General features: G+C 45.0%; 88 protein-coding genes and 1 pseudogene (2 of these 89 cut by a window edge). 68 read left to right on the top strand and 21 right to left on the bottom strand.

From position 1 onward, the window contains the following. Together HQN88_RS03305 and HQN88_RS03300 are read right to left on the bottom strand one after the other, a co-directional pair. Positions 1-966 carry the 5' portion of a Gfo/Idh/MocA family protein gene (locus HQN88_RS03305; RefSeq protein ID WP_173108779.1) on the bottom strand. 117 nt of this gene lie to the left of the window's left edge, so the window shows 966 of its 1083 coding nt (coding positions 1-966); it begins with the start codon at positions 964-966; its stop codon lies beyond the left edge, outside the window. Between the two features lies 1 nt (position 967). Continuing rightward, positions 968-1738 carry a sugar phosphate isomerase/epimerase family protein gene (locus HQN88_RS03300; RefSeq protein ID WP_173108778.1) on the bottom strand — a complete coding sequence of 257 codons (771 nt, stop codon included), beginning with the start codon at positions 1736-1738 and terminating at the stop codon, positions 968-970. Between the two features lie 561 nt (positions 1739-2299). Between HQN88_RS03300 and HQN88_RS37990 the strand changes: the two genes are divergently transcribed. The 6 genes from HQN88_RS37990 (at position 2300) to HQN88_RS03270 (ending at position 8632) form a co-directional block, all read left to right on the top strand. Further along, entirely contained in the window at positions 2300-4060 is a 1761-nt protein-coding gene (locus tag HQN88_RS37990) for a sensor histidine kinase (RefSeq protein WP_173108777.1), read from the top strand. Position 4061: 1 nt separating this feature from the next. Continuing rightward, on the top strand, positions 4062-4802 hold the full coding sequence (locus HQN88_RS03290) for a response regulator transcription factor (RefSeq protein ID WP_173108776.1): 741 nt from the start codon (positions 4062-4064) through the stop codon (positions 4800-4802). A 139-nt stretch (positions 4803-4941) separates the two neighbouring features. Beyond that, a complete protein-coding gene (locus HQN88_RS03285) occupies positions 4942-6270 on the top strand; it encodes an ABC transporter substrate-binding protein (RefSeq protein WP_173108775.1) in 1329 nt (442 codons plus the stop codon). Between the two features lie 72 nt (positions 6271-6342). Further along, on the top strand, positions 6343-7296 hold the full coding sequence (locus tag HQN88_RS03280; protein WP_173108774.1) for a carbohydrate ABC transporter permease: 954 nt from the start codon (positions 6343-6345) through the stop codon (positions 7294-7296). Next, positions 7286-8128: a carbohydrate ABC transporter permease gene (locus HQN88_RS03275; protein WP_173108773.1), complete on the top strand. Its 843-nt coding sequence runs from the start codon at positions 7286-7288 to the stop codon at positions 8126-8128. The genes HQN88_RS03280 and HQN88_RS03275 overlap by 11 nt, the downstream gene beginning before the upstream one ends. A gap of 129 nt (positions 8129-8257) precedes the next feature. After that, positions 8258-8632, top strand: coding sequence for a hypothetical protein (locus HQN88_RS03270; RefSeq protein WP_173108772.1), 375 nt, complete (start codon positions 8258-8260; stop codon positions 8630-8632). A gap of 407 nt (positions 8633-9039) precedes the next feature. Here HQN88_RS03270 and HQN88_RS03265 read toward each other — a convergent pair whose 3' ends face one another. The 3 genes from HQN88_RS03265 to HQN88_RS03255 form a co-directional block, all read right to left on the bottom strand. Continuing rightward, a complete protein-coding gene (locus HQN88_RS03265) occupies positions 9040-9822 on the bottom strand; it encodes a 3'-5' exonuclease (protein WP_173108771.1) in 783 nt (260 codons plus the stop codon). A gap of 47 nt (positions 9823-9869) precedes the next feature. Continuing rightward, entirely contained in the window at positions 9870-11021 is a 1152-nt protein-coding gene (locus HQN88_RS03260) for an MFS transporter (protein ID WP_173108770.1), read from the bottom strand. Between the two features lie 88 nt (positions 11022-11109). After that, positions 11110-11904, bottom strand: a complete 795-nt coding sequence (locus HQN88_RS03255) for a helix-turn-helix domain-containing protein (RefSeq protein WP_173108769.1) — start codon at positions 11902-11904, stop codon at positions 11110-11112. Between the two features lie 130 nt (positions 11905-12034). On the opposite strand from HQN88_RS03255, the gene HQN88_RS03250 reads away from it, so the two are divergent. The 3 genes from HQN88_RS03250 (at position 12035) to HQN88_RS03240 (ending at position 14891) form a co-directional block, all read left to right on the top strand. Beyond that, positions 12035-12874: a phytanoyl-CoA dioxygenase family protein gene (locus tag HQN88_RS03250; protein WP_173108768.1), complete on the top strand. Its 840-nt coding sequence runs from the start codon at positions 12035-12037 to the stop codon at positions 12872-12874. A gap of 183 nt (positions 12875-13057) precedes the next feature. After that, complete coding sequence (locus tag HQN88_RS03245) at positions 13058-13897, top strand: glycosyltransferase family 2 protein (RefSeq protein WP_173108767.1); 840 nt, start codon at positions 13058-13060, stop codon at positions 13895-13897. Positions 13898-13931: 34 nt separating this feature from the next. Then, on the top strand, positions 13932-14891 hold the full coding sequence (locus tag HQN88_RS03240) for a glycosyltransferase family 4 protein (RefSeq protein ID WP_173108766.1): 960 nt from the start codon (positions 13932-13934) through the stop codon (positions 14889-14891). 55 nt (positions 14892-14946) lie between these two features. Here HQN88_RS03240 and HQN88_RS03235 read toward each other — a convergent pair whose 3' ends face one another. Then, positions 14947-16053 (bottom strand): glycosyltransferase, encoded by a 1107-nt coding sequence (locus HQN88_RS03235; protein ID WP_337995214.1) that lies wholly within the window; start codon positions 16051-16053, stop codon positions 14947-14949. Positions 16054-16194: 141 nt separating this feature from the next. Between HQN88_RS03235 and HQN88_RS03230 the strand changes: the two genes are divergently transcribed. The 3 genes from HQN88_RS03230 to HQN88_RS03220 all read left to right on the top strand — a co-directional run bounded on the left by HQN88_RS03230 (position 16195) and on the right by HQN88_RS03220 (position 21780). Next, positions 16195-16896, top strand: a complete 702-nt coding sequence (locus HQN88_RS03230; protein WP_173108764.1) for a class I SAM-dependent methyltransferase — start codon at positions 16195-16197, stop codon at positions 16894-16896. 673 nt (positions 16897-17569) lie between these two features. Beyond that, complete coding sequence (locus HQN88_RS03225; RefSeq protein WP_216855623.1) at positions 17570-19684, top strand: exosporium glycoprotein BclB-related protein; 2115 nt, start codon at positions 17570-17572, stop codon at positions 19682-19684. Between the two features lie 380 nt (positions 19685-20064). Then, entirely contained in the window at positions 20065-21780 is a 1716-nt protein-coding gene (locus tag HQN88_RS03220; protein ID WP_173108763.1) for an exosporium glycoprotein BclB-related protein, read from the top strand. Between the two features lie 258 nt (positions 21781-22038). On the opposite strand, the gene HQN88_RS03215 is transcribed toward HQN88_RS03220, so the two are convergent. Next, on the bottom strand, positions 22039-23769 hold the full coding sequence (locus HQN88_RS03215) for a sigma-54 interaction domain-containing protein (protein WP_173108762.1): 1731 nt from the start codon (positions 23767-23769) through the stop codon (positions 22039-22041). A gap of 232 nt (positions 23770-24001) precedes the next feature. Between HQN88_RS03215 and HQN88_RS03210 the strand changes: the two genes are divergently transcribed. Beyond that, positions 24002-24916 (top strand): proline dehydrogenase family protein, encoded by a 915-nt coding sequence (locus HQN88_RS03210; RefSeq protein ID WP_173108761.1) that lies wholly within the window; start codon positions 24002-24004, stop codon positions 24914-24916. Positions 24917-24975: 59 nt separating this feature from the next. Beyond that, positions 24976-26547, top strand: coding sequence for an L-glutamate gamma-semialdehyde dehydrogenase (gene pruA / locus HQN88_RS03205; protein ID WP_173108760.1), 1572 nt, complete (start codon positions 24976-24978; stop codon positions 26545-26547). Between the two features lie 134 nt (positions 26548-26681). Here pruA and HQN88_RS03200 read toward each other — a convergent pair whose 3' ends face one another. Further along, positions 26682-27785, bottom strand: coding sequence for a CotH kinase family protein (locus tag HQN88_RS03200; RefSeq protein ID WP_173108759.1), 1104 nt, complete (start codon positions 27783-27785; stop codon positions 26682-26684). A gap of 157 nt (positions 27786-27942) precedes the next feature. Between HQN88_RS03200 and HQN88_RS03195 the strand changes: the two genes are divergently transcribed. The 14 genes from HQN88_RS03195 (at position 27943) to murI (ending at position 48010) form a co-directional block, all read left to right on the top strand. Continuing rightward, positions 27943-29739: a collagen-like triple helix repeat-containing protein gene (locus HQN88_RS03195; protein WP_216855596.1), complete on the top strand. Its 1797-nt coding sequence runs from the start codon at positions 27943-27945 to the stop codon at positions 29737-29739. Between the two features lie 250 nt (positions 29740-29989). Continuing rightward, entirely contained in the window at positions 29990-31078 is a 1089-nt protein-coding gene (locus HQN88_RS03190; RefSeq protein ID WP_274320350.1) for a lactonase family protein, read from the top strand. Then, a complete protein-coding gene (locus HQN88_RS03185; RefSeq protein ID WP_173108881.1) occupies positions 31075-31389 on the top strand; it encodes an MGMT family protein in 315 nt (104 codons plus the stop codon). The genes HQN88_RS03190 and HQN88_RS03185 overlap by 4 nt, the downstream gene beginning before the upstream one ends. Before the next feature lie 183 nt (positions 31390-31572). After that, positions 31573-32220, top strand: a complete 648-nt coding sequence (locus tag HQN88_RS03180; RefSeq protein ID WP_173108757.1) for a transcriptional regulator — start codon at positions 31573-31575, stop codon at positions 32218-32220. Positions 32221-32990: 770 nt separating this feature from the next. Beyond that, a complete protein-coding gene (locus HQN88_RS03175; protein WP_173108756.1) occupies positions 32991-34742 on the top strand; it encodes a sensor histidine kinase in 1752 nt (583 codons plus the stop codon). A 1-nt stretch (position 34743) separates the two neighbouring features. After that, on the top strand, positions 34744-36351 hold the full coding sequence (locus HQN88_RS03170) for a response regulator (protein WP_173108755.1): 1608 nt from the start codon (positions 34744-34746) through the stop codon (positions 36349-36351). Positions 36352-36463: 112 nt separating this feature from the next. Then, positions 36464-37882, top strand: coding sequence for an ABC transporter substrate-binding protein (locus HQN88_RS03165; RefSeq protein ID WP_173108754.1), 1419 nt, complete (start codon positions 36464-36466; stop codon positions 37880-37882). Between the two features lie 86 nt (positions 37883-37968). Continuing rightward, the gene (locus HQN88_RS03160) at positions 37969-38871 is read left to right on the top strand and encodes a carbohydrate ABC transporter permease (protein WP_056610057.1); all 903 of its coding nucleotides are present in this window, start codon (positions 37969-37971) and stop codon (positions 38869-38871) included. Between the two features lie 14 nt (positions 38872-38885). Further along, on the top strand, positions 38886-39785 hold the full coding sequence (locus HQN88_RS03155) for a carbohydrate ABC transporter permease (protein ID WP_173108753.1): 900 nt from the start codon (positions 38886-38888) through the stop codon (positions 39783-39785). Positions 39786-39806: 21 nt separating this feature from the next. Next, on the top strand, positions 39807-41747 hold the full coding sequence (locus HQN88_RS03150; RefSeq protein WP_173108752.1) for an alginate lyase family protein: 1941 nt from the start codon (positions 39807-39809) through the stop codon (positions 41745-41747). A 97-nt stretch (positions 41748-41844) separates the two neighbouring features. Then, entirely contained in the window at positions 41845-45522 is a 3678-nt protein-coding gene (locus HQN88_RS03145; RefSeq protein ID WP_173108751.1) for a 3-keto-alpha-glucoside-1,2-lyase-like domain-containing protein, read from the top strand. 223 nt (positions 45523-45745) lie between these two features. Then, positions 45746-46276: an ATP-dependent Clp protease proteolytic subunit gene (locus tag HQN88_RS03140; protein ID WP_173108750.1), complete on the top strand. Its 531-nt coding sequence runs from the start codon at positions 45746-45748 to the stop codon at positions 46274-46276. A 127-nt stretch (positions 46277-46403) separates the two neighbouring features. Continuing rightward, positions 46404-47174, top strand: coding sequence for a Cof-type HAD-IIB family hydrolase (locus HQN88_RS03135; protein WP_173108749.1), 771 nt, complete (start codon positions 46404-46406; stop codon positions 47172-47174). 62 nt (positions 47175-47236) lie between these two features. Beyond that, positions 47237-48010, top strand: a complete 774-nt coding sequence (murI, locus tag HQN88_RS03130; RefSeq protein WP_173108748.1) for a glutamate racemase — start codon at positions 47237-47239, stop codon at positions 48008-48010. A 56-nt stretch (positions 48011-48066) separates the two neighbouring features. Here the strand turns inward: murI and greA are convergent, their stop codons facing one another. Next, on the bottom strand, positions 48067-48537 hold the full coding sequence (gene greA, locus HQN88_RS03125) for a transcription elongation factor GreA (RefSeq protein WP_171635061.1): 471 nt from the start codon (positions 48535-48537) through the stop codon (positions 48067-48069). Between the two features lie 303 nt (positions 48538-48840). Here greA and HQN88_RS03120 point away from each other — a divergent pair, with 303 nt between their 5' ends. Then, a complete protein-coding gene (locus HQN88_RS03120) occupies positions 48841-50592 on the top strand; it encodes a sensor histidine kinase (RefSeq protein ID WP_173108747.1) in 1752 nt (583 codons plus the stop codon). A gap of 57 nt (positions 50593-50649) precedes the next feature. Here HQN88_RS03120 and HQN88_RS03115 read toward each other — a convergent pair whose 3' ends face one another. Continuing rightward, positions 50650-51168 (bottom strand): metal-dependent hydrolase, encoded by a 519-nt coding sequence (locus HQN88_RS03115; protein ID WP_173108746.1) that lies wholly within the window; start codon positions 51166-51168, stop codon positions 50650-50652. Between the two features lie 227 nt (positions 51169-51395). On the opposite strand from HQN88_RS03115, the gene HQN88_RS03110 reads away from it, so the two are divergent. The 16 genes from HQN88_RS03110 (at position 51396) to cysI (ending at position 72408) form a co-directional block, all read left to right on the top strand. After that, positions 51396-54101 (top strand): alpha-L-rhamnosidase, encoded by a 2706-nt coding sequence (locus HQN88_RS03110; protein ID WP_173108745.1) that lies wholly within the window; start codon positions 51396-51398, stop codon positions 54099-54101. Positions 54102-54152: 51 nt separating this feature from the next. Further along, a complete protein-coding gene (locus tag HQN88_RS03105; RefSeq protein WP_173108744.1) occupies positions 54153-54422 on the top strand; it encodes a late competence development ComFB family protein in 270 nt (89 codons plus the stop codon). Positions 54423-54762: 340 nt separating this feature from the next. Further along, positions 54763-54930 (top strand): hypothetical protein, encoded by a 168-nt coding sequence (locus HQN88_RS03100; protein WP_173108743.1) that lies wholly within the window; start codon positions 54763-54765, stop codon positions 54928-54930. Further along, entirely contained in the window at positions 54923-55093 is a 171-nt protein-coding gene (gene sda, locus HQN88_RS38580; protein ID WP_173108742.1) for a sporulation histidine kinase inhibitor Sda, read from the top strand. The genes HQN88_RS03100 and sda overlap by 8 nt, the downstream gene beginning before the upstream one ends. A gap of 116 nt (positions 55094-55209) precedes the next feature. Further along, positions 55210-57012 (top strand): cache domain-containing sensor histidine kinase, encoded by a 1803-nt coding sequence (locus HQN88_RS03090; RefSeq protein WP_173108741.1) that lies wholly within the window; start codon positions 55210-55212, stop codon positions 57010-57012. A 6-nt stretch (positions 57013-57018) separates the two neighbouring features. Then, on the top strand, positions 57019-58608 hold the full coding sequence (locus HQN88_RS03085; RefSeq protein WP_173108740.1) for a response regulator: 1590 nt from the start codon (positions 57019-57021) through the stop codon (positions 58606-58608). A gap of 126 nt (positions 58609-58734) precedes the next feature. After that, positions 58735-60072: an ABC transporter substrate-binding protein gene (locus HQN88_RS03080; RefSeq protein ID WP_173108739.1), complete on the top strand. Its 1338-nt coding sequence runs from the start codon at positions 58735-58737 to the stop codon at positions 60070-60072. 82 nt (positions 60073-60154) lie between these two features. Next, complete coding sequence (locus HQN88_RS03075) at positions 60155-61033, top strand: carbohydrate ABC transporter permease (RefSeq protein ID WP_173108738.1); 879 nt, start codon at positions 60155-60157, stop codon at positions 61031-61033. A 15-nt stretch (positions 61034-61048) separates the two neighbouring features. Beyond that, positions 61049-61891, top strand: coding sequence for a carbohydrate ABC transporter permease (locus HQN88_RS03070; RefSeq protein ID WP_173108737.1), 843 nt, complete (start codon positions 61049-61051; stop codon positions 61889-61891). 37 nt (positions 61892-61928) lie between these two features. Continuing rightward, positions 61929-63716, top strand: a complete 1788-nt coding sequence (locus tag HQN88_RS03065; protein WP_173108736.1) for a sensor histidine kinase — start codon at positions 61929-61931, stop codon at positions 63714-63716. After that, a complete protein-coding gene (locus HQN88_RS03060; protein ID WP_173108735.1) occupies positions 63709-65295 on the top strand; it encodes a response regulator in 1587 nt (528 codons plus the stop codon). The genes HQN88_RS03065 and HQN88_RS03060 overlap by 8 nt, the downstream gene beginning before the upstream one ends. A 112-nt stretch (positions 65296-65407) precedes the next feature. Beyond that, the gene (locus HQN88_RS03055; protein WP_173108734.1) at positions 65408-66727 is read left to right on the top strand and encodes an ABC transporter substrate-binding protein; all 1320 of its coding nucleotides are present in this window, start codon (positions 65408-65410) and stop codon (positions 66725-66727) included. Positions 66728-66816: 89 nt separating this feature from the next. After that, positions 66817-67701: a carbohydrate ABC transporter permease gene (locus HQN88_RS03050; RefSeq protein ID WP_173108733.1), complete on the top strand. Its 885-nt coding sequence runs from the start codon at positions 66817-66819 to the stop codon at positions 67699-67701. Next, positions 67698-68525 (top strand): carbohydrate ABC transporter permease, encoded by an 828-nt coding sequence (locus HQN88_RS03045; protein ID WP_173108732.1) that lies wholly within the window; start codon positions 67698-67700, stop codon positions 68523-68525. Before HQN88_RS03050 ends, HQN88_RS03045 begins: the two co-directional genes overlap by 4 nt. 296 nt (positions 68526-68821) lie before the next feature. After that, complete coding sequence (locus tag HQN88_RS03040; protein ID WP_173108731.1) at positions 68822-70648, top strand: assimilatory sulfite reductase (NADPH) flavoprotein subunit; 1827 nt, start codon at positions 68822-68824, stop codon at positions 70646-70648. A gap of 38 nt (positions 70649-70686) precedes the next feature. Further along, on the top strand, positions 70687-72408 hold the full coding sequence (gene cysI, locus HQN88_RS03035) for an assimilatory sulfite reductase (NADPH) hemoprotein subunit (RefSeq protein ID WP_173108730.1): 1722 nt from the start codon (positions 70687-70689) through the stop codon (positions 72406-72408). Between the two features lie 629 nt (positions 72409-73037). On the opposite strand, the gene HQN88_RS03030 is transcribed toward cysI, so the two are convergent. After that, complete coding sequence (locus tag HQN88_RS03030) at positions 73038-74225, bottom strand: Stk1 family PASTA domain-containing Ser/Thr kinase (protein WP_173108729.1); 1188 nt, start codon at positions 74223-74225, stop codon at positions 73038-73040. 237 nt (positions 74226-74462) lie between these two features. Here HQN88_RS03030 and HQN88_RS03025 point away from each other — a divergent pair, with 237 nt between their 5' ends. The 6 genes and pseudogenes from HQN88_RS03025 to HQN88_RS03005 all read left to right on the top strand — a co-directional run bounded on the left by HQN88_RS03025 (position 74463) and on the right by HQN88_RS03005 (position 85858). Further along, entirely contained in the window at positions 74463-76607 is a 2145-nt protein-coding gene (locus tag HQN88_RS03025) for a methyl-accepting chemotaxis protein (RefSeq protein ID WP_173108728.1), read from the top strand. 146 nt (positions 76608-76753) lie between these two features. After that, positions 76754-78409: a hydroxysqualene dehydroxylase gene (locus HQN88_RS03020; RefSeq protein ID WP_173108727.1), complete on the top strand. Its 1656-nt coding sequence runs from the start codon at positions 76754-76756 to the stop codon at positions 78407-78409. A gap of 28 nt (positions 78410-78437) precedes the next feature. Next, positions 78438-83123: pseudogene (locus HQN88_RS03015) on the top strand (AAA family ATPase); the annotation flags it as partial. A 48-nt stretch (positions 83124-83171) separates the two neighbouring features. After that, the gene (locus HQN88_RS38575) at positions 83172-83627 is read left to right on the top strand and encodes a sensor histidine kinase (protein ID WP_420794197.1); all 456 of its coding nucleotides are present in this window, start codon (positions 83172-83174) and stop codon (positions 83625-83627) included. Between the two features lie 144 nt (positions 83628-83771). Continuing rightward, positions 83772-84941 carry an iron-containing alcohol dehydrogenase gene (locus HQN88_RS03010; RefSeq protein WP_173108725.1) on the top strand — a complete coding sequence of 390 codons (1170 nt, stop codon included), beginning with the start codon at positions 83772-83774 and terminating at the stop codon, positions 84939-84941. After that, the gene (locus HQN88_RS03005) at positions 84938-85858 is read left to right on the top strand and encodes an EamA family transporter (RefSeq protein ID WP_173108724.1); all 921 of its coding nucleotides are present in this window, start codon (positions 84938-84940) and stop codon (positions 85856-85858) included. The genes HQN88_RS03010 and HQN88_RS03005 overlap by 4 nt, the downstream gene beginning before the upstream one ends. Positions 85859-85935: 77 nt before the next feature. Here the strand turns inward: HQN88_RS03005 and HQN88_RS03000 are convergent, their stop codons facing one another. The 4 genes from HQN88_RS03000 to HQN88_RS02985 form a co-directional block, all read right to left on the bottom strand. Beyond that, complete coding sequence (locus tag HQN88_RS03000; protein WP_173108723.1) at positions 85936-86310, bottom strand: hypothetical protein; 375 nt, start codon at positions 86308-86310, stop codon at positions 85936-85938. 371 nt (positions 86311-86681) lie between these two features. Further along, positions 86682-87569 carry a LysR family transcriptional regulator gene (locus tag HQN88_RS02995; RefSeq protein WP_173108722.1) on the bottom strand — a complete coding sequence of 296 codons (888 nt, stop codon included), beginning with the start codon at positions 87567-87569 and terminating at the stop codon, positions 86682-86684. 80 nt (positions 87570-87649) lie between these two features. Beyond that, a complete protein-coding gene (gene tatC / locus HQN88_RS02990; protein ID WP_173108721.1) occupies positions 87650-88408 on the bottom strand; it encodes a twin-arginine translocase subunit TatC in 759 nt (252 codons plus the stop codon). A gap of 32 nt (positions 88409-88440) precedes the next feature. Then, a complete protein-coding gene (locus HQN88_RS02985; protein WP_082595234.1) occupies positions 88441-88671 on the bottom strand; it encodes a MerR family transcriptional regulator in 231 nt (76 codons plus the stop codon). Between the two features lie 220 nt (positions 88672-88891). On the opposite strand from HQN88_RS02985, the gene HQN88_RS02980 reads away from it, so the two are divergent. From HQN88_RS02980 to HQN88_RS02955, 6 genes are all read left to right on the top strand, one after another. Next, positions 88892-90499 carry a flavin monoamine oxidase family protein gene (locus HQN88_RS02980; protein ID WP_173108720.1) on the top strand — a complete coding sequence of 536 codons (1608 nt, stop codon included), beginning with the start codon at positions 88892-88894 and terminating at the stop codon, positions 90497-90499. Positions 90500-90516: 17 nt separating this feature from the next. Next, positions 90517-91080, top strand: coding sequence for a RidA family protein (locus HQN88_RS02975; RefSeq protein WP_337995213.1), 564 nt, complete (start codon positions 90517-90519; stop codon positions 91078-91080). A gap of 21 nt (positions 91081-91101) precedes the next feature. Beyond that, the gene (gene tatA, locus HQN88_RS02970) at positions 91102-91314 is read left to right on the top strand and encodes a twin-arginine translocase TatA/TatE family subunit (RefSeq protein ID WP_173108719.1); all 213 of its coding nucleotides are present in this window, start codon (positions 91102-91104) and stop codon (positions 91312-91314) included. Between the two features lie 219 nt (positions 91315-91533). Beyond that, on the top strand, positions 91534-92379 hold the full coding sequence (locus HQN88_RS02965) for a helix-turn-helix domain-containing protein (protein WP_173108718.1): 846 nt from the start codon (positions 91534-91536) through the stop codon (positions 92377-92379). A 112-nt stretch (positions 92380-92491) separates the two neighbouring features. Further along, positions 92492-94291 carry a CBM96 family carbohydrate-binding protein gene (locus HQN88_RS37985; protein ID WP_173108717.1) on the top strand — a complete coding sequence of 600 codons (1800 nt, stop codon included), beginning with the start codon at positions 92492-92494 and terminating at the stop codon, positions 94289-94291. A 125-nt stretch (positions 94292-94416) separates the two neighbouring features. Next, positions 94417-94926 carry a hypothetical protein gene (locus HQN88_RS02955; RefSeq protein WP_173108716.1) on the top strand — a complete coding sequence of 170 codons (510 nt, stop codon included), beginning with the start codon at positions 94417-94419 and terminating at the stop codon, positions 94924-94926. Positions 94927-94989: 63 nt separating this feature from the next. Here the strand turns inward: HQN88_RS02955 and HQN88_RS02950 are convergent, their stop codons facing one another. Next, the gene (locus HQN88_RS02950) at positions 94990-96060 is read right to left on the bottom strand and encodes a bifunctional 3-deoxy-7-phosphoheptulonate synthase/chorismate mutase (RefSeq protein WP_173108715.1); all 1071 of its coding nucleotides are present in this window, start codon (positions 96058-96060) and stop codon (positions 94990-94992) included. Between the two features lie 128 nt (positions 96061-96188). Beyond that, on the bottom strand, positions 96189-97352 hold the full coding sequence (locus HQN88_RS02945; protein ID WP_173108714.1) for an FAD-dependent monooxygenase: 1164 nt from the start codon (positions 97350-97352) through the stop codon (positions 96189-96191). Positions 97353-97549: 197 nt separating this feature from the next. On the opposite strand from HQN88_RS02945, the gene HQN88_RS02940 reads away from it, so the two are divergent. After that, positions 97550-98143 carry a hypothetical protein gene (locus HQN88_RS02940; RefSeq protein ID WP_173108713.1) on the top strand — a complete coding sequence of 198 codons (594 nt, stop codon included), beginning with the start codon at positions 97550-97552 and terminating at the stop codon, positions 98141-98143. Positions 98144-98259: 116 nt separating this feature from the next. Here HQN88_RS02940 and HQN88_RS02935 read toward each other — a convergent pair whose 3' ends face one another. Beyond that, positions 98260-99210 (bottom strand): hypothetical protein, encoded by a 951-nt coding sequence (locus HQN88_RS02935; RefSeq protein WP_173108712.1) that lies wholly within the window; start codon positions 99208-99210, stop codon positions 98260-98262. A gap of 158 nt (positions 99211-99368) precedes the next feature. Between HQN88_RS02935 and HQN88_RS02930 the strand changes: the two genes are divergently transcribed. The 6 genes from HQN88_RS02930 to HQN88_RS02905 all read left to right on the top strand — a co-directional run bounded on the left by HQN88_RS02930 (position 99369) and on the right by HQN88_RS02905 (position 107318). Beyond that, positions 99369-99821: a cupin domain-containing protein gene (locus HQN88_RS02930; RefSeq protein ID WP_173108879.1), complete on the top strand. Its 453-nt coding sequence runs from the start codon at positions 99369-99371 to the stop codon at positions 99819-99821. Between the two features lie 837 nt (positions 99822-100658). Further along, positions 100659-101981: a response regulator transcription factor gene (locus HQN88_RS02925; protein ID WP_173108711.1), complete on the top strand. Its 1323-nt coding sequence runs from the start codon at positions 100659-100661 to the stop codon at positions 101979-101981. Between the two features lie 108 nt (positions 101982-102089). After that, positions 102090-103517 (top strand): ABC transporter substrate-binding protein, encoded by a 1428-nt coding sequence (locus HQN88_RS02920; protein WP_173108710.1) that lies wholly within the window; start codon positions 102090-102092, stop codon positions 103515-103517. An 84-nt stretch (positions 103518-103601) separates the two neighbouring features. After that, positions 103602-104513 (top strand): carbohydrate ABC transporter permease, encoded by a 912-nt coding sequence (locus HQN88_RS02915; RefSeq protein WP_246320010.1) that lies wholly within the window; start codon positions 103602-103604, stop codon positions 104511-104513. After that, positions 104510-105391, top strand: coding sequence for a carbohydrate ABC transporter permease (locus tag HQN88_RS02910; protein WP_173108709.1), 882 nt, complete (start codon positions 104510-104512; stop codon positions 105389-105391). Before HQN88_RS02915 ends, HQN88_RS02910 begins: the two co-directional genes overlap by 4 nt. Positions 105392-105545: 154 nt before the next feature. Continuing rightward, positions 105546-107318, top strand: a complete 1773-nt coding sequence (locus HQN88_RS02905) for a cache domain-containing sensor histidine kinase (protein WP_173108708.1) — start codon at positions 105546-105548, stop codon at positions 107316-107318. Between the two features lie 554 nt (positions 107319-107872). On the opposite strand, the gene HQN88_RS02900 is transcribed toward HQN88_RS02905, so the two are convergent. Then, on the bottom strand, positions 107873-108739 hold the full coding sequence (locus HQN88_RS02900) for a helix-turn-helix domain-containing protein (protein WP_173108707.1): 867 nt from the start codon (positions 108737-108739) through the stop codon (positions 107873-107875). A gap of 131 nt (positions 108740-108870) precedes the next feature. Between HQN88_RS02900 and HQN88_RS02895 the strand changes: the two genes are divergently transcribed. Beyond that, positions 108871-110373, top strand: a complete 1503-nt coding sequence (locus HQN88_RS02895) for an L-fucose/L-arabinose isomerase family protein (RefSeq protein WP_216855594.1) — start codon at positions 108871-108873, stop codon at positions 110371-110373. Positions 110374-111111: 738 nt separating this feature from the next. Here the strand turns inward: HQN88_RS02895 and HQN88_RS02890 are convergent. After that, a complete protein-coding gene (locus HQN88_RS02890) occupies positions 111112-111306 on the bottom strand; it encodes a hypothetical protein (RefSeq protein WP_173108706.1) in 195 nt (64 codons plus the stop codon). A 112-nt stretch (positions 111307-111418) separates the two neighbouring features. Beyond that, positions 111419-112300, bottom strand: a complete 882-nt coding sequence (locus HQN88_RS02885; RefSeq protein ID WP_246320009.1) for an AraC family transcriptional regulator — start codon at positions 112298-112300, stop codon at positions 111419-111421. Positions 112301-112567: 267 nt separating this feature from the next. Here HQN88_RS02885 and HQN88_RS02880 point away from each other — a divergent pair, with 267 nt between their 5' ends. The 3 genes in view from HQN88_RS02880 to HQN88_RS02870 are tightly spaced (at most 21 nt apart) and all read left to right on the top strand, a layout consistent with a single transcriptional unit that may run on beyond the window. Beyond that, complete coding sequence (locus tag HQN88_RS02880) at positions 112568-113767, top strand: LLM class flavin-dependent oxidoreductase (protein ID WP_173108705.1); 1200 nt, start codon at positions 112568-112570, stop codon at positions 113765-113767. A gap of 21 nt (positions 113768-113788) precedes the next feature. After that, positions 113789-115099: an ABC transporter substrate-binding protein gene (locus HQN88_RS02875; protein ID WP_173108704.1), complete on the top strand. Its 1311-nt coding sequence runs from the start codon at positions 113789-113791 to the stop codon at positions 115097-115099. A 1-nt stretch (position 115100) separates the two neighbouring features. Further along, on the top strand, positions 115101-115343 hold the start of the coding sequence (locus HQN88_RS02870) for a carbohydrate ABC transporter permease (RefSeq protein ID WP_173108703.1). The gene runs 633 nt beyond the window's last position; the window shows 243 of its 876 coding nt (coding positions 1-243); it begins with the start codon at positions 115101-115103; the stop codon falls past the right edge of the window.

Genomic DNA, 115343 nt, shown 5'->3' with positions numbered 1-115343 from the left:
CTCGAGCCACAACCGAGCTTCCAAGTCACTTGGACTCTCTGTTTGGCCTTCAAAAAAAGCGACGCCTCCTGCGCTCAAATCGATGATGGTCGTAGTCATTCTACCGAGTTTTTCGCTATTAATTCGGAGTCCGTCACGCATATCCGCTCCGCCTTCCGTACCGCAAAGCGTCGTTTTGGCCTCTAAAGTGTCAAGTGAGTTAAGTGCCCAACTGGATTCGAGTATAACGGTCGCACCGTTCTGCATCGTTATGAGGCCGAAAGCAGAATCCTCCACCGTAAACTTTTCCGGATCCCACGGTCCCCAGAGATTCGCTGCGTTTTCTTTACGGCTAAGCTCGTGATAGGCCTTGCCCAAAACACATTTTGGTGCGTAATTGTTCATCATCCGAAGTGTTAAATCCAACGCATGGCTACCGATATCAATGAGAGGGCCACCCCCTTGTTTCTCTTGATCTAGAAAGACGCCCCAGGTTGGAACAGCGCGTCTGCGTATCGCATGAGCCTTGGCAAAATAGATGTCCCCGAGCTCTCCATTATCGCAAATTTGTTGTAAATAGCGGCTGTCTGGTCGGAAATTATTCTGATAGCCAATCGAGAGCTTTTTGCCTGTACGTTTGGCAGCATCCACCATGGCTTGTGCTTCTGCAGCCGTTTTAGCCATTGGTTTCTCACACATGACATGCTTGCCTGACTCCATGGCCGCGATAGAGATCTCCGCATGCGAATCGTTCGGCGTACATACATAGATGACATCAATGGCGACATTTGCTAGGACTTCTTTATAATCGTAAAATGCTTTTGCGTCCGTTGAACCGTATGCTGCCGCTGCTTTTTCTGCTTTTTCGATAATAATATCGCAGAAAGCGACCAGTTCTAGTTCCTTCAACTTGGAAAGTGCAGGGAAATATTTCTCGAACGCAATTCCCCCGCAACCAATAATTGCCCCTTTAAGTGTTTTCGCCATCTTAAATGACCTCCATAAACCTATAATTCTGGCTTAGCCAATCCATACTTATCTGTACACTTTCTAACGCAGGCAAGTCGCAATCGTCTTGTTCGACGATGAGCCATTCTGTTCCCGCCTTTGCTGCAGCACCAATAATGGCTGGTAAATTCATTTCACCGCGCCCCAGTTCCACCGTTTGATAAGTGCCGCCTTCGAACTTGCGAATGTCCTTCAAATGAATTAAAGGTATGCGTCCGGCATATTTGTCGAGGTAAGCAATAGGGTCGCAGCCAGCATTATGTACCCAGCAAACATCGAGCTCGCTCTTCATATCGTTTGGGGATGTACTTCCCATAAATGCATCAAACCAAATCTGATCCCCATAAGCTTCGGTGAATTCAACATAGTGATTATGAAAGCCAAATGCGATGCCTTTGCTTGCGAACTGCTCGCTGCACTTGTTAAAAAAAGTAACAGTTTCGAGAAGTGCCTGCCGCTGTTCTTGATTGATTCCTGGACAGACGACATAACGGCTGCCGATAGCAACATTCATAGCAATTTCTTCTTCTAAATGGTTTCGTAGTCGTTCCAGGTTTACATGGCTGCCAATGGCTTTCAATGACAAGGTGGTAAGCAATTCCTTTAACTGTTCAGGGCTAAAATCGTAATAACCTGCAAACTCGACACCCTCATAACCCATCTCGGCTACCTTATGCAAAGCCGTTGTTGCGTCTTGAGCCATTTCATCCCGTAGTGTGTATAATTGCAAGCCTATTCCCATTTTCTTCATAGAAGGTTACCTCCGATTTCACACAAATTGTTCATTACTGATTCATTATAAGATGAACGATCTTGCCATTAAATGAATGATGTCATTGAAACATGAACAATATGATTTAGTTTCTCAATATAATTAATGAATAAGCCTACATTAATTCAAAAACAGAAAAAGACCTCTAGGGAGGTCTTTTCTTAGCGGAAACCACTTCCAAATGGAAATTGTAATGCGCTTTTACTCCTTGGAGTGGGAAAAAAAGGCGCAGGGAGATGCAATGAGAACCAAGTAATCGTAAAAGTACAATCGATTTCATCCTACTCCAGTGAGATTGATGTCCTGGCTACAATGGGGCACACTAATTGGTGCCCATAATATTTTTGGACTTTGATTGCTAGTCTAGTTGTCATTCATATAAGTGCCCGCTTGGTTGTATTAATGAGTTTCCTTAGCATTAAAACTCCGAAGGTCTGGACTCTTTTCCTTTCATAAAATGTCAGAACTGTCTTGTAAATTTAACAGGGACAATTTATACTTTCCTACAATACTAGCACGCATAAGAAGCGAGGGGAGCCTGTGAAGCTAAATAAATCGCCGTTCGTGTCCTTACGTACGAAATTTCTGGTCTTATTTTGTCTTATGATAACGCTACCATTTTTATTTAGTGGCTATTTAACCTATCAGAAGTATTCGACCAATGTCGAGAGAGAGGCTAAAACGTACTCAGATCAAATTGTGGAGCAGTTGTCGATTAATTTAGAACGCTATGTGAAAGATATCGAGCGAATTACAATTGCGATGTACTATGATGCGAATTTATTGCAAATTTTAGAAAAACATAAAATCGCTACAGTTAGCGGCAACTACAAAAGTATTGAAGAGCAGATTAAGATGAGTCAACTCATTGCATCCATCATAATTGATCGGACGGAGTTAGAAGGTGTGTTCATATTTGCTTTGGACGGGACGTTGTTCAGCAATCTGACGGAAACGATCAAGGGAAACTGGGAGCCTAATACCTCGGCTTGGATGGAGCAAGTCAAGCAGAAGGACGGTGGATTGGTTATTCTACCTCCTGTGGCGTGGAATTACTATCTGAACAAACCGAAAGAAGCCTTGTCTTTTGCACGATTGATTAAAGATCCACTCACGAATCGCGAGCTCGGCTATGTGAAGGTAGATTTGACGAGTAAAGGCTTTGAGAAAATTTTGTCCACGGTAAAAGTCTCAAAAAACAGTAAATTGTATGTCTTCAATGAAAGTTTGCAACCGATCTACCCGTTTACAAAAGAAGCTCCACTTCCTTCCTACGATGAAATTGTAAGTACAAGCTCTTCGGATATTATCACATCTTTGCGTACTACGGGGTACGGCGGTCTGCAGATTGTCGGCACGATTCCTAAGGAAGATCTTTTGAAGGATGCACGTAAGCTCACAAGCTTCACTTTGTGGATCTCAGTTGTTTCGCTCATATTTGCCTTTGGAGCCGCACTATTTACATCGAATAGGCTGGTTAAGCCTGTCCATCATTTACAACGCAAAATGCGGCGTGTTCAAGGTGGAGATTTTCAAGAACGAGCTACTGTCTATTCGAATGACGAGATTGGTTTGTTAACAGAAGGGTTTAACAGCATGGTTTCTCGTCTGGATATCATGATCAAAGAGATGTATGAGCTCAGGTTACGGGAGAAGGATTCGGAATTGAATGCGCTGCAAAGTCAGATCAATCCTCATTTTCTTTATAATACATTGGAATCCATCAATATGGTCGCGGTGAAAGAACGGAATAACGAGTTATCTCAAGTTATCACGAGCTTAGGAAAGCTGCTGAGGTATACGGTGGATAAACAGGAGAGATTCGTGTATTTGAAGGATGAGTTGGCGTTTGTCCAAAACTATTTGAATATCCAAAGCTTCCGACTAGAAGACCAGCTGAGTGCAGAAATCCTTGTGGATTTTTCACACGAGTATGCGATGGTACCGAAGCTTATTCTTCAGCCTATAGTGGAAAATGCGATTGAACACGGTCTTGCCAAAGAGCCGATTACGATACAAATTACCTCCAAAGCCGAGGGTCAGGATCTCTATATATTTGTGACAGATAACGGCAAGGGTATTAATCCAGAGCGCAGGAAACTCGTGGAGCAACGATTAATTGAACCAGAACGTCATCAATCCGGCTTACTTTCAGATAAAAAATCAAAAGGTTTTGCCCTCCGCAACATACATCAGCGTCTAGTGATTTTATATGGTGAGTCGTACGGTTTGTCTATTGCACACACGGGTCCTGAAGGCACATCCTTCTGCATTCGTATACCATTTCAGTGGGAGGAATAGTATGCATATTTTGTTAGTCGAAGATGAGTTGAAGATCAGGCAAGGACTTAAGAAAATCATTGAAGATGTAATTACCTCGAAACTGCGAATTACGGAAGCAAGTAACGGCCGTGAGGCATTAGATTGGTTGAAAACGCAAGATCAAGTGGATCTCATTATTACCGATATTCGTATGAGTGAAATGAACGGAATCGAATTGATCAAGCGAGCGAAAGAGTCTCATCCGAATCTCCTTTTTGTCGTGATAAGTGGGTACGATGAGTTTGTTTACGCGAGAGAAGCTTTGCGATATGGCGTAAGTGATTATTTATTGAAGCCCATCGAACGTGTAGAGTTAGCCCAAGTTCTTCAGAAAATTAGTTCGCAGCTTCATATAACTAAGCAGCCCAATTCCAATGCAACAGTGACTGTTGTGCCTGATGATACGGATCGTTTATTGATCCGAAGGGTAAGAGAGCTGGTGAATGAATATCTCAATCAGGATATTTCCTTACAGTTTCTAGCTGAGCGCGTCTACCTTAACCCGAAATACTTATCCAATATGTTCAAGAGGGAAACGGGGCAGAATTTGTCTGATTTCGTGACAGAACGCCGTATGGAGAAGGCGAGAAAACTGTTGAAAGAAACGACACTGAAAGTGTCTGAGGTTGCGGTGATGTGTGGCATTGTCAATCATAAATATTTTGCTTCACTGTTTAAGCAGCATACGGGATGTACACCGTCCGAGTTCCGGGATCAGTAGTCGGTTTGTTCTAAGTCGTAAAAGACCTTGCTATTTTGAACCTTTTATAGATTTTTTAGCGTTATCCTATAAATGATCACGGTTTATAATTGGGTATGTAAGCGCTTCACACCACTTGAAGAAAAAGGGGATTAATACGATGAAGAAAGCACTACTCTTAACGACATCTGTTTTGATAGTTAGTAGTTTTATTGCAGGCTGCAGTTCAACGAAAGAAACAGCTTCTACAACAACATCACCAGCAAGTTCTAAAGCAGCAGATGCAACGAAAACACCAGCGAAGGACGTAAAGCTTTCATTCAGCATTTGGGGAACTGACGAGCATAAAAAAATGTACGAGGATATGATCGCGAATTATAGGAAGACAAAGCCAAACGTCAGTGTCGAAATCATGATCATTCCATCCGCAGATTACTTACAGAAAATGTCCGTAATGCTTGCTTCCAAAACAGCACCAGATGTGATCTGGATGCTCGAAAGAGGTATTCCACAATTTCTTGAAGCAGGGCAGATGGAAGACATTTCAGCCATCAAAACTGATACGGCATATGATGCAAGCGATCTCATTCCATCTACATTAGACTTAGTGACAAAGGCAGATAAACTGTATGGTGTGGCTTTCTCAACACCTCCTAATATGATGTATTACAATAAAAATTTATTCAAAGAGAAAAATTTGAAAACGCCTTCAGAACTCTATAAAGAAGGCAACTGGACCTATGATGAAATGAATAAAGCAGCTATCGTGATTTCTCAACCAGATAAAGGGATCTACGGGATGAACTTGATTCGTCCAGGTGGATGGGGACGGAGCTGGATCGAGTCGCTACAAACATTGGTTTGGGCATATGGATCTGATTTCTTCACCAAAGATGGTAAGAAAGTTGCTTTGAATACACCACAAGGCCAGCAGGCACTTCAATTCTTCAGTGATGCTATGTTCAAAACGAAGGTTCATCCGAAGCCAGGTGACCAAACAGGATTCGAATCTGGAAAAATTGGCATGCAACAAGACTTGCTTAGCTACATGGGGAAAGCCAAAGCAATCAAAGATTTTGAATGGGATATCGCTCCTATGCCGAAAGCAGCTGGCGGTCAAGGAACAACACTTGGCTATGCAGCTTACATGGTTCCCAAAAACAACTCCAATACTGCTGAAGCCATTGAGCTTGTTAAGTACTTAAGCAACAAAGAAAACATGGCGATCACATCCCAATTCTTCGTGCCAAGTCGTAAATCTGTTCTTAATTCCGACGGATTCTTGAAGCAAGGACCATCTCCTGAGAGCATGAAAACAGCGGTACTGGATCAAATGGCAGCTGCTCGCGTTCGTCAAGGTTTCGTTAACTTCCAAAAAATCGATGACAAAATGAAGCTGCACTTTGATGCGATCTATACGCAAGCAGGGACAGTTCCCGATATCTTTAAGAAGTTGGAAACAGATGTTAATGCAATTCTAGCGCAATGATCGAATTGGACTAGAACTGTGGCCAAGCTGATCTGCTTGGCCATTGTCTCACAAAGGAGTGTAGCAAACACCATGGATACGTATAGAGCAGCACCCGCTGAGGTGCCAGCAGCAACAGTAGTTACGAAAAAACGAAACGACTTCAGTCGAATTAAACGCAGAAATGCGATATATGGCTATCTATTTATTGCACCGATGATGCTCGGGTTCTTGATTTTTATGGCTGGACCGATCATTAGTGCCTTTGGACTTAGTTTCACCAGTTATTCGCTCCTGCATGCAACGAAATTTGTTGGAGTTGATAACTACGTGAAAGTATTAACGGATGATGAACTGTTCTGGTCGTCCGTGGGCCATACCTTGTATTTCTCCGCAGGACTAATTCCGCTTAATCTCATGTTAGCATTAGGACTTGCTTTACTATTATCGACGAAACTTCCCGGTGTTGGCATCTTCCGAACTGCTATCTTCACACCTGTCGTCACATCTATTATTGTTTGGGCTATCGTGTGGAAATATGTATTCGCTACAGATGCTGGATTGGTAAATCAGATACTGCATTTCTTCGGCATTACGGGCCCTGCTTGGATGTACAATACGACACTCGTGATGCCAGTTGTTATTCTCGTCAGTGTGTTGAAAAAAGTGGGCATGAACATGGTTATCTTCCTCGCGGCCTTGCAGGATGTACCGAAAATGTACTATGAAGCTGCTACGATTGATGGTGCATCGAAATGGAAGCAGTTCACGAGAATTACATTACCGATGATTTCGCCATCGCTATTCCTAACATTAATCATTACCCTGATTGGTTCACTGAAAGTGTTCTCGCAGATCAGTGTTATGACCGATGGCGGTCCTGGGAATAGTACAAGTGTGCTCGTGTACTACATCTATAAGTTAGCCTTTAAAACATATGAATTTGGCTACGCATCTGCTGTTGCGTTTATCCTCTTCTTCTTAGTACTCGTACTTACCATGGTGCAGTGGAACTTCAGAAAAAGGTGGGTGCATCATGAGCAATAAATCCATCCGAATGCTTGGTAATACCTTATCGTATTTGTTTCTAACGATTGTCTCTGCCATCATTTTGATGCCGTTTGTCTGGATGGTGACTACATCACTTAAAGATCAAACGAAAATATTTTCGTTTCCTCCCCAATGGATTCCGAGTCCGATTGTATGGTCCAATTATTCGCAAGTGTTTAAGGTACAGTCCTTATTTATAACGCATTATTCGAATAGTGTGTACATCGCGGTTGTGGTAACGGTAGGAACGTGCATTTTTGGAGCGTTAGCTGGTTTTGCTTTTGCTAAGATTAATTTTCCATACAAAAATGTTTTCTTCCTTATTCTTCTAAGCGGGATGATGATCCCAAATGAGGTTACGATTATTCCGAACTTTATCTGGTTCTCTAAGTTAGGGCTCGTGAATAATCACTTCCCGCTAATCATCCCACCTATGCTAGGGGCAGGCGGCATCTTCGGAGTGTTCTTGCTTCGACAATTTTTCATAACGATTCCTAAGGACTTGGATGAAGCAGCTGAAATGGATGGCAGTACGCCTTGGCAGACATTCTGGCGCATCATGGTGCCAATGGCAACACCAGCATTCGCGACTTTATCGATTTTCACCTTCTTACACAGCTGGGAGGATTTCCTTGATCCGTTAATTTACATCAGCTCTTCGAAGTTGTTTACACTACCGATTGCTTTGAAGTTATTCACCGATACAGCAGGTACGGATTGGCACCTGTTAATGGCAGCATCTGTGATGGCTACCGTTCCACTCTTACTCGTATTCTTCTTCGCGCAGAAGAAATTTATTGATGGGATTGCAACAACAGGCTTGAAATAAGTTGCAAATAGAGGAGGTATCCATAATTTGTGGATGCCTCTAGCTTATTTAACCTTCACTTGACATTGCATACTGTAATCATTATAATTACAGTATGCAGTAACAATTCGAGTGAAGGTGGCGAGGCGTATGTTGAATGTTGCAATTGGTGATTGGGTAGTCGCAACAACAAGTGAAGATGAAATGGTTCATGGATATGTGGGAGCGATCGCTTGGCAGCATGGTATCGCCTTCGTTCATGTCATTGCTTCGGATCAAGATGAAATTATTGGTCATCAAATTGAAGTGAAACTCTCCAGTGTGAAGGCACTGCCAATAAGCGGACTTGATTCAGAAGATGGCGTGCGCAGTATGATCGACGTTGCCCTTGGCATCAAGGATGAGATGTGGTTTATGGAGCTAACCGATACTTTACTTTCCTTACAGTCTAATGGATCCAAGACGACCAATGACAAAGTGATTTCCGGTTTTTATGCGAACCGTCTGGGTGTGGATCAACTGTAATGGTTGAAATGATAGAAAGTCAATCTAATCGATAACTTGCAGAGCAAAGTGAATCGGTTCGGTTGGCTTTTTCGTTATGGGAGCGTGTGGTTGGAGATATGAAGGCTCACGATGAAAAGGAGCTAAGCGGCTTTATGCGCTTAGCTCCTTTTTTGTGGCATCCACTGATGATGCCAGACAATGAACCGATGAAGAGGAACGTAGGTGTGCTATTTGATGGAAATCGGTCGAAAGGTGCTCCAAGGGGAACGTAGATGCACTAAATGACTAAATATTGGAATTTGAAGTGCTTTTCGGAGAAATAAGGCACTGTAGTTCCCTTTGTCGACGATTTTCACCAGGTTACACATAAATAGTGAACCATCGTTCCCTCCCAGCAGGGAGAACATGTTAGGACAACGCAGCCACTACTGTGTAGCTGCACCACCCGCGGTTTTCGTTGGGGGCTTCGCCACCTCCGCGGCGAATAGTGTCTGCATTTCCGCGATTTTTTTAGCGTCGGCTGCTTCTATTTTGTCCGCGAAATATTTCTCTACGAATAGCTCCCAGGTCGGCACAACCTTCTGTGTCGTTATGGTTTTCACGGCTGTTTTGATCAGCCTGCGTTCCTTGGCATTCGTATACATGTCCACGTAGAGCTGCTTGCGATCAAAGTCCAGTTCGGTGAAGATGGAGCGGAATACCTCCGCTGTCATCTTCGCATCGTCCAACGCTCTGTGAGCTGTGCCCTCAGCGACGATGTTCAAATCAATAAGCGCCGCTTCGACGCTGACGTCGTTGGTTACTTTTTTGAAGCGGGTGAACCCTTTCAATAAGTCGAAATAGTGAGCTGCCATCCAATACGCATCATCTAATTTGTGCATTCGCGTATCAAATACAATTCGCTTGAGATCTTCTCCACCCCAAGTGACGAGCAACAATTCATCACTCCGTCCGAGCCAAGCCAAGAAGTCGGCAATCACTTTGCGGAAACCAGCCGCTTCATCAATATCTTCTTGGGGAATCCCCGTTTTTTTCTTAATAAAAGCATTTAATTTGGAGAAGTATACAGGTTTAATTAACGCTGAAAATTCATCTACTTGCTTAAGTGTAGCATCTAGGCGAACTGCGCCGATCTCGATCACTTCCATAGGTAAATCACTAGCAAACTTGCGGCCGTTAAATTCAATGTCTAATATAATGTAATCCATGATGTGCCCCCGTTTCATCTCTATCCTATCATTTTAGCAGAAAAAGCTTAGGTTGCCAGCTTCTGTTTACGATAGACCGCACGCAGCACCAGACTTAACAAGAATCCAGAAAAAGACATGACCGACACCCAGATAAATAACGTGTGTACACCAAAGGACTGATAGAACCATCCACCTAGATAAGAAGCGACGATACCTGAGACTCCGAAGAAGATGATAGCTAGCACCGTCTGTCCAGTTGCACGCCACTCTTCAGGAACGATCTGATACAAATACTGAATCGCAGCGGAGTAAAAGATAGGGAATGTAAACGTTTGGAGAAGCTGAATCGCAACAAGCACATGTGGATCCGTTATCCAAGCGCTGACAAAGAATCGCAAGAAATAGAAGAAGGCAGCGAATGAAATTAGGGCTAATTCTCTGCCTTTTCGCAGCCACCAGAAGCTTAAGGCAAATACTAGGATTTCGCTCCCAGCTGCTAAGAAGAAGGCTATGCCAACCAGATGGTTACTGCCTCCTAACTCACGGATATAGACTCCTAGAAACGTATCATTAATCCGCTGTGGGACTGCGCAAATGAAGATTAAGACCATGAACCAAATGGTTTCTTTATTGCTTAGAAAATTTCGCAGACTGCGCAGTGAGATCGGTTTCCCAGTCACAGGTGCATCAGGCAACGCCAAGCATATGACCAAGCTCAATATGCCAATGCCGCCAAAAAGGTAGGCCAAGCTATGAATGCCGAAATACTGCGCCGCATAGCCAACAATTAACGACATCACCGCGTAGCCGACAGCACCGAATGTACGAATGGAACCATAGCTCGTACCCAGGCGTTCCGCGGTCTGGAAGTTAAGGCTTTCTGTCAATGGATCCAGCGGCATTAAGAAAAAATAAAGCAACATCGTAAATAGAAGCAGTACGATAAAGCTCTTGGAATCGTAAAGCAAGTACCCGATAATGGTGGAACAGAAGAGGAGAAGTAACATGATCTTCTTGATCGTTTTTGTTCGATCGCTGATCATGCCCCATAATGGCTGCGAAAAGATGGCGATAAAACCACCAGTCCCGATGATGAGACCAATTCGAGATGTAGAAAGTCCCTGCGCGTCCAAATAGACGGGAAGAAAAGAGACGAAGAGGGCAAGTAATGCAAAATACAAAAAGTTAAACGAGCGCAATAAATTGGATGAATGCATGATAACCTAACCTTCCTTGATGTACTAGCGCGATGCTGTCGTGAATGTACATTTTATCACGCTCAGCCAAAGTTGCAAAAAATATTTATCATGAGCGAAGCTGTGAGGGGTTCTTTCCTGTTACTTTTTTGAATTGGCGGCTAAAGAAGTAGATGCTTCGATAGCCTAGCGCTTCAGCGACTTCACTGACATTCATCCCTAGCTTAAGCAGATAGGTGGCACGCTCAATTCGGGATTGAATGAGATAAGATTCAATTGTTTGACCCATAATTTCTTTGAATTTTAGAGAGAAATATCGTGGCGAAAGATGAGCTTGATTAGCTAGATCTTGAATCTGATGTTGACGCCCTGGATCTTGCCGTATATGTGCCGCGATATCCATCATGACTCGATTCATCGAGCGCTTGGCAGGATCAGCAATTGTTTGATTGGCAGGAGCTTGACGCTCAAATAACAGAAGAATTAGCTTCAGCAGTGCGTTGGCTTCTTCCTCATGACCAAATGCTCCTGTCCGACGTACATGTACGAAACGATCCAGATAGGTTTCGTGAAATTCTGCGGGATCGAAGTGAACGAAGGAGGGCAGTGACATCATAAGCGTGTGATCTTCTTCGGCTGTAAAGTGGATGTAAGTTACCGTAAGTGGTCGTTCAGGATTGTGCTCCGCGCTAGATAAATCTCCAGGTTTGAAGAGGAAACAATCTCCCGATCGTACAGGGTAAATCTTGCTATTTAAGGTGACCTCACCTTCGCCTTCCCATACATACCAGAAATCGAAGTCTTCAAATGGCTCGTGGTCACGGCTCCACTTCCAATTCACCTCACAAATGGTTTTACCGAAATAGCGATTGAGTTCTAACACCTGGGATGAGAAAACTGACATGTAATATCACTTCTCCTCTATGTAAAATAGTACAAATAGTAATGTGGTTTAATGCATTTATTTTACTACCTTCCATTCCTATAATAAAGATATAAATAGTCAAATAATTTAAACGGAGGGGTTACCCATTATGGCCAAAATAGAACAAGTATCCCAGTCACCAGAGGAAATATCAGCCAAGCTTTATCGCTTTGAGCGCATCGCGGACAAAGTAGATGGCTTTACGAATTGGAATCAAGAGCATCTTGCTAGTTATCGAATTGATGGTTTCGTTGCGGTTGAACATGTATTAAATGAGGAAGAAGTCGAACTCTCGATCGAAGCGCTGAATGATCTTATTTTCAAAGATGATAAAGGTGCGCAGATTCAATTCACAAAGCCGGTGAGTGAGTTGAAGAACGACGAAGAGAAGGAATTGGCGATTCGTAAGGTGCATAATTTTGTTCAAGTGGATGAGCAGTTAAGGAGCATTGCTGAGCATCCTTCTATCCTGTCTATGGTACAAGATATTCTCGGTGAGACACCTAAGCTAGTTCAGAATATGGCGCTGCTGAAACCCCCGCATGGTGGAGGGGAGAAGCCGTGGCATCAAGATATGGCGTATGGGAATTTGGCTTTTGAGAAACCCGTGGTTGGCGTTTGGATCGCCCTTGATGAAGCTGCGTTAGATAATGGTTGTATGCATGTCATACCTGGTTCACAAGCCGATGGGGCGACACCTCATTATGCAATAAGAGACTGGCAGCTTTGTGATGCCCATGTGCAAGTAGAGAGGGATGTCGCAGTGCCTTTATTACCTGGCGGTATTATTTTATTCCACGGGTTACTCAAGCACGGTACTCCTTATAATCTATCAACTAAGAAACGTCGTGCTTTACAGTTTCATTATGTAGGCGAGTCAGCGATTAAACTTACGCCGAAAGAGTATAAGCGATTTTTTACCAATGAGATGAGCGGCGCTGAATGTTAGGGTACAGTGAGTCCTCTTTCCGATAATGGAAAGGGGATTTTTTTTGCAATTCGACGAAACGATATGTGCCCATTTATGCCAAATTGGTTGTTCTAACGAGTCTGCACCATATGAAAATTAAATGAATACTTATATTATGGTCATTTTAGATAATAAAGGGGCGAATTGAAAGGGGGAAATGGGATGTCTACGCTTATTTCCATAGTCATGCTTACGTGGAATGGATTAAAATTTACGCAAGAATGCGTAGAAAGTATTTTGCGTCATGAGGATGACAGTATTAAGATTCAATTTGTGTTTGTAGACAACGGCTCCTCGGATGGTACCATTGCGTATTTACAGACACTTCCTTCCTCCAAGCTCATATGCAATCAGGAAAATAAGGGGTTTGCAGCTGGCAACAACCAAGGGATCGCAGAAGCTGACGGTGAATATATTTGCTTGTTGAACAATGACACGGTTGTTACTGAAGGTTGGTTGTCTCGTTTACTTGGATGCCTACAAAGAGACCCTAACATTGCAATCGTTGGACCTCGTTCTAATAATGTCGCTTGGGCACAGCTCGTTTATAATGTCCCCTATAAGTCTTCTGCAGAGATGGAGATTTTCGCACGCCATTGGTCACTCCAACATAAAGGTCAAGGCTTCTTCCCACATAAACTGATCGGGCATTGTATGCTTTTTCATAGGGATCTTATTGCCAAAATAGGTGGGCTAGATGAGAGGTTTTTCCCAGGGAATTATGAGGATGATGATTTCTGTTTGAGAGCCCGTGTCAGCGGTCAAATTCTGTGGGTAGCGAATGACGTTTACGTTCATCACTATGGAGGAAGTACGTTCCAAACGAACAAAACGAATTACTCAGCGAGCGCCTATTTGAATGCAGAACGGTTTTCTAAGAAATGGTCGCTAGGTGTATCGGGGCTGGAGTTGGATCAGTTTGGATACAATCCGTCAGATCTAGTGGAGCGAGAGAAGCCTTTCCGGATTGAACGCCATTATATACCTATTCGTAAGGAATAGTTTCGTTTTTGATAACTTGTAGGAGGGATAAGGAATGAGGATTGCGTTGATAAGTCCAGATTATCTTCCCGTTCCACCCGTAAAATACGGCGGTATAGAGCGAGTTGTTTATACGCTGGCAGAGGAGCTTGTAGACCGTGGGCATGAAGTTATTCTCTATGCTCCGTTTGGAAGTCAGATTCGAGGGAAACTGATGCCTTATTTACATGAGGGTCATGACATGTGGCAGATTCCTAGCTTTGTAAAACTGACATTGCCACCTGGGGTAGATATTATTCATGATCATACGCAGCTTTCTGTTGTCGGTCAGAAAAAACTTGCTATTCCAACCGTTTGTACGATCCATAATCCATTAACCAATCCAGTTAAACATCCCGTATATTTAAGCAAAAGGCATCGGGACTTGTTCGGCGGGCCTCAGGATCATGTCGTTTATAACGGTTTAAACCCGGATGAATTTCAATTCTCTGATCAAAAAGGTGACTATCTGCTTTTCATCGGAGCTATTATTCCTTATAAAGGCGTTCATCATGCGATTGAAGCGGCAGAGCGAGCAGGCCAAAAGTTAATTATTGCTGGCCCCGTTTATGATCATGACTATTTCCATAAAGAAATTCTTTCCAAAACCATGCTGAATCCAACTATTCAATATGTCGGTGAAGTCGGAGGGCAAGCGCGCCAAGATTTATTGAAGCATGCCAAATGCATGTTGTTTCCGACGCTGGTGGAGGAACCCTTTGGGCTCGTCATGATTGAAGCTATGGCATGTGGAACACCTGTCTTGGCCTTGCCGAATGGATCTGTTCCTGAGGTGATGAGCGGGTTTCCTCAATTGATCTGCCACTCCGTCCAAGAGATGACGAATAAATTGATGCAGGGGACATTGCCGGATCCTTATGAGCTCCGCGAATATGTGCTGGAACATTTTACAACGAGTGGGATGACAGACAAGTATCTTGAAATTTACCGAACCATATTGGAGGAAGAAAGTTGATACCATTTAAAAACAGCGGCTTCGCCTCGTACCAATGGGCGCAGCCGCTGTTCGTTTATTCAGTAGATTCGGAGCTCTCTGAGATATGCAGGACGGATTCAAGGTACTTTTTATTATGCCGTATATTGCGGTCGTCGGGTCTATAGCCCCGGGCAATTTCATTGTGCTTATAAGCACTGGCGTGTTGCCCTATATGGTCGTAACAGACACAGAGTTGGAGATGTGGCAGCCATGTTGAAAATTTAGGATTTGAAAATCCCCAATTGTGTGTAGGAACCTGCAATTCCGTCGCCAATTTATACCAAAAAATGGCTGGTTCGTAATGCTTGCGGTTCAGAAAATAATAGCCTAGACGGCAGCAGAACTCGGCACGTGGACTATTATATTGGAAGGATCGGAATATGGATTGGAGTTCCATTTTACTGTTACCTAGTTCATTGTAACAATCCGCTAGATTGCTGCAGGAGGAAATTTCATCTTCCACCCAGCCTTTTCCAGTCGCTAGAAATTTATTGTAGTAAATAATTGCTTTTGGGTACTTGTTATGATCTTTTAATTCATTCGCGTAGTAATATAAATCCCTTGGCGTGAATGTCTCTCCGCGCAACAACCTGTTCTGGAATATTTTGAGATTCCTGTCGTTCTTCGTATGGATTCTGCAATGCGTTACGGTAATGTCAGAGTCCACAATATTTCCGCTAACCTCTAAATATTCGTGAATCGCTCCATGCCATTTGAACTGATTTTCCCGTTTTACCAACCGATTTCGCTTGAATCTGAAAGTAGGGGTGCCAAATTCATCAAACGCATAATTATAAAACATCGTTACTGAATCGACGGAAGAAGCCAGATCTGCTTTTAACGCTATGAGCTTGTTTCCATCTTCTTCCTTCAAAATATCATCGGCATCCAACCATAGAATGTAATCTTTCGTGGCTTGCCGGAAAGCAAAGTTACGGGCTGCGGAGAAATCATCTATCCATTTGAAATCGTAAATACGATCTGTAAAGGAGCTTGCAATCGATTTCGTTTGGTCGGTAGAACCAGTATCTACGATGATGATCTCATCAACCGCTTTTGCAACGGAAGATAAACAAGACCGAAGTGTTTTCTCCTCATTTTTAACGATAAGGCAAAGACTTATGGTAATCAACGTGTTCACTCACTTTCTTTGTAGGGATAAAATCCAACCTGGTCTTTCTAAACTATTCATAATTTCATAAAGAGGGCACGGCATGTAAATGAAGTTATAGGGAACCAAATTTCCTTTGGAAGAATATGGTGATCAAAAAGGAGTTGTGGCATGGAACGGTTTTTTGAAAAAATAATTAAACCTATTCTAATCAAATATGAGCCTTCTCACATTGTAGAAATTGGAGTCTTCTTAGCAGGTCGTTCAACGATTAAATTACTTGAGTTCTGTAAAATGATGAACAGTAAGCTAACAGTTATTGATCCTGCACCGGGATTTAATACTTATGCTTATGAAGCTGTATTTTCTGAGGAATTAGTCCTTCATAAAAAGCACAGTCTGGAGATATTATCAGAGATCGAAACTGCTGATCTGGTTCTAATAGACGGAGACCACAATTGGTATACCGTATATCATGAATTAATGGCCATTGAGCAAATAGCAACAAAAACAGGTGAATTTCCGATTGTTATTCTTCATGATACGGAGTGGCCATATGGAAGACGTGATTCGTATTACTTTCCGGAAACCATTCCTCTCCAATATCAAAAACCGCATGCTAAAAAAGGGATAAGAGCTGGTTCCAGTGAGCTTGTTGATACAGGGGGCATTAATGAAGATCAGCACAATGCGATGAATGAGTATGGGGAAGAAAACGGTGTGTTGACGGCAATTGAAGATTTTCTAAAGGTAACGGCTTTTTCTCTCAGCTTTCACCGTGTTAACACGAATAATGGCTTAGGTATCCTTGTACCGAAAGACACAAGAGGAGATGTAGTGATGCAGTTTATCATGGACACCTCAGGTTTATAAAAGAAGCGGCCCCCCATGAAATTGGGTGCAGCCGCTTCTTTTTGCAGTACATATGACTTGAAATCTATCAACTATTCCATGTTCATAATGTGTTTAGAAGTGAGGTGGAAGGCTTGCATCACGAATTTCAGCACCTAAATCAATCAATTATTTACAAATAATGTTTTTTGCGGCATATGTCCTCTCTCATTCGTCCATGCACGGAAAGTTTGTACACATATAATATACGAGGAAACTAGAGTAGTTTCATTTTTAATTAAGGGAGGTTGGTTCTATTAACAGAAAATGTATCTCGGTTGCATGTAACTAGTATTCAAAATCATAAGGAGGTGTAAGTACGTTGAGTAAACTTGCTCAGTTAATGAATTTAGTAGGAATTATTGGAATTATGAATATCAGAAAAATTGAAATCGAGTATTTTAACGAGGAAGAATACAAAATAAAGTTTGAAATAGGCGATGGCCCCATTCAAAGAATGTCTGAACTTGAGGATTTTTTAGAAGACATAGAGTGGTATGAAGTCTCAGAAATTGAAATTGAATTGTACAATGGTGAGGAAATTGAAATTGAATTTCCTTATGAAGGTGGTCCTATAGGAGCAACAGGAGCAACTGGTGCGACAGGAGCAGCAGGAGCAACTGGTGCGACAGGAGCAGCAGGGGCAACTGGAGCCATGGGTGCTGCAGGTGCTACAGGAGCAACAGGTGTTACAGGAGCTGTAGGAGCAGTAGGAGCTACAGGTGCTACAGGGGCAACAGGAGCAGTAGGAGCAACTGGTGTGACAGGAATTACAGGTGCGACAGGAGCTACGGGTGCAACCGGAGCAACCGGAGCAGCAGGAGCTACTGGTGTGACAGGAACTATAGGAGCTACAGGAGCTACAGGAGCTACTGGAGCAACAGGAGCTGCAGGAGCTACTGGTGTGACAGGAACTATAGGAGCTACAGGAGCTACAGGAGCTACTGGAGCAACAGGAGCTGCAGGAGCTACAGGTGCAACTGGTCCTGTAGGTGAACAAGGTCCACCCGGAGGTGCAACAGGAGTTGCCGGGGCAACAGGAGCAACAGGAGCTACAGGTGCAGATGGAATAGTTGGAGCAACCGGAGCAACCGGAGCAACGGGCATAGAAGGAGCAGTAGGAGCCACGGGAGCAACGGGTGCAGTTGGATTAGTTGGAGCTACCGGAGCAACCGGAGCCACGGGTGTAGATGGAGCAGTAGGAGCCACGGGAGCAACGGGTGCAGTTGGATTAGTTGGAGCAACAGGGGCAACCGGAGCCACGGGTGTAGATGGAGCAGTTGGAGCAACGGGAGCAACGGGAGCAACGGGTGCAGTTGGATTAGTTGGAGCAACAGGGGCAACCGGAGCTACAGGCGTAGATGGAGCAGTTGGAGCAACGGGAGCAACCGGAGCAACGGGTGCAGTTGGAGCAGTTGGAGCAACAGGTGCAACCGGAGCAACGGGTGTAGATGGAGCAACCGGAGCAACGGGAGCAGTTGGAGCAGTTGGAGCAACAGGGGCAACCGGAGCTACAGGCGTAGATGGAGCAGTTGGAGCAACCGGAGCAACGGGAGCGACAGGTGCAGTTGGAGCAACCGGAGCAACCGGAGCAACGGGTTCAGTTGGAGCAGTTGGGGCAACAGGAGCAACGGGTGCAACTGGAGCAGTTGGAGCAACAGGTGCAACCGGAGCAACAGGCGTAGATGGAGCAGTTGGAGCAACCGGAGCAACCGGAGCAACGGGAGCAACAGGTGCAGTTGGGGCAGTAGGTGCGACAGGAGCAACGGGAGCAACAGGTGCAGTTGGGGCAGTAGGTGCGACAGGAGCAACCGGAGCAACAGGTGTAGATGGAGCAGTTGGAGCAACCGGAGCAACCGGAGCAACCGGAGCAACAGGTGCAGTTGGAGCAACCGGAGCAACGGGAGCAACAGGAGCAGTTGGGGCAGTAGGTGCGACAGGAGCAACCGGAGCAACAGGTGCAGTTGGGGCAGTTGGAGCAACCGGAGCAACAGGTGCAACTGGTGACATAGGAGCAACCGGAGCAACGGGACCAGCTGGTGGTCCACAGGGACCAACAGGAGCAACGGGTGCAACCGGAGCAGAAGGAGCAGTAGGAGCAACTGGAGCAACAGGAGCAACAGGAGCGACAGGAGCAGTAGGAGCAACCGGAGCTACTGGTGCAACCGGAGCAGTAGGAGCAACCGGAGCAACTGGAGCAACAGGAGTAATTGGAGCAACAGGAGCGACAGGAATTCCAGGAACAGGAGCGTTTGTTCCATTTGCATCTGGTGGACCAATTACTTTGACAACTGTTGCATTAGGTTTAGCTGGAACAGCAGGACTGGTGGGATTTGGAAGTTCAGTTTCTAACGTTACCTTATTACCTGGTCCAGTAATCGATTTAACTGGTACTATTGCGGGTCCTTTACTTGATTTTGCATTTTCTGTATCTAGAATATCAACTATAACAGACATTTCAGCGTTCTTCAGTGAGACTGTAGCATTAGCGCTCGGCATAGGAACGACAATTACAGTAACTGCACGACTATATAGCGCAACGGCAACCAGCAATTCGTTTACGCCAGTTCCAGGTGCAATCGTAACATTAACACCAGGACTTGCAACCCCCATATCATTAGGAGATATTACTAGTGGTAATACTACAGGTTTATCAATTACTGTTCCAGCGCAAACACGTCTGTTAATGGTGTTTTCTGCTACTTCAGCAGGTATTTCACTAATTAATACTGTTGTTGGTTATGCAAGTGCAGGTATTACACTTAACTAATAGTTCTAAAATACTATTCAAAACTTAATTTAGAAATTGACTCTATTCTGTTAGTTTTCATTACCCTATGATGTTTGGTGGGAATGAAATCTAGGAGATAGAGTTTTTTTTGCAATGTTTTAAAATTATTTCATATTTAACAGTATTAATATCCAAATCACCTTGTTTACTATAATAATACTATCTGTACGTCATATTATTTTGGTAGCGGCTAACCATTCATCATCCTAATAGCTTGACACTTGCTTCTATAGAAGAATCGCATTTTCACTACATATAGTCATATGCATATTTTGGAATGGACAACCATCTATTGCCAAAAAGTACAGACAAACCTCTGTGATAATCCGTATGATGAAGCATCACAGGAGGTGTTGTAATTGAGTCTCTTAGTTGGCAAAAAGAAAAGTACCACGACAGTAAAGAAGCGTATAATTAATAAAAAAAGTGGGGCGAAGCTCCATAAAGTAAGTGGATGCGGCTGCCATAAACGTAAGAAAAGAGTGAAGAAACACTGTCACAAAATTGTATTTGTGAAAATCAAGCGGAAATGCTGTAAAAAAGGCCCAAAAGGAGATCGCGGTCCACGCGGTTTTAGAGGTTTCACAGGAGCGGCTGGAGCGGCTGGTGCAACAGGGGCAACTGGAGAAGCAGGAGCACACGGTGCAACTGGTGCAAATGGAGCAACAGGAGCAACAGGAGCAATCGGAGCAATCGGAGCAACAGGAGCAACAGGGCCAAAAGGGCCAAAAGGCAAAAAAGGTGACGATGGCGATAGAGGTAAAAGAGGCCATACAGGTCCAACTGGCCCTAAAGGGGAACATGGACACCATGGACACCATGGACCAATGGGACCAATGGGACCGCAGGGTGATACAGGACCTCGTGGAGCAACAGGACCTTACGGAATTGGGGGCACTGGACCAACTGGTGCACCAGGATTAGCAGGACCTATGGGGCCAACAGGTCCAGCGGGTGTAGGAGCAATGGGTCCAATGGGTCCAATGGGTCCAATGGGTCCAATGGGTCCAATGGGACCAACGGGTGTAGGAGCAATGGGTCCAATGGGGCCAACGGGTGTAGGAGCAATGGGTCCAATGGGTCCAATGGGACCGATGGGACCAACGGGACCAGGAGTAGGTGAAACTGGAGCAACCGGAGCAACGGGAGCAGCCGGAGCAGCAGGAGTAGCAGGAGCCACCGGAGCCACCGGAGCAGCTGGAACAGCTGGAGTAGCAGGAGCCACCGGAGCCACAGGAGTAGCAGGAGCAGTTGGAGCGGCAGGAGCCACCGGAGCCACCGGAGCAACCGGAGCCACGGGGGCAGCCGGATCAGCAGGTGAAACAGGAGCAATTGGAGCAACTGGAGCAACCGGAGCAACGGGAGCAGCCGGAGCAGCAGGTGAAACTGGAGCAGTTGGAGCAACTGGAGCAACAGGAGCCACGGGAGCAGCCGGAACGGTAGGAGCAATTGGAGCAACTGGAGCAACCGGAGCAACGGGAGCAGCCGGAGCAGCAGGTGAAACGGGAGCAGTTGGAGCAACCGGAGCAACAGGTCTACCAGGCACAGGCTCGATAATTCCTTTTGCATCTGGTGGTCCAATAGTAATGACAACTCTTTTGTCAGGACTCGTTGGAACAGCAGGTTTAGTTGGATTTGGAAGTTCGGCTCCAAATGTCACAATACTTCCTGGTCCAGTAATTGATTTAACAGGTACAATAGTTGGTCCAATACTTGACTTTGCATTTTCTGTACCAAGAGATGGAGTGATCACATCAATCTCAGCATCCTTTAGTGAAACAATAGGATTAAATCTCCTTCTTGGAACAACAGTTACCATAAGAGCAGAGTTATACAGTGCACCAGCAAACAGTAATAACTTTACTCCAGTTTCAGGTGCTTCAGTTACATTAGCACCACCACTTACTGGTATAGTGAATCTTGGATTTATTAGCAGTGGTATTAATACTGCAATTGCTATTCCAGTTACTGCAACAACACGATATATGATGGTTTTCACAACTACTGCAACAAGTATCCTTCCTCTTGTTCATACAGTTGTTGGTTATGCGAGTGCAGGTATTACTATCAATTAATTTTCAAAATTAATATAAAATCGGGCTCAATGTTACTACTATTCATTACCTATGGCTGCAACTAGGAATGAATGATAGTGACTTGAGCTTTTTCTTGTGCTTACAAGACCACTTTGATGATAGCCTCCAATTCAACAAAAGTTAATTCTTTTCAATTTATTCCTTCTACTAAGCTAGAGTGAAGAAAATTCTTGAAGGAATTGCACAAAAAAACCCTTGGAATTTTCAAGGGCTTTAAGGGGGATTATTCAAATAAATTTACTCCAAATCAAATTCTTTCATCTTATTGTAAAGCGTTCCGCGAGAAATCCCTAGAAGCTTGGCTGCTGCACTTTTGTTACCCGCTGTTTTGGCTAAAGCTTCTTCGATTAACGTGATTTCATCTGCTTCCGTAGCTTGTTCCTTCAGTTGAAAACTTGAGGATTCTGTATCCTTAATGAGACTTGGCTGCTGCTCTTGCAAGGCAGGTGGTAAATGTTCAAGCGTGATCATCTCATCTTCATTTAAAATAATGCACCGCTCGATGATATTTTTCAATTCCTGAATGTTGCCCGGCCAATCGTATTGGGACAGTGCCAAAATGACCTCAGGCGAAAGGGTAGGTGCTGGTTTCTGGTAGTGCATCGAAAATTGCTTGAGATACATATGAACCATCGCCGGGATATCTTCGTTCCGTTCACGCAATGGCGGGATTCGGATGGAAACGACATTCAGTGCATAGTAAAGGTCAGTTCGAAAATCATGGGAAGCAACCTTGCTAGCTAGATCCTGCGTAGTCGCAATGATAATGCGCGTTTGAACATTAATCAGTTGATTGCCGCCAGAACGGACAAGTGTCTGCTGCGTGATGTAGCGATATAACTTGGCTTGGAGCTCTAGGGACATTTTCTCAATATCGTTAATAAATAGTGTACCCTCTTTGGCCAGTTCTAATTTGCCCGGTTGACCACTTTCATTACCGCTAAATGCCCCGCCTTGATAACCGAACAACTCCGTCTCCAGAATACCTGCAGGCACTATACCGCAATGAACAGTTAAAAAAGGCTGAACCCTTCGCGAACTCGATTGATGAATGATTTGAGCGAGCTGCTCCTTCCCAACGCCCGATTCTCCGATGAGTAGGACGGGGGTATGTGTAGCCGCGACTTTTTTGGCCCATTGGATAACCTTGCCGATGGCAGGCCCTTTTCCTTTTATCAGAGCAAAAGGGTCTTCTTGCGAAGCTTCATTAGGTAGCCCAACGGACTCAACGGTAGTTAATTGTTCGTTCAATCGCACCAATTGGGTAATATCTTGTTCTGTTGCAATACCACCAATGATCGTACCCTCGGCATCCTTAATCGGTGAAGCATTAATGAGTACATGCGTGTCAGGTCTTGGGCGATGATACGTATTCCGAATGAGCCGGCCCTCATCTAACATTTTCAAAACCATCAAGGTTTCTACATCAAAATGTTCACCTATGCGCTTGCCAACAATGTCTTCACGCGGCAGTCCATAGAGATCTTCTGCAACTGGGTTCCAGCAAATCACGGCACCTTCTCGGTCAACAACAGTTACGGCATCAGTCACCGTATCCGCGAGGGCACTGAAGTAGGCGTACCACTTCTGCCGCTCTTTCATTGCGTAAATAGCAAACCCTTGTAAAGTAATAAAACCTACTATTGTACCTAGTTCATCCGTGCATAGGATGTGTCGTTTCGATCCTTGGGGGAGTGCTTGATCCTGAAGATCCAAAGCAAGCAGATTCGCAATGCTAAGCAGTGGAGTATTGAAAAAAGAGGTCATTTGAAGTAAATCAGCCACATGCACAGCAGAAAAGGACTGCAAAAGTTCAGCATCCTCAGGAGTGAATAACACAGTCGTGTGATTATGTTGAACGAGTATGGCAGTGCCTTTGTACATAGCCTCAGCAACTTCGGTAAGTTTCGTTTCTATTGGAAGTGTTTGAATCTGCGTATGCAATGGAAAGTGTTCAGGAATGAACATGATAACCCTCTTTTATCCGCCTTATTTGGTTTTAATTTACCATGAAAAGGTAGGTGATTCAACACAACCCGGTGCTTGGATGAATATTGTACAGATATAAGAAGAATAAAAAGGTTTTTGTACAAGTTTGCAATTATTTTTAAACAAGTAGTGTTCAAATTTGAAATAAAGTTGTATAATTTGAATATAAATTAAACATAAGTGTACAATTTCTTCTTGGAGGCAACCACAGATGGAACTCATGATGCGTAATATGTTTCAATCTCTTGGCAAAAGTCGCGCAGCCAATCGCTTAGCAAAGAAATACGGACTCCGGTTTGGCGCAGCACGTTTTGTGGCTGGTGAGACGATTCAGCAATCGATCAATGCCGTGCGCGGTTTGAATCAAGATGGCCGCGTAGCGACGTTGGACCATTTGGGCGAGTTTGTTTTTAGCGTGGATGAAGCGTTAGAATCGGCTGCGATGTGCATCCAAACTCTTGACGCGATTGCGGAGTCAGGTGTTCGCTCCAATTTATCTTTGAAAATGACCTCCTTAGGGCTAGATATTAACCGAGAGCTTTGCGTAAGCAGCATGAAACGGATTCTGGAGCGTGCTCGGATGCATGGGAATTTTGTCCGGATTGATATGGAGGATTATGCGCATTGTCAGGTTTCATTAGATATTTATCGGGAGCTGCGTCAAGAATACGACAATGTAGGGATTGTGATTCAGGCCTATTTGTTCCGTACTCAAAAGGATATTGATGATTTGCATGAGCTTGGTGCGAATTTGCGATTGGTGAAGGGAGCTTATAAGGAGTCTCCTGAGGTTGCTTTTCCAGAGAAAAGTGCTGTCGATGAGAATTACAAGGTCATTATTCAGAAGCATTTGTTGAACGGACATTATACAGCTGTCGCTAGTCATGATGAGGCGATAATCAATTTCACGAAACAATTCGTGAGTGAGAATAACATCGGGAAAGATCAGTTCGAGTTCCAAATGCTTTATGGGATCTGCGAAGATCTACAAAAGCAATTGGTGAAAGACGGCTACCGCGTCCGCATTTATGTGCCATATGGCGTGGATTGGTTCGGTTATTTCATGAGAAGGTTAGCGGAGCGTCCAGCCAATGTCTGGTTTGTTCTTAAAAATATGTTCAAATAAGGATCAAATAAACAATAAACAAATAAATAAGTTTTTTATTCGGAGAGGAGCTATTATACATGACGACATTATCAACGAAGGTAATTCCATATGCGAATGAACCGTTTACGAATTTTGCACTAGAGGACAATATGAAGGCGATGCAAGCGGCGATCGCGAAGGTGAAGGGTGAGCTTGGGCGCGAGTATCCGCTTTATATTGGTGCTGAGAAGGTCATGACAGAGGCGAAAATTACATCGATTAATCCAGGTAATGTGGATGAAGTGATCGGGTACGTAAGTAAGGCTGATCAGGTTTTGGCTGAAAAAGCAATGAACACCGCACTCGCAACGTTCGAGTCCTGGAAAAAGGTTCCCGCAAGAGAACGCGCGGAATATTTGTTCAAAGCGGCTGCACTTATGCGTGCTCGCAAGCATGAATTCTCGGCTCTGATGATCCTGGAGTCTGGCAAAAACTACGTAGAAGCCGATGTGGATACCGCGGAAGCGATCGATTTCATCGAGTTCTACGCGCGTGAAATGATCCGTTTGAGTGGGATCAATGAGTTACAACCGTTGGTGCGAATTCCTGGCGAGAATAACCAGATTTCCTATATCCCGCTTGGCGTTGGCGTTGTGATTCCACCGTGGAATTTCCCACTTGCCATATGCGTAGGGATGACGGTATCTGCTGTTGTTTCGGGGAATACAGTATTGCTGAAGCCAGCTTCTACGACACCAGTTATCGCACATAAATTCGTCGCGTTGATGGAGGAAGTAGGTCTGCCAGCGGGCGTGATTAACTTCATTCCGGGCAGTGGTGCTGAGGTTGGCGACTATTTGACGACGCATCCGAAAACACGGTTCATCTCTTTCACGGGATCGAAAGAAATTGGCTTACGGATTAACCGTTTGGCTGCTGACGTAGCTCCAGGGCAAATATGGATTAAGCGAGTCATTGCTGAAATGGGTGGAAAAGACGGCATCGTCGTCGACGAAACGGCGGATCTGGATGCAGCAGCGGCTGCGATTGTGGCTTCGGCTTTCGGCTTCCAAGGGCAGAAATGTTCCGCGGGTTCCCGCGCGATCATCGTAGAATCGGTCTACGATGAAGTGGTCGAGAAGGTTGTCGCTTACACGAACAGATTACAAAGCGGAATGCCAGAGTTAAACTTCGCGGCAGGTCCGGTGATTGATAAAGCATCATATGAGCGGATTCTGGACTACATCGAGGTTGGCAAGAGCGAAGGCACGCTGCTGGTTGGCGGAGGTAAAGCAGAAGGTAATGGCTATTACATTCAGCCAACCGTGTTCGGAGATGTGAGCGGCAAAGCACGCTTGATGCAGGAGGAAATTTTCGGACCTGTGCTCGCGATAGCGAAAGCTGCGGATTGGCAAGAAGCGATTGCGATGTACAACGACACGGAGTTCGGGTTGACGGGTTCGTACTTCTCCACGGACGAAGATCGCATCGCAGAAGCATTGGAGACCGTTCATTGCGGTAACTTGTACATCAACCGCAAATGTACAGGAGCACTTGTCGGCGTACACCCCTTCGGCGGGTTCAATATGTCGGGTACCGACTCCAAGGCTGGCGGCTACGATTACTTGATGTTGTTGACGCAAGCGAAGTTGACTTCGCGTAAAGTGTAAGAGATGCTTGTCGGCTGAAGAGCAGACGATAATAGATAGAGAAGGCCCCACTTCGATGAAGTGGGGTTTTATATGTTAGCTCGCCACGTACTTAAAGTTGTATTCGGTAGACTCGAATTACTGTTTTGCTTGCCTTATTTTTGTGTTTGAAACGATTCAATATTCTCCATCAAAAAAGTCCTCCGCTTTTCGATAAAAGAAAGAATGAATCCTCGCTCGTCTAAAAATATTCCCTCGCTATCTTTTTTATAAGGATCAAGATGGATAAACGGATGAAGTAATTGCTGCATTGCAATAATTTCTGGTTCCAGAGCTATCCGCGTAAAATGCTCGTGAAAAATGGCATGCAGCAGACTACAATAGGATGATCGAAACGAGGACACATCCAAGATACGCGCGGAGAGTGTATTGAAGCCCTCTATCGGAAGATACGTATGCTTCAGTATGCGTCCGTTCACATTTCTCCCCCAGGTTGCATCGTAATCCCACGGAATAATAGTAAACCGTTCTGTTTCTCTATTTCGATATAAAGCGTAATTATGAATAAAGCCGTCGAAGTTTTGAGTGCATACGGCTCCCGCTAACCAACGAAGGTAACTATCGACATCCAACAGCTTTTCAATTTCGGATTTAAATAGAGCGACTGTGGTTGTGTTGATTTTATAAATAAACGTGCGCAAATCGGCATCGTCTGCAGCAGTTCCGCACTTTCTCATATACCCTTCTTCAAGGGAATTCTTAACTTCAGAGGTTTTAGGACTAAGCAGTGAGAAATTGGCATTCGAATTTATAGCGTAATAAATCGGCCCGTCGGGCAATTCTCTTGTTTGTAAAAAACGATTATCTACAGATTCAAGCTTCAAATATATACCGGCAAATTGTTCATTGATATACAGTAGCACATGGTAGGTTTGTGGTGATAGGGCACCGATGCGGGTAAAAAAGTCAAAGGAGAGCTTGTTTCGTATGAGTGAGGGGTCTGCGTATTCAGCATTAAGGTGAAATTCTCGTTCTCCTTTGTAAACCATTGGTGAAATGAACTTGACCTGAAACGATTTTTTGGGGAATTTACGTGTATGTGAGCCGCGATATGCTAGCTTTATCTGATATTCATCTTGATCAAGGCGAAGAACTGCTGGAATCCAAAGCTCTAAGTTTATGTTCTCGTTTAATTTTTCAAGCTGCTCGGGAATTACAGTAATATGAAAATGTGGGATAGAAAGATTAGCATTGATCATTCTGCCACCTCTTGTAAGTTGTATTTTTATATAATTATAGTATTAAGATTTCATGTGAAATGTCACTCAACTAGGGGAATGTTTGTTTTCTCTTCTAGCCCTCGCAATATATATTCTAGCTCATAAACTATTAATACAATGGAAAGGGGGGGGATAGTTGGAGAGATTAAATAAAGAGGAACTTAAACGTATCGTGGATGCGATTGAGCCGGAACTGCAAAATTATATGAGTAATAATCCGAAAAAATCGCAATCGGATTGTTGTTGCACGACAACGTCCACGACATCGTCCTCATCATCAAAGTGCTGTAAGAGAGGGCCTAGAGGGAAGAGAGGGCATAAAGGGAAGAAAGGAAATACTGGAGCGACTGGTGCAACCGGAGCAGCTGGAGCAACAGGATCGACGGGAGCAGCCGGAGCAACAGGATCGACGGGAGCAGCCGGAGCAACAGGATCGACGGGAGCAGCCGGAGCAACAGGATCGACGGGAGCAGCCGGAGCAACAGGATCGACGGGAGCAGCCGGAGCAGCCGGAGCAACTGGAGCAGTTGGAGCAGCAGGAGTAACTGGAGCAACCGGAGCAACAGGAGTAACTGGAGCAACAGGTGTTGCAGGAGCAGCTGGAGCAACAGGAGTAACTGGACCGACTGGACCGACTGGTGCAACCGGAGCAACAGGTGACACAGGAGCGACCGGAGCGACGGGGCCAGCAGGTGGACCACAGGGACCAACTGGAGCAACCGGACCAACCGGAGCAGCAGGAGCAACCGGAGCTGTTGGAGGAACAGGAGAAGCTGGAGCAACGGGAGCAACCGGAGCAGCAGGAGCAACCGGAGCAACGGGAGCAACTGGTGCAATAGGGGTAACTGGAGCGACTGGAGGAACAGGAGCAGTTGGAGCAACCGGAGTAACTGGAGCAGCCGGAGCAACCGGTGCAACCGGTGCAACAGGTGCAATAGGAGTAACTGGAGCGACTGGAGGAACAGGAGCAGTTGGAGCAACCGGAGTAACTGGAGCAGCCGGAGCAACCGGTGCAACTGGTGCAATAGGAGTAACTGGAGCGACTGGAGGAACAGGAGCAGTTGGTGCAACCGGACCAACTGGAGCAACTGGAGCAACTGGAGCAACTGGAGCAACTGGAGCAGCAGGAGCGACTGGAGTAACAGGAGCAACTGGTGCAATAGGAGTAACTGGAGCGACTGGAGGAACAGGAGCAGTTGGTGCAACTGGAGGAACAGGAGCAGTTGGTGCAACTGGAGGAACAGGAGCAGTTGGTGCAATAGGAGTAACTGGAGCGACTGGAGGAACAGGAGCAGTTGGTGCAACTGGAGGAACAGGAGCAGTTGGTGCAACTGGAGGAACAGGAGCGGTTGGTGCAACCGGACCAACTGGAGCAGTTGGTGCAACCGGACCTACTGGAGCAACTGGAGCGACTGGAGCAAGAGGAGCAACCGGAGCGACACCAACTAATTTCACAAAAATTCTTAATTTTGGTGGAAATAATGCAGGATTTCAACGTTTAGCAGGGTCGCCTGGAGCGCTTTCCAATATGGTGCCTTATGTCGATGCTGCGAATGGAAACGTAGTTGCTTTTTCTGGAGCAATAGCTGTAAACAACTTACCTGCTGGAGTGTATCTTTTCCAAGTATGTTTTGATGTTATTAATACTGCAGGGGCACCGTTAGCTGCTAACATCATATCTACAATTACTCTTACAACTACGGCTTCGCTTACTGGAACCATAGTCTTCTCAATTAGACCTACGGATGTAGGAGTTCAACCCGTGCGTCTTTCCAATGGTGCTGCCTATGCAGTCACACCAAATGCCACAGTAACATGGACTAGTAATATAGCTGGTAACCCTGTCATAAGAAATGATGCAATTTCAGTATACCTAAATATGAACGTTACACAAAATGCCGTTTACTCTGTGTATATTTCTTCTGCTGTTTAAATAGAGAAGGACTGTCCTAGGCGGTCTGGATCGGGTATTATCACTTATGGTCAACAACCTAAAAAAGGTTATCTGTGTAGATTACCTTGCGTTGTTGACCATGAGTGATTTTCATGTCAGAAAACATACGAATATTACTCTCCGGTCAATCTCATTTCTCCAACCCCACAGTAAATCCAATAGTTGCCCACAAGGAGCAGATTTGAGATAATGCTCATATTGAAATTAGATGAGAATGGGAGTGACATCCGTGGACAAGCAGCAACCGACACAACAAACACTAGCTTTTATTGGTTCTTACGCCGATGCGAAGAATCCTGGGGTGTATACGGCACAATTTGATACAGAATCAGGCAGTCTAACCTTAAAGCACAACGTAACTGGGTTGCAAAACCCAACTTTTCTTGCTGTCGACGCAGACAATTCAAGACTATATGCACTCGGTGAAGGTGTAGGTACGGAGGGGCAGAAATGCGGAGCAGCCAGTGCCTACACGATTAATCTTGAGACAGGCGAACTATCTCTACTCAATACTGAAAACACCTTGCCAGCCACAACTTGTCACATTCAGTTGGACAACACGAACCAAGTGGTGATGGTGACTAGTTATCATGGTGGTATGGTTGGGTTATCTCCGATTCTAGAGGATGGTCAAATCGGGATTTCTGCTGATATTCAGCAGCATCACGGTGCAAGTTTACTTCCGGTACAGGATCGACCGCGTGCACATTCTGTTTTCGTAGATCGTGCGAATCGCTTTATTGGTGCTTGTGATTTAGGGCTTGATAAAATTATTATATATAGATTAGATCTCACAGCGAAGCGTCTCTTTCCACATCATGAAGTCTCAATTAAACCTGGGTCGGGACCACGCCATTTTGTTTTCCACCCATCATTTGAGTTTGGTTATGTCATTAACGAGCTCGGGTCTACGGTAACGGCGTTCGGCTATGACGAGGAGCTAGGACAACTTACTGAATTTCAAAACATTACAACCTTACCAGCCTCATTCGAGGGTGAAAATGCTTGCGCAGACATCCACATCTCTCCTGACGGGCGTTTCCTGTATGGTTCCAATCGTGGACACGATAGCTTAGTTGTCTATGCCATTGATGAACTAACAGGGCACCTCTCGCTTGTAGAACATGCGCCTACGCTAGGAAAGCATCCGCGTAACTTCGGGATTTCACCTGATGGTAGATTTGTCTTAGTAGCGAATAAAGACTCTGACAATATCGTTAGCTTTGCGCGCGATGAGACGACTGGGAAACTAGTCCCAACTGGCAGTGTACTTGAGATGTCTCAGCCTGTATGCATCAAGTTCCTTCAGGTAGAATGACACCTTTCACGGAGAGAGTTCTCGAAGTTATCCGATCCATTCCCGAAGGAAAAGTGATGACGTATGGCCAAATTGCGCGGCAAGCCGGAAGTCCAAGAGCTGCACGTCAAGTTGTGCGAATTTTGCATGCGATGAGTAAGAAGCACAAACTCCCCTGGCATAGAGTACTCAACATTCGAGGTGAAATTGCGATCCAAGATGATGAGGGTGCACAGTTGCAGCAGTTTTTGTTAGTATCTGAGGGTATCCGTGTTTCGGATGAGCTGACAGTTTCCCTTGCGGAATATCAAGTTCAATCGGAAGCAGACTGAAGGTATAGTAAGTCATTTTTATGTAGCATGATCTAGGCGCCGTCTAGTATACTAATAAACAAATAATATGACATTGGTCGTGAAGCACACGCCGTTTTTATCATGGTTGCTGAGGAATTAGTCCTTTCAGTAATCGTGGTGAGAGCGGCGTTTTGTTTTGTGCCCAAAAAAGGAGAGTAAGAATTGTTGAAATTTGAGCAAGCTTTTGAAGTATTCATGGCAAAACAAATTGCTGAGGAGTCGAACAAGCGTAGACGTGAACGCTTAGAACATGGATTAGGACATGCAGAGATGGAGTTCCTCCGTACAATTTGGTATCCAAAGGTTGGTAACTTCAATGATCTATATCCTCAATGGGAGGTTCGTGATTTCGCGAACGGCTATCGATATTTGGATTTTGCTTATATGCCTGAAGATGTAAAAGCCGTAATCGAAATCCAAGGTTACAGTTCACATGCGCGAGATCTTGAAATTTGGCGATTCAAAGATTTGTGCCTCCGCCATGCATACCTCGCATTAGATGGGTGGTTAGTTCTCCCTATTGCCTACCCTTCGATAGTTGAAGCACCGAAACAATGCCAACAGTTGATTCTTTCACTTATTGGCAAGTTTATGGCCACCGATGTTCTACCGACACTCCCTTGGCTGGAAAGTGAAATCATTCGTTTCGCTCGCAGAACAATCCGTCCATTTACAGCTTCAGAACTATCTGTGCATCTTAATGTAAGTAAAAGACACGCTAGAACTTTGTTGCATGTGTTGTGTGATAAGCAACTTTTAGTTGTAGCGAGTGGTAATGAACGTGCACGTAGCTATCAACTCCACTTATAGCGTATGAGGGGGAACGTAGATGCTCTATTTGACGAAATTACTGAGAAATAAGGGTCAAAGGGAACGAGGATACCCTATTCTAGTGGAATATGGCCAAATCCAGACGAAAATGCAGAAATAGCGCACCCACGTTCCTCTCACGTCGGGAATCGGCCCCAATTGCATGTTTAGCGCATCCACGTTCCTTTACGTGAGTGTGCAAGTATAATTTCTGGTAGGAGTGCAGCAACTAGTTGTATGAGGGGGAATGTAGATGCTCTATTTGACGAAAGTACTGAGAAATACGGGTCAAAGGGAACGAGGATACCCTATTCTAGTGGAGTATGGCCAAATCCAGACGAAAATGCAGAAATAGCGCACCCACGTTCCTCTCACGTCTGGAACTGGCCCCCAAATGCACAATTAGCGCATCCTCGTTCCTCTACGTGAGTGTGCAAGTATAATTTCTGGTAGGAGTGCAGCAACTAGCGTATGAGGGGGAACGTAGATGCTCTATTTAACGAAAGTACTGAGAAATACGAGTCAAAGGGAACGAGGATGCCCTATTCTAGTGGAATATGGCCAAATCCAGACGAAAATGCAGAAATAACGCATCCACGTTCCTCTCACGTCGGGAATCGGCTACCAAATGCACTATTAACGCATCCTCGTTCCCTCCCCGAGAGAGGGGAGGGGATGTCGGGGGCAGTCGCTCTCTCCGCCACACAGGAAAATTCTGTATGCCCCTTGTAAGCGTTTGCGATACAATGTGAGCATGGAGGTGTACGTTCATGAAAACCATGCTGTACAAACTTACGCTGAAGAAGCGCATGTGGGTGTCGTTCGTTCTGCTGATTGCCATCTCGATCGCGGCGACAGGGGGGCTGTCTTACTATATTAGTGCGCGCGTCATCGAGCGGAACACGTTCCAGCTCAGTCAGGATAATCTGAACACTTCGGCACGTGTGCTGGATGAGAAAGCGAAACAGATTCTCGTTTCGGTGTTGAATATTATGATTTCGCAGCCGTTTGTCCAGATGTCGAAGGATTCTGCCGCTGGCAAGAAAGATGGCTACTACGGTCACATGACAGCGATGAACTCGGCGTTCACGCAAGCGAAGCTGGCAGAGCCGTCGATCGAATCGATTTTTATTGCGACGCCGATTGGGGAGTTCTATTCTGCCAGTTACTATCGAAATCAAGGCTACTCTTTCTATGATTCGCCGCTGTACGAGAAGGCGCAACTAACCAAAGAACCATTCTGGGTCGAAGGGCATGAAGATCTTCTTTTTCAAGGGAAAGATCGCGTTATTTCGTTAGTTATGAAATCGATTAGTGATAGTCCGAACATGTATTTTGTTGTGAATTTGAACGAGAAGGCGATCCAAGGCATGCTGTCCGACCGGCACACCGAGAAGGAAGATCAGAATTTGTTCCTTGTGAATCGGAATGCTGCAAGCGTGCTATTGAATCAGCCGAATTTGCCCAAGAGCTATGACAAAGATTTCCTTGAGAAACATATTGGGACGAGCTTGAGGGGCCATTTCGAGGTAGGGATTACGGAGCAATACGACCTAATTAACTATGCGACCCTGCAATTCAATCCCGACTGGCTGCTGCTCAGCGTCCAATCGAGATCTGATCTGCTCAAGGATTTGAGCTGGATTCAATGGGCGACCGGCATCATTATGCTCGTCTGCATCATTATGGCGGTACTGGTGTCGAATGTGCTTTCGGCGATTTTGCTGAAGCCGCTGTATCATCTGCAAATGCTGATGAGTAAGGTAGGACGCAATGATCTGTCAGTTCGATTCCAGAGCCATTATCAAGATGAGGTCAGTCAGGTAGGCCACAAATTTAACAGCATGCTGCTGGAAATCAATGAACTCATCGACGAAGTGAAGGACGCTGAACGAGAGAAACGAAAGTCCGAAGCCAAGGCGTTGCAGGCACAGATCTCACCGCATTTTTTATATAACACGCTCAATACGATTATCTGGAAAATGGAAACTGGTGAGCTGGATAACTCGAAATCGATGGTCATCGCCTTATCTCAGCTCTTTCAATTGGGCCTCAATCATGGCGAAGAATGGACGACGGTCGAGAAAGAACTACTTCATGTGCGGCAGTATTTGACGATACAACAGCTGTGTTATGAGGAGCTTTTTGACTTTGAAATTGTGGTAAGCAGTGATACCAGCCAAACACTGCCCATTATGAAAATCATGCTGCAACCCTTGGTTGAGAATAGTTTGCTTCACGGGTTTGAACATATGGAATCTGGAGGTAAAATTCGTATCGAACTTACATCCGATCATCAACAACTGCATATTGTTGTTGAAGATAACGGTTCCGGCATGGATGCAGATAAGCTGCAACTGAGCCTGAATCATCCTAACACAGAGAAGAAAGGCTACGCGCTGCGCAATGTCTACAACCGATTGCAGCTGTATTACGGCGGCGATGCAACAATGGTTCTCTCAAGTGAGCCTTTTGAAGCGACAAAAGTAAACATAACGATTCCGATCAAGGGGGAAGTCTAACATGAGTAGGGCTGATATTACACTTTGTGTCATTGATGATATTAAAAGTGTCGTTCGCGGAATCGCTGATTTGATCCAAGTCGACACGCATGGTGTGCAGGTTGTAGGGACAGCAGGCAATGGAGAGGACGGCTTGCAAATGGTGTTGGAGCTGAGACCGGACATCGTGCTAACCGATATTCGGATGCCGCGAATGGATGGCTTAGAGATGACCAAAGCGATTACGGCCGTGATGCCCAATTGCAAAGTGATCATGCTCAGCGGGTACACCGATTTCGAATATGCGCAACAAGCGCTTCGTCTGGGTGCGTTTGATTTTATTGCAAAACCGTTCCTGAAAACGGCGATTGAAGCAGTTGTGCAGAAAGCGAAAGAGCAGATTGAGCTGGATCGGGTCCATTTTGCCAAACAAAGCGAAATGGAGCGCCAAATTAAGGAAAGCATGCCGCTGCTGCGCCAAGAATATTTGCATCTGTTGCTGCGTTACAACGCCAATGAAGTGAGGCTGAAGGAACGTTGGGATTATTTGAAGCTCGATCTGAATCGGGAGCGGCTCATAATTATGTGCATTGAAATTGATGGCTTTGCGAAGCAAGTGGATACGCATAGCATTCATGACGTTGAACTGGCACGCTTCGCGGTCAAAAACATCCTCGAAGAAACACTCGCTTCTGCCACGAAATCCATTGTATTCCGAGAGCAATTGAGCGGCTTCATTTGTCTGCTGAATGTGCCAACTCACATGGACATCGTTACGCTGGCCGAACAGTGTCGCGAGCATATGCTGAACTACTCTCGCTACACGATATCCATAGGTGTCGGGCTTGAGGCCAGAACGATTCACGAACTGCCCCAATCCTATCAGCAGGCAACGGAAGCACTGTCCCACAATTTCTACACGGGCGGGAATAGTGTTTTCTTCTACGAAGATATTCAGCATCATGCCGCTACACGTTCTAGGCACAGTGCCGAGCATGAGAAAGAGCTGTTCGATTACTTGCGTATGGGCAATCAAGAGAGGGCGCTGCCTCTTCTCCAGAACATTGTGCATGGCTACTCAGGGGTACAACCTAGCGATGTGATGAATGTGTGCCATGAGCTAGGGCTGCTTATGCATCGCATTTTCGCTGAGAAGATTACGATGCCAAGCGGGATGGACGAGCTGACAGCGAAGCTGGATCTTCTGAAAAAGGGAGAGCGCTTGACGCTGCGTGAGTTAAATGAATTACTCGATCAATTGGTTTCAGCAGGTTGCGACGCTTTGCAGAAGCAGCGTGAGCTGGAAGCGGATTCGGTCATCGCCCAGGCGATTCACTATATGAGAGAGAATTTGGATAAGAATGTAACAGTGACTGATTTAGCGAAGCATGTGTATTTGAGCGGGAGTTATTTTGCGAATCTGTTCAAAAAGGTGACAGGGACGACGCTTATCAATTACATGAACGGACTGCGAATCGAGAAGGCGAAGGAGATGCTTCTTGAGGATAAGCAGGTGCAAGAAGTTGCGATTCATCTGGGTTACGAGGATCGATCCTACTTCACAGACGTGTTCAAGAGACATGTCGGGATGACACCGACGGAGTTCAAGCAAATCTATAAACCGTCCTAATACAATCATATTTTCCTAGTGAATAGTGGTTTTACCCTCCTCACAGCTAGAGTGAATTCGCTTACACTTTAGAAGTAAACACATGGGAAAAGAAAAGGGAGGCCAACCATTTATGCGTAAGAAACCGTTTCATCTCGCTGCATCCGCAGCTCTGCTAGTCACCTTATCTGCTTGCGGGAGCGGCAATACAGCGGATACATCTGCAAGCCCTGCAGCTACAGCTGCAGCAACAGCAGCGGCAAGTTCCGCAGCGCCAGCAGCCACCGGCCCCAAAACAAAGCTAACTTATTGGACGAACGACCGTGGTGCATCGGATCATATCAAAGCGGAGATCGCGAAGTATAATGCCGAGAATAAGGACAATATCGAAGTCGAAGTCACGATCATGGCCGACAACTATGAGCAATCTTTGGATGTCGCTTTCGCTAGTAATCAAGCACCGGACATTATCAAGACATCAGGCTCTAATTTTGCCCCGTTCATCAAGAAAGGCTACCTAGAACCATTAGACACCTACATGACCCCTGAATTTAAAAACCGTTTCAAAAACCTCATCATCGATGACGGAAATCGTGTGGACAATAAAATCTACTCTTTACCGAATTATGGTATCACTTGGCGTCTCATTTATAACGTTGATCTCTTCCAAAAAGCTGGCATTGCAGCACCTCCGAAAACCATCAATGAACTGGTTGAAACAGCTAAAAAACTGACCGTTGCAGGTAAGGATATTGGAGCCTATGGCTTCGCAGGTAACTTCAAAAATAACGGCGGCTTTGGCCGTTCCGCTTCACCGATTGTCGCGCTAAGTACAGGGATCTTGGATGGCTTTAACTTCAAAACAGGCAAGTTCGACTTTGCCAGTCAAATCCCAATGCTCGAGGCTCTGCGCAAAATGAAGCAGGATGGCAGTATGATTCCTGGTTTTGAACTACTTGATATCGACCCGCTCCGTGCACAATTTGCGGAAGGTAAAATCGGCATGTACATCAACCATGCGAGTGAGCCAGGTGTATACAAGAACCAATTCCCTGCCAAAATCAAATGGAGTGCGGCCCCGCTTCCTACGGTAGATGGCACAATCAATGGCGCTTCGCCATTCTCAAATGCGACGGTATGGCTCGCGATGAGTGCGAAATCGGCGAACAAAGCGAAGGCGTGGAAATTCATCGAAACGATGTACGGTCCAGAAGTGTTGAAAACATACCAAGAGGATAGTGTAGGGATCTCTGCTGTACCAGATGTGCTGGCTATTGCGAAAAAACCAGGATTCGCCAATATGGACTTGTTCCTACCTAACAAATATGACGCCTTGTTCCCAGTTGTCCCAGCGGTGACGCCAGAAGGTAAAAATTTGGGCGATGAAGCCTTGCGATACATCTTAGAGGGCGGCGATGTGAATAAAATAACGACAGATTTGTCGACACGTTATAACGCCGCTTTAGATAAAGCTAGGCAAACAGGTACGACCAAGAATCAACCTATGCCTGACTTTGATGCCAAAAATCTGCAAGGCAGTCTAGTTAAATAAGATCACGCTGGGAGAGGAAGCTATCCGCCTGAAACCGTGAGTTTGAAGCGGGTAGCTCTTTTTCTCAAGTAGAAAGGAGCCTTGCAATGATGAAACGTAAGCATGCGCTTGCCCCTTATATCCTTACATTTCCGAGTCTTTTTCTGACCTTGGTGCTTAGCATTTACCCGTTAGGGTGGGCCATGCGCTATATGTTTTACAGCTATCCTGGCTATGGGGCTAAGACATTCAATGGCTTAGATAATTTCAGAAGACTGTATGAGGATGAGACTTATTGGCAATCCGTTATCAATACCTTGGTATATGCTGGGGGCAAAATCATTCTAACCTTACCCATCGCCTTAGTGCTCGCCGTGATACTTAACGGGGCATTGCGTGGACGACATCTGTTTCGTGCGATTTATTTTCTACCAACGGTCATTAGTACAGCTGTCATGTCTGTCGTCTTCTACGTTATTTTCAATTCGTATAATGGGATTCTCAATCAATATCTTGTGAAATACGGTATTATCCATTCGAATATCGATTGGCTGGGAACGAAGTTCGCCATGCTCACGATGATCATCATCGCCGTTTGGGGTGCCATCGGGAATTACATGCTGCTGTTCCTCGCCGGATTGCAAAATATACCGCAGGACGTCTACGAAAGTGCCGCCATTGATGGGGCAAATGGTTGGAAGAAATTTATTTACATCACTGTCCCTATGTTAGGCCCTGTACTGCAAATGATTGTACTACTCGCCATAACAGCAGCCTTAAAAGGCTATGAGAGCATCATGGTGTTGACTGAAGGCGGGCCTATTGGCAAAACAGAAGTCATGTATCTTTACGTGTATAAGCTCTTCTTCCCCGTATCGTCGGCAGGCGGTGCTGTTCAGCAGCAAATCGGTTACGGCAGTGCAGTTGGTTTCGTATCCGCGCTGATTGTTGGCGTTGTAACGTTAGGTTATTTCTACTTATCTAAACGCTTGAATCAGATTAACGAATAGGAGATGAGGCTTACATGCAGACGGTTCCAACTCGTATAACGAATAACAAAACAACCTCGCTACCCTCCTATATCTCACTGTTCATTGCGAAAGTAACGGGTAAGCTCATACTATGGGCATTTTTGATTCTAATCGTGGTGTTCACCTTATTTCCGGTCATCATGGCTGTGCTTGGTTCTTTCAAAACAAATGCAGAAGTAACCACAGGTGCAACGTTCTGGCCATCCGTCTGGCAATTTTCCAACTATGCGAAGGCGTGGAAGGGTGCGAATTTCGCCCATTTTACGATGAATAGTTTGTTCGTTAGTATTGCAACCACAATAGGTAGTCTACTTGTAGCTTCGTTAGCTGCTTATGCCGTGGATCGACAGGAATTTACGGGTAAAAAAGTCTATGTGGCGTTGCTCGCGTCCACGATGTTCATTTCGATCGGCGCTGTTGTACTGCGCCCGCAATTCGAATTGATGGTGCATTTGAATCTGCACAAGTCCTTATGGGGCGTTGTGATCATCTTGATCAGTGGTCATGCAGCAACCTTCTTTACGCTCATTGGTTTCTTTAAAGGGATCCCGCGAGATCTAGATGAGGCAGCGAAGATTGACGGCTGCAGCGTTTATGGCATTTACTGGCGGATTATCCTTCCGCTATTGGCGCCTGGGCTAGGCGTTGCAGGGTTGTTCGTGTTCCGAAATGCGTGGAACGAATATATTCTGCCTTTGGTGTTCACGATGACGAAGCCAGCACTTCAAACGCTGACCGTAGGGTTAGCCAGCCTGCGATATGGCACCTCGGCCGCTGCGGAGACACACATTATGCTTGCTGGCGCGTGTATGTCGATTTTACCGATACTCATCGTGTATATCCTTGCGAACAAATCGTTCATTAGTGTCACAGCGGGTTCTGTCAAAGGATAATTCGTGTGAGTAAAGGAGATCATGATGCAATTTTATCTGACCAATGCGGAGCTGCGTGAAGCGGCAGGGACGTTTAAAGCGTATTTTCCTATACGTGTGGAACACATTTTGGAGCAAGCTGACCATTCTTGTGCGGGACAGTTCAAGCTTCCTTATACAATGGCTGCAGGGGAGTGGATCGATCACGGTTTGCGTCCTGATTGGTTGTACAATCCTACGGAGGACCTGGAGTATACATGGATTCTTAATCGCCATTGGCATCTGCGCGACTTGGGAATTGCGTATATATTAACAGGGGATGAACGGTATGTGGAGGCTTATAAGCGGCATATCACGAGTTGGATCGAGCAGAATCCCAAGCCAACCTCGTTAACATACGAGCAAATGGTGTATTTCCAACGGCCGGGTCCATGGCGGCTGCTCGAAGTCGGATTGCGTGTGCAATCCTGGGTCTGGGGATATATGTTGATGAGCCATAGTGCGCTGATGGATGGTGATTTTGAAAGAAAGTGGCGAGACAGCTTGGCCGAACAAGCGACGTTTCTGTCGAGGCATCTGGGAGATACCTCAATTAATCATGCTACCATGCACATGCAAGGGTTGTTTATGGTTGGCACGTTCCTTTCTAATCATGGGGAAGCACCATATTGGCGCCAGCTTGCGCAAGAGCGGCTTACGCTTTGTCTGCACGATCAGATTCGTGAGGATGGCATTCAAAATGAACTGACACCGCATTATCATACGGCCAGCTTGGATATGTTTGGAACGCCATTTCTACTGGCGAAGCAGACGGGGCATCCTTTTCCAAACAGGTATCTGGAAAAGTTGAAATCGATGGTGGCTTTTAGCGTAGCGACGATACGGCCAGATGGTAAGGCTGTCGCGCTATCTGATTCGGATAGCGGTGCGCATGTGCGAGCGAAAGTCGGCTTTATAGGCGCAATTTGTGAGGATGAAGCCATCTGCCAGCAAGGCGAGATCAGTGAGGGGCTGCTCTGGCTGTTAGGAAGCGAGAAGTTCGTGTATTGGACGGAGCGGATAGGAGGAATGGAGAAGGAAATTCGGTCAACCGTTGCCTTCCCTGATTCGGGATATTATGTGATGCAAGATGCGCAGCAGTATGTGTTCTTTGACGCAGCACCGCTAGGCGGGGCACATGGTCATGCGGATGCTTTGCATTTTGAATGGATGCATGGAGGGCGCTTAATCTTTGGAGATTCAGGCAGATACACGTACCAAGAAGGCGAATGGCGGCGGTATTTCAAAGGAACTTCGGCACACAACACGATTACGGTCGATGGACAGGATCAAACGCCGTACCTATCGACGCAGCAATGGGGAGAGCCGGAAGCGACTGTTGAGCTACATCGTTGGTTGTCTTGCGAGGCCTATGATTTCATTGATGCTTCGCATCATGGCTATGCGCGATTGAGCGAGCCAGTTGCGCATCGAAGATGGCTGTTGATGGGGAAATCGTTGCCATTGCTCCTTGTCGTGGATGAGTTGGATGGCGTAGGTACGCATGAGATCGAGCAAATGTTTCATTTGTCCGATCAAGCTAGGGTGATGGATTGGAGCTATCGGATTGATGAGGGGTTGGAAGCGTTGATTTCATACGGTGAGGAGCTTGGGAAGACATCGGGTTGCCGGATGTACTGGGCTGGGAGTGCAGGAGCTCAGGCTTCTCTTGCGACGAAAGAGGGGTGGAGATCCGACGATTATGGCACAAAGAAAGTAATCCCGGTCTTAGCGTACCGTCAATCTTTTACGCAAAGAGCGGTTATCGCTACGTTATGTTTACCTGAGTGTGAGTCGAATGAAAGTGAGGCGTGGCAGGTGACGCTTTTGAAGGTAAATGAGGTGGAAGGTCGTACGGAGATTCAGATTCTGTTAACAGGATCCGTCGATAGTCAGGTAGCCATAATGGTGAATCAGCGAGGTGTTTCGATAGAGAAGAATTGAGAAATAAGGGATGTGAATGAGAGGAGGGGATGAATAGCGAAGGTGTTGTAAGCGCTTACTATATATTATGGCTCACTCATTTGAAGGAGGACGTTAGATGCGAATACCGTGGAGTTTAGGCAAAATGAATCTAAGGATCGTCTTGTTGTTATTCACTTCGTTACTGGTAAGTACACTGTTTGCCGTGACAAACAACGCACAGGCAGACACGAGTCGGGAGCAGATTTCATTGAATGGGGTGTGGGACTTTTATCCGAATGGCGGAGCAACCCGCTATGATATTACGGTCCCTTCCTATTGGGATACATCTGCTGGCTTTGGGTACCCAACATCATGGAATACACTGAATTATGGGGTGTATAAAAGGAATTTCACGGTACCCTCATCAATGACAGGGAAGGAAATCTTCCTAGACCTCGAGAATATCGGCCCGCTGTCCAAAGTGTTCGTTAACGGCACACAACTAGCGACAGAAACAGACGGTTACTTGATGACGAGACTGCCGTATAAGTTGGATATTACACCTCTGGCTATTGTTGGGGGGACGAATACATTAGAAGTACGTGTGTGGGGTTACTATGCGCTGCCAGCCGATGCGAAGGATGCAAGTGGAAAAACTCTGTATCCCATTGGTGTGGACAATCAGAGTTGGGGGCAAGGTCGCGGGATCAACGATGACGTAGCGCTAGTGGCGTATCCCAAAGTATTTGTTTCAGACACATTCGTCATCACCGATTTGAAAAATAACACGTCACCTTCCGACGACGAAATAACGGTGAAAACGACGGTGACGAACGCGACAGCGTTCAGCCAAACGGTCACAGTCACAAATAGCGCTCAGCTCGTTGGCGGTAGTACAGAGAAAACTTTCTCTGACCAAACCGTGACGGTGGCAGCCAATAGTTCCCAAACGGTGACATGGACCGCTGTACCTTGGACGAATGCGAAATATTGGTGGACGCACGACCCTAAGCTGTACAATTTGAACACGAGTCTTACTCAAAGTGCGGTCACGATCGACAGCTTGGCAACGCGATTTGGCTTTAGACAATTTGCTGTAAACACGAATTACTATCAGCTCAATGGTATTAAAACAAATCTCCGCGGAGATGCCCTGCAGTTCAACTGGGCAACGGGTAGTGGACATGGCGCAGCATATAGTTCATCGCAATCGTATGCGAATGCGAGCATTGCTGAGGTCAAACTAACCATGGATGAATGGAAAACGACCTACAATGTTGCGCGAACGCACATTCACGGAGGGATCAAGCAAGTATACGACTATGCGGATGAAATCGGCTTACTTCTCATCGATGAGACGCCTTATTGGCAGTATCACAGTGTGCATAGTTATACTACTGATGCAATGGATCATATTACGAAATGGGTTAAACAATGGGTGAATGCGAGGAAGAATCATGCAAGTATTGTAATCTGGAGCGGTGGAAATGAAAATTGGAGTTCAACGAGCAACAATACGACAATTTTGCATCCAACCATTGCAGCGGCAATCACATCGATTGATACATCGAAACCAATCATTCAGGATGACTTTACAACGGCAGATCAAGAGAATCATCACTATACGGGCGGTTACCAAATAGGCTGGTTGAACAATAGCACGATGTATGGAATGTACACGAATAACAGTACGAAGCCGAAAGGCGAGGGGGAAGCCTATACACCTTCGGGTGGATGGCCGACGCTCAATGCGAATGGAACGTATAATTCAACGTTGGCTAAGGATATGTTGAACGATAATCTCGTTTCACAGGCGGTTTGGCATCGTGCGGCAGATCGGATGACTAGAGCAATGCGGTATGCGGGCTTTGCGGATATTCGCTATTATGCGAATTGGATCTATGCCTATGAAGTTACGGAGGATACCTTGTATCCGACGTGGTCGGATATGACGGCACCAGGATTGAAGCCGGTCGCGATTCATCGACCTGTGTTTAACGCGTATGATTCAGCGAAACCAGCCTTTATCAAATCAGATTCGTATGAGTACACCCATAATACGTACTCCCCTGTTGCTGCTTTTGATAAGGATGGGGATAAGAATAATTTGATCGGGGCTTCACCTCTTATATTTTCGGGAGGTACGGCTACAACTCGAACAATTATTGTGTATAACGATGAGCAGCAGGACGGAACGAGCGTGGATGTGAATTGGGAAGCGGGATATTTGAATCCTGGGAATGGCACCTATACGAGTTTTCAAACGGGTACATTTAATGTCTCGGTACCGTATGGCAACAAAGTGGAGCAAGCGATTTCGTTTACGCCGCCTACAGGTGTTTCAGCGCAATGGCTGCAATTGAAATTAACGGCGAAGAAGGGCACGATCACGAAGTTCCAAGAAACGAATCGGCTTGGGGCATTGGGGAGCATCCCAGCTGCGAAGATGGATGTACCAGCTAGCATCAACGTTGGTGTTAAGAATGTGACGAATAGTTCTCAAAAACACAAATTGAAGATCGTCAATAAAGGCGGCGGTTTAAGCACGAATTGGACCGTTAGCGGTCAAGGCGATTGGCTTGCGCTTTCGCAATCCGCAGGGAATTTGCGAGGGGAGCGGGAGATCTATTTTACGATTAATACGGTCGGTTTGGCGCCGAATTCAAGTTACTCCAAGACTTTAACGTTCAGTGAAGCAGGCGGTACATCGGATACGGTTACGATTAGTTTTCAAACAGATGGCAATCCGGGTACGACAAGCACCAGTTCAGTCACACTTCTGAGTGATGATTTCGAATCTGGCTCAGCAGCAGGGTGGTCGACAACAGGTGGAACGTGGGGTGTCATCACAGATGGTACGAAGGTATACACCCAGTCGAATACCACGGTTGGTGGAGCTACTGCTTTTATTGGTGACAGTACTTGGCAGCATTACAGCGTCTCAGCGAGGCTCAAAGCGGATGCCTTTGATGCAGGGAATTACGCGGGGATTGGTGTTGTTGCACGGTATGTGGATAGTAGTAATTATTACGCATTCATGTACTACAAGCTGACGAATACACTGAAAATCACGAAGCTGGCGGCCGGTGTCGCAAGTGATGTTGTGACGATGCCTTATACGCTCAACACAGGCACTTGGTATGATTTCAAAGCTGTTGTCAACGGCTCCACACTGGAGTTGTGGGTGAATGGGACGAAGCAGTTGACGGGGACGGATACAACGCTTACTTCAGGCAAAATCGGCATGTACGCTCATCGGGCAAATGCCAAATTTGATAATGTGAGCGTGGCGCCTATTTTCGGTGATGACTATGAGTCAGGATCAGCCTCAAGCTGGGCAACAACTGGAGGCACATGGAGCGTTGTGACGGATGGTACAAAGGTATTTACCCAGTCGAACAATACGGTAGCTGCAGTCAATGCGTATTCCGGGCTGAGTACTTGGCAGAACTACACGGTTGCCGCAAGAGTCAAAGCTGACAGCTTCGATGCCAGCAACCTAGCTGGACTTGGCCTCATCGCACGACGTGTGGATGCGAACAATTACTATACATTCATGTACTATAAGTCCACGAATAGTCTGAAGATCCTCAAAGTCGTCGGCGGTACGCCTACAGACCTCGTCACCGTGCCATTCACATTCACCACGGGGACCTGGTATGACTTCAAAGCCGTAGTAAATGGCAGCACGCTGGAATTCTGGGTGAACGGAGCGAAACTACTGACAACGACGGATACGAGTTTCACCTCGGGGCAAATTGGTCTTTACTCGCATCGGGCGAGCAGCAAATTTGATAATGTGAATATGTACTAAGAGTAGCTAGGAGAACCTCTTCACTTCCGTTGGGAGTGGAGAGGTTCTATTTGTATATACACATGGTAGTTGGTTAAGTGACTGGGTTTATCTGAGTTGTTGGTTTGTAGACATTAGTTTGTTAAACGCCCAAAAATCTGAAAACAGCACGCAAAGAGTTACAAAGTTTCTAAACCGAGAATAGACTACTGTAATACAAGGCCATACGGACAGGAGGCATGTTATGAGCGACAGAACCCTTTATCTATTCGATGGCATCAATAAGACCTCTGTGAAACTGATTGTTGAGCAAATCATGAAAATCAATCAATGGGATGATGACAAAGATAAGAAGGAAAAGGATTTTAAGCGGCTGCCTATCGACCTGATTATTAATAGTAACGGTGGCAGTGTTTACGACGGCTTTGGTCTTATTAATGTGATCGAGAACAGTAAAACCCCCGTTCACACCTATGTGTACGGACTAGCCGCGAGTATGAGTCTGCTAATTGCAGTCAGCGGGCACAAACGGCACGCAGGCAGGCTGAGTACCTTCATGTATCATTCCGTTTCCACACATATTGATGGTCATTTGGAGCATTTGAAGAATCGCGTGGATGAAACGCAGCGGTTGCAGAACATCTATGATGAATGCATTATGTCCAAAACGAATCTGCAAGCAGAGGAGCTTGCTCGTGTGAAGGAACATCAGCGGAACTGGTACATGAGTCCAGAAGAGGCATTAGCCTTTGGCATCATTGATAGTATCGTATAGGCAAAGTGGGAGAGAAGCCCAAGGGATTCTCTTTTTTCTTTGTTTTTTCTGGGCATTTGGTGTTTAATTGAAAGAAAGAGAGAAGAAGCGGCAACAACTGCTTCCGAATGCAAAGGAGAACCCAACTGTGTATAAAATTGTATTTTTTGATATCGATGGTACGTTAATTAATGAGGACAAGCAGGTGCCTGATAGCACCGTTAAAGCAATTCACCAATTGAAAGCAAGCGGGATCGAACCCGTTATTGCAACTGGACGAGCACCTTATTTCATTAAACCTTTGGCAGAGCTTCTAGGCATAGATTCGTATGTCTGCTTAAATGGTGGATATGCCGTTTACAAAGGCGAGCCGCTGTACCACCGCGTAATTGCCAAAAGCGCGATTGAAGCATTGGTTAAGCTGGCTGCCTCACACGGGCATTCACTTGTATTCGAAGGTGAGCATGCGTTTGCGACAGATGCGCAGGATCACCCTTTTGTACATAGCTCCGTATCGTCATTGAAGGTTGATTTACCAAGTTATGATCCGCATTTCTGGAAATCGAACGATATTTATCAAATTTTCTTGCACTGTGAAGCGAAAGATGAACATTTGTATGAAGGGCTGAATTCGGAGTTTAAGCTGATTCGCTGGCACGAACATGCGATGGATGTATTGCCTGCTGGTGGTTCCAAAGCTCAGGGCATCGCGGCAATGCTGGAACTGGTGGGCTTGAAGCCGGAAGATGCGGTGGCATTCGGTGATGGTTTGAATGATATGGAGATGCTTTCCTATGTCGGGTTTGGCATAGCAATGGGTAATTCACATAAGGATTTATTGCCATACGCTGATCATGTGACGACGCATGTGGATGAAGAAGGCGTACGGAATGGCCTTGTCACAGCGGGACTACTATAAGTTGGTCCACTTTTGATCACGTGTTTTTTTAAGACAGAACGCTAATAAATAGGGTGAATAGGATGAAAATTGCTTTTTTTGATTCAGGTCTAGGTGGAATCACGGTTCTGAATGAAGCCATGAAGCGAATGCCTCGGGAAGATTTTGTTTATTTTGCAGATACCGCGCATGTTCCGTATGGTGTTAAATCGAAAGATGAGGTTCTAACCTTCGTCAAGCAATCCGTTGATACGATTATTCAAGAAGAAATTAAGGCGCTTGTCATCGCCTGTAATACAGCAACGAGCATCGCGATCGCAGAGTTACGGAAAATCTACCAGATTCCCATTATTGGGATGGAGCCTGCTGTTAAACCAGCCATCGAGATGAATCGCTCATCAGGCAAAAGAGTACTTGTATTCGCTACGCCGCTTACACTGCAGCAAGCGAAATATAGAGAGCTTGTATCCCGAATCGATGATATGGGGATGGTAGATTCCGTACCGCTTCCGGAGTTGGTTCAATTTTGCGAAAATCTTATCATGGATGGTCCTCAGATTGTCGATTATTTTAAGGATAAGTTGGATCCATTTAATCTAAGTACGTTCGGAACGGTTGTGCTCGGTTGTACTCACTATCCTTTTTATAGTCAAATATTGAGTCAAATCCTACCGAGCCATATCCAAATTGTAGATGGAAGCAAAGGGACCGTGAATCACTTAATGCAGGTGCTGCAGGACAGCGACCAGTTACTAAGTACGGGGGATGGACATGTGAAATGGATGTGCTCCAGCTTAGATGACGCCTACATTCAGAAGATGACAAAGGCGCTTGCTTTCCTTCAAACTGTCAAATAAAAAAGCAGTTCATAACTAGAGGTTCTAGTTATGAACTGCTTTTTTATTTGTAGTGCTTAAATTCGAATCTCAAGCAACTCATAGCTTATGATGCCCATTGGTGCATTTACACTAATTACATCGCCTACTGACTTGTTCATAAGGGAGATGCCAAGCGGACTCTCATACGAAATTTTATTTTCGTTGACATTGGCTTCTTGAGAACCAACAATCTTGTACTCGATTTTCTCGGCGAATTCCACGTCATTCAATACGACAGTTGAGCCAACTTGCACTTTGGATGTACCCGTGTTCTTCACAACTTTGGCCTTCTTGAGCATCCGTTCAATCGTGAGAACGCGCGTTTCCATGAAAGACTGGTCATTCTTAGCAGAATGATATTCGCTGTTTTCTTTGAGGTCACCGTAAGAGATCGCTAATTTGATCCGTTCTGCTAATTCTTTACGCTTCACTGTTTTTAGATCTTCAAGTTCTAGCTCTAAACTGCGTAAACCCTCAGGGGTCAATATGATTTCATCATTGGACAAAAGTCTAGCACCTCGTTTCATTCGATATTAGCTATACTACTAAAGTCCTTGCGACAAGTAAAGCAATCGGCAGGAGGAATTATTTGTGTTAAGCTGGGGATAGATGAAATCACCTTCCGTTATTTTGTATTATTACCAAATAAAGTTTAAAATACCTTTTAATTAATAGACAACGATTTCTACAGCTACTATACTAATATAATGTGGAGTGATTTCTGCGCAATGGGTTGAGATGTAATCGTAAATTTTTTTTGTGCAGAATTGTAATGTCTAGCATACAAAATGGGAAAGTGTGACAACTTCATGAGAATAAACAGAAGAGTTATTTATATCACTTTTATTAGTGTAATTTTGTTATTAATTACGAACAATAGCTCCTATTATTGGTATGCGAAATCCCTGTTAACACAGGCGATGTCAGAACAGATGGCCATGACAGCGAATCAAATCCGAATGTCCATCGAGCAATCGGAAGCGGGAGCTTTCTTCGTGGAGGATCTGATTGGGGAACAATTGCGATCTGCAGCTATATTGGCCAAAAGTAAACTGGATCCAGATATCGATAAGGTGACGAATGATCAGCTAGTTACACTTGCTGCGGAAGCAGGTGTCGATGGATTATCACTCATGAAGCGCAGCGGCATCGGCGATGATATCATGGTTGGCAAATCCTCTGATCCCAATGAACTTACGCTCACAAGCACAATTACGTTTGGGTATTGGTTTACCGCTTTTGACCAGCTGATGAAAAATCGCAATGTTACGATACCTGAAGGGCAAAAACTCCCTAATTTCTGGGCGGGGATTTATGAAGTGCCTGCTTCAGGCACGAGTGATGTTAGTAAATTTGGCTATTATTACGATGGAGAAACGAATTATATCATTTGTGTGTTTGTGAATGCAGATAAAATAAAGAAGTTCAAGGACATTATTGGTGCGGATACGATTGTCAAAAAAACATTGATATCCAATCCGGATATTATAGAAATTTCCGGATTAAACGGGATCACATTCGGTACGAAGCCGAAGGAATATACAAGACCGAATGGCATTATGTATGTTTCCATTTATGACCGTCCTGTGCTTTTCGGTACACGTAACATTATCCATGGGGATGATTATACGAATTTCAAGCGTGCTATTCAGGACGAAAAGCCAGTAAGTGTCGTTGAAAGCTACGAAGGTAATCCGATTCTTAAGACATTTGTATATGTGCCAATTAAAGAGAGAATAACAGAAATTCAGCGAGAAGTTCCTTATGTCATAACCATTGTTTCGGACTACCAGTCCATACAGATGACGTTAAAAAACCAGCTTATTCGTGTTGCTCTGATCATTGTTCTGTTTACCGTATTCAGTTGTATTCTCGTATTTCTCGTATTCCGATTCATTACCAAATCGCGTGAAACAGCTGTTCAGTCTACACAAGAGATGTATATTCAAAATGTAGACCTGATGTTTGCAACGATTCGTAGTCAGCGCCATGATTTTCTGAATCATGTTCAAACCTTGTACGCTTTATTGACCAATGGGGAAAAAGAAGATCAACTGCGCTACATGGAAGAGTTAATTGAGGAAATTAATGAAGTCAATGATATTATTCGAATTGGTCAACCAGCTATTGCTGCATTGATTCAATCGAAAATTACACTTGCGATGCGAACCAAAGTTTCGTTTAGCTATGAATTCACAGGTTTGGATGGGTTATCCCTTGGTGTGAAATCGGTCGATCTTGTGAAAATTATTGGGAATCTCATTGATAATGCTTTTGATGAGGCAAATAAATTCCCAGTAGAAGAGCGAGAGGTTTCTGTAAAAGGCTGGAAGGAATCGAATGATGTGAAGATTTCCGTAAAGAATCGGGTGAATCCATCTTTTAATCTGGAGGACGACACGGATTTGTTCGCGATCGGCTATAGCACCAAGTTAGAAGGTGGTCATCAAGGGCTAGGTCTGCCGGTCGTTAAGGAACGAGTTGAATATTATCGGGGAACGATTGAAGTGAAGTTGGAGGAAGGTTTTATTTGTTTTCAGCTGTCCATTCCGATGCAATAGTTAGATATACGAAAAATCGCTATTTGGTCAGCCAAATTAGCGATTTTTTTGGTTTTATTAGGTTAATGAATAAGGCAGATACGGCAACACATAGTTCCAAAATGGAAGTACAAGACAGACAATGAGTAATATCCAACGAAATACAGTTTCACTCGCGGAGCCGGTGTCGATAGCAATCCATTTGGGTAGTAGTCGGATTTTGAGCGGGATTGGCCAGAAAAGTTGGACACCACGATCATTCAGAAGATCGATTAAGGAATGTGAAGCATACGCAAGGATGAATACCCAGAAATATAAAGGGGGCAGAGGTAAGCTGATCATTGCGAGCAGCGCCATGAAAAGCAAAGAATGCGTCAATGTTCGATGTTTGATTTTCAAAACATGAAGTAAAGCAGATAAAGGGAAGAGAACTTTGGCCATGGTGGAACCTGGTTTGTCTACATCGGCTAAGGTGCCCGCTAGGCAACCGAGTAAGAGAGAACCTGCGGCATCCCATGTGAAGAAGCTGACGTCGCCATGAATGAGTACGATTTCGGCTGCAATCATCCCAGCGACACTGTGTGTTTTTTGTAGCATAATAAGCGCCTTCCTATCTATGAGATCATATAACTTTATACTATTCGAGTTATACATGGAAATTAAGGGTATCGCAATACAAATGAGATATTGTCGTGTTTCACCTATATAAATGTCGGGATACACCTTATAAAGATGAAAGGGGATGCTCTACAATAAGTCGTAAAGGTACCATATATAAGAAAGTACATCTTACACGATCACCCGTGTATCTAGGAGGAAAACCAATGAGTTTCATTCGTGTTTCAACTTTGCTTTGTGAATACCAAGAGAATCCAATCGGATTGGATACTGCTGGGCCACGCTTTACTTGGCAGCTCGAAACTGATACTAACGCTACCTTGCAATCCGCTTATCAGATTCAGGTGAGCTTGCAATCTAATGATTTTGAACCGGCGAACTTGGTTTGGGATACGACCCGTATCGCTTCAGATCAATCTGTGCTTGTTGCCTATGCAGGACCTGAGCTGCAGCCGCGGACTCGGTATTTTTATCGCGTGAAGGTCTGGAATCAATCTGGTTTGGCTTCCCCGTGGAGTGAAATCGCTTACTGGGAGATGGGGCAGCTTCACATAGCAGATTGGCAAGCGGTATGGATTACACCAGATCCTTCTCGTATAGACCCAGATGCGGAAGAAGTCTACTACCTTCGGAAAACGTTTCAAGTAAGCGGAGCGATTCGTAAAGCGACGATTTATGCGACAAGTCATGGTGTGTATGAGCTGGAGCTCAATGGTTCGCGTGTAGGCGATTGGGAGTTGACGCCGGGCTGGACCAGCTACAAGCATCGTCTGCAGGTTCAGAGTTACGATGTAACAAGCAGCCTGATCTCAGGAACGGAACACACAATTGGCGCTGCGTTAGCGAATGGGTGGTTCAAAGGCAACCTCGCGTGGAAGCATCAGCGGAATGTTTTTGGAAGCGTACGGGCACTGCTCATGCAAATGCATATCGTATATGAGGATGGTACCGAAGAGACTATCGTCAGCGATTCTTCCTGGCTAGCATCGCTTGGACCAGTCCGTATGTCAGAGTTATATCATGGTGAAATCTACGATGCCGGATTAGAGCTTACAGGATGGAGTCTGCCAAGTTATGATGATCAAGATTGGGTTCCGAGTGTGGCACTCGACTATGGCAAGGAAACATTGGTGATGCAAGAGAATGAACCCTCCCGAATGACGGAACAGTTGCAGCCTGTCGCTGTCATTGAAACCCCGTCAGGGGAGACTGTGCTTGATTTTGGGCAAAATATGGTAGGAAAAGTACAGATGAAATTAAATCTGCCCGCGGGCACACGCATTGAACTGCTGCATGCAGAAGTGCTTGATGCACAAGGGAATTTCTATATTGGCAATTTGAGGTCGGCGAAGCAATCAGTTACCTATGTGTGCAGTGGACGTGGGGAAGAGTCGTATGCACCGCATTTCTCCTTCCAAGGCTTCCGTTATGTCAAAGTTATGGGATGGCCGCAGGATGCTGCATTCGATGCTGCATGTTTTACAGGGCTGGTTATCCACACCGATATGGTAGCGAAGGGAACATTTGAGTGCTCGCACGCACTGCTTAATCAGTTGCAGCGTAATATCGTTTGGGGACAGCGAGGGAATTTCCTCGATGTGCCTACCGACTGTCCGCAACGTGATGAAAGGTTAGGCTGGACCGGCGATGCGCAGGTGTTCATTCGAACAGCAGCTTTCAATTACGATGTGGCACTCTTTTTCAGCAAATGGTTGCGAGATCTGAAAGCGGATCAACGTGAGGATGGAGGCGTACCTTTTGTCATCCCGCATGTACTTTATGAGAAAGATCATTCTTCTGCGGCTTGGGGGGATGCGGCGGTGATTTGTCCATGGACACTCTATCAGGTTTATGGGGATCAACGCGTGCTGGAAGAACAGTATGACAGTATGAAGGGTTGGATCACTTACATTCGTGAGCAAGGTGAGAATGAATACTTGTGGCAAACGGGCTTCCATTTTGGAGACTGGCTCGGATTGGATGCCAAAGAGGGCAGTTACGTTGGGGCAACGCCTAAAGATTTAATCGCAACGTGTTTCTATGCGTATTCGACTTCGCTTTTTGTCAAAACAGCCCAAGTCCTAGGACGGGAAGAGGATGTCGCTGAATACACGGCACTTTATGAGCGTATTGTGGAAGCATTTACAGCGGAGTTTGTGACACCTAGCGGAAGATTAGCGGGACATACACAAACGGCGCATGTGCTTCCGTTGATGTTCGGACTTGTGCAAGGCAGCGTTAGGGAACGCTTAGCAGCAAACCTAGTGGAATATGTCAAAGAACAAAACTACCATCTGACGACGGGCTTTGTCGGCACACCATATCTATGTCATGTACTCTCGGAGAATGGTTATCATGATGTGGCGGTCAAACTTGTGATGCAAGAGGATTATCCTTCCTGGCTGTACACAATTCATAAAGGAGCTACCACGATTTGGGAACACTGGGATGGTATCAAACCGGATGGTACGTTCTGGAGTGATAATATGAACTCCTATAATCACTACGCATACGGTGCAATTGGCGATTGGTTATATCGCAAAGTAGCAGGTTTGGATTCCGATGATGCGCAGCCAGGGTACAAACGCATGAGTTTCCGACCACGGCCAGATTCAGGTCTCACTTATGCCAAAGCATCCCTCATCACGAATTATGGGGAGGTTCGGAGTGAATGGTCCGTTGAAGAATCGGGGGACATTCGTTATACGTTCCAGCTCCCGCCAAACACGAGCGGAGAGGTCATTTTAGCTGGAGCGACTCTTACGGAAGTGACCTGTCATGGTCAAAAGCTAGAGAACATACCAGGCATTCAAAGTGCCCGGGAAGATGAAGGCCATGTAAGGATTGAGCTTGGCTCAGGAATCTATCAATTTCAAGTTCAACGTACAAACTCCTTATCTTTGTCATTCTAAGTTTATCGAGTATAATAAACTTAACGAAGGATCTTAGAGGGAGATTAACAGATGGCTGTCATCAACGCAATGGAAACCGTGGTTAAGCAGTTGTTCGATGAATTCAGGAAGAATTATGAATTGAAGTGTGATTGTTTAACGTGCCAAGATGATATATTGGCAATCGCGCTGAACAAACTTCCACCACGTTATACTTCCAGTGAGAAGGGACATCTATTTGTAAAAGGTGAATTCACGAATCAACAGTTGCGATCTGACGTCATGCGAGAATTAATGGAAGCATCAAGCATTGTTGAACATCATCAGCATCATCGCGAATAAATTAGGCATACGCCGCTGTCTCCGTCCAAACGGAGGTGGCGGCGTTTTTGATTTGGGGAGCGGGTGCGTGATGAGTTCGCGTGATTTTCGCTTGAAGCTGATTTAGTCCGATATTTCCCCACGCATTACTCGCGCACCACCACGTATAGTTCTTACGAACTACCCTGCGCAATCTGTGCCACAAACCTCTTTGTCGCGACTCCCTGAATGCAAACGAAATTACATAATATAGAAAAAAAAGATGTAAGAGATGCAAAAAAAAATGCGCTGTTTTTTCACGCACTTCAAGCTAAGATAGAAGTAAGAATTTCCAAATAAATGAAAATTAGGAGGGGTTCATGTGAAATCAGAGCAATTTAATGGCATTTTTGATTCGGTGTTAACGGATGTTGTACAACAATCTTATGGCAATATATGCTTGCCCTCCGATGAACAAATCCAACAATCGATGAAAAAAATGATGTCGATGCTAGAAGAAAACCCGAATTGGTTGTTGCACAATGAATGATCGCGAAAATTTGAAAGCCATCTCCAATGACACGCTTGTTGATGCCTATATAAATGCAAGTCGAATGAAACTGAGTAAGGAATTTCTCATGTTTTTACTTTTGGAAATTCAAGCTAGGCAGATTAGTTTATTTCGAGAAAACAGTTTAGAAAGCACAAGCTAATGATCACTCACGTGGTGAGTTTAAAAAATGGTATGAATCCTTTACAATGTAACGGACAGGAAATTCCTGACGTTGCGCGGTAGGGGATTTTTTGTTTTCGCTAAAGGGGGGCACTCATGCATATATTTCAGAAGTTGATTCCAACATCGCATTGGTTCCGCAACCAACGCATCCGATATAAAATCATTCTCATTTATTTTCCACTAATTTTCGTGCCCTTGTTTGTGCTGGGCTTTGTTTCGAACCAAGTCTACACGAATGCTATTGTCAAGAAAACGATCAAAAACGTGTCAGACAACTCCTCCCTCATCATTACCCGCATCACAGGTATGTTAACGAACGTAGAGAGCTGCGCAAATATGCTAACGATCAATCTTAACAAGGTCATTGTCGAAGACCCGCAATCCTTAGCTGCACCTGAAACCAGCCTGCAGATGTACACGCAGATCACGAATCAGCTGAGCTTCGCCTTGCTTGTTTTCCCCGATGTGCAGTCTGCAGCCTTCATTGATACGAATAATCACGTCTATGGCTCGAATGTACTCATGGAGCGGAATCGGGAGTGGATACCCGCAAGCCCCATGCTCAAACAAATTGATGCATCGAGCGGGAATAACATTTGGTTTCCCATGCAGCGCAGGGATTATTTAACGAATGGCTCCCAAGAAACGGTGATGACGTTAGGCAAGCGGATTGTAAACATCTATACCGGACAGAAACTGGGCCTACTCGTGCTCAATATCAAGGAGAGCTCCTTATCCGCTATCTATCAGAAAATCGGTTCGATCCAAGATGGCAGCTATTTTATCGTGGATGATGAAGGTGTTGTTACCTCTTCACAGCATCCAGAGGATGTGCTTCAAGAAGTGGCAATTCCTGAGATGAAGCGCTGGATTACATCAAGTAAGCATGCGTCTGAGCCGACTTCTTTTGAATATGAGAAAACACTCGTGGTAAGCTCTGATGTCCCTAGTTTTGGATGGAAATTAATATCGATGGCACCACTAGCTTCATTAACGGCAGATACGCGCAAAATTACGTTACTCATCGTTCTGCTAGGTATTGTCTGTCTCTTCTTCGCCCTTCTTGGCGCAGGAATGCTCTCTCAATTGATCGCCAAGCCTATCATGGGGCTCACGAAATATATGAAGAGGGTCAAAGAAGGCAGCTTAGATATTGAATTCCAAGTAAATTCAGAAGATGAAATCGGGATGCTGTCATCCGGTTTTAATGCGATGATTCGGCGGATTCAAGAGCTTCTGACTAACATTAATTGGGAGCAAAAGAAGAAGCGGGAATACGAGCTCGCCCTTATTCAAGCGCAGATTAAGCCGCATTTCCTCTATAATACGTTGGATGTCATCTATACCTTGTCGGAAATGGGACGAACCCGCGATGTGCAGCGGACAACGAAAGCACTAGCCGATTTCTATCGCGCTGCGCTCAGTAAAGGCCGCGAAACCATCACGATTGAAGAAGAAATTCGCAACGTGAAAGACTATTTAGCCATTCAACGTATCCGATATTCCGATGTGTTTACTTATGAATTTGATATTCATAACGATGTGCTCCAAGGTCAAATACCGAAACTGACCATACAGCCGCTAATCGAAAACGCCATATATCACGGGCTCAAAACGAAAGGAAGTCTTGGACTTCTCAGGGTAACAGGCGAAATTGTTGATGCCAAAATAAAAATCATTGTCGCCGATGATGGTGTGGGTATGGATACAGAGCGGCTCGAGGCGATCGTGAAAAAGACCGATTCTCCGCAAGAGGCCGTGGGATATGGCTTCAAGAATGTGAACGACCGTATCCAATTGTACTATGGAGATGAATATGGCTTACAAATTACAAGTGAACAAGGACAAGGCACGGAAGTTACACTATGGTTGCCTTTTCAGCGTGATGAGGAGTAGATAAGCATGCAAAAAATATTAATCGTCGATGATGAATCGATTTTCCGAGAATATTTGCGTTCAGCGTTAGACTGGGAGGCTTATGGCTTTGAACTTTGCGCCGAAGCGAAGAATGGGATCGAAGCGCTCGAGCAAGTTCACTTACATCAGCCTGATATAGCGCTTGTAGATATAACCATGCCTTTTATGGATGGGTTGACCCTTACGGAACAATTAAAGGAGCGATATCCGGCTACGAGTGTGGTTCTCATCACAGGACATAATGAATTTGATTATGCGCGAAAAGCGTTAAAACTTGGCGTCGAGGATTATATCCTCAAGCCGTTCTCCAAGGATGAACTCATCTTGACGCTGCTTAAGCTGCAGAAGGAGCATGAGAAAGCAAGGGAAGAGAGATCCACCCTCAAGGAAAATCAGCAATTGATGAAGGAAAGTTACTTGAATCACTTGCTTAGCAGCGAATATCATCATTCGCCTGAGGAAACGACCCACAAACTCCAACAACTCGGGGAGTCATTCGGCTCCTCCTTGTTCGTCGTTGCTTGTATTGAGATCGATCAACTAGATGTCAAATGGAATCAAGTGAGCGAACGCTTACTGTGGAAATATGCCGTTACGAACATTTTGAACGAAGCGCTAGAGGAGACCGGGCATCACCTTATCTTCAACGGGCCAGAAGGACGGATTATTTGTCTAGTTGAGCACCAAGGTGGGAAGGATCTCGAGGTTCCTGCGTTAGAAGGATATGAGAAGCTCATTTTTCTGATCAAAAAATACCTAAAATTCACGATCACCATTGGTGTCGGTCGCAGTCAATCTGGATACGGCGGCATTCGAACCTCGTACCTAGAAGCGTTAGAAGCCTTACAAAACAAATTCGTATTAGGAAACGACCGTGTGATTGCCTATGGCACCAGTGTACTAAATACTGGCAAACAGGCACTCTACCCAACGGAAGTCAACGAGGAGCTGCTCGTGCTCTTGCGCATGCATAATACGGAGAAAGTAGAAGATAAGCTGGAAGAAGTTTTCCAATCGATTCGTGAGCAACGACTATCTTTGGAGTATACCTATGTGATTTCCATGGGACTCATTTCTGTCTGTTTGTCCTACGTTACGGAGATGGGGCATCCCATCGAGGACTGCTTTGGCGAAGCTTTTTACCCTTACAGTGAAATCAAGCGGTTGGGTTCGATCGAAAGCACATCGACATGGATTAAGGAACTTTTTGCTAAGGCGATTCAATATACCAATAAGCACAAGAAGACGAGATCCTCGAAAATTGCCCAATCAGCCAAAGAGTACATCGAGGGGCAATACATGGATTCGGAGCTTCAATTGGATCAGATTGCTCAGCAGGTGTTTATTAACCCAAGTTATCTGCGGGCGCTGTTTAAAAAGGAAATCGGGATGACCGTAACGGATTACGTGACGCATGTGCGGATGCATAAAGCGAAGGAATTACTAGGCAAAGGCAACATTCGTTTGGCAGATATCGCGGAGCAGATTGGGGTCAATGATCCTAGTTATTTTAGCAAAAGCTTCAAGAAATTCTTCGGTTATTCGCCTAGTGAGTATGAGAATAATCGCTTATAACAACTGCACGCGAATGTGCGGATTTTACAAGAAGCCCTCAGTTATTCCATTATCACTGTGGGTTTTTGCCTCTATACTGAGGATGTAAAGAGGAGAAACGCACAAGAATTATTGGGAGGTCTACACATGAAAAAGATGGCAGTTACTCTCGTAAGCTTACTCGCGGCGACTAGCCTAGCAGCTTGCGGTTCCACAGAAAAACCGAAAGAAACAACCAGCGCAGCACCAGCAGCAACAGCTGCAGCAACGACAGCACCGGCTAAGGCAGATGCGAAACCAGTAAAACTTAGAATTTATGCGCAATATGCAGATGAAGATACGAAAACACCTTATGACTATGCCGTAGCTGAGTTGAAAAAGGAAATGCCGAATGTCGAGCTAGAGCTAGATATCCAAGCACAAGATGATGGACAGAAGTTAAAGACGTACGCAGCGACGGGGAATCTTCCGGACATTTTCCAAGCAGGTCTAGACATTATCGACACGTTCAAAAAGTCCAATAACATCCTGATGTTGGATGAATATGTAACGAAATTTGGCTTCAAGGACAAAATGCAGCCGAGCGCAATGAACACACTTGTAACCGATGATGGCCACACATACGCATTCCCGTATGCAGGCAATGAAGTAGCCTTGTTGTACTACAACAAAGATTTGTTCCAACAAAACGGCGTGAAAGTACCAACAACGTATGATGAAATGATGACAGCTGTTAAAACGTTCAACGCAAAAGGTGTTACACCGCTTTCCATTTTTGCTAAAGAGAAATGGCCTTGCGTAGCGCTCTATGACATGTTTGTAACACGTGCTGATGCAGGTGGTATTAATAAGTTGGATAAAGGTACGGCGAAAGCAGAAGACGCGGCGTACAAAACAGCTGCTGATAAAATTATTGAGCTTGTGAAAGCAGGCATGCTGCCTAAAGGCGCAACAAACTTAAACTATGATCAAGCCGCGGCACTTTACCATGAAGGTAAAGCAGCGATGTTCATCAACGGTCAATGGGAAATTGAAGCAGCAACCAAAGCACTTGGCGACAAGGCCGGCTACATGTACTTGCCAGCGGCGGATAGCGCAGCCTATGAAAAAGGTAAAACAGCATTCAGTGGCAGCGGTGGTCCAGGTGGATATGCTGTATCCGCAAACACGAAGGATAAAGAGCTAGCTGCGAAAGTTGCCTCATTCATCTCCTTGAAGTATGCCGAGTACAAGTATACGAACCGCAGTAACCCGATCGTAGCAACAAAGGTAGACAAACCGATTGTGAAGCAGTTCCCTCCAATGATGGATCAGCTATCCAAGGATATTCCGAAAATCACAAGCACAACCGCTTTCTCATGGGGCTTGTCCAATCCGAAGTTCAAAGCAGCACTTGAAGATGCTACACAAAACCTAATGACTGGTAACTACACGTCCGATCAATTCGTGAAAGATCTGAATAAAGCAGCAGTTACAGCGAAATAATTGTGATTCTATGACATGGAAGACTCACCGTGGAACGTCTAGTCCTATGGTGAGTCTTCTACTCTACAAGGGAAGTGATGACATGCGCAAATTCATGGGAAATAAAGTAGCGATTATGCTGTTCACGCTGCCGGCTCTCCTTTTGTATACAGTGATCGTGTTTTATCCGATTTTGCAAACCTTTTACCGCAGTACTTTCGAATGGGATGGCTTGAGTGAAGGCACGTTTATTTTTCTAGATAACTACACGCGATTGTTTCAAGATAGTATTTTCTATACGTCCCTCTATAACGGACTTGTGTTTGCAGGCATCCTAGCCATTGTGCAAATTGGGATCGGGTCTGTGCTCGCTTTTGCCGTAGCAGAGGGCTTCAAAGGGAGTAAGCTTCTACGCATTTCCTACTTCATTCCGGTTGTACTTTCAATAACCGTCGTCTGTCAGCTCTGGTTGGCGATGTATAACAGTGAGTATGGGTTGATCAACAAAGTGTTTGAAGCGCTCGGCATCTCCTATCGTCAAGACTGGCTGACGAACAGCAAAACAGCAATTTTCGCGATTGCCTTCGTAAATGCATGGCAGTACATGGGCTATCAGTTCGCTCTGCTTCTTGCGGCTGTGAAGTCTGTACCTGAACAGTACTTAGAGGCTGCCCGTATCGACGGCGCTTCCAAATTCAAAGCACATATGAAAATTACGATTCCGATGCTGGCTGAGACGTACAAATTTTGCCTAGTCCTCGCGATTACCGGTGGGTTGAATGCATTTGCTAACATGTTTATCATGACAGGCGGCGGGCCAGGTAACTCCACTTACACGTTGACGTACCTGATGTACCGTTCTGCTTTCCGTGTTGGTGAATTCGGTTATGGCAGTGCGGCAGCAGCGTTCCTTGTCATTGAATGTTTAATTGTAACGTTAGCGATTAACAAACTTATTGCACGTGAACGTATTACCTTTTAAAGGAGGATGTTTAAGATGAACGGCTTACTCAAATTACGCAAAAAAAATCCGCTCCTTGGCATCCTTTTATGGGTGTATGCGGGGTTGTCGGTGTATCCGTTATTGTGGATGATTTTCTATTCATTGAAAAATAACAACGAGATTTTCGTTACGAATCCATTCGGGATTCCAACGCATTTTCGCTTCGAAAATTATGTAGATGCTTGGTCCAAATTCAATGTCCCGCAGTACTTTAGCAACAGTTTGCTTGTGGCAGCTTGCACCGTTGTAGGGACGATTATCCTCTCCGTGACATTTTCTTATGCAGTAGCTCGCATGCAATGGCGTTTCAAGGAAGTGGCAAGAATCTATGTGGTCATCGGGATGTTCATTCCCGTACAAGTTATTATGATCCCATTGGCTATTCTTGTTCGGGATTTTCACTTAGCTAACACGTATGGTGCACTCATTGTTCCTTATATTGCTTTCAATATTTCGTTCTCCAGCATGGTGTTCTATGGCTTCTTCCGTTCCATTCCTGTGGAACTAGAAGAATCCGCGTGTATGGATGGTGCCAGCATTTATCGAACGTTTTATACGATTATTTTACCCATTATAAAACCGGCAATGGCGACAATGGTCATTTTCGTTTTCTTATCCTCTTGGAATGAATTCACGATGGCACTCATTTTAATTACCAAAGAATCGCTGAAAACCTTACCGCTCGGATTACTCTTCTTCCAAGGTCAGTTTACGACAAACTGGGGTGCAATGGGGGCGGCGATGACAATTGCCAGCTTGCCAACGGTGCTCGTTTATATCCTCTTTAGTGAACAAGTTGAGAAGGCGATGACCGTAGGGTCTGCTGTGAAAGGCTAATATGGTTAAAAAGCTTGCATTCATGGGACGGTGGCATATGGCTACCGTCTTATATGTCTCTTTCGTTGTGTTCATTCTTTTGCCTATTTTCATCGTAACTTGGTTCTCTGTACGGTCTTTCAATCATGTCTTATTCGATAACGTCACGACACGGGCGATGCAAACGTTAGAACAAGTTTCGTATACAGTTGACAAGGAAACGAGCAGGATGATCAATACCATTGCGACAATAGCCAATGATGATAAGCTGTTTGCTACCGCAACAATCATTCATAAACAAGCCAATCAGAATCAACAAGCGAGCCATGAAGCGAGTATAGAGTTGGATCACCAGTTAAGTAACTATTTTCATTACACATCAGAGATCATTTCGGCGGTATTCTTTTACCGTGACGGTGGCACGTATGCGTATAAACAAAGCTTGGGCTTACAAGAAGACGAGCTTCGGCATGCACATTGGTACCAACAAACGTTAGACAAGGTTAATAAAGTTCAGATATTTGGTGCGGAGGATAACCTACGTCCTGGGACCAGTGGACATATGGAGATTACGGCGTCGATTTCGCCGAAATTTCCTGATTCTTTTAATGGTGTTGAAAACGTTTACTTTATTTTTCGAGGCAGTGTGCTTCAGCAATTGCTTCGAACGCAGGTATCGGAGTCAGGATATTTCTTGGTTATTTCACCGAATGGCAGCATCATTTCGAGCTCTTCTGATGAGTTGATCATGAATCAAACGTCGAGTCATCCTTTACTGAAGCAAGCGATGAGTGAGCAGACCGGGAACTATGTGCAAAGTGAGGCAGGTAAACAGTCTTTCGTTAGTTATCTGACTTCTGAGCAAACGGGATGGAAATACATTCATGTGATGCCTTATGATCAAATGCTGGCTAGCGTTAAACAAGTTTATAATCGCACGATGCTTGTCTCGACCGTTGCGTTAATTGTCTTTTTATTGGCATCCTGGTTCTGGGTACGAAGTATGGCGAAGCCCATTCTAACCCTGGTTAGGCAGATGAGCCGCGTGAAGATGGGGAACTTTCAAGTGCAATTGGAAGCCTCAGGTCCGATAGAAATCTATGTGTTAGGTCATAGTTTTAACGAAATGACGCTACGCATTCAGGAGCTCATTAAGGAGCGGGAAATCAAAGAAGATGAGCGTTTGAACGCGGAGATGAGTGCCTTGCAATCGCAAATCGGACCTCATTTTCTAGTGAACACGTTAAATGCCATTAAAATCATGGCGCTCATGGCGAAAGCACCGCACATTCAGAAAATGACTGAATCACTGATGCATCTTGTTTCATCGGCTTTTAATCGCGGTGGCAGTTACACGACTGTTCGGGAAGAGTTGCAGCTGCTGGATGATTATTTCGCCATCATGCGAATTCGATATGGAGATCGGTTTGAGGTTCATACCGAAGTGGAGGATGAGATCTGCCAATCAATGATGTTAAAGCTTTTGTTACAACCGCTAGTCGAAAATAGTATTGTTCATGGCTTTCATGGCTTAGATCGCAAGGGGCTTATCCAGATTCGCGGATATAAGATTGGAGACCGTCACTTCGGAATTACGATTCGGGACAATGGGAACGGTTTCGAGATGGAGAAGGAGTTACCATCGAGTAAGCAAAGGGGAGATTCCTTCAATGGGATTGGCCTTACGAATGTACGAAGTCGTATTGAGCTTCAATATGGACCCGAAGGCAGGCTCATGGTGAGAAGTGAACAGGGAATTGGCACGCAAATGGAACTTGTTCTCCCGCTCCTTGCAGATTGTCCGACTGGTACGACAATGGAAAAGGAGGCATTGATCGATGTATAGGGTGATGCTTGTCGACGATGAACCGCTAGTACGGCTTGCTCTACGTGAACTGATTGACTGGGACACATACCAGTGTGAAATTATCGCTGAGGCTTCTGATGGTGAAGAGGCGTTGAGAACGCTCCAGAGGCAGGAAGACGTTGATTTGATTATGATGGATATTCAAATGCCTAAGATGGACGGTATCACCTGTTTGGAGCGGCTAGGTGAAATTAGGATGGAGCGGAATCCCGTCGTAATCGTCCTCAGCGCATACTCAGAATATGACTATGTGCGTCAAGCGTTCCTGTTGGGAGCTGTGGATTACATCGTGAAGTCACATATGGAACCGGAACCCATGAATGCTGTCGTGGCGAAAGCCATGGATATGTTAAAAGATCGAATGCAGCAAGCTGAGCAAGAGGAGCGCGAGCAACGAGCACTTCAAATGAAAGCACGGGAGGTTACACTTACCGAGCACCTGCGAGGAGGCCGATTGACTTCTGAAGCTCCGGTGAGTCCAAATGATAGCGGTGAACAAATTATCGGCTGTATACAAGTCTCAACCTCGGATGAGAGTGCAACTTTCACCATTCATATGATTCGACAAGTGATGGAGGGGTATTTCTCCGAGGTTACCATTCTCCCTATGAGTGCGAAGGAATATGTGCTTATGTTATTTTTCGGACAGGAAGCAAGTCAAGGTCGTCATAGCATCAGGCATCGCATCGCAGAAGGAATGGATCAACTTGTGAGTCATTTCAAACAGTACGTGAATCAATCCGTCTCGATCGGAATTTCTGATTTCATACAACATCGGCAGGAATGGCGATCAGCTTACGAGCAAGCTCGGGAGCTTGCTGAACTGCGCTTTTTTACACAAGAAGGTAGAGTATTCTTCCCAGAGCATGCCAGGATGAACCGTTCTCAGCTGCAATCCAGTGGTTCAGAGGTCTGGGATCGCAAAGTACTGCTGCGCTGTCTGGAACTGGGCCAACCGTGGCAAGGAGAATTAGACAATGGGTTTGCTTACTGGCAATCCCAACACGCTAAGCCATTGAAAGATATTCAAAAAATGTATCAAGGTTTCCTATGGGAATTAGGGGGGCTGCTTCATGCCCGTGGATTGGATTGGAAGGACGTAACTGAACTGAATACACAACCCTATGAAGCATTGCTGCATATGACGAGAATGACAGATGTTCACCTCTGGCTAGAGAAGTTGGTCTCTCATGCAGCCGCTCAATTAGACCCTCGTCGAATAGCCAGTAGGCAGTCTCCGCGACTGATCGACAAAGCGAAGGCTTATATCAATACGCACTATCATGAACCATTTTCGTTGAGTGATGTTAGTGAGTGGGTAGGCGTCAGTGAGTGCCATCTAAGTAAACAATTCACGAAGGAAACGGGTGAGAATTTCATCGCTTATGTGACCCATGTTCGGATAGAGAAAGCCATCCAATTGATGTGGGGCGGCATGAAGTTGTTCGAAATCGCCGAGAAGGTGGGCTACCCGAATCAGGGGCATTTCAGTCGCATTTTCAAGAAAGTGACCGGTCAGACACCTCAACAGTATCGTGAGTCAAGCCGATTGGGGTAAAGCACAAGAATTGCACAAGTAAGCACAAGAATCGTCATGTCCTTCGTGCTTCAACACTCTTAGAATAAGGGTTGTAAGCGCAAACATAAGAGGTCATGGAGGGGTTATTGGAATGAGAAAAAAATGGGCAGGATCACTATTAGCAAGCGTGTTGACGATGTCAGTTGTACTAAGCGGGTGCGGATCATCCGAGAGCAGTTCAACGCCAGCGCCAGCCGGGACAGATAAACCAAAGCAAGAGGCTGCTGCCGGCAGTAAAGTGACCATCAAGATGGCAATGTGGGACGTAAACGCATCTTTTATTGATTTTTTGACAGCTAAGGTAAAAGAGTACTCCAAGGTTGACCCTAATGTGAATGTGGAAGTGGAAGCTTTCAAAAATGATGGCGATTACTTGAAAGCGATGAAGGTCCGTCTCTCTGCAAATGAAATGCCGGATTTCTTTGAATTGAAACCGAACTTTATCAATGATTTCAAAACCGAGCTGCTTCCGCTCGACGATCTGAGCACGACGGCTAAGAATAAATACGCGAAAAAGTATGCTGTGGACGGCAAAGTCTTAGCGATGCCAACCGTTCAATTCCCTGAGATGGTCTACTATCATCCGAGTATTTTTAAAGAACTGGGACTTGCTGTACCAACGACTTGGCCGCAATTCCTGGATGTTCTGAACAAAATCAAAGACAACAAAAAATACATCCCATATGCGATGGGTGGCAAAGATGCTTGGCCGGATTATCCCTTCAATGAGTTCATGCACCACATCACCTCAGGGGATGAGAATTACTTAAGCAACCTTGCGACTGCGGCTCATCCGTTTGCAGAAGGCACACCGTTCTACAAAGCTTATAGCAAGATTGAAGCCTTGTACGGGGCAAAAGTCATGGGTCCAGATCCACTGGGCGTAAGCTGGGATCAAGCAACAGGCCTGTTTGAGAGTAAGAAAGCGGCAGTTGTAGCTGCGGGCCTGTGGTATTTGGATACATATATGTCCAAGGTAGGCAATGCTGATGATTTGGCTGCGTTCCCGTTGCCTGTTCGTGACAGTGAATCCGAGCCGCTTACCGTGATGACGTTCACAGATCACTTCTACGCGATTAATAAAAACAGCAAAAACACTGAAGCTGTGAAAAAGTTCATGGACTGGTTCTATAGCCCTGCTGTTCATCAGCAGTATGTAGATAAAGTGAAACTAGGCGCAGTTATTGATGGTGTGACAGCTAATGTGCCGTTTCTAAATGATTTCTACAAAAATAACAAAATCACCCCGTTCTTGTATGTGCCAGGCAACCAGAAGTACACAGATCTAATCAATGCAACGCAATTGGACTGGAAGACTGTCGGTCAAGATATGATTTCAGGCAAAAAGCTAAGTGATATTTCCAAGCAATTGGATGATAAATGGATCAAAGCGCGCGACGCAAAGAAATAAGATCGTAGAGAGATGGAAGGGCAGAAGGGAATGCGGTCGTTATGAGGTGACCGTGTTTCCTCTACCCATGCCTTGGAGGTGAAACCTACATGAGTTATAACATGCAAAAAAAGTTGATTATCGTCCTTTTTCTAGCCGTGCCCGTATTTCTACTCTTGTTGCTGTTGATGTATCCGACTTTAAAGCTCGTACAGCTTAGCTTGACGGACTGGAATGGGATCAGCAGAACGTTTAACTATGTGGGCCTAGATAATTATGTGCAAGCCTTTCATATGCCAGAGATTTGGAAATCACTCTATCATAATTGGCAGTATTTCCTCATTCATGCCTTGATTCTTCCACTCGAAATCATGATAGCTGTAAGCTTGAACGCCAAAATGAGAGCGAATGCCTTCTTCCGCTCCATCGTGTTTCTACCCTATGTGATTAATGGGGTCGCAGTGGCGTATGTGTTCAGCTATTTATATAACCCGATTAATGGTCCTCTTAATTTATTTCTAGATACCGTAGGCTTGGATTCATGGATTCAACGCTGGTTAAGTGATCCTGCGGTCGTCAACTACTCATTGATTTTCGTATCTTTATGGCGCTATTGCGGTTTGCACGTTATTTTATTTCTTGCTGGCTTGCAGTCGATTCCAGAGGATTTATACGAAGCAGCACGCATGGATGGCGCAAGTCCGTTAAGACAGTTGTGGCATATCACGATACCTGGTATGAGTCGGGTTATTGAGATCGTGTTATTCCTGAACGTGCGTGGTGCCTTACAAGTGTTCGACATTCCGTTCCTGATGACCCAAGGCGGTCCTGCGAATGCCAGTTCGACATTTACCTTGTACACGGTGGATACCGCCTTTAAATTCAATAATTACGGCTTAGCTTCGACGATGGCTATTCTGCTTATGGTCATGATTATCGTGTTCAGTTATGTGCAAAAGAAAATTTTTCAAGCTGCAAGAGGCGGTGAAGCATGACAATCAGCTCGAGATTAAAGCCGCTGTATTACCTCGTATTTGCGTGTATCACGGTTATCGTGCTCATTCCCTTGTTCCTGGTACTATTTGCCTCTCTGAAGCCTGCTGCAGAGCTTGCTGCCTCATCTCCGATAGCTATTCCGGACAGCTTTTACCTGGGAAATTTGAAAACAGCGTTTATTAAAGGAGATATTCTGACAGGGTTTAAAAATACGTTTATTCTCATCGTTGTGAGCGTCGTGTTAAATATGATTTTGGGCACCATGACAGCCTATATTTTAAATCGATTCGATTTCCGGTTGAAAAAACTGATTTTCGCGCTGTTCACGGTCGCGATGGTCGTTCCCTTTTACACCACAGAGGTGGCTAGGTTTCAAATTATTAAAGCGCTGGGCTTGTACAACACGTTGTACGCACCAACCTTAATTTATGCGGGGACGGATCTCCTGCAAATCTTCATCTATCTGCAATTCATGGAGAAAATCTCCAACCAGCTGGATGAAAGTGCCATGATGGACGGTGCCTCATACTTCCGCATTTTCCGCTCGATTATATTTCCGCTTATGGTTCCTGCAACCGCAACGTTGGCGATTATTAAAACAGTGGAGATCATGAATGACATGTATATTCCATTCTTATATATGCCTGCGAAGAAGCTGCACACGCTGTCTACGGCCCTCATGTCTTTCGTAGGGGAGCGCGCTTCCTATTGGAATGAGCTTGCCGCAGCGATCCTGATTATCATGCTTCCGACTGTGCTCATTTACCTATTTTTCCAGCGATACGTATTCGCAGGTCTCATGGACGGAGCTGTGAAAGGATAATACGTTCCTCATCAGCCGTGGGGGAGGTAGGCACTTTAGATACAGAGTTAGTCTATTTCGTGTACTAATTCGGAGCTATTTGTGTCTTCCAACCCGGATTGAAGAGAAATGACCCCATTTTGGGGTCATTTTTTGCATGAAAAGTGCTCATTTAACCATATATCAATTCCGCTTATAAGTCTCATAAGATGATTCTAATTGACCTACGGTGCGCACTATGATAGTTTTCAATGGAGAGTAAAAATAGTGCGAAAAATAGCAAAGCTTATCAATACATGCTGATGAGGTGGATTTTGTTGGAACTTCAAGTCTTAAACAGTCCTTTTAACCAAGAGCAAGTTGAATTGCTCAATCGCGTCCTACCAACGTTAACGGATACTCAACGTATTTGGCTGAGTGGATATTTAACTGCTCAACAAGGTTCGACAACTTCTGCGACAGCTCCTGTTGCTTCCGTACCTACGGCTGCAGCTAGTCAACCTGTCATTTCCAAAGAAGTAACCGTACTATTCGGATCCCAAACAGGTAATTCTCATGGTTTAGCTAAGAAGCTGGCGAAGAAGCTAGAAGAGCAATCGTTCCAAGTAACGCTTTCCTCAATGAGTGACTTCAAACCGAATAATTTGAAAAAGGTCCAAAACCTTCTTATGATCGTTAGTACACATGGCGAAGGCGATCCACCGGATAATGCGATCTCATTCTACGAATTCCTTCATAGTAAAAGAGCACCTCAATTAGAAGAACTTCGTTATTCCGTTCTTTCCTTGGGTGATACGTCGTATGAATTCTTCTGTCAAACAGGTAAAGATTTTGATAAGCGTTTGCAGGAGCTTGGTGCCAAGTCATTAACTGATCGTGTTGATTGCGATGTTGACTTTGATGAGCCGGCTGCGGCTTGGGTTTCTGGTGTACTGGGTGCTCTAACCGCTTCATCAGCTAGTGCTGTAGTTAGTGGTTCAACTGCTGCGGCAGGAAGTTCCCCTTCCACGGAGTCGGAATACTCCAGAACGAACCCGTTCCAAGCGGAAGTGCTTGAGAACTTGAACTTGAATGGCCGCGGCTCCGATCGTGAAACGCGCCATGTGGAAATCTCTTTAGAAGGTTCCAACTTGCAATATGAACCAGGTGATAGCTTAGGGGTATTCCCTGAGAATCATCCGCGTCTTGTTAATGAACTGATTCAAGCGATGGACTGGAATGCTAGCACGCCAGTTGCTGTTAACAAAAATGGGGAAGAGCGTCCATTACAAGAAGCGCTTACCCGTAACTTCGAAATTACTGTACTGACGAAACCTTTGCTGGAGCAAGTGGCAAAGCTGACGTCAAATGAGAAGCTCCAAGCGCTTGTTGCCCCGGGCAATGAAGCTGAGCTGAAATCGTACATCGCTGGCCGCGATTTATTAGATTTAGTGCAAGACTTCTCCTTACAAGGTGTGTCTGCTAGTCAATTCGTAGCCGTGCTTCGTAAATTGCCTGCTCGTTTGTATTCGATTGCAAGTTCATCCAAAGCTTCACCGGATGAAGTGCACATCACCGTGCGTTCGGTTCGCTATGAGGCGAATGGACGTAATCGTTATGGTGTTTGTTCCGTTCACTTGGCTGAGCGCGCACTATCAGGTGCAGCATTGCCGGTATACATTCAGAGCAACCCGAACTTCAAATTGCCTGAGAGCCCAGAAACGCCAATTATCATGATTGGACCAGGTACTGGCGTAGCGCCATTCCGATCTTTCCTTGCAGAGAGAGAAGAGACGGGTGCAGACGGTAAAACATGGTTATTCTACGGGGATCAACACTTCGCTACAGACTTCTTGTATCAAGTTGAATGGCAGCGTTGGTTGAAAGATGGTGTTCTAACCAAACTAGACGTAGCCTTCTCCCGTGATACGGATCAAAAGGTATACGTTCAGAACCGCATGCTAGAGAAAAGCCGCGAGCTTTATCAATGGCTGCAAGAAGGCGCTGTTGTCTATATTTGCGGTGACGAGAAGAAAATGGCACACGATGTGAATGCTGCGCTGCTCACGATTATTGAGCAAGAGGGCGGATTAAATAACGAAGAAGCCGTGCAATATTTGGCTAACATGCAACAGCAAAAACGTTATCAACGGGATGTTTATTAAAACGGGATCCCCGCGATCGCGAGAGGAGAAAGCTCAAGATGTCAGAAAATAATTTACTATCGAAGAATAGTGCGCCGCATAGTGATGTTGAACAAATTAAAATCCGCAGTAATTATTTGCGCGGAAGTCTAGAAGAAACACTAGAAAATCGCATCACAGGTTCCATCCCCGAGGATGACAACCGTTTGATGAAATTCCACGGCAGCTACATGCAAGACGATCGTGACTTGCGTAACGAACGTGCGAAGCAGAAGCTTGAGCCTGCCTACCAATTCATGCTGCGCGTCCGTGCTGCTGGTGGTATCGTAACGGCTGACCAATGGTTGATGATGGATCGTGTTGCACAGAAGTACGCGAACGGGACGATTCGTCTTACGACGCGTCAATCATTTCAATTGCACGGTGTGATCAAATGGAACATGAAGAAAACGATTCAAGAAGTTAACGCATCCATGCTAAGTACGCTTGCTGCATGCGGTGACGTGAATCGTAACGTTATGTGTAACCCCAATCCGTATCAATCCGAAATTCATGGCGAGGTATATGAGTGGGCGAATCGCATCTCGAACCACTTGGACCCGCGTACGAGAGCGTATCATGAGATTTGGTTAGACGGCGAGAAAATCGTGGATAGCCGCGAAGGCGAAGAGCAAGAGCCGATTTACGGTCACGTGTATTTGCCGCGTAAGTTCAAAATCGGAATCGCCGTTCCACCTTCCAACGATGTAGACGTCTACTCGCAGGATCTTGGCTACATCGCGGTTATTGAAGAAGGACGTCTGGTGGGCTTTAACGTATCCGTCGGTGGCGGTATGGGGATGTCCCATGGTGATGTCAAAACGTATCCGCAAGTTGGGCAAGTGATCGGCTTCATTAAGCCAGAGCAGGCTGTTGATCTAGCGGAGAAAACAGTTATGATCCAACGCGATTACGGAGATCGTTCCGTTCGTAAACATGCTCGTTTCAAGTACACAATCGACGATCGCGGTATTGAGTGGTTCGTGAATGAACTGCAAACTCGCCTAGGTTGGAACCTTGAGCCAGCTCGTGCCTTCCATTTCGAATCCAATGGCGATCGTTACGGTTGGGTAAAAGGAAGCAATAACAAATGGCACTTCACGATGTTCATTCAAAACGGTCGCGTGATGGATGATGGTGACTACCGCCTGATGACAGGTCTTCGTGAAATTGCAAAGATTCACACGGGTGATTTCCGCCTAACGTCGAACCAAAACTTGATTATCGGCAGCGTAAGCGCTCAGAAAAAGAAGAAAATCGAAGAACTAATCAAAGATCACGGCATTACGGATGGTCTCCACTATTCCGCATTGCGTAGAAACTCGATGGCGTGTGTTGCGTTCCCAACTTGCGGACTTGCCATGGCGGAATCGGAACGTTATCTACCGTCTTTGATTACGAAAGTCGAGTCCATTCTTGAAGGTGTAGGCCTACGTGAGCAGGAAATTACGATTCGGATGACAGGTTGCCCGAATGGTTGCGCACGACCTATGCTAGCTGAACTCGCGTTTATCGGTAAAGCGGCAGGCAAGTACAACATGTACCTTGGTGGCGGATTCGCAGGAAACCGCTTGAATAAATTGTACAAAGAAAACATCGGTGAATCCGAGATTCTGGATTCCTTGCAAACGATCATCCCTCATTATGCCAAAGAGCGTCAAAGTGATGAACACTTCGGTGACTTCGTTATCCGCGCTGGCTATGTGAAAGAAGTTCGTTCGGGTCAAGATTTCCACGCTTAAAAATGGAAAGAGCAGTTCGAGTCGTACGCGACTTGAACTGCTTTTTTTTCACCACATATGAATTGATAAGTTCCCGCTACTCGGAAGAACACATTCGTATTGGCAATGAAAACTAACTTTAAACCGCGGTCGTTCATCCTCGAGGTGCTTCGATAGAAGTTTCCTCATGCCGCGCTGAGTGTGTTTCGTGACGAGGTAGCTGCTACATGCTTAGTTTGTGTGTAATGAGCGATTTTGGTGGGGGACGTGTTTTGGAGTAGCTCGATAGATTGGTTTGTGGACAGTTCAGAAACTAACACCATATCTTTGTCGGCTATCTAATGTGAAATAGATGGAAATATCCATCTATTTAGTTCGTAATTTCTTCGAAAAGGAAAATAACTGGAAAAACTCCAGCTGTTTTCGGTCATTTCTTGCGAAATCTGCAGAAACCCGATAATTAGCTGGAGTTTTTCCGTCTAAATGTTACATGAGGCTGATTTACTCTGAATTAGCTGTATGTTTTCCAGTTAATGACGGCCAAATGCTACGAAACCGGCTCACGCCTGTGACCTGTCAGCACGCTCGCTTAACTTATCTCGCATTTGTGCTGTACAGCACTCTCAACTATGCATACCTTCATTATCTCCTCATTGTGCCCCCTTGCTCACCCAAAACGTTACATTATCCCCGACCAAGCCATTCGTTCCAGCTTTTGGATCTTGTTTCGTGACTGTACCTTTAGCAAGCGTGCTTGTTTCGATGAAAAAGTTGTAATGGAGTCCAGCTGCTAGTGCCATTTGTTCTGCAGCCTCTTGTGTCTGGCCTACAAGATTAGGTACGACGGTGCTCTCGCCCTCTTCTTTCAAGGTCGTTAGTTTAGCGGTGGCAGTGGCGCTGGGACTGGCGGTAGCAATGGGCGTGCTTGTTGGCGTCGGGGAAATAATGACGACAGTTTCTACGACTCGTGGCTCTGGCCACAAATACCAAACAGAGACAACCCCTACCACGAGTGCTGAGACAGCGCCAAGCGCAATTAGTTTAGCCGAACGATTTGAACGGGTATGGCTCTCATATTGTGCAACTGGCAGTACTTCCGTTGATCCCTCAGGAATCGGTTCAGCTTCCATATTGCTTTTGTTGCTAGGGACAGTTGGAGGTAAACTCCGCAGTCCGAATACGAGCGAGGAGAGCGAGGATTGCCCATGACAAATAAATTTGATGAGGCGAATCAAAGCTAATTTCTGCTCTGTCGTCGCGCTTGGAATTGAAGCGCGCTCCAGACTCGTGTGCATAACCTCGAATGTATCGGAGATCGTTTCACTCCCTGTGAGCAGCTGAATCATTAAGCGGCACAGGCCAACGGCTCCCTGTTCTTGAGGTTCATCTACCTCCCAGTAGTTAATGACGGAAAGTTTATTCTGATCGGTTAACCATAAATTATCTGGACGTACGGAAAAGCCTGTAATCTTGTCTTCCATGGCATCCAACAGCGAAACTCCTAAGTCGCTAATGATCGCGACAACGGCGGCATAGGTCCATTTGCGTTTGAACATGGTATGGGCAAACAGCGAACCACTTTTGGCTTGTAAAATAATGGTGACGGCATCCTGAGCGATAGATGTATCCAACATGTGATGAAATCCATCGTGAATAAACGCGGCTTTATCCTGAAGTGAGCTTATGTAATCGACACCAAGTTGATTGTGACGAAGCGCTTTACGATACAGTAATACTTTGCGAGTCAGAAATACATCATCACCATAATGGAGAGTTCCATGAGGGAAAGAGACGATTTGTGTACTTGGCACGTATCGTGTACCTATTCGATCGGGCATGGAATAACCATCCTCTCTGGCGTGTATGATTGGTTTACCCTTTATTATAAAGGATTCGAAGGCAGATAGGAATTTAGGAGTACTCGTTATAAAAAATCACATAATTAAGTGAAAAATTTGTGGAATTTTATCAAAATAGTTCGAATTGCCTGTATTTTGATAGGATTCATTGTAAGATGGGTCCATAAATTAAGTTTCGTGTCAGGATTATTGACGCGAATGGAGGGGTGGATCAGGATGAAAGATAACCGAATGGATAAAAACTTGGCTTCAACGTTATTTAAGCCTGCAATTTACCTTTTGAATAAACTGCGCTACCCGCATAAATTTTTCCTTATAGGTTGTGTGTTCGTGATTCCAATTACGCTGTTAGCTGAACAATTATTAGCTGGGACAACGCAAAATAGGCAAAGAGCTAAACTAGAAATGTCAGGAATATCCACTCAACATGAATTGGGTGAATTGTTGATCCAATTGGATCAATTCGGACAAGGGTTACCTTCCACTGACGGTGTTCAACCATCAGATAAGTTGGATTTAAAGAACATACAACTACAAATTGATCGTACCATGGCGTGGTTGAAAGTGGAAGCGGGTCAAACCGAGACACCGTTGATTGAAGAGAAGCTTGTTTTAGATATCTTGGGCCAATGGCAGTCGATTTCTTCGAGTGTAGCTGGGTTAAGTCAGAAGTACTATGAACTTCAACATGAGCAAATGGAACAACAGGTGATCCAACTCATACATGCCGTTGAGCAGAAAGCGAAGCTGGATTTGGATCCAGATGAAGGCACAAGCGCCCTCATAAACTTTACTGTACATCTTTTTCCTGCATTTTGGAATAATCTTGAGAAAATTGAGCGTAAAGGGATCGAAGTAGCTGCTCGTCGGTCAATCAAAAACCCGGAGGAACAAGAAGAATTAATTCATCTAAGTGGTGAAGGAAAGTCTATTTTAACAGAGATTCAATCGTTTGGGGAACAGTTGAGGAAGTTAAATCCTGACATGGCCTCCTTGAGTCTTGAATTGCATGAAAAGAACGTTTCGTCTGCACTTGCTACAATCGGAGCTTTGGATGAGAAACTGGTCAACACGGGTGTTATTCAAATTACGGCGAATGAATTCGCGGCTACATCACGTTCATCCAAGGAGGCGGCAATAGCTCTGTATACGCACCAGATTAGCTTGTTAATGGAATTACTACAACAACGTGTGGATGCTTATACGAAAAGTTTAGTGATCGACGCACTTATTGTGCTGGGTGTATTGCTTCTAGCGGCATATTTATTTATGGCTTTATATGTATCTGTGAAAAAGGGGATTGACGAGCTTGCTCGAGCTTCACAGCTTCTAGTACAAGGGAATATGACAGTGCGTGTCTTATCTCACTCTAGGGATGAATTCAGCGGCGTAGTGAACGCCTTTAATCTCATCGCAGATAGCTTCACAGGCGTTATTCGCCAGAGTCGACTTGTCGTTCAGCGAGCTTTCGACTCGTCGAAGCAGCTTCAATCGAATGTGATAGAAACCTCCGCTGATTCGAAGGCTATTCAGTCTATCATGACGAATATGGCGCAAGGCTCGGAGGTCTTGATGAAAGGTTCAGAGGAAACCTCATTTGCCATGAATGAAGTGGCTGCCGGGGTACAGCGCATTGCAGAAACATCCTCATTCGTCGCTGAAGCTGCCAACGAAGCTGCGATTGAAGCCAGACAAGGGTTTGAAGATATGAACCTAGCCGTACACCAAATGTCTTCGATTAAATTGAAAGTAACTGAAACGGCAGCAACGATTTCGGAGCTTGTTGATTTATCTACGCAGATTGATCGAATGCTTGACGTGATCACGGATATTTCTGAGCAAACGCGACTGCTCGCATTGAATGCTTCCATTGAAGCGGCAAGAGCGGGTGATCATGGTAGGGGTTTCCAGGTGGTCGCTACGGAGGTAAGGAAGTTAGCTGATCAATCTAGTAATTCTGCGAAGAGCATTGTTCAGTTGATAGCGAAAGTGAAGAGCAGCTCCAAATCCGTCGTAGAGAAAGCACAATTGGAGATTAACGAAGTAGATAAGGGGAGCGTGCTTATCGCAAAGGTGGGCATTGTATTCGAATCCATCTTGCATGCTGTTGATCAGGTGGCGGAGCAAATTCAGGAGGTTTCTGCCGCTTCTGAGCAAATATCCGCGAGTACTCAGCAAGTATCCGCCTCAATGGAGGATAGTGTTCAGATTTCAAGGAAAACCACTTCATACACGCAAGATGTTACTTTGTCACTACAGAAACAAGCAGCCTCGACCCAGGAAGTTGAGCGCTCCTCAACAACATTGAATCACATTTCCGAGGAGCTTCTGCATTCATTAACTCATTTTCAACTTGATTAATACGCATGGCACAAACCTTTCATTGCTGATTACCACAGCTATGAAAGGTTTTATTTTACTAGGATTATTCTATGCGTAAGAGGATCTAAATGATATGATAGAGAAATCATGAATTTTTACAAATTAAACCAAAATGAGGAGGAAGTATGTTGAAAAAGGTCGCAATTTTGGGTGGCGGTGTTGCTGGATTGAGTGCTGCTCATGAGCTGATCGTACGAGGATATGATGTGTCTGTTTACGAGTTTAAGAGTATTCCAGGCGGGAAAGCAAGGAGTATGCCTTATGTAGGTAGTGGTAAAGGTGGACGAAGAGATTTGCCGGGAGAACACGGCTTTCGTTTATTCCCGCGCTTTTATCGACATGTCATTGATACGTTGAAACGAATTCCTTATGAAAATAAAACCGTTTACGATAACTTAATGGAAGTAACGCGATTAGATATCGCTACCAATACAGCTCCACTGCAGCCTCTCCCTGCCAAAATTGTAGTCAACAAAGATAATATTGTATTAGCGAAGGAACTGATAAGTCATAAGCTGGGTCTTACGAAAGAAGATTTAGAGCAATATGGCCGAAAGCTTTGGCAAGTCATGACGAGCTGTGAAGAGCGTATTCGCGAGGAGTATGAAACAATCGATTGGTGGGATTTCATAGAAGCGGAGAAGCAGTCTCTTGCTTTCCAGCGTATATTTGCAGGTTTCACCAAGACGTTGGTTGCCTGCCAATCCAAAGTGGCAAGTACGCAAACTGTAGGGCCTGTAGCAGCGCAGATGACGCTTAATCTGTCTACACCAGGGAAGAGCTTCGTGCGTCTCTTAAATGGCCCAACGAATGATAAATGGATCTACCCGTGGTTGACATTCCTGCAGGAGCGTGGCGTGGACTACCATTTAAATGCCAAAGTTGAGCGTATCCATTGTGTTGACGGGGTTATCCGCAGTGCGGAGATTACGGAGAACGGGGAAACGATTCATATTGAAGCGGATTACTTTATTGCAGCGTTCCCGGTTGAGGTGATGGGGCCTCTCATTACAGAAGCTATGCTCGAGGCGGATCCATCTCTTCAAGGGGTTCAAAGGCTCGTGGATTCGGTCGCTTGGATGAATGGCATTCAATATTATTTAAGGGAAGACGTCCACGTAACGCATGGACATGTGATTTACTTGGATGCTCCATGGTCGTTAACTTCCGTTTCCCAGAAACAATTCTGGCCAGATGTGAATTTAAGTGAATACGGAGATGGCAGTGTCAAAGGGGTGCTATCCATAGATATTTCGGATTGGGATGCACCTGGTATTCTATATGGTAAACCAGCAACGCATTGTACACCCGAAGAAATTAAGGAAGAAGTCTGGGCTCAGATGAAGGAAAGTCTGAATGTAGATGGTGCTGTTATTTTGAGGGACGAGATTCTACATTCCTGGTTTTTGGATAGTGACATTCAATATGATGAAGTGGCACAAGCTTGCACGAATGATGCGCTTCTGTTCATTAATCGTGTCGGTACGTGGGAAGATCGGCCCGAAGCGTACACGAGCATTCCGAATCTCTTCTTAGCGTCAGATTACGTGCGTACGAACACGAATTTAGCGACTATGGAGGGGGCTAATGAAGCAGCAAGACGTGCGGTTAATGCGCTGTTGAAACAAGATGAATCCACAGAGACGCCATGTGAAATATGGGATATGTATAAATTCGAGATGGGTAATATTGATGTGTTAAAGGTTTTTCGACAGAAGGACAAGAAGCGATTCGATAAAGGACTTCCTTGGACTGGTAAAGTTTTAAATTTTAAGTTTTGACAGGCAATTTTGTGAGGGGGTATTAGGGTTGATTTTTCCGGATTTTGAATACATCAGACCCATCCACCAGGATGAACGGACGGTCCTATATCGTGCGGTTCATAAGCAATCTATGGAGAAAGTAATGATTAAGACACTTCGTTCTGATTTTCCGATTTCCTCGGATATTGCCAGACTTAAGCGCGAGTATGAGATAGGGAAGATGCTGGATATTCCCTGTGTGCTTAAACCATTATCCCTTCCAAAATTCCAGAATAATTTTGCTTTGATTCTAGAAGATTTTGATGGCGAAGCATTAGCCCATTTATTCCCAATGTTCAGAAAGTCCATTCAAGATTTCTTAAGGGCTGCCATTCAAATCGTCAAGATTGTTGGAGATGTTCATAAAAGGTATGTCATACATAAAGATATCAATCCAAGCAATATTTTCGTGAATTGGGATAAACAAATCATGAAGCTGGGGGATTTCAGCATTTCATCCTTTACAAGAGAGCGGCAAGAGATGCTGGACCCTTTAATGCTAGAGGGAACGCTTCAATACATGTCCCCAGAGCAAACAGGACGAATGAATCGGATCATTGATTATCGGACGGATTATTATTCGTTAGGGGTTACGTTCTATGAAATGTTGACGGGGAAATTGCCTTTTGAATCGGAAGACCCGGTGGAATTAATTCACGGGCATTTAGCTGTGACCCCTCCGCCGCCTAATCAAGTTATGAGCGATATTCCTCAACCAATTTCAGATATGGTCATGAAGCTGCTTTCCAAAAATGCCGAGGATCGTTATCAAAGTGCGTATGGCATCCTACAGGATCTTGAATATTGCCTAGTGCGAATCAATGCTGGAGAGGATATTCAGGATTTTACAGTAGGGATGTATGATATGACGGATCGATTTCAGATTCCGCAAGGTTTATATGGGCGAAACAAAGAGATCGATAAATTGCTGCATGTGTATGAGCAAGCCATTCATGGTTCATTGGAAGCTGTATGGGTTACAGGAGAGTCTGGATTTGGCAAGACTTTCCTAATTGCTGAAACGATGAAAATGATTATGAAGGACCGTGGGTGGTTCCTCTCAGGGAGATTCGAGCCGAATAAGCAGCATGTATCCTATCACGCGCTCTCACAAGCGATGAGAGAGCTAGTGAGACAACTGTTGACAGGTAAGAATAGGCAAATCGAAGAGTACCGTGACCGGTTGCTCAGTGTCTTAGGAACGAGCGGTAAAGTCATTGTTGATCTTGTGCCTGAGTTAGCTTTACTGATTGGCGAACAGCCGAATGCGAAGCAGCTTCCGCAAAAAGAAACACAGAATCGTCTGCATTATTTGCTGCAACAATTTTTGTTGATTTTTTCGGGGAAGGATCGTCCGATCGTTCTATTCTTAGATGATCTGCAGTGGGCAGATACGGCATCTTTACAATTTTTGGATCTGCTTTTAAACAATACGCAAATGAAATATTTCTTGTTTATTGGTTCATATCGCGGTGAATATGATACGAATTGGTTGTCTTCTATGCATGTTCAACTACTAGATAAGCTACCGCAGCATCTTGTGTTGGATCGAATCGTGTTAAAAGCGTTGAAGTTAGAGGATGTTCAAACCTTGGTAGCCGAGTCCTTGATTTCGGATGAGGAGCAAGTTACGGAGCTGGCTGTGCTTATTTTGCAAAAAACCGGGGGCAATCCATTTTTCGTCAAACAGTTTCTGACGGCCTTGCATGAGCAAGATTTGCTCTCGTTTAATTATACGGAAAATCGTTGGATCTGGGATATGAACGAGATTCAAAAGCTTAGAATCACAGATAATCTGATGTTTCTTCTTGCTGAGAAATTAGACCGGATGCCGTCGAACACGCAAAATGTCTTGCGCTTAGCTGCTTGTTTAGGTGTTTCTTTTGACTTGGAAGCATTGGGTATTATTATGGGGAAATCCTTCGTTGACGCTTTGCAAGAGTTGGAATTGACGATACAGAATGGATTGATTATCCCTGTAGGAACAGATTATAAATTCTATAACGATGCACAAGGGAAAGCGGCTGCGAGAGATATCCGGTTTATGTTTGTTCATGATTCCATTCAAGAAGCTGTGTATGGCTCCGTTGAAGAAGTGAAGCTGCCTGAGATGCATTTGAGCATTGCTCGAATGCTGCTGAAGGAGCTGGCGCAAGATGAGATTGAGAAGCGCCTGCTTGAAATTGTGAATCATATGAATTTAGGTTCCACGCTGCTCAGCATGGATCATGAATTAATACAATTACTTGAATTTAATTATAATGCGGGACGTAAAGCGAAATCCTCGAATGCATACCGTTCTGCAATCCAATATTTTAATAAAGCATTAGAAGTGATGGATCAGATTGAGGGGTTTGAGCAAGAGGAATTAGGTTTTGCGATTCGCTTAGAGAAGTCGGAATGCCTCTATTTGAGCGGTCAAGCGGAGGAAGCGGAAACCCTCTATGAACAATTGCTGCAAGGGTCATTATCCAACGAGCAGAAGCTGGAAGTATATAATCTGCAAGTCGTCTTGCATACGAATATTGGCAAGCATCATCAGAGTATCAAGGTTGGCTTAAAAGCTTTAGCAGAGTATGGCATCCGATTGTCTGAAGCGCCGTCCAACATGTATATCGTCATGACGTACTTAAATGTGAGAGGGTTGATTGGGCGAAGAAGCACACTCGAGTTGTATGATTTGCCCATAATGGAAGATAAATTTCGGATGAAATTGATTGATTTAATGATGAGTGTCGCGGTATCTGCCTATTTCGTAAATACGAATTTATTCGTTCCTTTTATGTTAATTATGACGAAGCTTGCTTTGAAGTACGGGAATACGCCTTCTATGGCGTATGTGTATGGTGCATATGGTTTGATTCTTGGATCAGGGTTTGGAGATTACCAGCGGGGCTATCAATATGGCCAACTTGGTGAGCGGATGAACGCAAGGTTTCAATCTCACCAATATCGCAGTAAAAGTTATTTCTCATTGGGCTTGTTTATTACCCCTTGGGTGAAATCATTACGCATCTGTCTGGAGCAGTTGAAAGAGTCATTTCGATGCGGCATCGAAGATGGGGATCTCGTGTTTGCCGGGTATGCACTAACCTATCAGATGCTTATGAAGGATTTTCAAGGCGCTGTACTCGCAGAAGTGAAAGAAGATTTGGCCAAGAACTATCGCATTTTGGAACAGACGAATCATCATGATACCCTGCTTATGCTTGAGATGCTGCGAATGCTGACCTTGAATCTGGAAGGGATGTCGGTGAATCCGATCCTTTTCGGCAATCATCAGGAAGAGGAAGAACAATTCGTTAGTAAGCTGAAATTTCATCCGAATCAAGTCATTATCCATGTCTACTCGGTCAAAAAAATGATGTTGTACTATTTGTTCGGTTACTTTGAAGATGCTGTGAAGACAGGAAAGTCAACTGAGCTGTATCAAACTGCATCTTTTGGTTTATTTCATATCCCTGAAAATTACTTCTATTATGTCCTTTCCATTGCCGCGGCATTTCCTGAGCTCCCAAGCGATGAACAGAAATGGCTTGCAAGACGAGTTAAGAAAATGCTCAGGAAGATGGATAAATGGGCTGCTCATTGCCCGGAGAACTATTCGCACTTAACGCTCCTCATGCATGCAGAATGGCATCGTGTGAGGGGGTTTGGGCAATTAGCGGAGCAGGGATATGAATCTGCCATAAGGCAAGCGCGTGAGCAAGGATTTATTCAACATGAAGCCATGGCTTGCGAGATCGCGGGGAAATATTACAAGCAAAGCGGCCGCGAAAAATTCGCCAAGACGTATTTCGTTGATGCTTACTTTGGGTATGTCAATTGGGGGGCGAAAGCGAAAGCGGATGATCTAAGGCTTAGATATCCGGCTTACTTTACGGGGCGCGCCGAGTCGCCAGATTGGGCAACAACCAAAATCAGTGATTATTCGCTGCAAGCCATTGATTTCAAAACGATTATGAATACGTCACGTTCCCTCTCGAGTGAAGTGAATCTTGAACAATTGATCAAACGATTGATGGAGATTGTAACGTATTCTTCCGGTGCAGAGCGAAGTATCCTTGTACTGAAAGATAAAGATCGCTTGTATGTTGAAGCGGAGATGCTTGCGAGCGCAGGGAAGGATTCCTGTATGGTTAGCTCTGTTTTACTAGAATCACGAGATAATGTTCCACAATCCGTGATTCAGTATGTAGCTCGAATGAAAGAGGGGATCGTATTAGACGATGCGGAGAAATCAACGCTTTTCTCATACGATCCTTACATAAGACAAGCAGAAAGTAAATCCATCTTCTGCGAACCGATCTTACATCAAGGTAATCTAATCGGCGTCTTTTATCTGGAAAATAATTTAATTCGCAATGCCTTTACATCAGATCGGCTGGATGTGATCAAGTTGCTTTCAGCTCAAGCTGCAATTTCCATTGAGAATGCTAGATTATATAATGATCTGGAGTCCAAGGTAAAAGAACGTACAAATGAGTTAATCTTGATGGAGACTTCGCGGCGCGATCTTCTATCGAACATATCCCACGATCTAGGGACTCCACTCACATCAATTCAAGGTTACGTAGAAGCGATTCTGGATGATGTCATTCAGGAACCAGAAGAACAAAAGAAATATTTGAGCGTAGTACATATGCGCATCGTAGGTATTCAACGCTTGATTACGGATTTGTATCAATTGAGCCGACTTGAAACGAAGCAGTTCCATTTCCAGCTTGCTTCAACGTCTTGTATGACGATGATTCGTCAGCTTTTTGCCAAATATGAATTGGATACACAAAATGCTGGCATTGCCTACACGTTAAACATGGCGCAGATGAATGCGCAGGACATGCTGACTGTGGATGTGGATCGAATAGAGCAGGTATATGCCAATATTATTTACAATGCCATTAAATTTTCGACCAGGGGCTGTTCCATTCAAGTTCAAGCCCAGATAAGGGACCAGCCGCGTGAACTTGTTGTTCGGGTATCCGACACAGGTGTGGGGATCAGTGAGGAGGATCTACCTCATATTTTCGAAAGGTTCTATAAGGTATCCAAATCAAGAAGCAACTCGGGTGGAAGCGGTTTAGGGCTGGCCATAGCCAAGGAAATCGTGCAGTATCATGGTGGACAAATATGGGCGGAAAGCCGCCTAGGTCAGGGTTGCAGCATTTCGTTCTCACTTCCGTTACATCGCATATAAGTGCTCCAAACCGTACATCTTACTAAGAGGTGTGCGGTTTTTCTTATAGAAAGGAGTGTCTATACCAAAGCTGTTTCCAATGCTATTGAATTCGACTTGTGATATACTTCTGTAGATATTAGTCATCGAAGGAGTTTACACACAATGCAATCATTTATTCAGTATAATCCAACACGATTATGGTTTGGCGAAGGTCAGATCAAGCAATTGCAACAAGAGCTAGGGAATGCCGGGAAACGTGTACTGCTCGTATATGGTGGAGGTAGTATCCGGAAAAATGGTGTATACGATGCTGTGATGAAGCAGCTTCTAGATAGGCAAGCCATCGTTGTCGAAATGTCCGGTGTAGAACCTAACCCCAGACTGACAACGGTGGAAAAAGGAATAGAGCTATGCCGTGAGCATCAGATCGATCTCATTCTTGCTGTTGGTGGGGGGAGTGTCATTGATTGTGCCAAAGCCATTTCTATTGGTGTTTATTACGATGGGGATGTTTGGGACATTATTACGAGGAAAGCTGAACCGCAGAAAGCTCTGCCTCTGGGGACCGTATTAACACTAGCCGCGACAGGGTCGGAGATGAATAACATCTCTGTTATTACGAACTGGGATCGAAATGAGAAACGCGGCTGGAGCAGTCCATTAGCTTATCCGGCTTTTTCTATATTGGATCCTGCCTATACCACATCCGTTCCTTTGGATCAGACGGTATATGGAATTGTGGATATGATGTCCCACGTACTTGAACAATATTTCCACCGAACTGAACATACCCCGATGATGGATCGCTTCATGGAAGCTGTCTTGCTGACCGTTATGGAAGCAGCTCCGAAGTTGCTGGTGAATCTGCAAGATGTTGAGCATCGTGCGACGATCATGTATGCAGGAACTACAGCCTTCAACGGGTTGCTATCTTGCGGGACAGACGGTGGCGATTGGGCATCACATCAAATTGAGCATGGATTATCCGCCGTTTACGACATTCCTCACGGAGGAGGACTTGCTATTGTATTCCCGAATTGGATGTCACATTGTGCAGAAGATGATCCTTCGCGGATGAAGAAGTTGGCTATGTCAGTTTTCGGAATCGACGACACAGGAAAAACGGATTACGAAGTGGCGCTAGAAGGAATTCAAGCCTTACGTCAGTTCTGGGATTCTCTTGGAGCGCCGAATCAACTTGGCTATTATGGCATTGATGATCAACGCATCGAAGAATTAGTACACAAATCATTTATGAAATCTACCATAGGTCAATATAAGGTCATGACTAGAGATACCGTCAGAGATATCTTGATAAGGTCTTTAGCATGAAATACTACGTATATGTATTAGCTGGCGCTTGCAGCTTTGGGTTGTTGTCAACATTCGTAAAGAAGGCTTACGAGTCTGGTTTTCATGTGGGTGAGGTGGTTGGCTCACAAATCTTTTTTGGACTCATCATGATGTGGATCATGGCTTTCGTAACAGCCAAATCAGCGAAACAAGGATCAGCAGAAGCCCAAACGTTTCGTGTTTCACCTCGGAATGCCCTCCTGCTCATGTTAGTTGGAACAAGCTCGGGCCTAACTGGAATATTTTATTATGCAGCATTGCAATACGTTTCAGCATCTTTTGCCATTCTTTTATTATTTCAATTTACATGGATAGGTATCGTCTTAGAAGCTATTATGGATCGTAAACGACCTAGCAGAGATAAACTCATCGCACTTATATTCTTATTTATAGGTATTATTATGGCAAGTGGTTATCTAAAAGGAAATCTCGAAGCACCTTCGTGGCTTGGAGTAGGGTTAGGATTGTTATCTGCTTTGACTTACGCGCTGTTTATTGCCATGAGCGGTAGGGTTGCTAAGCACATTGCGCCAATCACGCGAGGTGCCGTCATGCAAACAGGCTCCTTTATCATCGTCATGCTGATCTTCCCGCCTCATTTCTTGTGGAATGGATCCTTGCATGAATCGCTATTACCATGGGCATTGCTGCTAGCCTTGTTCGGTGTCGTAATCCCTCCATTGTTCTTTGCAATTGGTGTTCCCCGTATTGGCGGAGGTATGGCTACGATTATGAGCGCAGCGGAGTTGCCGACGGCTGTCATCATGTCCTTCATCGTTCTCCACGAATCTGTGAATGGACTTCAATGGTTAGGTGTGCTAGTAACGATGCTAGGCATAGCGCTGCCAGAGTTAATGAAACGAAGACAACGTACTCATCGTCTTCAAACCGAATAATACAAGTGGATCTCCTAGAAAGAAGGGGATCCACTTTTTTTGCGTAAAAAAAGGCCTATTGGCCTTTGGCATGAAAGCTATACAATCGCAAGCTGTTTCACTTCAAGCTTAACCGTAGTTAAATGAGTAAGCTCTGGGAGTGAGAAATACTCTGCTAATCGACGAAGGCGCATGTAAATCGTTCGGAGAATAACAGAATCCAATTCGGTAATCATCGCTCGATTTGCGATATAGTCGGTCATGCTCATTTTGATTAGAAAAGGACTATTTCTTAAATCTGAAAATTTCTTAGGTAGAAGCGGGTTACCCAAGTTAGTCAGATATTTCGTTTGTTTCAAAGCGGATTGAAACCGTTCGACACAAGTTTTAGAAACGGGTATGTACCTTTTGCCGCCCGTGGCATCAGACACCGTAAGTAGTTGTTTTTTTTCATCTAAAGAATTACTTTTCAAATAAACAATTTCGTGAGGGGCGACACCCTCGATAAGCAGACGAATAATAATAGCATCTTGCGGATTGATACATTGTGTCTCGATAAATTGGATTTTCTCAAGAGTAAGAATACGAAATCAACATCCCTTCAAGTTTCAACTTAGTTTTCTGCAAAATTACATTCGGTTTTCAGAAATAAGCAACTATACATGATATGAGATGTGCGGATTGAATATGCCTAGAACTTGGTTATGAGGTAACTATAGCTGAAAATGAAGGGTGGAACAATGAGGGAAAAGCCCTAAATAATGTTAGTCTTAATTCGACAAATTCATCGATTGACACATGATTTCGAGCTAGAGAAAGGGGCTATGGTTGTGTAAAACGGTTGTCACATTGCAGCAATAATGGTTTTGAGCTCCTTCGTAAATTCTTTGCAAGGGAGTGAGAGATGACGGCTCTTCAAGCGCAATGTTCGGAAAGAAACCCCGAAATCTACACCGGTGACTTCTAGGGCAACAATGCTCCCTGTTTCTAAATAAGGGTCATATCGCATCCCTGTCTCCGTATAGAAGCCAATCGCGATTCCCTCAGCAATAATCCGTTTAGCTGCTTCAGAATTCCCAAGCTTAAAAAGGATATTAGGCTCCCCATGTTTTTTGAATATGTTATTTAAGTAATCAGAGGAAATCAAAAGAGGTTCTTGAAGAAGTTCTTCAATGGTGATGCGATTTCGTTGCGCTAAAGGGGATTTTTTACCCACATAAGCCATAATTCGGCAGTCCATCAAATGTTCGGAGATCAACTGCGTATGGGGGCTTTGATAATTTCTTGCGACAGCAATGAGTCCCAAATCAACTTGTCCACCTAGAACCTCTTGGATGATCTGTGGATAATTCAACTCCATCATAACAAGCTCCACATCCGAGTGTTTTTTTTTGAAAATAGACAGTGTGGGAGGTAACACACTCAAACAAAGACTTGGGACAGAGGCGATGGAGAGTGAACCTGAAAGTTGATTAAATTGAAACCCTGCTGTTTCGCGAAGTTCTTCCACTTTATTCATAATCTCTATAGCTTTGTTGATGATTAGTTTCCCGTCTTCCGTAGGTGTCGCTCCGGTGCGCGAACGGACGAAAAGCTTCACGCCAAGCTCGTCCTCTAAGCTGACAATGGCTTGAGAGATGTTCGGCTGGGATACGTGAAGCTTTTCCGCTGCTAAAGAAATGGAACCTGTTTGATTAATCTCAATGATATAGATGAGTTGTTCAATTCGCATAGTTCACCTTTTCTGTATGCCAGTTATGAAGTAACTATATCCGAATCGATGGAGATGGACAATATGAGAGTAGTACTATTTTAAGAGACGCCATATTCAAGATTTCTGAGACTCTGTTCCCGTTGTTGCCCGTTATAAACGAAACGAGAGAGTAAAATGCTAATTTCATATAGTGCGAATAAGGGAATAGCTACCATAAGATGAGAGATTAAATCTGGAGGAGAGATGAGACTGGCTGTAATAATTAGAATCAAATAGGCGTATCTGCGTACTTTGTGAAGTAATTTAGGATTCAGCAGTTTCAACTTTGTAAGGAACATCACGACAATCGGGAGCTCGAAGGCTAGTGATAACGGGATAATAATATTGAGCATAAAACTAAAGTATTGAGCAACGCCATAGGTTTGCGTTAAACCGAGATTTTCCGTCACACCAACAGTAAACCGTATGCACATCGGGAATACAACGAAATAACCAAAAGCTAAACCTAGTAAGAAGCATAAGAACGTATAGGGGATATATTTGAGTGTGGCAATTTGTTCCTCTTGGGTAAGACCTTTTTTGACGAAAGCCCACACTTGATAGAGGATGAATGGAAGAGTCAATGTGAGAGAGACAGCGAATGCAATCAACATATACATACGAATGCCATCCATCGGTGAGAAGACATGCCACGTAATTCCGGATGCTGTAGAGCTATGTTTGAGGTAAAGTAAAATCTGCTGGGCGAAAATGAAACCAATAATTAAGGTGAGGATTACGGCAATAAGGACACGAATAATGCGAGTGCGCAGTTCTGTTAGATGCTCGACCAGTGACATCATTTCTTTGATTTGCATAGGAGTCCTCCAGTCTAATGGGTATGTTAGTGTTAGGAACCGGCTAGCATTCGTCTTAATTCTACCGTATGAAAGCCATCAGTTAGCTTGGTATGTATATCCATAATCGTTTGTATATCCTCGAATGAATATTTACGAACGCCTCCCTTGCTTCTGTCTGGAAAAATAAGCTTGCGGTCCTCATAGTAGCGAATTTGCCTTTCTGTTAACCCTGTGAGTTCACTTACGATACCAATTTGAATTACCTTCTTCTTTGTCATCATCAGCCTATCCCTCCAGTTTAATGTAAGGTAAATTAACTTAAATCTGACACTAATAAAAGAAACTCTATCATTTTTTGGAAAAACGATCAAATAGGCATTGGTTATCTTAGTATAAGTAAAATTTATGTCATGTTACCTTACATAAATTAATGACTATTCCTTTTCTCGCTGTTACGTTTAAGTAGCGGATAGCCAAACTCAAACACGAGGAGATGGATGTATGGAGAAGACACCGATCCAGGAAGATCAAATTACACGTAGACAATTTCTGACAACAGTCGGCAAACTAGGAGGGTCAGCCGCAATATTCAGTGTGATGGGTACTTTAGGACTACTCTCCCCCGAAACGATGAAAGCAGCAGATTATACACCGCCGTCGGGCAGGGATCTTACATCAACGAACCGCAATGGAAAGAAAGTTATCATCTTAGGTGGTGGGATTGCCGGGATGACAGCAGCTTATGAGCTAGGAAATGCAGGATATCAGTGCACCATCCTAGAAGCGAGAGCGCGTTCAGGTGGACGAGCATGGACAGTGCGCAGAGGTACGACCGTTACAGAAATTGGTGGCACAAAACAGGTGGCACGATTCGACAATGGCATGTACTTCAATGCAGGACCAATGCGAATTCCCCAATTTCATGTGACGCTGGATTATGCCCGTAAATTCGGAGTTGCTATAGAACCCTTTAACAATGTGAATGAGAGCGGGTACTACTATAATGAAAATGTAGGCGAGTTGTCAGGAGTGAAAATTCCTAAGCGGCAAGCAAAAGCCGATGTGCGTGGTTATGTGGCAGAAATGCTGGCTAAAGCTGTTAATCAGAAAGCGCTAGATCTTCCTTTGACAACAGAAGAAAAAACGAAGCTTGTTGCGTATTTGAAAAGCGAAGGGGATTTGAATGCGGATCTATTCTATAAAGGTTCAAGCAGAGCTGGGTATGTGGAAGAGCCGGGCGGCAAATTTGACGCAGGTGTTCGCAAGGATCCATTTAGCTTGAAAGCGATTATTAATTCTGGTTTTGGTCAATTTCTCAGCAGTGAGTATGGCTATGATCAGCAAATGATGATGTTCCACCCAGTAGGTGGAATGGATATGATTGCGAAGGCGTTCGAGAAACGCGTAGGCGACAAAATTCAATTCAATGCGGAAGTTCATGAGATTAAACAGTCTTCTGATGGTGTTAAAATTTTGTATAAGGACTTGCTTAGCGGTGCAAATAAAGAGGTGTCTGGCGATTTCTGCATCTGTACCATCCCACTTCCAGTTCTCAAGAACATTAAAGCTGACTTTTCTCCTGAAATGTCAACTGCCATTGCTAAGATTAGTTATGCTGCAGCAGGCAAAATTGGCCTTCAATTCAAACGTCGCTTCTGGGAAGAAGATGAGATGATTTATGGTGGAAGCTCGTTGACGAATATGGATATTGCCAATATCTATTACCCGCCGAACGATTATTTTTCCAAAAAAGGAATTCTATTAGGTTATTATTCGTTCGGTGGAAATGCAGATAAACTTGGTAGTATGTCACTTGCAGCACGAGAGGAATATGCATTAAGCCAAGGCGCGAAGATTCATCCGCAATACCACAAGGAGTTTGAAGCATCTTTCTCTGTAGATTGGAAGAAGATTAAATATAATCAAGGGGGCTGGGCCTCCTATACGGCGGACGATCGTAAGAACTACTATCCAACCTTATGCCAACCCGATGGTCGTATTTATTTGGCAGGAGAGCACATCAGTTATATCACTGCTTGGCAAGCGGGGGCTATTGAATCTGCGCGGAAAGTTGTTACTGAAATTCATGAACGAGTAATGAAAGAGTAGAGGAGAAGGAGTGAATCATGATGATGATCACGAAAAAGTGGAAGACGATCGTAGCAGCTACCGTTGGTTCATGCCTGATTTGCGTAAGTGCTTATGCGGCTGGGACAGAGAAATCAAGTAAATATAATGCTGAGCCGATTAACGAAGTCGAATTTTATGGTAATCCTACTTCTTCCATTGCTGCTGGTGTGTCGGTTCCTGCGGGATCCTCCTATTTATTCACAAGCGGTACGGTGCCGCCCGTTATTAATAAAGAAGGTAAGACCGTATATGAGCGTTACGGGGATACGAAAACACAGGGGATTGGCATTCTGAAAGCCATTGAAACGCAATTAAAAGATAAAGGTCTCACACTTGCGGATGTTGCCTATCTACGTGTCTATGTAACGCCGGATGCAGCCAAAGAAGGCAAGTTTGATTATCAAGGTTGGTTTGATGCTTATGCGCAATTTTTTGGTACTGAAGCAAATCCTGTGAAGCCAGCACGTTCTACGGTTGGTATTGCAAGCCTCGTTAGCTCCGATTGGCTGATTGAAATTGAAGCTGTAGCTGTGTATCCAAAGCGCCATAACCAAGACTAATGAAACGGAGATGATGTGCGTATGCTGCAAAATATTGGATTGCCTGGACTCATGTTAATTTTAGTAGTTGTATTAGTTTTGTTTGGACCGTCTAAGCTGCCTGAACTTGGTCGTGCTGTAGGTCGTACGCTGCATGAATTTAAAAATTCTGCTAGGGAACTTGTTGGCGAAGGGAAAGAAGCGCCTGAGCATTTGGAAGCTCCGGACAAACGTGTAGAAAAAGTCAACGTATAAGCCAGGCTAGGATAAACAGATCTTGTAGATTTTCTCTTAAGAGAAAATAGCAGGATCTGTTTTTTTTTTTTTTTTTTTTTTTTTTTTTTGTACATGCATGGCATCTAAACAAAACACAGGAATTCCTAGAATTTATACAATTGTTTGATACGAGAATGTGATAGAGTGTGCTCACGCTCATATTGTAAACGATTTCCAATAATCGGGGGGGGTAGACGGTTGAAGCTGAGCACAAGTGTTGATGTCACCAAAGAGCCCTTTCATCTTAATCATGAGAAATCAAGTCGAAAGCCGAATTGGGAGATCTATCATGCTCATTCTTGCATGGAGTTCCTCTATGTGTATGAAGGGGTAGGGCGTGTAGAAGTGAACAAGCGTTGGTACACCATTGAGCCAGGCAGCCTTCTGATTTTCCAACCGTTTCAATTGCATCGCATTCAAATCCAAGGTCCCTTCGTTCGATCTATCCTCATGTTTGATCCTTACAGACTGGATACAGCGCTGCGTGCCTTTAGCGGAATTCGCACTTGGTTTAACACGCTTTGGAAGCAGGCGTTAGCGAATCATGTGATCACTCAGCAACAGCATCTAGCCAAAATGTATGAACATTTACATGGTAAACTGAGTCGTGTTACGACACATAAACAGCAAGAAGAATTTGTCTTATGCTTATTGTCCATGCTACAGCAGCTTGAGCCTTATGAAAGTGAAATTTGTGAGGCGCAGAGGGATAAGCAAAAGCTGAGCAGTAATCATACAACTGGGCAGATCACAGAATGGATTGAAAAACATTACAAGGATAAATTTGATTTACAACGGATGTCGGAGGATTTGCACCTCTCTACCTTTTATTTATCCCATATTTTTCGGCAGTCAACGGGGCGCACGATAACGGAATTTATTATATCTCGCAGATTAAAGGAGGCATGTCTCTTGCTTGAAACCACATCCAAATCAGCTAGTTTCATCGCTCAGGAGGTGGGCTTTCGGAATGGCTCTTACTTTTCGCGTGTGTTCAAAAGTGTACTTGGAACGACGCCGAAGTCGTATCGCAAGCAGGTATAAAAGACAGCAACACAGTGCAAGTTCTGAACAATAGCGGGAAACATGTGGATGCGATGATCTCTTATAATTCTATTTGTAAGCGCTATCCAATGGAGTCTGAGGAGGAATAATAATGAGAAAGTTTTTCAAGGCATGGGAAAGTAAGAAAGGAATTGTGGCTATACTGTCCACGGTTATGTTGCTAGCCATTCCAACAGTGGCAGGAGCAGCGACAACTACACTAAGTCCATCAGATGATTCCTATGTGCATGAAGGTAACCCGACAAACAATTATGGAACAGCCACTTCGTTGTATGTGAAGAATGACCCAGGTGCATCTAGGTACACGTATCTCAAGTACAGCCTATCTGGCCTATCGGGTGTAACGAGTGCGAAGCTCCGAATGTATGGCAGCGCATCCTCGAATACGGTCTTATCGGCCTATCAGACGTCAGACAGCTGGACGCAATCTGCGATTACCTGGAATACCAAACCAACGGTAGACAGCTCAGCAGGTAGTGTTGCCATCAATACAACAACAACGTACAACGAGATTGATGTTACAGCGTATGTGACTGCACAAGCGGCGGGAGATGGTGTCGTTTCATTTGCACTTCAAGAAAGTGTAGGTAAATACACAACATTGAATAGTAATGAGAATGCGTCGAATAAGCCGCAGCTTGTTGTCGTTAGCGGTGGTGGCACGAGTGGGGATACCCAAGCGCCGACAGCACCTAGTGGGTTTAACGGCACAGCAGCTTCCAGCAGCCAAATTAATCTCAACTGGAGCGCATCGACAGATAATGTTGGTGTAACGGGATATGATGTATACCGAAACGGATCATTCCTTAAGTCCGTAACAGGCACTTCCACGAGTGATACGGGATTAACGGCGTCTACCTCGTATAGCTACTATATCAAAGCTAAGGATGCGGCCGGCAATGCTTCTGGTCAAAGTAGCACCATCAATGTAACAACGTCTGCGGGAACGCCGCCAACCGGTTGTACGAATGCACTGACAACAACCGCTGCCATTCAAAATGCCATGAAAAATGCGACGGCAGGGACCATCATTCTACTAGCTCCTGGTACTTATGTAGGAGATCGTTCGACTAGTGGTGACCCAGGTGGGCAGGGTTTATTCTTTTCGGACAAAAACGGAACCGCTTCAAACCCTATTATATTGAAAAGTTGTGATGCAGCTAATCCTGCTGTGCTCAAAGGGGTGAATGTAAATGATGGCTCCTATGGTATTCACTTGACGGGTAACTATTGGCAGATTCGTGATATTGAAATCATGAATGCGCAGAAAGGAATAATCATCGACAACGGCAATAACAATCTGTTGAACAATGTGGAAGTTCATAATGTTGGCGATGAGGGGATCCATTTCCGGGATGGCAGTTCCTACAATACATTGTCGTATTCGCTTATTTACAATACAGGCTTGTATCAAGCAGGGTATGGGGAAGGAGCGTATGTTGGCTCCGACTCCGGATCTAACTATGAGCATGTTGTAACAGGGAACGTGATTAGTCATACAAATTTCGATGGCGGTATTACAGCAGAGCATATTGATGTGAAGGAAGGCGCGAGTGGAACGATTATCGAGTACTGCACGTTTAATGGTACGGGGATAAGTGGTGCAAACAGTGCTGACAGCTTTGTTGACGTAAAAGGTGTGAATACCATTGTCCGCTACAATCAAGGATATCGGAATGGTAACGCGAATGTCGTCGATGCTTTCCAAGTCCGTACGCATGGTACGGCCTATGCGACAGGTGTGAACAATTCTTTTAACAATAATACCGTCAATTTGGATAGCTCAGCAGGATACGTGGTTTATGCAACGAGTGCGGCAACAGGAACTACGGCGGCGAATGATGTGCGAACAGGCGGAGGAAATCTGTATAACTCGAATGTGAACGAATAAGGTAGTGCAGGAGTCCTAAAGGGCTCCTTTTTGCCGTGTGTGACAAGCTAAATATCGACATTCTGTCATAAGTATGGGATTATGAGGAGAAGAGTTTGGCAACTATTACGCAGGGAGTGAAAGGCATGTCACGCAAGTGGGAAAGAATGGTAAGTAAAAATACGAAAAAGGCAAACCTGACCCGTACCAAGCAAGGGAAGGCACCTATTTCAACGGACCCGGATCGTCCGGTCGTATTTAAAGGAAGAAGTATTATGTTGGCTGCGTTTTTCATCGTTGTCTCGCTCTTTTTGTTGTTTACGTTGACGAAAACCGAAGGGGACAAAATGTACTGGTATACAACGCTTAGCTATTTGGTTGTTGGTGTACTCATTTATTTCGTACGCAGACCGTATTTGCGAGTCACCAAAACAAATCTCTCGAAGCGAGGTCTAGCCAGAGAATTAGTGCTCGGTGCTGAAAATATTAAAGAGATTGTCCACGCGCCTGGTCAAATTATCATCGAGCTTACGGGTAAGTCTCCTCGTTGGGTATATAACAAAACGTTGAACCGTTTTGATATCGCGGCGATGGCGTCTAAACTGAAGAAATTTGCTGAAACCAATAAAATTTCCTTTGTAGATAAAACAGTATAGATAAGAAGCCTCCAATTCCACTATATGTGGGTTGGGGGCTTTTTTGCGTGGAAACGAGAATTGTTAAAACAATCCGGATTGCTGAATTGTCGCATAAAATTGATTGAACTCCTCGATCGTCAGCTGCTGCTGAGCATCTGAAAGAGCTGTGGCCGGATTCGGATGGACTTCGACCATGATCCCATCCGCGCCAGCGGCCAAGGCAGCCTTGGCACATGGTGCGAAGATGTCCTTGCGTCCCGTCGAATGGGTCACATCGACCAGCACCGGCAAGTGGCTCTCCTGCTTCAGAATCGGAACTGCTGAGATGTCAAGTGTATTTCGCGTCGCCCGCTCGTAGGTTCGGATGCCGCGTTCAATTAACATCACCTGCGTATTGCCGCGAGATAGGATGTACTCGGCAGCATGTAGGAATTCATCGAGCGTAGCAGACAAGCCACGCTTCAACAGGATCGGAATACGAACTTCGCCAGCGGCTTTCAATAGTTCAAAATTGTGCATGTTTCTCGCGCCAATTTGGATCACATCGATGTACTGACCCGCGATTTCAATATGTGCGGGATCCACGATTTCGCTGATCGTCTGGAGTCCGAATTCATCGGCGACAGTTTTAAGGATCTTCAAGCCATCTAAACCTAAGCCTTGAAAATCATAAGGTGATGTTCGAGGCTTGAAGGCACCGCCGCGCAGCACGGTTACGCCAGCGCTCTGTAATGCGGCAGCAACGGTACGAACTTGCTCAATACTTTCCACGGAGCATGGCCCAGCAATCATGATCGGCTTGCCTCCGCCAATAGTGGCAGGACCAAGATGAATGAGGGTATCTTCCTGTTGCCGCTTACGACTAACAAGCAGTTGCTTTTTGTGAACCGTTTGTTGTAAGGTCAGCGAGGCTTGGAATATTTGTTTAAAAAGGTGACGAATTGTATCGTCGTCGAAAGGGCCTGTATTCCGAGCAACCAAGGCGTCTAGCATTTTCTTCTCGCGAAGTGGATCGAATTTGGGCACGCCCTGCTTTTCCTTCTCCTGCCCGATCTCTTGGGTAATGCGTGCTCTTTCGGAGAGCAGCTCCAGCAGATTCTCATTTATTTCATCAATTCGATTTCTAAGGTCATCTAACTTCGTATTCTCCATCTATGTTCACCCTTTGGTTTTAAAACATTTCAGCCTTACAGCTTTGACTTCTATGCGCTTAAACCAATTTATGTTACAAGACAGCCAATGTGCAATATCTTTCAGTAAAAAAGGTGTTTATATCCATCCTACAGCTCATAACCAATGATTGGATCGAAACGTCTTATATAACGGGTATCGGACACGGAAGACAGCAGCTTATTGCGTAAGTAGATCAGAATCGGGTTCTCGAGTTGTACCATTCGTCCCATCGACCGAGACATCCGCACAATTCGGTTTACTCGAGCCATTCGCTCCTTCTCATATGCTGAAAGTGCAATAGGAATATCAGGGTTTCGGAGGCACCTTGCCAGCACGATGGCATCTTCAATCGCCTGCGCACCTCCTTGTCCCAAATTGGGCATCATCGGATGTGCGGCATCGCCGAGAAGCGTCATCCTGCCTGAACTCCACCTTGGCAAGGGGGGACGGTCAACGATGTCATGAGCCAGTATGGTTGATGCTTCCGTTGCTTCAATAGCAGACACGATTGGACTGTACCAACCATAAAAATGACGTAGCACCTCAGACTTTCTATCTTCTACCAGTGGCAGTTTTCCTTGAGGTGAATTAATCGCGGCAAACCAGAATACACGACCGTTGCCGAGACGTGAGAGACCGAAACGTTTTCCTGGTCCCAATGCCTCGAAGCCCCCGCCACTAGTTGCGTTGCTGGCCTCCTCCTGCGTACAAACGCCTCTTAAAGCCATATATCCCGAATAGCGGACGGGGCTTAGACCAAAAAGTCGTTCTCGTACGGCAGAGTGAAACCCGTCGGCACCAATAATGACATCGGCTTCCTCTTGCGTACCGTCTTTGAACACAGCGAGTACTCCTCGCTCACTCCGCTTCTCATCGACCCATAGTTTATTGGTCTGGATAGGCGTTGCTGCCGTTACTGCTTGCACAAGAATAGCTTGCAAGTCAGCTCTATGAATGACGTAACTTTGCGTTCCGTATCGTGCCGCTTGTTTGGCAGCTGGAAGACTTGTAATTAATGTGCCATCCCAGCTTCGAATGTCAGCCTGAACAACAGGTGCCCCTACGGTACGGACGGTTTCCCCAACGCCAAGTAGATCGAGTGCTTTCATGGCATTGGCTGCGAGCACGATTCCAGCCCCGGCTTCCCTCAGTGATGATGCCTTGTCGAAAACCGACACTTGCCATCCCTGCTGCTGAAGTGATAGTGCTGTACATAATCCACCGATTCCCGCTCCAATGACTATCGCTTTCCGTGTCGTTCCTACACCCATGTGTTTATCCTCCGGCTTCGTAAGATCGTCGCTATATGTCTTAGTCTCATCATAAACAATGAGAGCGCCGATCACCACCCAAAAAGTATATCAAGCTCATATTCGCTTAGAATTATTTGGGAGACACTTTTGGAGGTAGTCATTTTTTTGCTAGATTCGGAATAATAGTTTAGGAGGGAGAAGGAGGGGAGTATGCTATGCTCACACTAAGATCATGGACGGGCTTGTTTCAACGGGGAGCAGCGGAAACGGAAATTTACCACACGGTTAAAGTGAGGGCACCGCGGGATTATTTTGACCGAGCAGATGCTTTCTTGGAGGATATTGTTTATACATCAGAAGAAGAGTTGAGTGGAATTAACAAAACTTTTCTAGTTAAACTATTATTTGATAATTTTATGGATCATGTGCGCAAGGGCAAAGATCTATATACATACATTTTACAGCTTAGAAGTAAATTTGGGGGCATTGTTGCCAGTGCAAACTCGAATGAGCGACCGAATGGGGGGCCAGTGCCTGGCTTTCAATGGGGACTTTCCTTTCAGGAGGGCCATTCGGACAGTGCGGCATATTTAACGCTTAACGTCAGATTGCACCCAGCCGAGGCCAATCGGATGCGTGTTTTTTTCGACGATATGAATTGGAAACATCATCAATCGCTTAATATGGAGATGAATGAGCTCTTATCTCTGCTTTTTATAGAATTTATTACAGAACTTCGGAATGGATTAACGGAGGAGACGAAGGAAGAGATTGTAGCAGCTATTGTTCATAAATGGGAAGAGCAATAGCGTGCTATCACTGAATGAGTGGTTCTGTGGAAGAACGAACAATGAGCACGGCTTCTTATATAAAAAATATAAGGAAAGAGCCACTCTCTACGTTGGTTGGAGGTGGCTCTGTAGTGTCAACTGTCCAAGTTAGATTCTTCGATCCAATGGATTCGTTTCATAATCATGTCAGCTAGAGTCGCTTCCGCGGCTGAAAACTCCTTCTGTAACTGAGTAACGACAGGACGAATTTTATTCATTGCTGAAAGCGTTTGGTTTTGAGAATTAGTGATCCGACCTTGAACTATCCAATCTGCAATGAGGCCGTCAAACCAGTAGTCAGCCATTTTCAACGTGCCGCTGATATCAATCTCAATCTGAAAACTCCGATTCAAGTCGTTTAGTTCGTCGCGGAAATTCAGGATCTGGTGATTAGCCTGATGAATAAACCGTTTGGCTTCATCCACATGGGTATGCTTTGCGTGGGTGCTAATCAAGCCACCGCCGCCCCATAAGTCCCATTTCCCCCAATTTTCTGCCCTCTCCAAACTATTGGAAGCATCCGCCAAGGAAGCTAGAACAAGCTTTCCGGCAGTCATCGCTTCTTGCAGCTCTTTAACCAAAAGTTTCTGATCGTCGATGTTGTCGTCCATTCTTTCAAGTTCTCTTGATAATAAGGGGGCGTTTAAGAGTGCGGATTCCTTCACAGCCATTAGTTTCTTATAGTCGTCTGCTGCACGCTGATAGTTGGCAAGGTCGTCACCGACTTGAATCAAAGTATTCTGTGCATCCAGAAGGGACTGTTTGGCTGTTTCTAACTGAAGTGCAGCGGTTAGGACTTGTTGCCGTTCCATTTCAAGTTGCTCGGACTTACTGCGAAGAATCGTGTGAAACAAGTTCGTAAGTGACAAGCGAGTTAACTTATCTACATCTGCCTGCTCGGATTCAAGCTGCAACTCAAGCCTTCGTATGAGACGTTCCTGCTCATATACTCTATTCAGAAGATCTTCTCTTTTGCGTTCTGCTTTGTGCAGCCGAAACATCCGTTCTTTCGCTACCCTCAATTGTAGGTTTAAATTATCTGGCATCTTCATCCCTCGTTTCCCAGCATTTGTTAGATGGCATCCTTTTTAAATACGTTTTCATCGGTTGTGGGTTTCGGAATTTCTTACATATACAATATGTGACTTCAGTATGGTATAATTCATACTTTGTAAGTTTAGAGAGAAATAGGAGAAATCATATGATTACCAAACAACTTTCACCACTTGTTCAAACACTAGATTTGAAACCCCACCCTGAGGGTGGATGGTACAAAGAGCTATGGAAAGCCTCTTTCGAAATCCCAAAAGAAGTACTGCATGCAGCATACTCTGGTTCGCGTTACGCAGCAACATCGATCTATTTCCTGCTTCATCCAGATGAGTTTTCGGAGTGGCATACCGTTTTGTCCGACGAGTTATGGTTATGGCACTCAGGCAGCCCGATTGCGCTTACTTTAGGAGGAACTAATGAGCAGCCTAATGCTACTCAGGAAATTATTCTAGGACCTGATGTGCTGAACGGTCAGCATCCACAAGTTCTTGTTCCAGCACATGTATGGCAAATGGCACGACCGCTAGGTGATGAACCTGTTCTGGTTTCCTGTGTAGTTGCACCAGGGTTCCATTATGATGATTTCAAATTAATTAAGAAATAATCTGGCATAGCTCTATTTTGCCTCGTGTCGTGTAATTTGGTATCTTGAAGATAAGAATGATTTTAAGCGTAAAGCATACGCCGCTAGCTCTTTATTTGGAGCTGGCGGCGTTTTATTTAGATGAAAATTCAAAGAACAGGATTCCCTTCTTCGTGTGGAGATTTTGTAAGCTTTCCGCCATTCGCACGCTAGCGCACAAACATTGTGCGCAAGAGTAGTATGCCGGTCGGCGATCATACGCTAGCGCACAAACATTGTGCGCAAGGGGAGTAACCCGGCCGGCGAGTGCACGCTAGCGCACAAATATTGTGCGCAAGGGGAGTAACCCCGCCGGCGATCGCACGCTAGCGCACAAATAATGTGCGCAAGAGGACAGTTCCGGCCGGCGATCGCACGCTAGCGCACAAAAATTGTGCGCAAGGGGAGTAACCCGGGCCGGCGAGTGCACGCTAGCGCACAAACATTGTGCGCAAGAGGGGTAACCCGGCCGGCGATCGCACGCTAGCGCACAAATATTGTGCGCAAGGGGAGTAACCCGGTCGGCGAGTGTACGCTAGCGCACAAATATTGTGCGCAAGGGGTGTAACCCGGCCGGCGATCGCACGCTAGCGCACAAATATTGTGCGCAAGAGGAGTAACCCGGCCGGCGATCGCACGCTAGCGCACAAATATTGTGCGCAAGAGGAGTAACCCGGCCGGCGATCGCACGCTACGCGCCTGCTCACTCTATACGCACCAACCACACATCCCACACAATAAACGTAATAAAACACATATTCACATCGATTGTTGTACAATAAAATGGAGTTATGGCAAGTAAATGAACGAGGTGGCAGCATGGTTAATATTTTGGTTGTAGATGATGAGCCGATGATTTGCAAGGGTGTTGCGACGATTTTGAAGCAGTCGAAGTTGGACATTAACGAGGTTTTCATCGCGTATAACGGATTTGAGGCGCTGGATTTTATACATTTAGAGAAAATAGATCTGGTATTTACAGATATTCAGATGGAGAAAATGAATGGCATTGAGTTAATCGAGAATATTTTCTTGGAGGATCCGTCCATTCCGATTGTGATATTGTCGGCACATGGTGAGTTTGAGTACGCGCAGAAAGCGATCCGTTTTGGAGCAAAAGAGTATCTAGTTAAGCCGATTACGCCGCCGCATCTCATTTCGGTAGTGACCAAGCTGTTGAAGGAAAAAGAAGAGAGGGGTCAGCGCTTCGCGAATTGGGAAGGCTCGCGTACCCTGCCTGGCCACATGACGCATGAGACGAATTATTATTTGAATGAATTGGTGACTGGCACGATCCACGAGTCCGAGGTCCCTACCATACAAGAGACACTGGATAATCGCATGAATGGCACGTATTTTAGCATGCTGACTATCAAATTATCATTAGAACGTGGCGGCATTCATGATCAGGAAATATCCACGTTGAAGGATCGCAGTTTGTTGAAATACGCCGCTCTGAACATCATGGAGGAAACTTCGAGCCAGTGGAGCCATCTTGTTTTCAATAATCACAACTCCATTTTCACATTACTGCTGCAAATTACGGAAGAGGAAAGCCGTGGCTCGATGCGCGTGAATCAGCTCTTGATGGTGGCTCAAATGATACATACGAATCTGTTGAAATATTTGAACGTGAAGAGTCAGATCGGCATCAGTCGGATCCGTGAGGGTATTACGCAGTGGCCGGTGATGTACAAGGAAGCGCTTGAGAGCTTAACTTGTTGTGAAACGAATAAAGGTCATTACATGTTCTATATTGAGGATAAAGACAGCATTAATCCGGATCCTGACGTAACCACTGCTGGTGTAGATGAGGCGAACAATCGAATCGTGTATGAGACGAAAATGTATATCGAGGGTCATTTCTGCGAAAAAGGATTGAAGCTGCAAGATATCGCAGATGCGGTGCATTTAAGTCCGAATTATTTGAGTTACTTGTTCAAAAAAGTGATGGGAACGAACATCTGGGACTACGTCACGAAGTTGCGGATGGAAGAAGGGAAGCGTCTCATTCTGACCACGGATAAACGGCGCTATGAGATTTCCGAAGAAATCGGTTACGAATCTCCGGAGCATTTTAGCAAAATTTTCAAAAAACATTTCGGAATTAATATCTCGGAAGTGAAGCAAACAGGTGCGTAACATACGACATACTAAGCGTAATACGACACATCGCCCTTGCCTTGAACTCCCCTTATAATCAAAAATGTAGCAACTACAAGTGAATGCGATTCGAAAGGGGAACCAAACATGAGAGCAAAGAAAGCGTCTACAATGAGTGCAATTGCGTTAACGGTATTGATAGCGGGGTGCAGTTCAAGTGCTGGAACATCAAGCACGACTAGCCCAGCGCCAGCGGTAAAAGAATCGACACCAGCGGCAGCAACGCCAGCACCTGCTGCGAAGAAAGTAACGATTACGGCGCAAAGCTTTAAAGCCGATCAAAAAGAGAAAAATGATCAGTTAGATCAGCGCATTGCTCGATTTAAAACAAAATTTCCGAATGCTGATTTCAAAAAAGACGACTGGCAGTACAATCCGCTCGAAATTGGGATAAAAATGGCTTCGAACAGCGCGCCAACGGAGTATACGACCTATGCAACGGAAGGCAAAGTACTTGTTGATAAGAAATGGGTTGCTGATATTACCGATTCCATGAGCTCATGGGCGCATGCCAAGGATATGAATGATCTGCTTTCCAAACCTTTTGTTGTTAATGGGAAAACATACGGTGTACCGATTGATGGTTACGTCATGACGATCACGTTGAATAAAAAGCTATTCAAAGAGAAAGGCGTAGACCTTCCGCCAATGGATTGGACATGGGACGATCTGCTAGCAGCAGCGAGAAAAATCAATGATCCAGCCAAAGGGATTGCAGGCTTTATTCCAATGGGGAAAGGTCCGGAAGCGGGTTGGAACTGGACGAATTTCCTATATGCTGCAGGTGGGGATGTACAGAAGCTTGATAATGGGAAAGTAGTCGGTGTGTTCAATTCGGACGCTGGTTTGCAAGCGCTTGAATTCTACAAGAAGCTGAAAGATGAGAACCTGATTCCGCAGAACTGGGCACTTGGTTATGGCGACGCTTTGAATGCATTTGCTCAAGGCCGTGGCGCGATGGTTATGTGTGGCAGCGGTAACGCAGCAGATACGGCGATCAACGAAGGCGGCATCAGTAAGGATGATCTCGTTGTGTATCCTATGCCTTCATTTACGAAAGGTGGCAAGCATACGGGCGTACTTGGTGGTAACTATCGTGTTATTAATCCGAAGAGCGACAAAGACCAGCAAGAAATGGCGTTTAAATGGATTACGGATGAGTATTTCACAGACGATTTCTTGAACTCTACGAAGAAAGAAATTGAAGATCGTAAAGGTAAGAACCGCGTGTACATTCCGCAACCGATCAACTACTGGAAAGATTCCTCTGATTTCGGTAAAAAGTATACGGATCTCTTAACGAAGTACGATAACGTGTTCAAATACGATCCGCAATTGCTAGCTCTATGGGACGGTAAGCCAGAAGCGCAATACGAAGCTCAAAAGTATTATACGGAAATGGCGAACGTCATTCAAAAAGTGTTTACGACGAAAGATGTGGACTTGAAAAAAGCACTGTCTGAAGCCGCGACCAAAGTGCAAACGGAAACGTTTGACAAAGTGAAGGTCGAATAGGTAAGCCTAACTTACTTCTGCCTGCGGCCGCTTAATCTGGAGTGGCTGCGGGTAGAGGTTTTCTCACTATAAGGAGTGTTTAGGATGGATGCAGAGCTGAGTTCACAACCGATCGTAGCAAGCAAAGTATCGAAAAAGAAAATGAACTGGTATTTATGGGGTACGCTGTTTATTTTACCGGAAGTCGTATTATTCATTATCTTTCTATGGGTGCCTATTTTCAAAGGGATTTTTTATAGCTTCTACAATGTTGATTTCGTAGATGGCAATCATTTTACTGGCTTAGCAAATTATGTGAGTATTCTAAAGGATGATCTGCTTTGGATTTCAATTAAGAATACATTGATCTATATGGCTTTAGGTATTATTCTGGGCTTCTGGGTCCCGCCGTTAGTGGCAATCGCGGTTTCGGAGCTTCGTCGGTTCCAAGGGGCAGCACGGATCATCAGCTATTTACCTAGTGCGGTGCCTGCCATTGTTTTGTACGGTATGTGGATGTGGTTTTTTGATGCCGTAGGGCCAATTAACAGTTTGTTGCAGAAAATAGGCATCGATCAAGTTTCGTTCTTTAGCCCGAAATTAGCGATGGCTTCGATTGTTGTTCTAGAAACATGGCAAAGCTTTGGAGCGGCTACATTAATCTACATTGCGGCGATCGTTGGGATTCCGAAGGATTTGTATGAAGCCGCTGAGATCGATGGCGCTAGTGTGTGGCAGCGGGTTCGTTATATTATTTTGCCTAGCATCAAAACTTTAATGGGACTACTGCTTGTTCTCCAACTAATCACGACCTCTCAAGGCTTCCAAGCACAATTATCAATGACGGACGGTGGTCCGAATAATGCAACGTTGACATACTTGTTATGGCTTAACCACACAGCGTTCCGCGATCTCGAATTTGGCAAAGCCAGTGCTATGGGCAGCTTAATGTTCTTTGTGCTCATTGGAATGAGCATCCTTTACAACGTCATGCAGCGCAGGAGTGAGAAAGCATGAAGCCAGGCGAACGAGGATTAATTTCCCAGCATGATTTCAAAAAAGGTTCCGTCAAACTAGGTTACACCCTCATGGTGCTGCTCGTTCTGGCGATTGCGGTTACGACCATCTATCCGTTTCTGAATACTTTTTTTGGATCTTTGAAAACGAGGGAAGAGTTTTTCACCTTTCCACCAACCTTTTTCCCGAAACATTGGATTTGGAAAAATTATGACGATGCGTTCAACAGCTTCGACCTTCCGTTGTTGACGTTTTTGAAAAATACGATTTTTATTTATATAGGAAATGTCGTGTGCTCCTTATTGTTTATCGGGTTAGCTGCCTATGCCTTATCTCATTTGAAAGTTCCATTCAAGCGATGGGTAACTCTTTTCTTCTTCTCGACACTGTTGATTCCGCCTGCGACGTATATCGTACCAAACTTTTTGAATTTGAAGAGCTTGGGGATGATTAATACCTACTGGGCCTTCTGGTTACCCGCGGCGGCGAATGCTTATTTTATGCTGCTGCTCAAAAATTTCTTCGATGGCATTCACAAAGAAGTGCTGGAAGCTGCGCGTATCGATGGGGCAAGTGAATTCAAATCCTTTATACGTATTGCAATTCCGCTGTCGATGCCAATTATTGGCACGCTGCTCATGCTGTCGTTCTCGACGACGTGGAATGATTTCTACTGGCCCAGTATTGTGATGACGGATAAAAGCATGTACCCACTCGCCACAGGTATTTATCGTTATGTGGTGTATTCCAATTCGGTCATTCCATGGAGTGTACGCTTCGCGGTGTTGACCATGGCGATGCTGCCGCCAGTACTGTTCTTCTTGATTTTCCAGAAGTTTATGATTCGTGGCTTATCAGTTTCCAGCGTGAAAGGATAGGGAGAAGCGTCCTTCAGAATGCGAATTCTGGAGGCGTTTTCTTTGCGTTTAAAGGAGTTTCCTTCGGGAATAGCGAACGTACTGATAGCCTAACCAACAGCGGTGCTGCTCCTGCCAGCTTGACGGAAGCTTTGTGAAAGGATGATAAGAGGGTATGCGCAAAATGCTGCAAAATATGAAACTGATGAAAAAGTTGATCCTATTGCTTATCGTCTTCGTCGTGATTCCAACCCTCGTGTTGGATTTGGTCGTTGCCAAGAAGTTGGAATCCATCACAGAGGAACAAGTAGGGACAGCACTGCTCCAATTAGTGCGGGGAAGTCATTTGACACTCGATCGTGAAAGCAGCGATTTTGAAGAAAAAACGGAAAAAATTATGATTTCGCAAGAAATCCAACAATTAGTAAGTGTTCCATCATCCTCTGAATATGAACGTTTTGAAATTTTCAAAGCGTTAGATAAATATTTGAACAATTACTCAACCAATGCGGTGAGATATTCCTTGTTCTTTTCAGATAAAGATAAGTTGTATTCATTTGTTCCTAATTCGGACCTTTTGAATAATGGGGTGTTTTACTCGACGGATATGACGGATCTTTCGTGGTATAAAGCGGTCAGCAATGCGAAAGGGAAGGGCATCATTCGTGTTATTGATAAATTCGGTTATAACCCGAATAATATGCAAACTGTTGCTTATTTGAGGCAATTAAACAGTATTTATAACGGTGAAACGGTCATTGGATACTTAGTCGTGTCGGGTATTGAAACTCCGTTGCAGATGGATTTCGTTCCTTTTGATAAGTACAAAGATGCTCAAATTCTGCTGCTGGATCCCGATAATACGGTTTTGGCTACGAATACGGAAGCTTTCGGGATTGGCTCGAAGATCGGTGTGCCTGACGGTAAGGGAGAAGGGGTCTATAAGCAAATCGAGAGCGGCAATGAGATTATGTCAGTCATTCACACAAGTGAATTTACAGGGACGAAGCTGCTGATGCGTGTTCCAGTCCAGTCGATCATTATCGATCATATTAGCGTTCAACGCTTGGTCGATTGGATTATGTTGATTTATTTCTTTATTTTGATTTTGGCGAGTATGTATTTCATACAATCGATTTTGAAACCTATTTCTCGACTGGCTCGAATCACGAATTCGTATCATCCAGGAAAAGCTTTAGCTATAACCATGCATGCGGAGAGTAAAAATGAGATCGTATTGCTGAGCAATCATTTTATCCGAATGACCAATCGATTGAATCAGACGATTTATGATCAGTATGAACTTGAGTTAAAGCACAAGGAAGTTGAATTGTCGATATTGCATACACAAATCAATCCGCATCTTCTCTATAACACGTTGGAGTCTGTTTACTGGCATACGTTAATGGAGGGGGCGTCGGAATCGGCGGAAATGATTAAAGATTTGTCTCTCATTATGCGAATTGGGCTAAGCAAGGGTAAGTTGCTCATTCCGGTGATGGAAGAAATCAATCACGCTGAGGCGTATGTACGGCTGCAGTTATTCCGCTATGAGTATGCGTTTAAGGCGTATTGGGAAATTGAAGAGGATGCCAAACAGTTTTTAATGCCAAAGGTGCTCCTGCAACCGATTATTGAGAATGCCATCCTTCACGGCATCAAGAATATGAGCCATGATGGGGAGCTTTGGATTAAGGTGAAGCATACGGAAGGTAAACTGATTATTAGTGTGGAGGACAACGGCTATCGCCCTGCGGATATCGGGATGTTGAATGCCATTTTGCAGGGGAAAGAGAGTAGTAAGGGATTCGGTATTATTAATGTGCAAAAGCGGATCCAGCTGCATTTCGGGGAGGGCTTTGGCTTGCAGTATGCGTTGCGGGAGGATCAGGGTGTACGGGCGTGGATTGAGATTCCGGCTGTGTTGGATGAGACGGATTTGAAGTAGCGGGGCGGGGGTAGAGAGTGAATACCGGGGAATCTGTGTGAGAGCGGGAGTGGAAATGGAATCGGAAATTAGAAGCGGTAATGGAAACTGGAAACGGAAATTAGTAAGCGGAAACCGAAACCGCCAACACTATCCCGCACCCTGCACTCCGCACCTCGCACCTCGCACCTCACACCGCGCACTCCGCACCCCGCACCCCATACCCCGGACCCCGCACCCCGCACCCCGCACCCCGCACCCCGCACTCCAATCATGACAGTTTAACGAATTGGGCTAATACGAATTTGAATGCTTGTCGGCTTCAAGCGATGGAAATTGCACACCCTGGTGTGCTTATTTCTCGATAATGCCAAGTGATTTGCAGTTTAAGACCATTGCGAGTGCTTATTCTTACGAAAAGGAGAGTTTTTATTCAATGTATTGGAAAATAGGGTATTATCGAATGCTTATAGTTGACTTTCCATCATCCCATGGATAAATAGGCACTTGCCGTGGTCTTATTTAGGATATTTCTTCTTTTTTACATGACAACATTGCACCGCAGCTCCACCCAATCAGCGAGGTCGCTGCCATTTCTTTCGGTAGACCAACGGTGTGTCGCCGGTGCGGTCTTTGAACAGGTTGATAAAATGACTGACGTTATCGATGCCGACGGTGGCAGCTATCTCGGATACGGGCATATCGGAATATTTGAGTCGTTCCTTTGCATGGGTCATCCTAATACCAATCAGGTATTCGTGTGGGGAGAAGCCAGTATACTGTTTAAACCGTTTGGCCATGTGGTATTTGCTGACAGCATGTTCACGAGCAAGCTCTTCTAATGAAATTGATTCCGTAAATCTCGATTCGAGGGTCTGACAAATCGCATCGATATAAGCAGGCTTGTCCGAATCGGATAAGCCTAATTGTTGCGCAGTGAGGACGATCTCCGTCAGCAACTCAACGAGTAGCTTCGATGTGAGGAACTCCGTTGATGCGTTTCTTTGTTGTTGGATTTGCAAGGTTTGACGCAGTATAGTTGATACGGACGATTGGTTGTTTAGCTGCAAAACAGGCTCGCGTGACGCTGCATAGTGATCATAATAGGCCGTTGCAGCACTCCCGTGGAAATGGACCCAGAGTAGCTCAAGGGGCTCTTGAGGATTGGTTGAATAGTGATGATAGCTATCACAATGGATGAAAAATAACTTATGAGCTCCTAATGGATATGTGTTATTTCGGTAAGTCAGCTGTCCTGTGCCCCGCAATATATAAGCTATCAAATAGGAATCAAGCCCTTCACGTTCTGTGAAATAGCCTGGAAGCGTATGGAAATGACCTATTTCTTGTACGTAAAACAGGTTTGTTTTGGCGAATGAGGAAGGGCTAGAGATGAAACGAATCGAGTTCTCCGACCAAGCGGTTGTAAAATTTTCTTTCATGTGGGAAGCGCCTCCGATATCGTCGCAAGAATCTATTATTTTTAACCAAGATCCTTGGATGTTAACTTGATAGTAAGCCATTACAATAAGTTTATAAAGCTATTATTTTATGGACGAATGGAGATGCTTCAATGTCAATGTACCCAGCGATTAAGGCAAGCCTCAAGCCAAGAATTGGTTTATATTCTGTTGGATTACAAGCATACTGGGAACAGTTTCCTGGTTTAGAGGAACGATTAGAAGAATATGGACGCTTTATTGAACAGAAAATGTCCTCATGGGCAGACGTCTATTACTATGGACTTGTGGATACGGAAGGGGAAGGGCGGAAGGCAGGAGAGTGGCTGAATGAGCGGCAAGTAGATCTTGTTTTCTGCCATGCAGCAACCTACTCCACAAGTTCTACCGTGTTACCTATGCATCAAATTTGTAAAGCGCCTGTTGTATTTCTCAATTTGCAGCCAACGGCGAGACTTAATTATGAACAGTCGACGACAGGGGAATGGTTGGCTCATTGTGGCGCTTGTCCAGTGCCTGAATTTGCTAATGTGTTCAATAGAGCAGGAATACCATTTCGAGTTGTAAATGGCATGCTCGGTCTTGACTATACGCCTGCCATCTCACTGACGGATGAAGTGACGCGTGAGCGACGTGAAGCGGTATGTGCGTGGAAGGAAATTGAAGAGTGGGTGCGGGCAGCGGGAGTACCTAGAACTTTGCAGCATAGTCGCTTCGGTTTCTTAGGTAATACCTATAGTGGGATGCTCGATATGTACAGTGATTTTACGATGATTTCTGCACAGACAGGTCTACACGTGGAAGTGCTTGAAATGTGTGATCTGGACCGCATGCTGCGTGAAGTGACTCCGCAGGATGTGAAGCAGAAACTGGATGAACTGCAGGACATGTTCCAAATCAGCGGTGATTCCCCTTCGGATCCGATTGCAAAGAAGCCAACGAAAGAACAATTGGAGTGGTCCTGTCGGGTGGCAGCAGCACAAGAGAAGCTTGTGCGCGCATATGATTTAGATGCCTTATCGTACTATTACCACGGGGCGCCGGGTGGTGAGTACGAGAAGCTGCAAGGCGGCTTCATTGTGGGTCACTCGCTGCTAACTGCGCGTGGCATCCCTTGTTCTGGCGAAGGGGACCTGAAGACGGCTGTTGCGATGAAAATCAGCGATATTCTTGGCGTCGGCGGCTCCTTCTCGGAAATCGTCGTCGTGGATTATATCGACGAGACGATTTTGCTTGGCCATGACGGACCGTTCCATATCGCGATTTCCGAAGGAAAGCCGATTTTGCGCGGCATGGGTTTGTATCACGGCAAGCAAGGCACTGGCGTATCCGTGGAAGCCAAAGTGAAGACGGGGGCGATCACGACGTTGAATGTGACCCAGACCGGCGATGGCAAGCTGAAGCTAATCTCAAGCGAAGGCGAGTCCACGAACGGGCCGATCATGAAAATCGGCAACACACAGACGCCAGTGAAGTTCCGTGAGCATCCGGATGCTTACATGTCACGCTGGTTCGCAGAAGCGCCGACGCATCACTGCGCAATGTCGATCGGACATAATGCTTCGCAGTTCCAGAAGGTCGCGGAACTGATGAAGCTGAAGCATGTGATTTTGTAGCTGCTACTTGTGGAAGTTAGTCGACGCAACCGACTAACCTCCACCTGACAGAAGCAAAGCGAGTGGAGTTAGTCGATGAAACCGACTAACTCCCACCCAACAAAGGCCGAGCGAGTGGAGTTAGTCGACAAAACCGACTAACTCCCACCCAACAAAGGCCAAGAGAGCAGAGTTAGTCGACGCAACGGACTAACTCCCACCCAGCAGAGGCCGAGCGAGTGGAGTTAGTCGACGAAACCGACTAACTCCCACCCAACAAATGCCAAGAGAGTGGAGTTAGTCGATGAAACCGACTAACTCCCACCCAACAAAGGCCAAGAGAGCAGAGTTAGTCGACGCAACCGACTAACTCTCACCCAACAAAGGCCAAGAGAGTGGAGTTAGTCGACGCAACCGACTAACTCCTACCCAACAAAGGCCAAGCGAGTGGAGTTAGTCGATGAAACCGACTAACTCCCACCCAACAGGGGCCAAGCGAGTGGAGTTAGTTGACGCAACCGACTAACTCCCCCCCAACAAAGGCCAAGCGAGTGGAGTTAGTCGACGCAACCGACTAACTCCCCCGCCATACAAAAAACGCAACCGTCCCAAAAAGGACAGTTGCGTTTTTTGCATCCACGTTCTTACCGCCGCAGGGCTATTCCGGCGTTCCTTTCCAAACTAGTGGATGCTCGCGTTAACTTAGCCGTTAATGAGTCCAATTGGTTCGTATATCCACATGCGTGGAATGCCTGTAAGTTAATTTTGCGGAAAGGAAGACAGATCTCCTGGTGAATCCGAGTTCTCCGTCACGTCAATGTAATGATCAATCGAATCTAGAACCTGACTAAGCGGCGATTGAGTAAAAATAATACGATCCGCGTGAATGGCGTTATAGGTGCTTTCATCTTTGTTAATTTTGAATCCTCTATAATTCTCGTAAATGGTTTTCATGGCAATCTCTCCCTCGCTAGGATGTATATATTAAAATAACATTTAATGGATAAGTTTGGTAGAGGTGTAAAATAAGAGATTCTGTCACTTTGTGACTAGTTAGATAAATGATTTACGACATCGTTTTTAGATCGCGGCGATATTGAGTAGGTGGGAGGCCGAGCTGTTTTTTGAATGCTTTTGAGAAGCTAAATAAATCAGGATAACCAACCGAATGTGCAATTTCTGTCAGTGTGAATTCCGTGTTGGATAAGAGATGCTTAGCTTCTTTCATTTTCAAGTCCTGAATGTATTGGATCGGCGGGACGCCAAAGGCTTTACTAAACTGCTTTGTAAAATGAGTTCGTTCCACGCCGACATAGTCGGAGACTCGCTCAACGGTAATGCCTTCCGCATAATGAATTTGAATATAGGCTAGACCCTGCTGAAGCCAGGAAAGAGAGCGATGCTCGTGGGAAGCTGGAGGTTTGTTGGTGACAGATAGCGTATCGAAAATGCGATACAACTGAGTTAAACGTGACAAGTCGCTCTCTTGCCGTTCTCCCTGATTAACTAGGCTGATGAACTCCTCCATGAGTTCCCTCGCTTGATCCGTAAGCCCGCCGTTTCGATAAGGCGCTTCAGGACGAAGTCCAATTCGCTCTAAAAGATGAAGGGCTTGCTTGCCGTCAAATGCAACGAACGTTTTGCGAAGCAGACAATGTTCATCCGTGAAATACTCATGTGTAACACCTGGAAGAAGACAGAACATGTCATTTTTGCTTAATCGATAGGTGACATTATTTTGCGTAAAAGACCCCGATCCTTCTAAGACAAATATCAAATAGTAGTAGGGTGTTGTACGTGGACCGATATGATAATTGCTTTTAGCAATATTGTATCCGAGCCGAATCGGCCAGACGCTACCCGTCTTTTCGAAGTCCGATGGCGTAAAAAAATGAATGTCTAAGAATTCTTGGTAATCCTCACGCATATCTTCCTCTACAGGAAACAACTCATTTTCACATCCCTTTTCTTCTCATAGTAATGCTTAATCGGGATAATGACAATGTTTCTAATATCTTATAACCCACAAAATGACAAATGAAAAATAACACGAATTGACATTGACCCTAGGTTGCAACCGCTGATATGATACTAATACATTCTATTCCTACCTTTTTTATAGGATATAGATCCTATCTACCGGATCACTGGAGAAGGCAATGAGCGCGCATTGCATCGTTTACACAATTCCATCTAATCGACAGGAGAGCCTGAGATGACACAACATAAAGAAATCGAATTTGGTTGGTTCCTGCCAACCTCTGGTGACGGCAAGTATGTAGGCGTTGCCCCTGAAAGAGAAGCGACATTAGACTACTTGATTCAAGTTGCACAAACAGCCGAGAAATCGGGCTTTGAATTTGTACTTATTCCAACTGGCGGTGCCTGCTTGGATGCCTGGGTTGTAGGATCTGCCGTTATGAGTCACACGACGACGTTGAGACCGCTGGTTGCGGTTAGACCGGGACTCGTAGCTCCGGTATTGGCAGCTCGAATGGGCGCAGCCTTGGATGTTCTATCAGGGGGCCGCGCGATGATTAACGTCGTAACCGGCAGCTCCGTGCAGGATCTGGAAGAGCTGGGGGATCCGCTTGCTCATGCACACGACGAACGATACGAGAGGGCAAAAGAATACGTAGAGGTTATGCAGCAAGCGTGGACAGAAACGGATGTCCTTTCAGCTTCCGAGTTTGCGGACACAACCAAAGACGAACCCGCCAAAGAGAAGAAGCTCTATCAAGGGAAGTACTACCAGTTCAATCGTCCCGTTAGCTCGCCGTTCACGGTGCAGAAGCCGCATCCGCCGTTTTATCTAGGAGGGAGCTCGCCTGTTGCCAAAAGATTGGCTGTAGAAGTTGCCGATACCTACCTCATGTGGGGAGAACCGCACGATTGGATACGCGAGCAAATGATTGAAATCGAAACGGTGCGCGCCGAGTATCGCGAAGAAACAGGAATAGATCGTCCCCTTCGTTACGGACTTCGTGCACAAGTATTAGTGCGAGATACCGAGGAAGAAGCTTGGGCCGCGGCTTGGGAGAGTATTTCCAAGGTATCACCGGAAGCTATCGAGCAAGCGCAGCAAGCTTTCGCCAAAACAGATGCAACGAATCAACAGCGTCAAAACGATCTTCGTGAGCTCTCCAAGAACCAACAATTCGTCGTTGGGCCGAACTTGTGGACAGGTTTATCGCTCGTTCGCTCGGGTGGAGCCATTCTCATTGTCGGCACAGCCGATCAAGTAGCAGATCGTTTGGTCGAATATGCGGAGCTCGGCATCTCATCTTTTATTCTATCGGGTTACCCACATTTAGAAGAGGCAGAAACCTTCGGACAGGCTGCGCTTCCACTTTTTAGAGAGAAATGGCAACAAAAGCTTGCCTTGCAAGAAGCACAATCCACCACAACTATTTAACCAATTAGGAGGGTCCTATCCATGCGTAAATCTAAACTAAAATACAGTTTCCTTGTTGCCTCACTTTCTATCGTTTCCTTGCTGACAGCATGCGGTTCCTCCTCATCTACAGGGGCGAGCCCAGCGGCATCAACGGCTTCTACAGCACCGAGTACGGCAGCCGCTACAGCGTCCGCAAAGCCTGTCACGATCTCCTTCCTACACTGGCGCGGGGAGGATGTGAACTCGCTTAATGGCATTATTGCGAAGTTCCAAGCGGAGAACCCGAACATCAAAGTCGAAATGCAAACCATGCCATCCGAGCAATATCAATCCACAGCCCAAGCGAAGCTGGGGGATGGTTCTGTCGGAGACGTGTTCACATCGTTCCCTGGTGCACAGTTCGAAGCGTTGGCTAAAGCAGGCGTATTCTCCGATCTATCCGGCGAGAAGTTTCTAAGTAATTTTAATGACACGCTCATTCAAGTTGGTAAAAAAGACGGCAAACAGGTAGCTGTTCCGTACCAGCTCGTTTATAACGATCCGATTTACAACGTGAAATTGTTTCAAAAGTTTAATTTAACGCCTCCGAAGGATTGGGCTGGTTTCTTGGCTCTTTGCGAGACGTTGAAAAAGAACGGTATTATCCCAATTGCGTTTGCAGGAGCGGATATTGGGCCGGGACAATTCATGAACACCATGGTGATGAATAATCAACCGAGTACAGATATTTTCACGAAAGTAGAAGCGGGCCAAGCGAAATTAACCGATGAGTTCTGGGTGAAAACCTTGACACAATTCAAAGAATTGAATGACAAAGGCTACTTGCAACAAGATGCGCTTGGTACAAAAGATGCAGCTGCTGGTGCGTTGTTCATTCAGGAAAAAGCAGCGATTCTTGCCAGCGGTTCCTATCAATTGGCTCAAAATAAAAAGCAAAATCCAAACCTTGAGCAAAAACTTTTGGCTCCGATTACCGTCTCAGCTGATCAAGCGAAATTCGAGGGCGTACACACAAGTACGTTTATGTTAGCGGTGAATAGCAAATCGAAGCATCCTGCAGAGGCGAAGAAATTCATTGAGTTTTTGAGCAAAAAAGAGATAGCAGCGACCTATGCGAATGAAACCGGGCAGAATGTCACGGTGAAAGATGTACAATACACAACGCCTGAATTACAAGTGGCGACGGAATGGTCAACTAGGAAAACATTGTTCCAACCGCGCTTTAGCATTACCAATGCGGATAATCAAAAAGCGGTCACAAACTCCATTCAAGCCGTGCTAAGCGGTAAATCGCCACAAGATGCAGCGAAAGAAGCGCAAGCGATTATCGATCAGCATCTCGTGAAATAAGATGAGCCATAATCGATCCGTCTTATGGTTGTTCCTTTTGCCAGGTACGCTGCTTTATCTAGCTCTGTTCATGGTGCCGACACTATACGGATTGTTTTATTCCTTCACTGACTGGGACGGCATCTCGCCGTCCTATCAGCTTGTTGGTCTGAACAATTACGCCAAAACTTTGCATAATATCGTGTTCCAAAAAGCGCTATGGAATAACACGAAGTTCATGCTTGCGGTTGTGATTGCACAGACG

It is taken from the genome of Paenibacillus qinlingensis (assembly GCF_013204845.1).
Classification (GTDB): Bacteria; Bacillota; Bacilli; order Paenibacillales; family NBRC-103111; genus Paenibacillus_E; species Paenibacillus_E qinlingensis.
Note: the sequence above shows the minus strand (reverse complement) of the source record. Positions and strands in the feature narration are given on the sequence as shown.

Bases quoted from the DNA above. Each gene is read 5' to 3' on its own strand.
- HQN88_RS03260 (WP_173108770.1), bottom strand. From the start codon at position 11,021: ATGCATTCATCCAATTTATTGCGCTCGTTTAACTTTTTGTATTTTGCA.
- HQN88_RS03160 (WP_056610057.1), top strand. From the start codon at position 37,969: ATGATGAAACGTAAGCATGCGCTTGCCCCTTATATCCTTACATTTCCG.
- HQN88_RS02915 (WP_246320010.1), top strand. From the start codon at position 103,602: ATGGATGCAGAGCTGAGTTCACAACCGATCGTAGCAAGCAAAGTATCG.
- HQN88_RS02910 (WP_173108709.1), top strand. From the start codon at position 104,510: ATGAAGCCAGGCGAACGAGGATTAATTTCCCAGCATGATTTCAAAAAA.
- pruA (WP_173108760.1), top strand. From the start codon at position 24,976: ATGACGACATTATCAACGAAGGTAATTCCATATGCGAATGAACCGTTT.
- HQN88_RS03155 (WP_173108753.1), top strand. From the start codon at position 38,886: ATGCAGACGGTTCCAACTCGTATAACGAATAACAAAACAACCTCGCTA.
- HQN88_RS03300 (WP_173108778.1), bottom strand. From the start codon at position 1,738: ATGAAGAAAATGGGAATAGGCTTGCAATTATACACACTACGGGATGAA.
- HQN88_RS03245 (WP_173108767.1), top strand. From the start codon at position 13,058: ATGTCTACGCTTATTTCCATAGTCATGCTTACGTGGAATGGATTAAAA.
- HQN88_RS03270 (WP_173108772.1), top strand. From the start codon at position 8,258: ATGTTGAATGTTGCAATTGGTGATTGGGTAGTCGCAACAACAAGTGAA.
- HQN88_RS02980 (WP_173108720.1), top strand. From the start codon at position 88,892: ATGGAGAAGACACCGATCCAGGAAGATCAAATTACACGTAGACAATTT.
- HQN88_RS03275 (WP_173108773.1), top strand. From the start codon at position 7,286: ATGAGCAATAAATCCATCCGAATGCTTGGTAATACCTTATCGTATTTG.
- HQN88_RS03090 (WP_173108741.1), top strand. From the start codon at position 55,210: ATGCATATATTTCAGAAGTTGATTCCAACATCGCATTGGTTCCGCAAC.
- HQN88_RS03185 (WP_173108881.1), top strand. From the start codon at position 31,075: ATGACACCTTTCACGGAGAGAGTTCTCGAAGTTATCCGATCCATTCCC.
- HQN88_RS02920 (WP_173108710.1), top strand. From the start codon at position 102,090: ATGAGAGCAAAGAAAGCGTCTACAATGAGTGCAATTGCGTTAACGGTA.
- HQN88_RS02945 (WP_173108714.1), bottom strand. From the start codon at position 97,352: ATGGGTGTAGGAACGACACGGAAAGCGATAGTCATTGGAGCGGGAATC.
- HQN88_RS03175 (WP_173108756.1), top strand. From the start codon at position 32,991: ATGAAAACCATGCTGTACAAACTTACGCTGAAGAAGCGCATGTGGGTG.
- HQN88_RS38575 (WP_420794197.1), top strand. From the start codon at position 83,172: ATGACGATGATTCGTCAGCTTTTTGCCAAATATGAATTGGATACACAA.
- HQN88_RS02985 (WP_082595234.1), bottom strand. From the start codon at position 88,671: ATGATGACAAAGAAGAAGGTAATTCAAATTGGTATCGTAAGTGAACTC.
- HQN88_RS03120 (WP_173108747.1), top strand. From the start codon at position 48,841: ATGAGAATAAACAGAAGAGTTATTTATATCACTTTTATTAGTGTAATT.
- HQN88_RS03045 (WP_173108732.1), top strand. From the start codon at position 67,698: ATGACAATCAGCTCGAGATTAAAGCCGCTGTATTACCTCGTATTTGCG.
- tatC (WP_173108721.1), bottom strand. From the start codon at position 88,408: ATGCAAATCAAAGAAATGATGTCACTGGTCGAGCATCTAACAGAACTG.
- HQN88_RS02925 (WP_173108711.1), top strand. From the start codon at position 100,659: ATGGTTAATATTTTGGTTGTAGATGATGAGCCGATGATTTGCAAGGGT.
- HQN88_RS02940 (WP_173108713.1), top strand. From the start codon at position 97,550: ATGCTCACACTAAGATCATGGACGGGCTTGTTTCAACGGGGAGCAGCG.
- HQN88_RS03215 (WP_173108762.1), bottom strand. From the start codon at position 23,769: ATGTTCATTCCTGAACACTTTCCATTGCATACGCAGATTCAAACACTT.
- HQN88_RS02905 (WP_173108708.1), top strand. From the start codon at position 105,546: ATGCGCAAAATGCTGCAAAATATGAAACTGATGAAAAAGTTGATCCTA.
- HQN88_RS03165 (WP_173108754.1), top strand. From the start codon at position 36,464: ATGCGTAAGAAACCGTTTCATCTCGCTGCATCCGCAGCTCTGCTAGTC.
- HQN88_RS03280 (WP_173108774.1), top strand. From the start codon at position 6,343: ATGGATACGTATAGAGCAGCACCCGCTGAGGTGCCAGCAGCAACAGTA.
- HQN88_RS03210 (WP_173108761.1), top strand. From the start codon at position 24,002: ATGGAACTCATGATGCGTAATATGTTTCAATCTCTTGGCAAAAGTCGC.
- HQN88_RS02890 (WP_173108706.1), bottom strand. From the start codon at position 111,306: ATGAAAACCATTTACGAGAATTATAGAGGATTCAAAATTAACAAAGAT.
- HQN88_RS03085 (WP_173108740.1), top strand. From the start codon at position 57,019: ATGCAAAAAATATTAATCGTCGATGATGAATCGATTTTCCGAGAATAT.
- HQN88_RS03115 (WP_173108746.1), bottom strand. From the start codon at position 51,168: ATGCTACAAAAAACACACAGTGTCGCTGGGATGATTGCAGCCGAAATC.
- HQN88_RS03020 (WP_173108727.1), top strand. From the start codon at position 76,754: ATGTTGAAAAAGGTCGCAATTTTGGGTGGCGGTGTTGCTGGATTGAGT.
- HQN88_RS02995 (WP_173108722.1), bottom strand. From the start codon at position 87,569: ATGCGAATTGAACAACTCATCTATATCATTGAGATTAATCAAACAGGT.
- HQN88_RS03290 (WP_173108776.1), top strand. From the start codon at position 4,062: ATGCATATTTTGTTAGTCGAAGATGAGTTGAAGATCAGGCAAGGACTT.
- HQN88_RS03145 (WP_173108751.1), top strand. From the start codon at position 41,845: ATGCGAATACCGTGGAGTTTAGGCAAAATGAATCTAAGGATCGTCTTG.
- HQN88_RS02900 (WP_173108707.1), bottom strand. From the start codon at position 108,739: ATGAAAGAAAATTTTACAACCGCTTGGTCGGAGAACTCGATTCGTTTC.
- HQN88_RS02895 (WP_216855594.1), top strand. From the start codon at position 108,871: ATGTCAATGTACCCAGCGATTAAGGCAAGCCTCAAGCCAAGAATTGGT.
- HQN88_RS03140 (WP_173108750.1), top strand. From the start codon at position 45,746: ATGAGCGACAGAACCCTTTATCTATTCGATGGCATCAATAAGACCTCT.
- HQN88_RS03060 (WP_173108735.1), top strand. From the start codon at position 63,709: ATGTATAGGGTGATGCTTGTCGACGATGAACCGCTAGTACGGCTTGCT.
- murI (WP_173108748.1), top strand. From the start codon at position 47,237: ATGAAAATTGCTTTTTTTGATTCAGGTCTAGGTGGAATCACGGTTCTG.
- HQN88_RS37985 (WP_173108717.1), top strand. From the start codon at position 92,492: ATGAGAAAGTTTTTCAAGGCATGGGAAAGTAAGAAAGGAATTGTGGCT.
- HQN88_RS03150 (WP_173108752.1), top strand. From the start codon at position 39,807: ATGATGCAATTTTATCTGACCAATGCGGAGCTGCGTGAAGCGGCAGGG.
- HQN88_RS02975 (WP_337995213.1), top strand. From the start codon at position 90,517: ATGATGATGATCACGAAAAAGTGGAAGACGATCGTAGCAGCTACCGTT.
- HQN88_RS03170 (WP_173108755.1), top strand. From the start codon at position 34,744: ATGAGTAGGGCTGATATTACACTTTGTGTCATTGATGATATTAAAAGT.
- HQN88_RS03080 (WP_173108739.1), top strand. From the start codon at position 58,735: ATGAAAAAGATGGCAGTTACTCTCGTAAGCTTACTCGCGGCGACTAGC.
- HQN88_RS02955 (WP_173108716.1), top strand. From the start codon at position 94,417: ATGTCACGCAAGTGGGAAAGAATGGTAAGTAAAAATACGAAAAAGGCA.
- HQN88_RS03025 (WP_173108728.1), top strand. From the start codon at position 74,463: ATGAAAGATAACCGAATGGATAAAAACTTGGCTTCAACGTTATTTAAG.
- HQN88_RS03230 (WP_173108764.1), top strand. From the start codon at position 16,195: ATGGAACGGTTTTTTGAAAAAATAATTAAACCTATTCTAATCAAATAT.
- cysI (WP_173108730.1), top strand. From the start codon at position 70,687: ATGTCAGAAAATAATTTACTATCGAAGAATAGTGCGCCGCATAGTGAT.
- HQN88_RS03010 (WP_173108725.1), top strand. From the start codon at position 83,772: ATGCAATCATTTATTCAGTATAATCCAACACGATTATGGTTTGGCGAA.
- HQN88_RS03070 (WP_173108737.1), top strand. From the start codon at position 61,049: ATGAACGGCTTACTCAAATTACGCAAAAAAAATCCGCTCCTTGGCATC.
- HQN88_RS03200 (WP_173108759.1), bottom strand. From the start codon at position 27,785: ATGATCAATGCTAATCTTTCTATCCCACATTTTCATATTACTGTAATT.
- HQN88_RS03055 (WP_173108734.1), top strand. From the start codon at position 65,408: ATGAGAAAAAAATGGGCAGGATCACTATTAGCAAGCGTGTTGACGATG.
- HQN88_RS03030 (WP_173108729.1), bottom strand. From the start codon at position 74,225: ATGCCCGATCGAATAGGTACACGATACGTGCCAAGTACACAAATCGTC.
- tatA (WP_173108719.1), top strand. From the start codon at position 91,102: ATGCTGCAAAATATTGGATTGCCTGGACTCATGTTAATTTTAGTAGTT.
- sda (WP_173108742.1), top strand. From the start codon at position 54,923: ATGAATGATCGCGAAAATTTGAAAGCCATCTCCAATGACACGCTTGTT.
- HQN88_RS03225 (WP_216855623.1), top strand. From the start codon at position 17,570: ATGGGTGCTGCAGGTGCTACAGGAGCAACAGGTGTTACAGGAGCTGTA.
- HQN88_RS03050 (WP_173108733.1), top strand. From the start codon at position 66,817: ATGAGTTATAACATGCAAAAAAAGTTGATTATCGTCCTTTTTCTAGCC.
- HQN88_RS03250 (WP_173108768.1), top strand. From the start codon at position 12,035: ATGGCCAAAATAGAACAAGTATCCCAGTCACCAGAGGAAATATCAGCC.
- HQN88_RS02935 (WP_173108712.1), bottom strand. From the start codon at position 99,210: ATGCCAGATAATTTAAACCTACAATTGAGGGTAGCGAAAGAACGGATG.
- HQN88_RS03105 (WP_173108744.1), top strand. From the start codon at position 54,153: ATGGCTGTCATCAACGCAATGGAAACCGTGGTTAAGCAGTTGTTCGAT.
- HQN88_RS03075 (WP_173108738.1), top strand. From the start codon at position 60,155: ATGCGCAAATTCATGGGAAATAAAGTAGCGATTATGCTGTTCACGCTG.
- HQN88_RS03240 (WP_173108766.1), top strand. From the start codon at position 13,932: ATGAGGATTGCGTTGATAAGTCCAGATTATCTTCCCGTTCCACCCGTA.
- HQN88_RS03110 (WP_173108745.1), top strand. From the start codon at position 51,396: ATGAGTTTCATTCGTGTTTCAACTTTGCTTTGTGAATACCAAGAGAAT.
- HQN88_RS03065 (WP_173108736.1), top strand. From the start codon at position 61,929: ATGGCTACCGTCTTATATGTCTCTTTCGTTGTGTTCATTCTTTTGCCT.
- HQN88_RS03005 (WP_173108724.1), top strand. From the start codon at position 84,938: ATGAAATACTACGTATATGTATTAGCTGGCGCTTGCAGCTTTGGGTTG.
- HQN88_RS02880 (WP_173108705.1), top strand. From the start codon at position 112,568: ATGACACAACATAAAGAAATCGAATTTGGTTGGTTCCTGCCAACCTCT.
- HQN88_RS03265 (WP_173108771.1), bottom strand. From the start codon at position 9,822: ATGGATTACATTATATTAGACATTGAATTTAACGGCCGCAAGTTTGCT.
- HQN88_RS02875 (WP_173108704.1), top strand. From the start codon at position 113,789: ATGCGTAAATCTAAACTAAAATACAGTTTCCTTGTTGCCTCACTTTCT.
- HQN88_RS03255 (WP_173108769.1), bottom strand. From the start codon at position 11,904: ATGTCAGTTTTCTCATCCCAGGTGTTAGAACTCAATCGCTATTTCGGT.
- HQN88_RS03285 (WP_173108775.1), top strand. From the start codon at position 4,942: ATGAAGAAAGCACTACTCTTAACGACATCTGTTTTGATAGTTAGTAGT.
- HQN88_RS02950 (WP_173108715.1), bottom strand. From the start codon at position 96,060: ATGGAGAATACGAAGTTAGATGACCTTAGAAATCGAATTGATGAAATA.